General features: G+C 42.5%; 106 protein-coding genes, 2 tRNA genes, 1 other RNA gene and 4 pseudogenes (2 of these 113 only partly in view). 15 read left to right on the top strand and 98 right to left on the bottom strand.

Annotation, left to right across the window (positions count from 1 at the left end):
* From D8793_RS00910 to D8793_RS00970, 13 genes are all read right to left on the bottom strand, one after another.
* Positions 1–731, bottom strand: the 5' portion of a protein-coding gene (locus tag D8793_RS00910) for a ribonuclease J (protein ID WP_061908859.1). It extends 937 nt beyond the left edge of the window; 731 of the gene's 1668 nt are visible here — the first part of the coding sequence; the start codon lies at positions 729–731; its stop codon lies beyond the left edge, outside the window.
* A 434-nt stretch (positions 732–1165) separates the two neighbouring features.
* The gene (gmuD, locus tag D8793_RS00915) at positions 1166–2548 is read right to left on the bottom strand and encodes a 6-phospho-beta-glucosidase GmuD (protein WP_125370914.1); all 1383 of its coding nucleotides are present in this window, start codon (positions 2546–2548) and stop codon (positions 1166–1168) included.
* 174 nt (positions 2549–2722) lie between these two features.
* A complete protein-coding gene (locus D8793_RS00920; protein WP_125370913.1) occupies positions 2723–3853 on the bottom strand; it encodes an ABC transporter ATP-binding protein in 1131 nt (376 codons plus the stop codon).
* A gap of 156 nt (positions 3854–4009) precedes the next feature.
* A complete protein-coding gene (locus D8793_RS00925; RefSeq protein WP_125370912.1) occupies positions 4010–5293 on the bottom strand; it encodes a response regulator transcription factor in 1284 nt (427 codons plus the stop codon).
* A 7-nt stretch (positions 5294–5300) separates the two neighbouring features.
* Positions 5301–6944, bottom strand: coding sequence for a sensor histidine kinase (locus D8793_RS00930; RefSeq protein WP_125370911.1), 1644 nt, complete (start codon positions 6942–6944; stop codon positions 5301–5303).
* Positions 6941–7561, bottom strand: a complete 621-nt coding sequence (locus tag D8793_RS00935) for a DUF624 domain-containing protein (RefSeq protein WP_005592124.1) — start codon at positions 7559–7561, stop codon at positions 6941–6943. Before D8793_RS00935 ends, D8793_RS00930 begins: the two co-directional genes overlap by 4 nt.
* A 135-nt stretch (positions 7562–7696) precedes the next feature.
* Complete coding sequence (locus D8793_RS00940; protein ID WP_005591629.1) at positions 7697–9178, bottom strand: ABC transporter substrate-binding protein; 1482 nt, start codon at positions 9176–9178, stop codon at positions 7697–7699.
* A gap of 90 nt (positions 9179–9268) precedes the next feature.
* Entirely contained in the window at positions 9269–10201 is a 933-nt protein-coding gene (locus tag D8793_RS00945) for a carbohydrate ABC transporter permease (RefSeq protein ID WP_005591628.1), read from the bottom strand.
* A 12-nt stretch (positions 10202–10213) separates the two neighbouring features.
* The gene (locus tag D8793_RS00950) at positions 10214–11134 is read right to left on the bottom strand and encodes an ABC transporter permease (RefSeq protein WP_125370909.1); all 921 of its coding nucleotides are present in this window, start codon (positions 11132–11134) and stop codon (positions 10214–10216) included.
* A gap of 167 nt (positions 11135–11301) precedes the next feature.
* On the bottom strand, positions 11302–13185 hold the full coding sequence (locus tag D8793_RS00955; protein ID WP_125370908.1) for a beta-N-acetylhexosaminidase: 1884 nt from the start codon (positions 13183–13185) through the stop codon (positions 11302–11304).
* Positions 13170–14048 carry an ROK family protein gene (locus tag D8793_RS00960; protein WP_125370907.1) on the bottom strand — a complete coding sequence of 293 codons (879 nt, stop codon included), beginning with the start codon at positions 14046–14048 and terminating at the stop codon, positions 13170–13172. The genes D8793_RS00955 and D8793_RS00960 overlap by 16 nt, the downstream gene beginning before the upstream one ends.
* 94 nt (positions 14049–14142) lie before the next feature.
* Entirely contained in the window at positions 14143–16782 is a 2640-nt protein-coding gene (locus D8793_RS00965) for an alpha-mannosidase (protein WP_125370906.1), read from the bottom strand.
* A gap of 22 nt (positions 16783–16804) precedes the next feature.
* Complete coding sequence (locus D8793_RS00970; RefSeq protein ID WP_125370905.1) at positions 16805–18094, bottom strand: glycoside hydrolase family 125 protein; 1290 nt, start codon at positions 18092–18094, stop codon at positions 16805–16807.
* 169 nt (positions 18095–18263) lie between these two features.
* Between D8793_RS00970 and D8793_RS00975 the strand changes: the two genes are divergently transcribed.
* Positions 18264–19799, top strand: a complete 1536-nt coding sequence (locus tag D8793_RS00975; protein ID WP_185761013.1) for a glycoside hydrolase domain-containing protein — start codon at positions 18264–18266, stop codon at positions 19797–19799.
* Positions 19800–19995: 196 nt separating this feature from the next.
* Here D8793_RS00975 and D8793_RS00985 read toward each other — a convergent pair whose 3' ends face one another.
* From D8793_RS00985 to D8793_RS01105, 21 genes and pseudogenes are all read right to left on the bottom strand, one after another.
* Positions 19996–21699, bottom strand: a complete 1704-nt coding sequence (locus D8793_RS00985) for an alpha-L-fucosidase (protein WP_125370904.1) — start codon at positions 21697–21699, stop codon at positions 19996–19998.
* Between the two features lie 239 nt (positions 21700–21938).
* Complete coding sequence (locus tag D8793_RS00990) at positions 21939–22976, bottom strand: zinc-binding dehydrogenase (RefSeq protein ID WP_125370903.1); 1038 nt, start codon at positions 22974–22976, stop codon at positions 21939–21941.
* A 926-nt stretch (positions 22977–23902) separates the two neighbouring features.
* Positions 23903–24292 carry a barstar family protein gene (locus D8793_RS00995; RefSeq protein WP_260471255.1) on the bottom strand — a complete coding sequence of 130 codons (390 nt, stop codon included), beginning with the start codon at positions 24290–24292 and terminating at the stop codon, positions 23903–23905.
* A 75-nt stretch (positions 24293–24367) separates the two neighbouring features.
* Positions 24368–24685 carry an Imm40 family immunity protein gene (gene imm40, locus D8793_RS01000; protein WP_125370902.1) on the bottom strand — a complete coding sequence of 106 codons (318 nt, stop codon included), beginning with the start codon at positions 24683–24685 and terminating at the stop codon, positions 24368–24370.
* A 216-nt stretch (positions 24686–24901) separates the two neighbouring features.
* Positions 24902–25354, bottom strand: coding sequence for a pre-toxin TG domain-containing protein (locus D8793_RS12030; protein WP_221760774.1), 453 nt, complete (start codon positions 25352–25354; stop codon positions 24902–24904).
* Positions 25355–25755: 401 nt separating this feature from the next.
* Positions 25756–26166: a PIM7 family immunity protein gene (locus D8793_RS01015; RefSeq protein WP_125370901.1), complete on the bottom strand. Its 411-nt coding sequence runs from the start codon at positions 26164–26166 to the stop codon at positions 25756–25758.
* 21 nt (positions 26167–26187) lie between these two features.
* A complete protein-coding gene (locus D8793_RS12035) occupies positions 26188–26583 on the bottom strand; it encodes a hypothetical protein (RefSeq protein WP_221760773.1) in 396 nt (131 codons plus the stop codon).
* A 433-nt stretch (positions 26584–27016) separates the two neighbouring features.
* Positions 27017–27775, bottom strand: coding sequence for an ABC transporter ATP-binding protein (locus tag D8793_RS01030; RefSeq protein ID WP_005591610.1), 759 nt, complete (start codon positions 27773–27775; stop codon positions 27017–27019).
* Positions 27772–28638 (bottom strand): ABC transporter permease, encoded by an 867-nt coding sequence (locus D8793_RS01035; protein ID WP_125370900.1) that lies wholly within the window; start codon positions 28636–28638, stop codon positions 27772–27774. The genes D8793_RS01030 and D8793_RS01035 overlap by 4 nt, the downstream gene beginning before the upstream one ends.
* Positions 28639–28740: 102 nt before the next feature.
* Positions 28741–29235 (bottom strand): beta-class carbonic anhydrase, encoded by a 495-nt coding sequence (locus tag D8793_RS01040; protein WP_125370899.1) that lies wholly within the window; start codon positions 29233–29235, stop codon positions 28741–28743.
* 167 nt (positions 29236–29402) lie between these two features.
* Complete coding sequence (locus D8793_RS01045) at positions 29403–30098, bottom strand: TIGR00266 family protein (protein WP_005591607.1); 696 nt, start codon at positions 30096–30098, stop codon at positions 29403–29405.
* Between the two features lie 72 nt (positions 30099–30170).
* Positions 30171–31538, bottom strand: a complete 1368-nt coding sequence (gene radA, locus D8793_RS01050; RefSeq protein WP_125370898.1) for a DNA repair protein RadA — start codon at positions 31536–31538, stop codon at positions 30171–30173.
* A gap of 10 nt (positions 31539–31548) precedes the next feature.
* On the bottom strand, positions 31549–32115 hold the full coding sequence (locus D8793_RS01055; RefSeq protein WP_260471072.1) for a histidine phosphatase family protein: 567 nt from the start codon (positions 32113–32115) through the stop codon (positions 31549–31551).
* Positions 32066–32509, bottom strand: a complete 444-nt coding sequence (locus D8793_RS01060; RefSeq protein ID WP_125370897.1) for a dUTP diphosphatase — start codon at positions 32507–32509, stop codon at positions 32066–32068. Before D8793_RS01060 ends, D8793_RS01055 begins: the two co-directional genes overlap by 50 nt.
* Positions 32510–32594: 85 nt before the next feature.
* A complete protein-coding gene (locus D8793_RS01070) occupies positions 32595–33044 on the bottom strand; it encodes an 8-oxo-dGTP diphosphatase (RefSeq protein WP_125370896.1) in 450 nt (149 codons plus the stop codon).
* A gap of 254 nt (positions 33045–33298) precedes the next feature.
* Positions 33299–33988 carry a gamma-glutamyl-gamma-aminobutyrate hydrolase family protein gene (locus D8793_RS01080; protein ID WP_125370895.1) on the bottom strand — a complete coding sequence of 230 codons (690 nt, stop codon included), beginning with the start codon at positions 33986–33988 and terminating at the stop codon, positions 33299–33301.
* Positions 33989–34157: 169 nt separating this feature from the next.
* A complete protein-coding gene (locus D8793_RS01085; RefSeq protein WP_125370894.1) occupies positions 34158–34901 on the bottom strand; it encodes a 16S rRNA (uracil(1498)-N(3))-methyltransferase in 744 nt (247 codons plus the stop codon).
* A complete protein-coding gene (gene prmA / locus D8793_RS01090; protein WP_125370893.1) occupies positions 34902–35855 on the bottom strand; it encodes a 50S ribosomal protein L11 methyltransferase in 954 nt (317 codons plus the stop codon).
* A gap of 11 nt (positions 35856–35866) precedes the next feature.
* Positions 35867–36765: pseudogene (locus D8793_RS01095) on the bottom strand (GIY-YIG nuclease family protein).
* Positions 36752–37213, bottom strand: coding sequence for an NUDIX hydrolase (locus D8793_RS01100; RefSeq protein ID WP_125370892.1), 462 nt, complete (start codon positions 37211–37213; stop codon positions 36752–36754). Before D8793_RS01100 ends, D8793_RS01095 begins: the two are co-directional and overlap by 14 nt.
* Before the next feature lie 9 nt (positions 37214–37222).
* Positions 37223–37693, bottom strand: coding sequence for a DUF3013 family protein (locus tag D8793_RS01105; RefSeq protein ID WP_125370891.1), 471 nt, complete (start codon positions 37691–37693; stop codon positions 37223–37225).
* 87 nt (positions 37694–37780) lie between these two features.
* Here D8793_RS01105 and D8793_RS01110 point away from each other — a divergent pair, with 87 nt between their 5' ends.
* From D8793_RS01110 to D8793_RS01130, 4 genes are all read left to right on the top strand, one after another.
* Positions 37781–39049: a replication-associated recombination protein A gene (locus D8793_RS01110; protein ID WP_125370890.1), complete on the top strand. Its 1269-nt coding sequence runs from the start codon at positions 37781–37783 to the stop codon at positions 39047–39049.
* Between the two features lie 265 nt (positions 39050–39314).
* A tRNA-Lys gene (locus D8793_RS01120) sits at positions 39315–39387 on the top strand.
* Positions 39388–39843: 456 nt separating this feature from the next.
* Complete coding sequence (locus D8793_RS01125) at positions 39844–40653, top strand: Cof-type HAD-IIB family hydrolase (protein WP_125370934.1); 810 nt, start codon at positions 39844–39846, stop codon at positions 40651–40653.
* A gap of 10 nt (positions 40654–40663) precedes the next feature.
* On the top strand, positions 40664–41608 hold the full coding sequence (locus tag D8793_RS01130; protein ID WP_125370889.1) for a LacI family DNA-binding transcriptional regulator: 945 nt from the start codon (positions 40664–40666) through the stop codon (positions 41606–41608).
* A 244-nt stretch (positions 41609–41852) separates the two neighbouring features.
* Here the strand turns inward: D8793_RS01130 and groL are convergent, their stop codons facing one another.
* The 5 genes and pseudogenes from groL to D8793_RS01155 all read right to left on the bottom strand — a co-directional run bounded on the left by groL (position 41853) and on the right by D8793_RS01155 (position 47648).
* Entirely contained in the window at positions 41853–43475 is a 1623-nt protein-coding gene (gene groL, locus D8793_RS01135; RefSeq protein ID WP_125370888.1) for a chaperonin GroEL, read from the bottom strand.
* Positions 43476–43498: 23 nt separating this feature from the next.
* Positions 43499–43780 carry a co-chaperone GroES gene (gene groES / locus D8793_RS01140; protein WP_048766103.1) on the bottom strand — a complete coding sequence of 94 codons (282 nt, stop codon included), beginning with the start codon at positions 43778–43780 and terminating at the stop codon, positions 43499–43501.
* A 141-nt stretch (positions 43781–43921) separates the two neighbouring features.
* A pseudogene (locus tag D8793_RS01145) lies at positions 43922–44104 on the bottom strand (PTS subunit); the annotation flags it as partial.
* Between the two features lie 57 nt (positions 44105–44161).
* Positions 44162–45940, bottom strand: coding sequence for an ABC transporter ATP-binding protein (locus tag D8793_RS01150; protein ID WP_125370887.1), 1779 nt, complete (start codon positions 45938–45940; stop codon positions 44162–44164).
* 1 nt (position 45941) lies between these two features.
* Positions 45942–47648 (bottom strand): ABC transporter ATP-binding protein, encoded by a 1707-nt coding sequence (locus D8793_RS01155; protein WP_125370886.1) that lies wholly within the window; start codon positions 47646–47648, stop codon positions 45942–45944.
* Positions 47649–47805: 157 nt separating this feature from the next.
* Between D8793_RS01155 and D8793_RS01160 the strand changes: the two genes are divergently transcribed.
* Both D8793_RS01160 and galU read left to right on the top strand, forming a co-directional pair.
* Positions 47806–48822 carry an NAD(P)H-dependent glycerol-3-phosphate dehydrogenase gene (locus D8793_RS01160; RefSeq protein WP_125370885.1) on the top strand — a complete coding sequence of 339 codons (1017 nt, stop codon included), beginning with the start codon at positions 47806–47808 and terminating at the stop codon, positions 48820–48822.
* Between the two features lie 30 nt (positions 48823–48852).
* Positions 48853–49755: a UTP--glucose-1-phosphate uridylyltransferase GalU gene (gene galU / locus D8793_RS01165; protein ID WP_015605882.1), complete on the top strand. Its 903-nt coding sequence runs from the start codon at positions 48853–48855 to the stop codon at positions 49753–49755.
* 291 nt (positions 49756–50046) lie between these two features.
* On the opposite strand, the pseudogene D8793_RS01170 reads toward galU, so the two are convergent.
* The 14 genes and pseudogenes from D8793_RS01170 to D8793_RS01235 form a co-directional block, all read right to left on the bottom strand.
* A pseudogene (locus tag D8793_RS01170) lies at positions 50047–50729 on the bottom strand (rhomboid family intramembrane serine protease).
* Complete coding sequence (locus D8793_RS01175; RefSeq protein WP_125370884.1) at positions 50713–51249, bottom strand: 5-formyltetrahydrofolate cyclo-ligase; 537 nt, start codon at positions 51247–51249, stop codon at positions 50713–50715. Before D8793_RS01175 ends, D8793_RS01170 begins: the two are co-directional and overlap by 17 nt.
* Positions 51250–51268: 19 nt before the next feature.
* The gene (locus D8793_RS01180) at positions 51269–52402 is read right to left on the bottom strand and encodes an N-acetyldiaminopimelate deacetylase (RefSeq protein WP_125370883.1); all 1134 of its coding nucleotides are present in this window, start codon (positions 52400–52402) and stop codon (positions 51269–51271) included.
* A 91-nt stretch (positions 52403–52493) separates the two neighbouring features.
* Entirely contained in the window at positions 52494–53192 is a 699-nt protein-coding gene (gene dapD, locus D8793_RS01185; protein WP_072074703.1) for a 2,3,4,5-tetrahydropyridine-2,6-dicarboxylate N-acetyltransferase, read from the bottom strand.
* Positions 53193–53428: 236 nt separating this feature from the next.
* Complete coding sequence (locus tag D8793_RS01190; protein ID WP_125370882.1) at positions 53429–54319, bottom strand: hypothetical protein; 891 nt, start codon at positions 54317–54319, stop codon at positions 53429–53431.
* 112 nt (positions 54320–54431) lie between these two features.
* Positions 54432–55409: a hypothetical protein gene (locus D8793_RS01195; RefSeq protein ID WP_260471071.1), complete on the bottom strand. Its 978-nt coding sequence runs from the start codon at positions 55407–55409 to the stop codon at positions 54432–54434.
* A 75-nt stretch (positions 55410–55484) separates the two neighbouring features.
* Complete coding sequence (locus D8793_RS01200) at positions 55485–56837, bottom strand: hypothetical protein (RefSeq protein WP_125370880.1); 1353 nt, start codon at positions 56835–56837, stop codon at positions 55485–55487.
* 397 nt (positions 56838–57234) lie between these two features.
* A complete protein-coding gene (locus D8793_RS01205; protein WP_185761012.1) occupies positions 57235–58044 on the bottom strand; it encodes a hypothetical protein in 810 nt (269 codons plus the stop codon).
* Positions 58045–58062: 18 nt separating this feature from the next.
* The gene (locus D8793_RS01210; protein ID WP_125370879.1) at positions 58063–58947 is read right to left on the bottom strand and encodes a hypothetical protein; all 885 of its coding nucleotides are present in this window, start codon (positions 58945–58947) and stop codon (positions 58063–58065) included.
* Between the two features lie 182 nt (positions 58948–59129).
* Positions 59130–60479: a glucose-6-phosphate isomerase gene (locus tag D8793_RS01215; protein WP_125370878.1), complete on the bottom strand. Its 1350-nt coding sequence runs from the start codon at positions 60477–60479 to the stop codon at positions 59130–59132.
* A 436-nt stretch (positions 60480–60915) separates the two neighbouring features.
* Positions 60916–61014: signal recognition particle sRNA small type (gene ffs, locus D8793_RS01220), an RNA gene on the bottom strand.
* 32 nt (positions 61015–61046) lie between these two features.
* On the bottom strand, positions 61047–61514 hold the full coding sequence (gene tadA, locus D8793_RS01225; protein WP_185761011.1) for a tRNA adenosine(34) deaminase TadA: 468 nt from the start codon (positions 61512–61514) through the stop codon (positions 61047–61049).
* A 181-nt stretch (positions 61515–61695) separates the two neighbouring features.
* Positions 61696–62352 carry an HAD family hydrolase gene (locus D8793_RS01230; RefSeq protein WP_125370876.1) on the bottom strand — a complete coding sequence of 219 codons (657 nt, stop codon included), beginning with the start codon at positions 62350–62352 and terminating at the stop codon, positions 61696–61698.
* Between the two features lie 214 nt (positions 62353–62566).
* Entirely contained in the window at positions 62567–63859 is a 1293-nt protein-coding gene (locus D8793_RS01235) for an adenylosuccinate synthase (protein ID WP_048792129.1), read from the bottom strand.
* Between the two features lie 302 nt (positions 63860–64161).
* On the opposite strand from D8793_RS01235, the gene gshAB reads away from it, so the two are divergent.
* The 3 genes from gshAB to D8793_RS01250 all read left to right on the top strand — a co-directional run bounded on the left by gshAB (position 64162) and on the right by D8793_RS01250 (position 68775).
* Positions 64162–66414 (top strand): bifunctional glutamate--cysteine ligase GshA/glutathione synthetase GshB, encoded by a 2253-nt coding sequence (gene gshAB / locus D8793_RS01240; protein ID WP_185761015.1) that lies wholly within the window; start codon positions 64162–64164, stop codon positions 66412–66414.
* 234 nt (positions 66415–66648) lie between these two features.
* Positions 66649–67494, top strand: coding sequence for a hypothetical protein (locus D8793_RS01245; protein ID WP_125370874.1), 846 nt, complete (start codon positions 66649–66651; stop codon positions 67492–67494).
* 24 nt (positions 67495–67518) lie between these two features.
* Positions 67519–68775, top strand: a complete 1257-nt coding sequence (locus tag D8793_RS01250) for a toxic anion resistance protein (RefSeq protein ID WP_125370873.1) — start codon at positions 67519–67521, stop codon at positions 68773–68775.
* A 152-nt stretch (positions 68776–68927) separates the two neighbouring features.
* On the opposite strand, the gene tpx is transcribed toward D8793_RS01250, so the two are convergent.
* The 4 genes from tpx to D8793_RS01270 all read right to left on the bottom strand — a co-directional run bounded on the left by tpx (position 68928) and on the right by D8793_RS01270 (position 72082).
* On the bottom strand, positions 68928–69419 hold the full coding sequence (gene tpx, locus D8793_RS01255) for a thiol peroxidase (protein ID WP_125370872.1): 492 nt from the start codon (positions 69417–69419) through the stop codon (positions 68928–68930).
* Positions 69420–69570: 151 nt separating this feature from the next.
* Positions 69571–70503 (bottom strand): metal ABC transporter substrate-binding lipoprotein/adhesin ScbA, encoded by a 933-nt coding sequence (gene scbA / locus D8793_RS01260; protein ID WP_125370871.1) that lies wholly within the window; start codon positions 70501–70503, stop codon positions 69571–69573.
* Positions 70504–70524: 21 nt separating this feature from the next.
* Positions 70525–71361 (bottom strand): metal ABC transporter permease, encoded by an 837-nt coding sequence (locus D8793_RS01265; protein WP_045504337.1) that lies wholly within the window; start codon positions 71359–71361, stop codon positions 70525–70527.
* Between the two features lies 1 nt (position 71362).
* Complete coding sequence (locus D8793_RS01270; RefSeq protein ID WP_125370870.1) at positions 71363–72082, bottom strand: metal ABC transporter ATP-binding protein; 720 nt, start codon at positions 72080–72082, stop codon at positions 71363–71365.
* A gap of 147 nt (positions 72083–72229) precedes the next feature.
* Here D8793_RS01270 and D8793_RS01275 point away from each other — a divergent pair, with 147 nt between their 5' ends.
* Entirely contained in the window at positions 72230–74122 is a 1893-nt protein-coding gene (locus D8793_RS01275) for a M13 family metallopeptidase (RefSeq protein ID WP_125370869.1), read from the top strand.
* 71 nt (positions 74123–74193) lie between these two features.
* Here the strand turns inward: D8793_RS01275 and D8793_RS01280 are convergent, their stop codons facing one another.
* Positions 74194–74895 carry an ion transporter gene (locus D8793_RS01280; RefSeq protein ID WP_125370868.1) on the bottom strand — a complete coding sequence of 234 codons (702 nt, stop codon included), beginning with the start codon at positions 74893–74895 and terminating at the stop codon, positions 74194–74196.
* A 180-nt stretch (positions 74896–75075) separates the two neighbouring features.
* Between D8793_RS01280 and leuS the strand changes: the two genes are divergently transcribed.
* Positions 75076–77577, top strand: a complete 2502-nt coding sequence (leuS, locus tag D8793_RS01285; protein ID WP_125370931.1) for a leucine--tRNA ligase — start codon at positions 75076–75078, stop codon at positions 77575–77577.
* A gap of 325 nt (positions 77578–77902) precedes the next feature.
* Complete coding sequence (locus D8793_RS01295) at positions 77903–78613, top strand: VIT1/CCC1 transporter family protein (RefSeq protein WP_125370867.1); 711 nt, start codon at positions 77903–77905, stop codon at positions 78611–78613.
* Between the two features lie 63 nt (positions 78614–78676).
* On the opposite strand, the gene tsf is transcribed toward D8793_RS01295, so the two are convergent.
* Together tsf and rpsB are read right to left on the bottom strand one after the other, a co-directional pair.
* A complete protein-coding gene (gene tsf / locus D8793_RS01300; protein WP_005591546.1) occupies positions 78677–79720 on the bottom strand; it encodes a translation elongation factor Ts in 1044 nt (347 codons plus the stop codon).
* Between the two features lie 81 nt (positions 79721–79801).
* On the bottom strand, positions 79802–80584 hold the full coding sequence (gene rpsB, locus D8793_RS01305; RefSeq protein WP_125370866.1) for a 30S ribosomal protein S2: 783 nt from the start codon (positions 80582–80584) through the stop codon (positions 79802–79804).
* 275 nt (positions 80585–80859) lie between these two features.
* On the opposite strand from rpsB, the gene D8793_RS01310 reads away from it, so the two are divergent.
* Positions 80860–80930 (top strand) — tRNA-Cys (locus D8793_RS01310).
* Between the two features lie 193 nt (positions 80931–81123).
* On the opposite strand, the gene nusG is transcribed toward D8793_RS01310, so the two are convergent.
* The 4 genes from nusG to pbp2a all read right to left on the bottom strand — a co-directional run bounded on the left by nusG (position 81124) and on the right by pbp2a (position 84580).
* Positions 81124–81660: a transcription termination/antitermination protein NusG gene (gene nusG / locus D8793_RS01315; protein ID WP_005591544.1), complete on the bottom strand. Its 537-nt coding sequence runs from the start codon at positions 81658–81660 to the stop codon at positions 81124–81126.
* A gap of 295 nt (positions 81661–81955) precedes the next feature.
* The gene (gene secE / locus D8793_RS01325) at positions 81956–82135 is read right to left on the bottom strand and encodes a preprotein translocase subunit SecE (protein WP_005592084.1); all 180 of its coding nucleotides are present in this window, start codon (positions 82133–82135) and stop codon (positions 81956–81958) included.
* Between the two features lie 9 nt (positions 82136–82144).
* Positions 82145–82297 (bottom strand): 50S ribosomal protein L33, encoded by a 153-nt coding sequence (gene rpmG, locus D8793_RS01330; protein WP_015605910.1) that lies wholly within the window; start codon positions 82295–82297, stop codon positions 82145–82147.
* Positions 82298–82357: 60 nt separating this feature from the next.
* On the bottom strand, positions 82358–84580 hold the full coding sequence (gene pbp2a, locus D8793_RS01335; RefSeq protein ID WP_125370865.1) for a penicillin-binding protein PBP2A: 2223 nt from the start codon (positions 84578–84580) through the stop codon (positions 82358–82360).
* Positions 84581–84731: 151 nt separating this feature from the next.
* On the opposite strand from pbp2a, the gene D8793_RS01340 reads away from it, so the two are divergent.
* Positions 84732–85619: an RluA family pseudouridine synthase gene (locus D8793_RS01340; protein WP_125370864.1), complete on the top strand. Its 888-nt coding sequence runs from the start codon at positions 84732–84734 to the stop codon at positions 85617–85619.
* Between the two features lie 330 nt (positions 85620–85949).
* On the opposite strand, the gene D8793_RS01345 is transcribed toward D8793_RS01340, so the two are convergent.
* The 34 genes and pseudogenes from D8793_RS01345 to D8793_RS01510 form a co-directional block, all read right to left on the bottom strand.
* Complete coding sequence (locus tag D8793_RS01345; protein ID WP_125370863.1) at positions 85950–87143, bottom strand: acetate kinase; 1194 nt, start codon at positions 87141–87143, stop codon at positions 85950–85952.
* A gap of 35 nt (positions 87144–87178) precedes the next feature.
* Positions 87179–88144, bottom strand: a complete 966-nt coding sequence (locus tag D8793_RS01350) for a class I SAM-dependent methyltransferase (protein ID WP_125370862.1) — start codon at positions 88142–88144, stop codon at positions 87179–87181.
* 80 nt (positions 88145–88224) lie between these two features.
* Positions 88225–88623: a competence type IV pilus minor pilin ComGG gene (gene comGG / locus D8793_RS01355; RefSeq protein WP_125370861.1), complete on the bottom strand. Its 399-nt coding sequence runs from the start codon at positions 88621–88623 to the stop codon at positions 88225–88227.
* On the bottom strand, positions 88604–89041 hold the full coding sequence (gene comGF, locus D8793_RS01360) for a competence type IV pilus minor pilin ComGF (protein ID WP_125370860.1): 438 nt from the start codon (positions 89039–89041) through the stop codon (positions 88604–88606). Before comGF ends, comGG begins: the two co-directional genes overlap by 20 nt.
* Complete coding sequence (gene comGE, locus D8793_RS01365) at positions 89025–89318, bottom strand: competence type IV pilus minor pilin ComGE (RefSeq protein ID WP_185761010.1); 294 nt, start codon at positions 89316–89318, stop codon at positions 89025–89027. The genes comGF and comGE overlap by 17 nt, the downstream gene beginning before the upstream one ends.
* Positions 89284–89718, bottom strand: coding sequence for a competence type IV pilus minor pilin ComGD (comGD, locus tag D8793_RS01370; RefSeq protein WP_125370858.1), 435 nt, complete (start codon positions 89716–89718; stop codon positions 89284–89286). The genes comGE and comGD overlap by 35 nt, the downstream gene beginning before the upstream one ends.
* Complete coding sequence (comGC, locus tag D8793_RS01375) at positions 89678–89995, bottom strand: competence type IV pilus major pilin ComGC (RefSeq protein WP_125370857.1); 318 nt, start codon at positions 89993–89995, stop codon at positions 89678–89680. The genes comGD and comGC overlap by 41 nt, the downstream gene beginning before the upstream one ends.
* Positions 89992–91008: a competence type IV pilus assembly protein ComGB gene (gene comGB, locus D8793_RS01380; protein WP_260471073.1), complete on the bottom strand. Its 1017-nt coding sequence runs from the start codon at positions 91006–91008 to the stop codon at positions 89992–89994. Before comGB ends, comGC begins: the two co-directional genes overlap by 4 nt.
* Positions 90956–91897, bottom strand: coding sequence for a competence type IV pilus ATPase ComGA (gene comGA / locus D8793_RS01385; RefSeq protein ID WP_125370856.1), 942 nt, complete (start codon positions 91895–91897; stop codon positions 90956–90958). Before comGA ends, comGB begins: the two co-directional genes overlap by 53 nt.
* Positions 91898–91982: 85 nt before the next feature.
* On the bottom strand, positions 91983–92354 hold the full coding sequence (locus D8793_RS01390) for a DUF1033 family protein (RefSeq protein ID WP_125370855.1): 372 nt from the start codon (positions 92352–92354) through the stop codon (positions 91983–91985).
* A gap of 134 nt (positions 92355–92488) precedes the next feature.
* A complete protein-coding gene (locus tag D8793_RS01395) occupies positions 92489–93757 on the bottom strand; it encodes a CapA family protein (RefSeq protein WP_125370854.1) in 1269 nt (422 codons plus the stop codon).
* A gap of 243 nt (positions 93758–94000) precedes the next feature.
* A complete protein-coding gene (gene comW / locus D8793_RS01400; RefSeq protein WP_125370853.1) occupies positions 94001–94228 on the bottom strand; it encodes a sigma(X)-activator ComW in 228 nt (75 codons plus the stop codon).
* A gap of 307 nt (positions 94229–94535) precedes the next feature.
* Positions 94536–94877, bottom strand: a pseudogene (locus tag D8793_RS01405) (GDP-mannose 4,6-dehydratase); the annotation flags it as partial.
* 44 nt (positions 94878–94921) lie between these two features.
* Positions 94922–95974 (bottom strand): glycosyltransferase, encoded by a 1053-nt coding sequence (locus tag D8793_RS01410; protein WP_125370852.1) that lies wholly within the window; start codon positions 95972–95974, stop codon positions 94922–94924.
* A gap of 25 nt (positions 95975–95999) precedes the next feature.
* A complete protein-coding gene (gene glf, locus D8793_RS01415; protein WP_125386844.1) occupies positions 96000–97106 on the bottom strand; it encodes a UDP-galactopyranose mutase in 1107 nt (368 codons plus the stop codon).
* Positions 97107–97119: 13 nt separating this feature from the next.
* A complete protein-coding gene (locus D8793_RS01420) occupies positions 97120–98118 on the bottom strand; it encodes an acyltransferase (protein ID WP_125386846.1) in 999 nt (332 codons plus the stop codon).
* Between the two features lies 1 nt (position 98119).
* Entirely contained in the window at positions 98120–99535 is a 1416-nt protein-coding gene (locus D8793_RS01425; RefSeq protein ID WP_125370849.1) for a flippase, read from the bottom strand.
* A gap of 36 nt (positions 99536–99571) precedes the next feature.
* Positions 99572–100624, bottom strand: a complete 1053-nt coding sequence (locus D8793_RS01430) for a glycosyltransferase family 4 protein (RefSeq protein ID WP_125370848.1) — start codon at positions 100622–100624, stop codon at positions 99572–99574.
* A 9-nt stretch (positions 100625–100633) separates the two neighbouring features.
* Entirely contained in the window at positions 100634–101884 is a 1251-nt protein-coding gene (locus D8793_RS01435; RefSeq protein ID WP_125370847.1) for an O-antigen ligase family protein, read from the bottom strand.
* Positions 101885–101903: 19 nt separating this feature from the next.
* Entirely contained in the window at positions 101904–102743 is an 840-nt protein-coding gene (locus D8793_RS01440; protein ID WP_125370846.1) for a glycosyltransferase, read from the bottom strand.
* The gene (locus D8793_RS01445) at positions 102740–103675 is read right to left on the bottom strand and encodes a capsular polysaccharide synthesis protein (RefSeq protein WP_125370845.1); all 936 of its coding nucleotides are present in this window, start codon (positions 103673–103675) and stop codon (positions 102740–102742) included. The genes D8793_RS01440 and D8793_RS01445 overlap by 4 nt, the downstream gene beginning before the upstream one ends.
* A complete protein-coding gene (locus D8793_RS01450; protein WP_125370844.1) occupies positions 103653–104657 on the bottom strand; it encodes a glycosyltransferase family 2 protein in 1005 nt (334 codons plus the stop codon). The genes D8793_RS01445 and D8793_RS01450 overlap by 23 nt, the downstream gene beginning before the upstream one ends.
* Positions 104644–105702 (bottom strand): NAD-dependent epimerase/dehydratase family protein, encoded by a 1059-nt coding sequence (locus D8793_RS01455; protein ID WP_125383761.1) that lies wholly within the window; start codon positions 105700–105702, stop codon positions 104644–104646. Before D8793_RS01455 ends, D8793_RS01450 begins: the two co-directional genes overlap by 14 nt.
* A gap of 2 nt (positions 105703–105704) precedes the next feature.
* Positions 105705–106424: an IspD/TarI family cytidylyltransferase gene (locus D8793_RS01460; RefSeq protein ID WP_125370842.1), complete on the bottom strand. Its 720-nt coding sequence runs from the start codon at positions 106422–106424 to the stop codon at positions 105705–105707.
* A complete protein-coding gene (locus tag D8793_RS01465) occupies positions 106425–107321 on the bottom strand; it encodes a LicD family protein (protein WP_125370841.1) in 897 nt (298 codons plus the stop codon).
* Positions 107321–108499 carry a beta 1-4 rhamnosyltransferase Cps2T gene (cps2T, locus tag D8793_RS01470; RefSeq protein WP_125370840.1) on the bottom strand — a complete coding sequence of 393 codons (1179 nt, stop codon included), beginning with the start codon at positions 108497–108499 and terminating at the stop codon, positions 107321–107323. Before cps2T ends, D8793_RS01465 begins: the two co-directional genes overlap by 1 nt.
* A gap of 30 nt (positions 108500–108529) precedes the next feature.
* Entirely contained in the window at positions 108530–109906 is a 1377-nt protein-coding gene (locus D8793_RS01475; RefSeq protein WP_125370839.1) for a sugar transferase, read from the bottom strand.
* Between the two features lie 3 nt (positions 109907–109909).
* Complete coding sequence (locus tag D8793_RS01480; RefSeq protein WP_125370838.1) at positions 109910–110626, bottom strand: tyrosine-protein kinase; 717 nt, start codon at positions 110624–110626, stop codon at positions 109910–109912.
* Between the two features lie 8 nt (positions 110627–110634).
* Positions 110635–111330 carry a CspC family polysaccharide chain length determinant protein gene (locus tag D8793_RS01485; protein WP_125370837.1) on the bottom strand — a complete coding sequence of 232 codons (696 nt, stop codon included), beginning with the start codon at positions 111328–111330 and terminating at the stop codon, positions 110635–110637.
* 28 nt (positions 111331–111358) lie between these two features.
* Positions 111359–112090 (bottom strand): capsular polysaccharide biosynthesis protein Cps4B, encoded by a 732-nt coding sequence (gene cps4B / locus D8793_RS01490; RefSeq protein ID WP_125370836.1) that lies wholly within the window; start codon positions 112088–112090, stop codon positions 111359–111361.
* A gap of 3 nt (positions 112091–112093) precedes the next feature.
* Positions 112094–113551, bottom strand: a complete 1458-nt coding sequence (gene cpsA, locus D8793_RS01495) for an LCP family glycopolymer transferase CpsA (RefSeq protein WP_125370835.1) — start codon at positions 113549–113551, stop codon at positions 112094–112096.
* A 325-nt stretch (positions 113552–113876) separates the two neighbouring features.
* A complete protein-coding gene (gene nrdG, locus D8793_RS01500) occupies positions 113877–114476 on the bottom strand; it encodes an anaerobic ribonucleoside-triphosphate reductase activating protein (protein WP_185761009.1) in 600 nt (199 codons plus the stop codon).
* Positions 114442–114987: a GNAT family N-acetyltransferase gene (locus tag D8793_RS01505; protein WP_125370833.1), complete on the bottom strand. Its 546-nt coding sequence runs from the start codon at positions 114985–114987 to the stop codon at positions 114442–114444. The genes nrdG and D8793_RS01505 overlap by 35 nt, the downstream gene beginning before the upstream one ends.
* 9 nt (positions 114988–114996) lie before the next feature.
* Positions 114997–115343, bottom strand: partial view of a GNAT family N-acetyltransferase gene (locus D8793_RS01510; protein WP_048766240.1) — the 3' portion only. Its footprint extends 151 nt past the window's final position; the window shows 347 of its 498 coding nt (coding positions 152–498); its start codon lies beyond the right edge, outside the window; its stop codon occupies positions 114997–114999.

A 115343-nucleotide genomic window follows, 5' to 3' on the forward strand; every position in this document is an offset into this window, starting at 1 on the left:
GCAGCTTCAAAGACCTGCTGGATCCGAGACAGGTTGCTGGCAACCGCTGCCACGATGACACGCCCATCCCAATCCGAAATCGTGTCCGTAATCTCACGGCCAACCTCGCTCTCACTAGCCACTTGCACGGTGCTGTCAGCGTTGGCTGAATCACTCAGCAAAGCTAAAACGCCCTCACGGCCGATCTCAGCCAAACGGCCGAAATCTGTCGCATAAGATTCGCTGGCAGATTGGTCAAACTTGAAATCTCCTGTATAAACAATATTGCCTTCACGCGTCTTAACAACAATTCCCAAGCTCTCTGGAATCGAGTGGGTCGTCCGGAAGAAAGAGACAACCGTTTCGCCAAATTCAATTTCTGTATTTTCATCGATAACATGAAAATCATTGAATTTCTTAACAGCGTCATTGTTTTTAACAAAAAGTTTAGCTAGCTCAATCGTCAATTCCGAACCAAAGACTGGTACCTTAGCTTCTGCCAAAAGATAGGGCAGTGCACCGATGGCATCCGCATGACCGTGAGTCAGAAAGACACCCGCAATTCGGTCTTTATTTTCAAACAAATAATCCATGTTGGGAATGACTACATCTACTCCCAACTGCTCATTTTCTGGGTACTTGAGCCCAGCATCCAATACAAAAATGGAATCATCCACTTCAGCGACGTAGAGATTTTTCCCATTCTCACGAACGCCACCCAAAGTAATCAGCTTAATCGTGCTTTTACTCATTTTTACTCCTATCGATTTTAGAATCTCCTTTATCAAAGATTCCTTTATTTTATTACTAACGGTCCTTGGCAAGCCAAGTCGAATTACAGTTTTGCAAACAAAGTTTGCACATCTTAGTCATTATAGCATTTTTTCACGCTTTTTTCAAAACAAAGGAAACTCATAGAGCAAACTAGAAATCTCAGAATAGGTATTTGATACAGCAAGTCTCTGGTCACTTCTTCCTTCCTGATTCAAAATGCGAAGAAAGCCCCTCCCAGTTTCATTTTAGAAGACAGCTTTTAGAAACTAGATCTACTCACAAAATAATAGAACCTAGCCTGAGACTAGATTCTACTATTCGAGCGGGATTCCCTATACCGATTTCCAAAAATAAATTAGAAGATTCGTTAGAGAACTGCCCTATCTTATATAGGCTCAATTGATAAAGAGACTTACTCAAAGCCATTGTTTTGACTCAACTCTTTGAACCAGTGCCCTGATTTTTTAATAGTCCGTTCTTGGGTTTCTAGATTGAGCTCAATCAAGCCATAGCGGTTCTTATAGCTATTGAGCCAAGACCAACAATCGATAAAGGTCCACATGAGGTAACCTGTACAGTTGGCCCCGTCCTGGATGGCACGATGAAGCTGGCGCAGATGGCCTTTAACAAAGTCAATCCGATAATCGTCTTGAATCATGCCATTTTCACGGAATTTCTCTTCACCCTCGACGCCCATGCCATTTTCCGTCAGCATCCACTCAATATTGCCATAATTTTCCTTGATGTTCTGTGCAATATCGTAAATTCCTTGCTCATAAATTTCCCAGCCACGGTGAGGATTAATCTTGCGGCCAAGCATGACATAAGGCTCATAGAAATGATCTGGCAGAAGCGGCGACTCTGGATGTTTCAAATACTTGGGCGCTGCAACCCGCAGAGGCTGATAATAATTGACACCCAAAAAGTCGACCGTATTTTCCCGAATCGCTTGCAACTGCTCCTCAGTCGTAGCTGGTAAAAGATCGTGCTCACGCAAAAGATCGACCAGCTCTGCTGGATAATGCCCCAAAACAGATGGATCCAAGAAAGACTTGGCTTGGAATAGCTCAGCAATGCGAGCCGCCTTCAAGTCCGCCGGATGCTGGCTGCGCGGATATGCAGGTGTCAGATTTAGGATAATGCCGATTTTGTAGTCTGCTCCAACCTCATGACAGGCTTTCACTGCTAAAGAACTAGCTAGCTGGGTATGATAAGCTACCTTAACCGCAGCCCGAGCATCCACTTTATTAGGATAATGTCCATCGTAGAAATAGCCAAACTCAACTGGTACGATAGGCTCGTTAAAAGTCACCCACTGATCCACCAAGTCACCGTAGCTTTCAAAGCAGAAACGAGCATAGTCTACATAAGCATCGACTGTATCTAAACTTTCCCAGCCTTCTTGCGCTTCCTGCAAGGCAAAGGGCAGATCAAAATGATAAAGATTGACAATCAAGCGAATGCCCTTGGCCTTGATTCTTTCAAAAACCTTGCGGTAGAAGTCAACACCAACCTGATTAACCGGACCACGACCATCTGGAAAAATCCGTGACCATTGGATAGACGTCCGAAAGGCTGTGTGGCCTGTTTCGACTAAAAGGTCGATATCTTGCTCCCAATTTTCATAAAAAGTAGATGCCTTGTCAGGACCAATTTCGTTATAGAAACGATGGGGTTCTTGGCTAAACCAGTAGTCCCAAAGGTTGTCTCCCTTTCCATCTCCTGAAATCCGACCTTCTGTTTGCGGACCCGATGTAGAAGATCCCCAGACGAAACCTTTTTGAAATTGAATCATATTTTATTTACCTCTCGATTTATCTTTACACTTCATTATATAAAGACCTTCTGCAAAAAGAAAGCAACAGTCTATTCAAATTTCTCTACTGATTAAAGGCATTTTTGATTGTGAAGACTAAAAGCTCATTCAAAAAACGCAGACAAATTGTCTACGTTTCATTATTTTTATCGATTAATAAACTGTTTTCTCTGTTTCAAAATCAAAGAAATGCGCCTTGTTCAGGTCAAAGCCAAGGTCAATCCCTTCACCTGTTTCTGAGTAGTCACGAGCATCTACCCGCGCGATAAACTCACTGTCGCCAACTTGGCAGTAAAGGTGAGACTCAGAACCCAAAAGCTCAGAGACAGAAATAGTCGCATGGACCACAGAATCTGGGAAGGTCTCTAAGAAGGCAGGTTCTGTATTAATGTCTTCTGGACGAATACCAAAGATCAACTTCTTGCCGTCATAACCCTTCTCACGCAGAACCTTTAGTGTTCCTTCTGGCACGGTCAAACGCAAGCCAGAAGCAACGATTTCATTCCCCTCAAGTGTCACAGTGATAAAGTTCATCGCTGGGCTGCCAATGAAGCCCGCCACAAACTTGTTGACTGGATTTCTGTAGACTTCTTGTGGGCTACCGATTTGTTCTACTCGACCAATGGTTCCAGTTCCAGCAGGATTCTTGGTTGCTGACATGATAACAATGCGGTCAGCCAGCGTCATCGCTTCTGTCTGGTCGTGGGTAACATAAATGGTTGTTGCTCCGATACGGCGATGGATTTTGGCAATCTCAGCACGCATGGACACCCGCAGCTTCGCATCCAAGTTTGACAAAGGCTCGTCCATTAGGAAAACCTTTGCATCACGCACGATAGCGCGACCCATGGCGACACGCTGACGTTGACCACCTGACAAGTCCGCTGGCTTGCGATCCAAGAATTCTTTCAAACCAAGGATTTCAGCTGCTTCTTGCACCCGCTTGTCGATATCTTCCTTGCTGTACTTGCGCAGTTTCAATCCGAAAGCCATGTTGTCGTAGACTGTCATGTGTGGATAGAGGGCATAGTTCTGGAAGACCATAGCAATATCGCGGTCTTTCGGCGCCACGTCATTGACCACTTTACCATCAATCGACGCTGTTCCTTCTGTGATATCCTCAAGACCCGCAATCATACGCAGCGTTGTGGATTTTCCGCATCCTGACGGACCAACGAAAACGATAAATTCCTTGTCCTTAATGTCCAAATTAAAGTCTTCAACAGAATAGTGCTCACTATTTGGATACTTCTTATAAATATTTTTTAGATTTAATTCAACCATAAGCTTCTCCTAACTCCTTTACCATATTGTAAGTTCTTTCTGCTTGATTATATCACGAATAGCAAGCCCTCACACTGACTCTTCTATATCTTTTTTTCTACTTTTTTTAGCATTCGATAAAAAAGAAATGGAGAGGTGGTCGCTTCATTGATTTCATCAGTCTACTTGCTTTCGATAGGCCTTAGGAGATTTGCCACATAACTTCCGAAAGACTTTATAAAAATATCCAACATTGCTATATCCAACTGCATAACAAACATCTTCTATACTGTCATTTTTTGCGAGCAGAAGCTGCTGGGCAGCCTTGATGCGCTGCTTATTTAGCAACTCTGCAAAAGTAGAATTCGTCTCACGCTTAATCAGCTGCCCTAAATAAACTGGATTGATATAGAGTTCTTTGCTGATATCTTTTAGGGATAAATCCTTTTGATAATCACGACCAATCACTTCCAAAACATTGGCAACATTCTCATTCATTCGATACTGGGCGAACAAATCTGAGAGCTGAGCCTTCAGATAATCCAATAAATCTTCGAAGGTATTCGTGCTTTCAATCTTTTTGATAATGGTTGTCATATCGTCTGGTTTCAAATGCTGAAACAGATGGTAAACATCCATGATAAACTGAATGAACAACTGCTTGGTAATTGAAACTTCAGGCGTATTTTGCAGCACGACATCTTTAAGCAAGTCCAATTCGTCCAAAATCTGACCAATATTTCCTTGGATAATCACGCGATACATGGGCTCATAGTAGCTAAAAAGCGGATTGGTTTCTTGCAAGCTAACCGTTCCATAAAAAAGAGTTTTTTCTAGATTGAGCTTGAAATTCTGAAGTTGTCGTTTATAGGGAGCTGTGAATTCTTCCAGATAGAGGGCTTCTTCCTTTTGCGAAGACAAAAACAAATAGCCAGTCTGTCCTAAAATACTATAAGGAACCGAAACTAGCCCTTTTTCTTGAGCAGCTGCTCCCAGCCAGACATTATCGAAGGATTTGAGATAAGTAGCTATCTCATCTTCACTTGTCTCTTCTTTAAAAATCAGCTCTAGTTGGTTATTGGAGGAACGGTCAAATTCCTTTTCCAATTTTTCTAGGATTGCTGCCAGTTCGACCTTATCGACTGGCTTTACCAGATAATCTGCCACCTGCAAATTGAGGGCCGTTTTGACATATTCAAATTCCTGATAGCCTGAGAGGATGATAAAAGCTGCATTAGGCAGGGAATTTTTCATCTGCTCAATCATCTGCAAGCCATTCATCCCTGGCATATTGACATCGGTGATGACTAAATCAACAGGATTGTTCTTAATATAGGCGAGGGCCGTCTCTGCATCATTTGCCGTAGCTACGACCTGCATCTTCCACTTTTCAAAAGGAATCAGCACTTTCAAGCCTTCTGTGATCATGTATTCATCATCGACTAGTAATACTCTGTACATCTTTTTTCTATTCATCCTTAATTTCTATAATGTAGGTTACTCCCTGATCCGTTTGAGATTTCAGTTGGATACTGTAGCGGTCACCAAAAAAGAGCAAGAAGCGTTCATGAATATTCCGAATACCAATAGATGTCCGCTGCTCTCGATTCTGAGCATCCATAAGCTCTCGGCTGGCTAGAATCTCTTGAATCTCAGCTAGACGTTCAGCTGGGATGCCTCGACCGTTGTCTTGGATCATCAGCCTTACAGCGCCGTCTATCTTTTGAGCTTTGACACTGATGACATTGTCCTGCCTGCGATAATCGATACCATGAGCAAAGTAATTTTCAATCAGCGGCTGAATACTGAACTTGGGAATCATCATTCCTTCTAAGCCTTCTTCAATTTTGAAACCATAGGCCACTGATTTGGGATGCCGAACCATGCAAAGATAGCTATATTTCCGGCAGAATTCCAATTCATTTTTCAAACTACTTCTGGATTCATCTGAGATATTATTTCTCAGCAGGCTGCTAAATTCGTAGATAATATCTGCCAACTCTTCCTGATGCTGCATGACCGCATACATCCTGATAAATTCCAAGGTGTTGTACATAAAATGAGGATTAATTTGCGCCTGCAAGGCCCTCATATTGGCATCTTTTTGACTGATCTCCAAGCGATAGATATCCCGAATACTCTTATCCATACTATCCAACATCGTGTTGGTCGTTGTCGCAATCAGAAGCAACTCCTGCTCCTTGGTCTCTGTCGCAATACGTTTCTGATTATCACCATCTGTGATGAGATGGAGCGTATCCACAATATCAACAACCTGCCTTTGGTAATTGAGAAAAATCCTCTGCAAAGCAGCATATAAAACTCCAACCAAAATCAAACCAGAAAAAATGATCAACCCAGTGCTGAAAACCGTCTTCTCTATCACATAATGCGCAGGCACTGCTGTCTGGACAGTGTAATTGTAGATAGTTTCTTTTTTGATCCAATCATTTTGGCCAATTCCTTTTGTATCACCAAAATGCAGAATTTCTTTTTTGTAAGGCGAAATGACACTGAGAGCGAGTGGGACATCGCCCCGCGTATTATCGACAACCTTGTTGAAGACTTCCCCATCAATTCGAATGTAAATCGTTCCGATGACTTGATCGACTGTCTTATCATAAATCGCAATTGGAAAGGCATCGCGCGCAGGTCTAAATTCCTCAGCAGGAAGCTGTTTGCCACCTCTCGCTTGCCTTGTGGAAACAAAAACAGTTTTGTAATCATTTAAAGCAATATCAATGCCTGTAACAAATTCATTTTCAACATAAATATCATTGATATTTTGGTGGAGGGATACTTGAACATAAGTAGGTACATCTGCCGATAAGCGCCAACTAGCATACTCAGAGGGACTCATGATAAAGTAGTTATAAACCCCGTCCAATTTTGCTCGATTTTCAACCAAACTTTGAGCCAGTTGATTCGCTCGGCGGTTATAATAATCCACCTCGTCAGCCAATCGAGTCACTGCTTGCTGCGCAATCTGCTCAGTTTCCTTATAACGACTGTGCCAATCAGAATAAGACAAAATGAGACCTAAACATCCCACAATAGCCACCATAATGACAGCATAAACTTTTAGTAACGAGTGGAGCCAAAATTTCTTCATGGTTTTTCTGTTATCAACTTAGACTGAATGGTTTGGTAAATTGGGTCTAGAACATCACTAACAAAAAAATGCCAAAGCCCAATAAAAGCAAAGAAGAGTAAAGCCGGCATAAAGTAGCTGGCAATCAATAGCAGGATTGTCCCTAATAAGAGTTTCAACATGGCTGAAATATTAAGAAAAACGCCAATCAAAGATAATTTCAAGCTATTTTTATAAGAAAACTCAAAAAAGACCTGCAATTTCAGATAGACTGCGTATACTGCTGGTGCCAAAAGCAAAAAGAGTAGATTTGCTATCGTCAATAAAAGGTAGAAAATAGTTTGGTGAGGAAGCTGGATAAGGAGATAAATCCCATAAGATAAAAGAGCCTGTACTACAAGCAAAGTGAAAAATACTTTGTTTGTAGCAAGGAAATTTTCTTTAAACAGATCCCACGCTTCTTTCCAGTGATATTTTTTATAGTCATAGCGATATTGCTGAAACAAAGTCATGAGCACACACCCCGCTGGAGCAAGTCCAAAAACAAGACCTCCACACAGAGCCAATACCCAAAAAATTGCGGATGCAAGCATAGCCATATAAACTCGTTGAAAAATCCACTCAACTAATTTTCCCATCGTTCTTCCTTTCTGCTGGTCAAATTTCCACACATTATAGAATTATAACACATTTTAACCGTTTACAAAAATTCCTGTTACTCCAAAAAAGAAAAATCCTCCCCAAAACGAGACGAGGAGGATTCATCATGTTGCTTATTTCTTAGAAGCAAGGAATTCGTCGTATTGTTTTTGCATTTCTTTCAATACTTTATCGTATGCTCCTTCAGATTTCAGTTTGTCCATCATCTTAGGAATTTCAACATCAGGATCAACTGTACCAGTGTTGATAGCAGTGTCGTATTCTTTCATTGTGTTCGTAATGCTAGATACTTCTGCTTTAACTGGGTCTACATTGAAGTTAAATCCAAGAGCAGGTGACTCTTGTGCTTCTGCAAGAATCTTCTTAGAATCTTCGATTTGCTGATCTGTTACGTTTTCATTGATGTAAAGAATCCAGTTGTTACCTGTGTTCCAGCCAGACATGTGGGTATTACCATTGTAGGCTTTCAAAGTACGAACGCGGTTTTCTTTACCTTCAACTTTTTCCCAGTTTTCGCCTTCTGGACCATATACAAGACCGTTCAGCAATTCAGGATTTGTGTTAAGCAAAGTCAACAATTCCATTGATTTTTCTTTGTTCTTAGAGTTGTTTGAGATAACGAAGTTCGCTACTTGAGTAGTTTGGCTCTTCTTGTAGTTCTTAGTCAGTTGGCTGATTTCGATCTTACGGTTAGCTACACGAGAAAGCAAGCTGTTACCGTAGTCAGCAGGTCCTACTGTTTCTTCGCGAACGAACCAAGAATCTTCAGACAATTGATAAGCTGTATCGCTAGTTGCTACGTCTTTTGGAATATAGCCAGCTTGATAGTACTTATGGATGGTTCTGAGGCTATCCAAGAAGCGAGGAACTTCGTAACGGTTTACAATCTTAGTTGTATCGCCTTCCAAGTCAATAACGAAAGGAAGTCCGTTAGTTACAGGATAATCGAAGTTATCAGATGGGATGAAGTTCTTACCAATAGCGAAAGGAACAACTTTTGGATCTTTTTCTTTAGCAGCTTTCAAAACTGGTTCCAAATCTTGGTAAGAATGGATATTTGAAATATCGCTGATACCATATTTTTCAAGAAGTGGTCCGTTGAAAGCAAAGTTTTGTGAAGAAGTTACATTGGCATTAACTGGAACAGCATAGATTTTACCGTTGACAGTGTTTCCTTTGATGTAAGCTGGGTCTAAAGAATCGTAAAGTTTTTTACCTTCTTTTTTGTAAAGCTCAGTCAAGTCAGCATAAGCACCTTTTTGGGCATTAATGACATAGTTTTGAGCGAAGGCGATATCGTAGTTTTCACCTGATGAAGTGATAACGTTCATTTTTTGTTCGTAGTCACCCCAACCGATGTATTCAATATCCAACTTAGCATCGATTTCTTTGCCGATAATCTTGTTAGCATTTTCGAGCAATTTGTCCAAATTATCTGGTTTATCACCGATTTGGTACATTTTGATAACCGTCTTACCATCATCCGTTTTAGATGACTTTTGGTTGTTACCAGTAAGACTACCGCAGCCTGCTAGGAGGCCTGAGAAAGCCAAGAAGCTAGCAGAAGCTAGAGCATATTTTTTCCAATTTTTCATAGAAAAATCTCCTTTTAATTTTTTATATACAAATTTAATAATGTGAGTTTTTAATGCTACCAGTAAAAACTCTGAGACTAAAGGGGCAGCTTATTCTTTGACGCCTCCGATAGTCAATCCCTTAACAAAGTAACGTTGGAAGAATGGATAGACGCAAGCGATTGGCAAGGTTGCAATTACGACCATGGCCATACGACCAGACTCTTTAGGTAGAGATCCTGTCAAGCCTGCAAGCTGAGCACTTGCTCCCGCACTCTTAGACAAGTAGTCCATATTTTGCTGAATCTTCATCAGCAAATATTGAAGGGGAACTAAGTTGTCACTGCGAATGTAGAGCAGGGCGTTAAACCAATCGTTCCAATAAGCGAGGGCAGTGAAGAGTGTGATTGTAGCGATACCTGGAAGAGATAGTGGCAAGCAAATTTGGAAGAAAATCCGAGTCTCACTGGCACCATCTATCTTAGCGGATTCAATAATCGCTTCTGGGATCGTTCTCTTGAAGAAAGTTCTCATCAAAATGATATTGAAAGGACTAAGCAGTAGCGGTAAAATCAAAGCCCACACTGTATCTCCTAAACCAAGCAAGTTGGTCATAACGATGTAAGTTGGAATCATCCCTGCTTGGAAGAGCATACTTGCCATTGCAAACAAGGTAAAGAAGCGTTTGAATTTAAAACTGCGGCGTGAGATGGCATAGGCATAAGTTGTTGTGAAGAAAACATTCAAACTAGTACCTACTATCGTAATCACTACTGTCACAAAGAGTGACTGCAAGAGCTGATCTTTCAAGCCAAATAAGAATTCATAACCCGCTAGACTAAACTGTGATGGCCAAAAGGCAAAACCATTATGAACCAAACTGCTTTCATCCGTCAGAGAGATAATAATGACAAAGAAGAAAGGTAGCACACAGGAAAGCGAGAAGATGGCAATCAAGATGTTAAAGAAAAAATCGGCTTTTTTGCTAAAGGAGTGAATTCCCACATTATCGACTTTTTCTTTTTGAATTTTTGGGGATTTCATAAGTTCCTCCTTCTAAAAGAGAGCAGATTCTTTATCAATTCTGCGGACAATCAGGTTGCTGACGATAACAAGGATACAGCCCACAACTGATTGATAGAGACCCGCAGCTGAAGCCATCCCGATATCACCTGTACCGGTCAATCCACGATAGACATAGGTATCCAAGACATTGGTTACGCTAAAGAGTGATCCTGAATTATGCGGAACAGTATAGAACAAGCCGAAGTCCGCGCGGAAGATGTTTCCGACTGCTAGAATGGTCAATACTGTGATAAGAGAAGCCAAAGATGGCAATGTGATATTCCGGATGCGCTGCCATTTTGTAGCACCGTCTACCGTTGCTGCCTCATAGTAAGTCGGATCAATACCCATGATACTCGCATAGTACAAAATACTACTGTAGCCTAATCCCTTCCAGATACCAATGAAAAGGATGAAGGCTGGCCAGAAGGAGACCACTGTGTAAAAGTTGATATTCGGATTGTGCAATAAATTGTTCAGCAAGCCCTTGCCAGGGTTCAAGAAAGCATCTACGAAGAAACTAATGATAACCCAAGAAAGGAAATACGGGAACAGCATGGTTGTCTGATAAATCTTTACCATCTTTTTCGAACGAAGTTCGCTAAAGATAATGGCAATTCCGACAGAGAAAATCAATCCTAAAATGATGAAACCACCATTATAAAGAATGGTATTTCGTGTAATCGTATAGGCATCCTTGGAATTAAATAAGAACTTGAAGTTATTGAATCCCACCCATTCACTGCTCATAATGCTATGGATGAATCCTTCACCACTTAGTTTAAAATTCTTAAATGCAACGACGTTTCCTAAAACTGGTATATAGAAGAACAAAACAAACCAAACAACTCCTGGTAAGACCATGAGCAAGAAAATAAAGTTTTCTTTCAGTGTTTTAATAACCTTATTCATTCAAATCTCCCTTTCTATTGTTTTGATATCGTTTTCATGTTTCTATTATATGCCTTTTTCTATTCTCATTTAAACTCCTAATTATAGAAAAAACTATACAAATTATTTATCTAATATACAGATAAAAAGTAGAACAGAGGCATGAAAACTATGATCAGACAAAATAATTACGTTGTGTAAATCGTTGATGCTGTAGCGATGGTATGCCACTGGTTGGCTGTTGTGGCTGCAAAGTTCTTGTCTCCATAAAAGTCATTGAAAGGCAAGATTTCTTGCTCTAATTCTTCTACAGAATCAAGCTGACCAGTCGTGTATTTCTCTAGGCGTTCCTGCGCCCGTTTGATCCGCTTGAGCAAGCCTCCAAAGCGGATATCAATGGTATCCAGTCCGAAAATTTTATTTTCTAGCTGCCATTGGCGACTGAATTGCTCGGCAAAGTCTTCCACTTTTTGATAGAACAAAGGCAAATCTTTCTCAGCTAGTTCTGCCAAGCGATCCTTGTCTCCTGCACGATAGGCTTCTTGAATGCCAGATGTGACGGCAATCTTCAAGGCCAAGAGCGCATTCAACTGAGCCTGAGTCTCAAAGAGATAACTATATTCACCAGCTTTGTGGCTGACTTCTTTCAAGGACTGAGCGGCAGCTTCAAAATGCTGGCCGTCCTCTTCAGGTCGGATATGGCGTTCCAGCAAAGGACAGAGAATATCTTGATAGAGGATATAACGATTTGGATTGATACCACTGAGGTTTTCTGGCAAGCCTGGCAATAGATTGGCCAAGTCTACTTTCATAAAATCATCAACATCAAGACCTGTGCTAACCAAGAAATGCTCGGCTAATTTATCTAAATCATTTCGATAAGCTAGTTCTGCCCAAATCTGTAGGGCAGGCAGGATAGAAAATTGAGAAGTTTCTCCACCGTTATCTCCCCAGCCAGTCACAATCACTTCCTTGACTTGATTTTGGCGGCAGGCTTTATTGGCTTCAAGAGCTACCAAGCGACTGAAATGATTGTGCGGTGTAAAGCCAATCCACTTCCAAGCACCGCCAGCAAAGGCAATGTCCTGACTGATTTTGTGATGATTTTGGAAGTTACGGTTGTATTTTTCCTCGCTATCCTGATAGTAATCCCAGTAAACCAAGGTCACACGGTCTTTGAGTTGATCCAGATAAACTCGAGTTTCCTCTGGAACTTCTACGTCACGGTCATACTGGCCATCTGCTGACATGAGCTTGAAGAACATATCGCTCCACATCTGACAGTGGAAACCGTACTTATCAGCGATATCCAGCACGCGCTCAAGATGTTGGCACATGAGGAGGCTACGGTTTTGGAAACCATGCTGAATCAAGTAGCGTCCGAGCCCAACCAAGTGGGCTTCGTCCATCCCGATATTTATCTTACGTGTGCGAAGCTGGGACATTGTCTTAAACATGCCTTCTATGAGGTTGTAGACCTTTTCTTCCCCGATCAATAAGATATCCTCCACATCTCGAAGTTCCTGCACTTCCTTGACACCCCATTTGACAAAAGCTGACAGATGGGCCAAGGTCTGGATACATGGTACAAAGGTCAAATCAAAATCTGCGGCATAAGCCTCAATCTCTTGCAATTCTGCAACAGTGTACCGGCCTCTGAAATAGCCAAAATAGGGCTGGTCTGCTATCTCATAGGTATCTTCCATGTAAAGTTCAAAAGTGGAATACCCCATCAAGGCCAAGACTTCAATCATTTTCTTAGCTGAGTTCATATTCAAGACAGCATTGCGAGAGCAGTCGGCCATATAGGCCAAGTCCTCATAGGCCGCTCTTTCCTCGATCTCCACCTCATCCTGCCCTGCTTTGAGAGCAGCAGATAAGAGGGCTAAAGCACGATAGAGCTGATGAGGCTTATGATAGCTGACTTGATAACGTCCCTGATGGCCTTCTACCTTGATTGAGACGGCTGAGCTAGGAACAAGACTGACTTCAATCTCCCCCAAGTTCAAATATTTTTCTAAGCGAGCAAGAGCCTTTTCTTGCTTGCTTGATAATCCTACAAATGTGGCCATTGGCCTTCCTCCTGTAACCAGTTTACTAAAGCGCCATAAAGATTAGCCTCCCCCTTGTAGGTACACGCTAAAATTTCTGGCACCACCGAATACTCTTCATAGCGGTCGACATAGTAAGCAATCGCTGAGCGGACACCTTGAATGAAGTCAGGATTTTGGCTGATGGAGCCGCCCAGACTAATCACATCTGGATCAATGAGATACTGGATATTAAGCAAACCTTGTGCAAGATTACGGTTCATCCGCTCGATGGCTTCTTGGCAAAGGGCATTTCCTGCCGCAGCTTCTTGGTAAATCTTGCGACCATCCCAGTCTGCCTGCCCTGATTTTTCAACCACGTAAGCTACCATGTTGCCAGTTGAGGCTAGTTGCGACCAGTTATTGAGTTTTTCAGCAGGCGCTAGGGTTGTCATATAGCCAAACTCCCCACCCAAACTGTGACGACCACGATGAAGCTTGCCATTGATAATCATAGCTCCGCCAATCCCAGTACCGATAACCACACAGGCTGCATTTTCCAGCTCGGGATGAGCCAGAAGTTCACTCAAACCAACACAGTTGGCATCATTTTCTAGATGGACTGGCAAACCATAAGAAGCCAGCTTATCATACCAGGAAAAACCGTGAATATAAGGAACAGCGCTAATCCCATCAATGACTCCTGTCTCTCGGTCAACCGCCCCAGGCACACTCATGGCAATGCCCTGGTAATCCCGCTTGGAAAGACAAGAATCCAGCCAAGCTAGCAAGGCATCTAAATTGTCTGGCGTAGCAATGTCTTGCTTTTCCAGTATCTCTCCTTCTTTGGACATAGCCGCAAACTTGATACCTGTACCGCCTATGTCAATTGTTGCAATAAGCATTTTTTCTCCTTTCTCTGTTTTATAGAACTTGAAAGGCAATAGGGCAAGGAACTAAATGTTCAAGTATTTAGTCCATTGCCCTAGCCTCCTCTTTTTAATCTTTTTTCAAGAGCTCTGTGCGAATTTCCTGTGGCCCTAAGATTCCATCCTTTTCTGGAAGCACTTCTTCCAAAAGGTTGACTAGGGTTTGGGAACCAGTTGTCACTTCTTGCTCCTCTTGGGTCATATTGTAGTAACGAAGGACGATTCCTGACTCGTCCTCCGCCACTTTAAGGGCTGTCGGACAAATTTCTGCTAGGTTCAAAACAGGGTGATCCAAGGCTTGTCCAGTCGCTGCAACAGTCCCTTCTTGTTTGGAAATTTGCAGAGCTGTCAACGGTGTTTGGAAGGCTTTGGCCCGACGATAAGCAGCAAATCGCTCTTGCGGTTGGTGGCATTCCACCGTGTACTCGACTTGGAAGTCACGCAGACACTGGGCTTCTGGCGTTGGGAAGTAGCCCCAGTCGCCCAGCTCACCTGTTGCTCGCAGAATCGTTACAGCAATCGTGTCATCACCTAAAATCTCGTATTCATTTAGACCTTTATTAGCAACTGTGACTGCTTTTTGGTCATCATAAAGACTGACGAAGGCTTGCTGGTGCTGTGGATTTTCTGGATTTTCCCATGAGGCAGCGGGTTGGTTGTTGCGGCGAACCACTTCGTAAATGCTGTCTGAATCGTTGGTTTTACTGCTGTTGTGAGTCCTGAAGAGAACACGGATGCGGTGATCCCTAGCGGTATTGGTAAAGCAAGTCTTAAAGCGCAATTGTGGGCTGTCCGCAAAGACTGTCAACTCAGTTGTCAAGATCATAGTTGTCAATTCTGACGAACGGCCTGCTGAGCGCTTCATAAACTCAACGATGCCCTTTTGTTCTTGATCCAACAGTTCATCTGCACTTACTGGCAAGGTCAATTCATGGCTTAATTCCACCTTGGCATAGCGGGCATTGTTTTCCAACACCTTAACGCCATCCAGTTTGGCATAGATTGGCTCTGTATTTTTTGGCTGGAAGTAGATATACTCATTTCCAATATCGCCCCGATCTTCAAAGCGGAGGAAGTCTTCATAGGCTTCATGGGTTGTCTTATCATAGACGGTCAAGTCTTCATCAAAGCTGATAGTCACAAATGGAGTATCAATCACGCCATTACGGTAGAGACTTTCATGCTCTTCTTTTGCACCAGGAAGCAATTGGAAGGTTTTCCAAGCCAGAGGTGCTAGATGAATCGGTAACGTCACGCGCAACTGACGAGCGATATAAGCCTGACGGAAGCGGTCTTTTGGAAGATCATATTGGAAATTAGCTCCCAAATCCTCGATTTTAGCTTCAACATAGCGGCCATCCAAATCCTTCACAATCAAGTCTGGAATTGTCAATTCTGCCATTCTCCGATAGGCCTCTGTCGGATGCGCTTCCTTGAAATCACAGGTCGCAAAGGTCACATCCACAGAAACGGTATCAATTTTGTCATGGAGTCCAGTATTGACAACGGTGAAGAGTAGGTCGCTCTCAGCTTGGCGGCTATCCAGCTTTTGCTTCCATTCTTCCAGCAGGTTGCCTTTGATAAATTTGCCCACTTGATTGACCTTGGCGAAGCGGGTCTCCATTTCGCGGTGAACTTCGTCGACACTGCAGCCGCAAATGCTGTCATGTGGAGCATTTTGCAAGAGGGTCTTCCAAGCATAAGTCAGCTGATCTTTGTGATTGTGACCGCCTGTGATAACAGTCAGCGGCTCAACCACCTGCTCTAGCAAGTTACTGTTTTCTTGGAAGGCCTGCTTCAGATAGATGCGGGCTGAAGAGGTATTAGCCAAAGTGTACCAACCGTCGGTTTCTTGGCTGGTCAATTCGCCTTGAACTGTTGACAGTTCCTCAGGCAGGGCCACTTCCACAGCTTGCATATAGTCATCAAAAGAACTGTGCACAAAGTTTGTTTCTGGATAAAGCTCATTGGCTACTCGGATGGCTTCGCTGAGGTCACGCTGAACTGGCTGGTGGTCACAGCCGTTCATCATCAGCCATTGATTAGTAGAGACATAGCTCTTCACATCAGCTAATTTTTGCTCCCAAAAAATCTTCGCTTCTTCTGGATCTGTTGGGATTTCATTCCCATTGCTGTACCAGTTGGCAAAGAGGATTCCTAGCACTTTACTGCCATCGGCACCTTGCCAGTACATTTCAGAGTACTGAGAAGTGAATTGCTCGTCCTCCAAGACTTGGTTGTCAAAACCGATCGGCTTAACCCCACGGCCGAAAGCAGCTATGTGAATACCGGATTGCTGCAAAAGCTGAGGCGCCTGCCCCATATTCCCAAAAGTATCTGGGAAATAACCAATCTGAGTGGACTTACCCCACTTCTTGCACTCCTGCTGACCAATCAAGGTGTTGCGGACATTGGCTTCGCTGGAAATCAAATAATCATCCTGCAGGATATAGAAAGGTCCGATTTTCAGCTTACCTTCATCAATGTAGCGCTGCAATTTATCCCGATTTTCAGGACGGATTTCCAGATAATCATCCAAGACAATGGTTTGCCCGTCTAAGTGGAAGCTTTTGAATTCTGGATCATTTTCAAACAAATCAAAGAGATTGTCAAAAAGCTCGACCAGCTGCATACGGTGGGATTCAAAGGGGAGATACCATTCGCGATCCCAGTGGCTGTGAGAAATGATATGTACAGTAATATTTTCCATTTTTGTTCCTCTATTGTTAATTCTATACCTCAATTTTTAAATCATAATAATCTAATACCAGTTCGCAGAACATCATGTTGGCCCAGCTGAACCATTCGCGAGAATACTTAGTCGGGTCGTCCACATGGAAGCTTTCGTGCATAACACCTGTACCACCATCGCAGGCCACGAGCAAGTCCAAAATTCGACGTTTTTCTTCCTTATCGTGCGTGGTCAATCCTTGAATGGCTAGGGCAATCGGCCAAATATAACGGTAGAAGGTGTGTGAGCTACCAAGTCCCGCAGCATATTTACCCTCGTAATAGTAAGGATTTTCTGGGCTTAGAATGGTGCGGCGTGTCGCTTGGTAGACTTCGTCGTCAATTGAGCAAAAGCCTAGATAAGGCGCTGCCAAAAGGCTTGGTACATTCGGATCGTCCATAATGCTGGCATTCCCCAGACCGTCCACCTCAAAAGCGTAAATCTTTTCGCCCTTGGCATTTTGAGTATAGGCGTGGTTTTCAATTCCTTCCTTGATTTCCTTTTGCAGGCGCTGCGCATGCGGAACGATCTCCTCAGCACCCTCTAAATTCAATTTTTCAAAGATTTCTGCCACATAGCCCAAGACAACTGTTGCAAACATATTCGACGGTACTAGATAGCTGTATATACAAGCATCATCACTTGGACGGAAGGCCGACCAAGTCATGCCTGTCACTGCAAAGTCAGGGCCTTTCCCATCATTGACCAAGGTATCTTCCTTGCGATCCGTATCACGGACAAAGCGATAAGAAGACTGGTTGTGGTCCTGCTCGATCGTCCAAACTCGTAGAATTTCTTTAACACCAGCAACAAAGGTAGCGTCTAGATGACTCGTTTCCCCAGTCTCTTTCCACAAGAGATATGCCAGCTGCAGAGGATAGCAGAGAGAGTCCACTTCGTACTTGCGCTCCCAAATCCAACCAGACAAGTCTGTATGATCTGTCTCATGGTGACCTTTCCAGTTGTCAGCGATATTAAAGGCATTGGCATAAGGATCTTTGAGAATCAGCGTCATCTGGCGTTTGACCAAGCCAGCAATCGTTTGACGAATTTTTGGATCTTGCTTGGCTACAAAGAGGTAGGGCTTGAGCTGAGCAGTCGAATCCCGTAGCCACATAGCTGGAATATCGCCTGTCAGCACAAAAGTAGATCCATCTTCTAAGATTTCGACCGTGTTGTCCAAGGTATCCGTATAGCAACGCTCAAAAACAGAGACCCAAGTCGGATGATCTTGAGCTAACTGGGCGATAGACTCCAACCATTTCCCAACAATTTCTTTAGAATAAACCATATTCCTTCTCCTTTTTCATACTCGTTTACATTCTCTAGTATAGGCTAAACAGTTTTTAAAATATATACACAAACTAAAGGCCTTTCGATCATATATTTTTGCCTTGTCCGCTACTTCCTGATTCATGTTATAATCAAGACAAAGCAAGCTGGATCGAAGGAGATTTTCCATGAAAACAATACTAGAAACGATTGATACCCGCTATGGAACGGACAATTCTCATAGCTTTTCCCACGGCAATACCCTGCCCTATACAGGGGCACCATTCGGTATGAATTATTTCGTTCCTCAGAGTAGCCATACAGATGGTTCTTGGTTCTTTAAACCGGACTTACCCATTTTCCAAGGTATTCGTCTGACCCACCAGCCCAGTCCTTGTATTGGGGATTTCTCTTGGCTCCTGCTCACGCCTGTCACTGAAAAGATAGGCAAGCCTGATATCTATCACCGCCAGTCGTCCTATCGACCGGACGAGAGTATTTTTCAGCCACATTATTTGAAAGTTCACTCCAACCGTTATCAAGTCAGTACGGAACTGACTCCGACTACTTACGGAGCCTGCTTCCGCCTCACAAGCCGATTGACCCTGCCTATCAGCCTTATCCTGCACAGTGAGGCTCAGACTTATTTTCGGATGCTGGACGCTTACACGCTTATAGGTAATTTAAAAGAAGAAACCAATCCAGCCAAGCGGCCTCTGACCATGCATGTCTGCCTGCGCTTTGACCAGCCCATTCAAGCCAGTCATGCCCTTGGAGAGGACTTGGTGCTAGACTTTGAGCAGGGACAACTACAATTCGCCCTCGCAACTTCCTTTATCTCGGAAGAGCAGGCCGTGACGAATCTGCCCCGAGCCGACTTTGATGCGGTGAAAGAACAAACCAAGCAAGCCTGGGAAAGCTACCTCCACCGATTTGATGTTGAGGAACAAGTAGCCCAGCGATACGGCCAGCAGGCACGCCATTATCAAAATCTTTTCGATTCAGAAACGGGCTATATGCGAGCCAAAGACCGACAAGGACAATTTCGAGCCGACTTCTCTCCTTACAGCTGGGGACGAGATTATGCCGAATGCTCTGCTATTCAAAATACGCTCAGCGTCTTCCATGATATTGAAGGCTTGAAAGAGCTCATGGGCGGTGAGGCAGACTTTACTGATTATCTGACTAGGCTCTATCAGGACCAGCCTTATTTTGATGTCACGGGCTACGGCTACGAAATTCACGAAATGAGCGAGATGGCGAATGCTCACTTTGGCCAGCTAGCCATTTCCAATCAGCCTAGTTTCCATATTCCTTATCTTTTCCGCTATAGTAGCAGGCCAGAATACACCAGTCTCCTAATCAAAAGCTTGAGAAAAGAGGCTTTTCAGGCTAGTTGGCAGGCTTTTCCTGGAGACGAAGACAATGGCAGTCTTTCTGCTTGGTATATCTGGAGCGTATTGGGCCTCTATCCGACTTGCCCCGGCAAGCCTCACTATGACTTAGGCATTCCTCTCTTTGACCATCTGCGCCTCTACCTACCTCAAAGTCAAAAATGGCTTGATATTTACGCTCATGATAACTACCCCCATTTTCAGTTTGTGAGAAAGGCAGACTTAGACGGACGAAGCCAGCAACGAATTTCCCATGAGGACTTACTGGCTTCTGACAGGCTGGACTTCTACCTGTCTTGGCTGCCAAATTCAGATTCTACACACTCATAAAAACAGCAAAAGAGGCTGGGACAAAAGTCCTAGCCTCCCAATTGTCTTTGGATTATCGAGCAAGACGCAGTGGTTGAGCGGGCTCTACTACGCTGATTTCATCAGCTTTTACAGCCCTACTCAACTGTGCGGAGGTGGGACAACGAAATCGAATTCTAACGAATTACCAATTTCTGTCCCACTCTCTTTTCTCATTCTAACTCCCTTTGACCTCAATCTTGATCCTGCTTTGACGACCGTCCTCTCGGCTGGCACAAAGGTAAAAATTCAATTCTTGCTGACCTGTAAAAGCCAAGGTTGATAAGGTCAACTCTTTGTTGCTCTCGCCCGGAGCAAAGCTCACATCCCAGATTTGATCCTCATAAGCCGTTCCGTGCGTTCCTGTGCCAGGCTCCGTAACCAGTCGGATCTGCTCCGCCTGCTCCAGTCCATCTAAACGACACAGACTAATCTGGCTTGATTGCCCCCCGATTACTGTGTCCGCTGCTTGTGAAAGCACCAGACCAGAAGGTCTCTTCTCTTCCTCCATAATCGCTGGTGTCCTGTACACGGCCAGCTTACTCAACAGTGGCAAGGCTTGGAAATCCGTCAAAATCAAGCGCAAGTAACGAGCCTCGACCATTTCACCCAAAAGTAGACGCTTATAGCTAATCGTCTGACCACGGGCAAAAACAGTCCAGCTATCTTCTTTCTTTACTTCTAGGATAAAACCTGCGATCCGTTGTCCTTTAGCAATAGGTTCTCTGATTTCTACTAAATTAAAAGTACAGCTGCGCCCTAGGTCAATCTCCAAGACATAAGAGGTTTCCTCTTCATTCGGAGCCCAGAAGGTCTCCCTTTGGCCGTCCGTCAGATTACTTGCTGGATAGCCTATCCTTTCACTGCTACTTGTGACTTCAGCCTCCGCAGCCAAGTCTTCATCGTAAAGGCCAGAAATCACCTGATGGAATTCCTGCAGGCGCTGGACGTCAACTGCCGCCAACAAGCCCTCCTTGGTCGGAGGCACATTGAGCAAAAGCGGTGTCCCCCGCCCCACCGAAGCCAGATAAATATCCAGCAAATCCGCCAAGGACTTGGGTTGCTGACTTTCATGATAAAACCAACCCGAACGCAGGGAAACATCTGCTTCCCCGACAGAATAGTGCGTACCTTCTGGATCGCCATGGCAAAGATAGACAGGCGGTGTCTGCTCACTTAGCTTTTCTGGCCGAATCTTCTGCCACAAGGGATCGCCAGCTCGACCACTTTCATTGCCAATCCAACGCAATTCAGTCGCCTCAGTTGAGAAAATGACAGCGTCTTTTTGATAGCGACGAATGGTTTCAAACCAAGCGTCAAACTCATAGGAAAGCTTTTGCGCACCTTCTCCACGCGCCCCATCCATCCAGATTTCGACAAATTTTCCTTTATTACCATAAAGCGGATTGCTCAAGATTTCTTCTAATTGCTGCTGGTAATATTCATTGTAGGCTTTTTGAGTATCTACATGATAGAGCGGGCTGTGGGCATCCCAAGGCGACAGATAAAGCCCCAAATCCATATCATACTGACTGGCTGAGCGGGAAATCTCAGCCAAGAGGTCACCCTCACCATCTCTCCACGGACTGGCAGCTACCGTGTAGTCTGTATAGCGGCTCGGATAAAGAACAAAGCCATCATGATGCTTGACCACGACAATGACCCGTTTAAAGCCTGTTTCTTTCAAAACCCTGATCCACTGGTCTGTATCTAGTTTAGTCGGATTGAAACACTTGGGATCTTCTTGACCATTTCCCCATTCCTGCTCGTAAAAGGTATTGATGCCAAAATGGATAAAAGCGGCCAACTCATCTCGATGATAAGCCAGCTGGACTGCCGAAGGCAAGGGACCAAAATCCGCAATCTCTTCTATTTTCTTCATATGTCTCGCTATTCCTCATTTCTTCCTAGTCAATCTCTTCTCTAGCTCCACTATAGCAAAAAAAGAGGACGCTAACAACGCCTCCTTTTTGACTTCCTAAAAAGCTACTCTTTCTTCTATAATTTGTGGAAGACTGAAAATCCTGACCTAGTCCTTGCAAATCCTTTTACTGATCTCTCAGAATTTCAAATTCCTTTGAGTGCCTTTAACATCCCCTAACATAATAATCTTGACAAACCTTAGTCAATCACAATCAAGGCCTTAATGGTCTTCCGTTCGTCCATATCTTTATAGGCTCGGTCAATCTCTTCCAGTTTATAGCTGGAAGTAAAGACACGGCCTGGATTGATGTCGCCATCAAGGACTGCTTTCAGCAAGACTTGCTTGTCGTAGGTTGTGACAGAGGCTGCACCACCTGCCACTGTGATGTTTTGAGCAAAGGTGGAACCAAGGGCACGATTATTATAGTGGGGAACACCAACAAAGCCTAATCGGCCGCCGTTGTGAAGGACTCCAAGCGCTTGGTCAACAGCCGCTTCTGTTCCGACACATTCAAGCGCAGCGTCAGCACCGCCGCCGAGGATTTCGCGCACCTTGGCAATGCCTTCTTCTCCACGCTCAGCGACCACTGCTGTCGCTCCTGATTCAAGCGCCATCTTTTGTCGGTCTTCGTGACGGCTCATGAGGACGATTTGGGAAGCTCCCCGCATCTTAGCAGCGATAACAGCGCATTGTCCAACAGCGCCATCCCCGATGACAACTACCTTGTCACCTGGTTTAACATCTGCCACACGCGCCGCATGATAGCCTGTCGGCATGACATCAGCCAGCGCCAAGAAGGAGTTAAGCATCCCCTCTGAATAGTCTGACGGCTGACCCGGAATCTTCACCAAAGCCCAGTTGGCATACTCAAAGCGCATATATTCCGCTTGCACCCCATCTGACCAGTTATTGCCGATATGCCGGTCACAAGTCCCGTCATATCCTGCTCGGCAAGCATCACAGTCCCCACATCCATGAGTAAAGGGAGCAATGACAAAATCGCCTGCTTTCACAGTCGTTACTGCTTCACCGACTTCCTCGACAATACCGATCGCCTCGTGACCGCTATTTGGATGTCCCTTTTCGATATCCGGACTGCGGTAGCGCCATAGATCAGAACCACAGACACAGGTCCGAACAATGCGGATAATGGCATCATCTGGGTCTAGAATTTGCGGATGATCCATTTCTACTAGTCCAACTTGACCAGCCTTAAGATAAACTGCTGATTTCATTGCTTTTCTCCTTGTATTCTGCTAACTATATTATATCACTTTTCAGATACCTAGCCTACTAGAAGACAAAAGAGTTGCGTGACAATTTTATATCCCAGCAAGCCCTACCCATCACTTTTTAAAGCTGCTTCCTTAGTCCTCACTAGCTGAGGGCAGACTCCAGCAACACCCGCTGAATCCATCAAAATGACCTCTAGCGTGACTCTGCTAGAGGTCTGACTTACCTTGCTGATATGGGGGCAATCAGTTTATTCCATTCGGAACTGACTAACAATTGATTGTTGATTATTTAATTTATTAAATTTTTAATTCCTTTAAGCGCTAATGATTTTCTTTTATCTTAGCATTAGAAATATTAATCACAAAGCAACTATCGGTTAACATCACGAAGACTGAAAACCATCTAAAAGCTTCTACTTTCTATCCCACTGTCATAATCAGATAGGCTAAGCAGGCCTACCCAATGATTTAACCAATAGTCCAGTAAAGCAACGACTTATCTGTTACAAATAACTAGATATCAGCAAAGCAAATCGAATGCGAAATTAAGCTTTTCCTTTCCCTATCTTTACTTACATTATACTCCTCTCCACAAAATATTGCAAGCGTTTACACCGCAGAGATTGAATTTTTTTGCCAAAGAATTAGGGAAATAATCTATTCTTATTACGAATTTTATTCCCAATGAGCTTGTCCTGCTTATCCATACGGCAGAGTTCTGTGGGGAGGAAAATATAATTTTTGGATGAGTGTAAAGAATAGAAACACTTTCTTATAATTTCATAGCAAAACACCCCAAAAATTAGATTTTCTGTCTAACTTTTGGGGTGCAGTTCAATTTTTACCAATATTCGTTCAAAAAATATAAGCAAATGAAGTTTGATATATCTTTGATAACCTCTATATAATTAGTTTCGACTCTACTCCTAATCATTTTTTATTATATAGACTTGAAAACTCTTTGCAACTCCTCCTACTACATATTTTTTAGCATCATTTTCCCACCACGGCAACACGTCTTCTTTCAGAATTTCTAAAAATAGCTCCTTCGAAACAAGATCATCCGCTAAGAAAGAATTATAATTGTCAAATACAAAAGCATATTTATCTGCTTTCAACCAAGATAGATCAGTTAACCAATCTATAATTGAGCTCCAATTATCCGAATCAGGAAGATCTATAGTGTCCTTAAGAAAACGAAATAATTCATTCTTATTGCGAATTTTCTTCCCGTCGAATAGAATTACAAAATCTTCAGAAGATAGTATTTCGTCAANCTTTTGTTTTAGTATATAGTGAATTTTATTTTTTATCATTTTTTTCTAATCTACTTAATTTTTTAAACGTTTATAATGGTCATCTGTATAGTAAACACTTTTATAACTTCCTTATTATTCTGAAACGACTATTGCAAAATAAAAATTTTCTCCATTACTATTTGTATACTGTTTAATATAATTTTTGGCCACAGAAATCGACTTTAGTGAATCATTATCTTTATTTTTAGGAGAATAATACCAGCTATCATAAGTTAAATCAAATATATCACCTTGTCTTGAATACACATCTCCACCAAGAATAATAAACTTTTTTGATTCTATCCAGTCTATATATGCCAAAACATCTTTAAATGTATATGCATAATTTGTAACACCAAACTCTTCTAACGAACTACCTCTATTTTCAAAATTATATTTACTTAATTCCATATTGTTTAGCTCCTACTTTTTAGGTCTAAAGAACCTATGATTTACAGTATTATCAGGTTCAATTATATATTCGAATACTCCATCCTTACCTTTATAGGATCCCGGAATTTCAAGTTTTTTTTCTGACAATACCGTCTCCACCTGTTATTGTTGATAATTTCCCTTCTGATCCAAATGGTTCTACCACTTCTGGAAATGAGTGTAGATCTCCTTGTTTCATTTGTTTTTTACCTTATCCTTAAATATGATATCTTCTAAAGGATTTATCTTTATCCCATCTTTGACATCATCCACTTTATCTGCCACACGAGCAACATCTGATGCTTTATCAGCTGCCTTCGTGGCTTTTGAAGCATCATTGACTGCATCTACTGCATCGAGTGTTTTTTCAAGTTTCCTTAATTTGCCAGCCTTAGCTATAGGATAGAAATTATTTGCAATATCAACAGCTAACTCTGCACCTGCCTCCCAACGATTTGCGTCTTCGCCCGTTAGTGGATCTTTCCCTGTAACTAAACGTTCTCCATTATTCCAGCCTATTAATTCAGCTGCTATAGTTGGAAGTATAGCTTTATTTTCTTGGTTAAACTTCGCAAATTTTACATTAGATGCATAGGCATTTTCCTCAGGAGTCATTGGGGGAGCCTTTAGATACTCCTCTAATGTCATCCTATCAATTCGTTCTTTCTGATCCAATCTGAGTCCATGTCTTGCCGCATCTTCATACTTTCTAAAATCAGCTATAGACAAGGTTTTATTTACACCCCGATCTGATGCCTTAGTCGTTTTGGGATTACATACATGTTTCAATGTATTCTGTAAAGCAGGAGTCTAGTTACGGTCATATTTTCCACTTGACCCAGAGTATCGTAGGTATAGGTATGGACTAGGGTTTCGCTATCCTGCTGGATGGTTTCCTTGGCGATATGAGCTTATACTGCTTGTCTACTGTGAAGCTAGTATAAAATAAACTAGGGGAAAATTTCCCCTAGTTAGCAATTGAACTAAGTCACAAATTGTATTTGTGAAAGTGATTTATACTTTCCAATCATCTAAATTCAACACTTTACTCACTCTAAAGTTTCATTATCCTGCCAAAAGAAATGAGCACCCTTTAAATCAAGATGTTCTATCTGAATATCACGACAAACAATTATTATATCCGTAATACCTAGATCAATTCTGCACTCAACAAAATTTTTATTTTGAGCATACTGAAGCAACGTGAAATTTTGTGCGGAATAACCGAGTTGAGTCTTTTTCAAACTTTTCACATCATAATCACGCCAATTCTTCCATAAAGCATCTGTTGTATACTCTACTTTACCACATAAAAGGAAGGTTACGCGCCAATATTTTTTTTGATTATCCTCATACTCAATAATAGTTTCATCGCCAAAAAATGACACATAAAAATTGTAAATAGGTGCGTCCCAATAATTTGTTAAATCTAATTCTTTTTGTTTTTGTTCAATATTCATATCTCTATTTTGTAATATCCATTAATACTTATCCCATGGAATATGGGCATCTGGACTTTTTCTGTTAACAATATTACCGTTTATATCTAAAGGTTTTCCATTTTCATCATAAATGTGCATATGATTATAGTCAGTTATGCGGTCAGGTGGATCTATTCTGATTTTATAGTCCCCTTTGCTATTTTTTATATGAACACGTCCATTATGCTCATTGAATGTCCAGCCTTCTGGCAGTCTTCCTTTTAGCTCCTGTATATTTAAATCAACTATCTCTTTTGGAGATAATTTATCTAATTTAGGAGGATTAAAAAGCTTACCAGCATCGGACGCCTTATCTACCACTCTTGCAGCTTTCAAAGCATCATTAGCTTTATCAGCTGCCTTCGCAACTTTTGATGCATCATTGGCTGCGTCCACTGCATCGAGTGCTTTTTCAAGTTTCCTTAATTTGCTATCCTTAGCTATAGGATAGAAGTTACTTGCAATATCAACAGTTAGCTCTGCAGCTGCTACCCAACGATTTGCGTCTTCGCCCCATCTATATCATGAGATAAGTAATAAGTATCATCTAGTGGATGTTGAGCAATTGAATAATCAATTCGAGTCCCTTCTACCGTTAGCCACGCATATACATCTGGATTCTGATGAAGTTTTGTCTCTATCGCATTTGAGAATGTTGCTCCTCAGCCGTCTGTTCAAATCCATCTAAGAGCTTTAAACCTAAAATTAAAACTGCAATCACCGCAATGAATGATAAACTAAACTTTAAAACTTTCACGTAATCTTCTCTATTATTGTCTACAGAACCCAAAAACTAGATATTAGGTTTAAACCAAGAGTCTGGACAAGCCTATTCAAACAAGCCATAGTAGTCCGCTATGGTCATCTTGGCTTTTTCTTCTTGCTTGAGATCTTGAATGATTTGCCCTTCCTTCATGACAATCAGACGGTTGCCGTATTTAAGAGCATCCTCCATGTGATGGGTAATCATGAGGGCTGTCAGCTGGTCTCTGCGAACAAAGTCGTCAGTCAGCTCCATAAGAGCCACACTGGTCTTGGGATCCAGTGCTGCTGTATGCTCGTCCAAGAGAAGCAGCTCTGGACGTTTGAGCGTCGCCATGAGCAGACTCAAAGCCTGTCTCTGACCACCAGAGAGAAACTCAATCGGCGTATCCAGATGTTTTTCCAAACCATTGCCAATCTTATCAATAGTCTCCTGAAACTCCTGCCGATAGCTATTCAGCCGACGAGGGACTAGGCCACGGGATTCGCCACGAAACTTGGCAATCAGCAGGTTTTCCGCCACTGTCATCCGAGGAGCCGTTCCCATCTTGGGATCTTGAAAGACGCGCGATAGATATTTGGCTCTCTTTTCAGGTGAAAAGTTGGTCACATTTTCGCCCAAGATGTAAATGCTACCGCTGCTCAGAGAGAGCGTGCCGGCAATCACATTAAAAAGAGTTGATTTCCCTGCTCCATTGCCACCCAAAATCGTGATAAAATCATGCTCATGAATCTCCAGCGACACATCGTTTAGGATGACCTTTTCTTCATCAAAGCCGTTATTGACCCGCTTGCTGGCATTTTTTAATTCTACAATCGCTGTCATTTGCTTAACTTAGCTCCTTTAAAGAATGTATTTTTCAAGGTCGGAATCATGAGGCAGACCGCCAAGATAACCGCACTATAAAGACGGAGATAGCTCGTGTTGAAGCCAAGAGCGATGACGCCCCAAATCAGAAACTGATAGGCAATAGCACCAACTACAATGGTAATCAGGCGCTCAGCCAAGGTCAGACCCCTAAAAAGCACTTCTCCGATAATCAGACTGGCCAAGCCGACGACGATAACCCCAATCCCGCGGGACACATCCGCATAGCCCTCCTGCTGGGCAATCAGAGCACCAGACAAGGCAATGACGCCATTAGACAAGATCATGCCCATCAATTCCATGCGGCCAGTATTGATACCGAAACTACGCGCCATATCAGGATTGTCCCCAGTTGCGATGTAGGCCTGCCCCAGCTTGGTATCTAGGAAAAAGAGCAGAGCGACAATAACCAGACTGACAAAAATCAAGCCTGTCAGGAGATTATTGATTTCCCCAGAGAAGGGCAAAAAGTCCTGAATCTGTCGAGTTCCCAGCAAACCTAGATTAGCCCGCCCCATGATCATAAGCATAATGGAATGGCAAGAGGTCATGACCAAAATCCCTGACAGCAGGGTCGGAATCTTGCCCTTGGTATAGAGAAGCCCTGTCGCCAAGCCTGCCAGACAGCCCGCCAATACCGCAGCTGCCGTTGCCAAGAAAGGGTTCACCCCCTTGGTAATCAAGGTGACAGCTACCGCCCCACCTAGTGGAAAGGAACCTTCAGTCGTCATATCTGGAAAATTCAAAATCCGAAAAGTCATGAAAATCCCCAGACCTAAAATGGCCCAGACCAGACCTTGTGAAATAATGGAAAGAATCATCTTATTGTCCTAACTAAATTAAAATCGTATTCTATTTTAACACAAAAAAGCAGCCAATTTCAATGCCGAAATACCGACAGATAAATTGGCTTTCCTAGCTAATTACTGAACAACAGTCATTCGCCCTGTAGCAACATCATACACTGCTCCTGAGATCTCTACATCATCTGGGATAAGGGGTGATTGGCGGAGAAGCTCCACGTCTTCCCGCACACTTTCCTCAACATCTGTAAAAGGAAGGAAATCCTGACCGCTGACATCAACGCCCAGTTCTTGAGTGAGAAAAGCAGCAAATTCTTCATTTTTGAAAGTTTGTGCGCCACAATCCGTATGGTGCAAGACCACAATTTCCCGCGTGCCCATCTGCTGCTGCGAAATAACCAGCGAGCGAATCATGTCCTCCGTCACCCGACCGCCAGCGTTGCGCAAGATATGAGCATCTCCCAGCGCCAAGCCCAGAGCCTGAGCCACGTGTAGCCTAGAGTCCATGCAGGTCACGATTGCCACCTTGGTCTTGGGCTTAATCGGCAGGTGGGAGGTTCCATGCAGGTCCACATAGGCTTGGTTGGCCTTCATAAAATTTTCAAAATAGGACATTCTTTCCCCTTACTAGAATTTATTTGATAGTCAAACCATTTCCTACCATCTTATCATCTTTTGAGCCTTTTGTCAGTTTTCGGATCTAGATAAAGCAAAAATGTCCGTTTTTTATGAAAAAATGAAAGAAAAATGCAAGAAAGGTGCGGAAATTCATCCACACCTTTCTATGAACCTTTTGCGATATAGCGGCTGAGTGAGCCCGCAAAGCTTTGAAGATTGAGACTTTGAACATAGATTTCCCCAGTGCCTCGGAAGGTGTTGACAACTCCTTCTCCCGTTCCGATCGACTGCCAGAAACCATTTTCCAGATGGATATTATAATCCAAGGACTGACTCCAAGCTACGACATGGGCATTGTCAATGGTTACTTCTTGGTTATTTAGCTCAATTTTCCTAATCGATCCATAGGCATTGGCCAAGAGAGTCCCCTGCCCTTGAGTCGTCATGACGAAGAGGCCACCTTGACCGCCAAATATCGCCTTGCCAACAGACTGGCGCTCCATCGTATAGTAAGCCGTACCGTCCAGAGCTAGAAAGGCACCGTCATTGAGCCGGTACTGCTTTTCTCCCAGATAAAGGGGAATAACTTGGCCGGGAACTTCTGGTGCTAAAGCTAGAAAACCGTTATCGGACTGGGCGACAGCTTGGGTGATGAAGGTACTTTCACCAGACACCATGGAACGGCCGACTGCCTTAACAAAGCGACCCAAACCCGAACCGTTAGCATTGAGCTGAGTGTTCAAGGTCACATTAGGCGTGTGATAGACCATACTGCCACGCTGGATAAAGACTGTCTCTCCTTGATTAAGGTAGAGATCAACGAGTGGAAATTGCATGTTGCTATCCATGGAAAATTGCATAAGAGTTCCCTCCTTGTTTTTAAGAAAATTATAGCAATAATAAAATATTTTTGCAATCTAAAACAAAGAAAATCATCCAGCAAAGACTTTTTTCAAGACTTCCCCAATCGTTGTCACACCGATGACTTGGATATTGTCTGGCACCTTGAGGCCGTTCAGAGAGTTTTTGGGAGCATAAATCTTGGTAAAGCCCAGTTTCGCTGCTTCGTTGATGCGCTGCTCGATGCGGTTGACCCGGCGGATTTCACCAGTCAGGCCAATTTCACCGATAAAGCACTCTTGAGGATTGGTCGGCAGATCCTTGTAGCTGGAAGCAATGGCTACCGCTACCGCCAAATCAATAGCCGGCTCATCTAGCTTGACGCCACCAGCTGACTTAAGGTAGGCGTCTTGATTTTGCAGGAGGAGCCCCGCCCTTTTTTCTAGAACCGCCATAATGAGGCTGGCTCGGTTAAAGTCCAGTCCAGTCGTGGTTCGCTTGGCATTGCCGAACATGGTCGGTGTCACCAAAGCCTGCACCTCAGCTAAAATCGGCCGTGTTCCTTCCATGGTCACGACGATGGATGAGCCTGTCGCACCATCCAGCCGCTCTTCCAGAAAGACTTGACTTGGATTGACAACCTCGACTAGCCCGCCAGACTGCATTTCAAAAATGCCGATCTCATTAGTAGAGCCAAAGCGGTTCTTGACTGCTCTCAAGATACGGAAAGTGTGCTGACGTTCGCCTTCAAAATAAAGCACGGTGTCCACCATGTGCTCCAAAGTTCGGGGGCCGGCCAAGGTTCCTTCCTTGGTCATGTGACCAACGATAAAGGTCGCGATATTATTGGTCTTGGCCAGCTGCATGAGCTCGGCTGTCACCTCTCGAACCTGAGAGACAGAGCCTTGAACACTGGAAATTTCCGGCGACATCACCGTCTGTATAGAGTCGATAATCAGAAAATCTGGCTTGATTTTCTCAATCTCCGTGCGGATGTTTTGCATATTGGTCTCGGCGTAGAGATAAAATTCACTGTCAATATCACCGAGGCGTTCCGCCCGCAACTTAATCTGCTCAGCTGATTCCTCCCCACTGACATAAAGGACAGTGCCCTGATGAGAAAGCTGAGTGGACACCTGCAGAAGCAGGGTAGACTTCCCGATGCCAGGATCCCCGCCAATCAGAACCAGACTACCAGGCACCACGCCACCACCCAGCACACGGTTAAACTCATCCATTTCTGTCTTAGTCCGATTGACATCAATCGAAGTGACCTCAGCCAGCTTCATGGGCCGAGTCTTTTCACCTGTCAAGGAAACACGTGCATGCTTGACCTCAGCAGCCTCTACCTCCTCGACAAAAGAAGACCAAGAGCCGCAGTTAGGACAGCGGCCTAGGTATTTGGGCGAATGGTATTCACAATTTTGACAGACAAAGGTCGTCTTTTTCTTAGCGATGATAAACCTCTTTCTATATCTCTATCTCACATTCAATCACTTGGCAAAAATCAATTTGCTCATTTGGCACAAACTGACGGATCAGCATGCGATGGGCTACAAGGACTACTGTCTGGTAATCTCGATACTTTGCCATACAGTCTACAAAACGAGCCTTCATCTCCTCAGCCGTCTCATACTGAATAGGACTACTGGGGAGCAAGGCACCATTATTTTCTAAAAACAGGCTTCGAGCTTTTTCAAAGTTCCCTCTTCCCGTTTGATAAACCTGCCATTCGTGTAGCAAAGGCTCCACTCTCAAAGGAAGGCCAGTGGCACAAGCCACATAAGATGCCGTTTCTAAAGCTCGCGTCATTGCAGAAGACACCAGCAAATCAGCTGAACGCAGTAAAGGATGCTGGCAAAGTTCCTGAGCCTGCCGTCTTCCCTGCTCAGATAAAGGCGCCAAATCCAGACCAAAGCCAGTATAAGAACGCTCCTCTAACTCATGGTAATCAGGCTCACCATGGCGCACAAAGATCACTTTCATCTCAATGCCCAGTAGAGCCAAATCCGCCTGTCCGCACACCCTCGGCTTCATCTCCATCTGCCATCAAAAATGGTGCGAAGACTGCCTGCACAATGCGGTCACCCACTTCCAGTACAACCTCTTGGTCTGTGATGTTCTTCATCTGAGCAAAGATATGCCCTTCATTTCCAGGATTGCCATAGTAGTCGCCGTCGATGACCCCAACGGAGTTAATCAAAACCAGGCCTTTTTTACGAGGGTTGGACGAGCGGTCATAAAGATAAAGCACCTCGCTTGGCTGCATATAAGCCTTGACACCCGTCGGAACTAGCTTAATCTCCCCTGGCGCAATGATGGTGCGCTCTGCCACTTTCAAATCATAGCCCGCTGCGTGAGCCGTCTCTCTCTTGGGTAATAAATCTTCATTTGGAAAGCTGGAAACCAGCTCGAATCCGCGAATTTTCATACAGTTCTCTTTTCTATTTTTACTGTCCCTATTATACTAAATTCGCAAAAAACAAGCAAAAAAACCGCCGATTGGGCGGTTCTCCTTAGTATAAATCTTTGACGACCTCTCCATCTTCTAGATAGGTAAACTGCTCCGTCAAATCTGACGTGAAAACCTGATACATTTCCTGAAAGCTCACAGCCAGCGAGTAGCGGTCAAGATCTTTGCGGTCAATCCAGAACACCTCGCCTTCTTCGGATGAGACCAGTTCTCCCTCAAAACGATTGGTCTTGTAAAGAAAAACGATATAGCGCTCATCTTTTTCAGTATAAAACTGCTTGACACCACACAAGCGAGGCTCATAGATCGTCAGACCCGTTTCTTCCTTGATTTCCCGTATCACTGATTTGACAAAGGACTCACGATGTTCAACATGGCCACCTGGAAAGCAGAGGCCCGTCCAATCATCATTTACTTTATTTTGCACTAAAATGCGGTCCCCATCGTAAACCATACACATATTTGTTAAAATAACTCGCTCCGCTCGTGACATCTCTGTTCCTCCATCTACCGACCGATTCGCTCGGCCTGCTGTGACTCATTATAACATAAAAGTGATTAAATTGATGAAAATCCAGATTTCTCAGCCCTTCCAGCAAAAAAACCGCCGATTGGGCGGTTCTTATAGGGAGATTATTATGAAAAAGAAAAGTTTTAGGATTTCATCAAATAAAGTTAGGAGGTCTTCATTTGATGGTTATATTATATAAAGCTTATCTTAAAATTAGCTAAAAATAATTTTAGATTTTATAATTCTTGCAAAAGATATTGAAATAGCTCTAAATTGCCCTTTTCTTCGTTGATCAAAAACTCTGGATGCCACTGAAGGCCGATGATACGGCTGCCGTCCACAGCCTCAATCGCTTCGATGGTATTATCCCTTGGGTCAAAGGCAGTTGCTCGGAAATTAGGCGCCAAGTCCTTGATGCTTTGGCGATGGACAGAATTGATCTGGCTGGCCTGACCAAATAACCGCTCCACAACACTGCCTTTCTCTGTACGAATAGAGTGCGAAGTCCCAAATGGCTGCCCCTGCCAATGATTGTCAATCTGCTGATTAAGCGTGCCACCAAAAGCAACATTGACCAGCTGCAGACCGCGGCAGATAGCCAAGACTGGCTTACCCTGACGAATAGCCTCCTTTAAGAGTGCTAGCTCAAACTCATCCCGAGCCAGATTGTAATCATCGCTATCAATGGCCTTTTCCTCTCCATAAAACTGCGGATGAACATTTTGACCGCCTGATAGGATCAGCTTATCAATGGTTTCTATATAGTCCTTGACCAGACTCTTATCCCCGATAGGAATCACCATAGGCAGACCGCCGACTAGCTTGATGCTTTCGGCAAATTTGCAAGATACAGATGAATGAATGTTTTTGCCCGCCTGATCCACTGGACAAAGATTAGCCGACACTCCAACAATTGTTCTGCACATAGATGATCTCTCCTTAACTTGATATAGAATATCTTACCATTCCACCTCTCAGCCGTCCAATAGTATTTTTTAAAGTCGATCATAAAAAATTTTTATGTCAAGAAAAGTTTTCCACAAAAAGGGATATAGTAGCGACAGACAAGAAAAAATCAGCAGAAGTCCGCTGATTTCATTTTTCTAATTCAAGCATGACACTGACTGCGGTCAAGGCATAAAGCGGAGCTGTTTCAGCCCGCAGGATACGTGGGCCTAGACCTGCTGATACAGCACCTGCTTGGCCAAAGGCCGCTACTTCATCTGGCGATAGACCACCCTCCGGCCCGAAGATAAAGAGCACTTTTGCTCCGGCTGCCAAGCCTCTCACTGCCTCTACTAGAGCAGCAGCTTCGCCTTCCTTGGCTGCTTCTTCATAGGCCACGATGATACGGTCAAAGTCTGCCAAGGCCGCTAGAAAATCTGCCTGTTTATCAAAGAGCCGAACCTCTGGAATCAGATTGCGCTTGCTCTGCTCTGCTGCCCCCTGAGCAATTTTCTCTAGCTTTTCGCTCTTTTTAGCTAGCTTTTTGCAATCCCACTTGGCCACCGACCAGTCAGCTGGAAAGGCCCAGATAGCACTAGCTCCTAGCTCCGTTGCCTTTTGGGCGATAAACTCTAACTTATCACCCTTGGGAAAACCTGAAGCAATGGTCACTTGAACCGGCAATTCCACATTTTCCGCTAGCTCCTCCAAGATTTCCAAGCTCTGCTGGCTGGAGTCTAACACCCGAGCCAGTCGCTTCACGCCATCATCAAAGACCAGTGTGACTTGGTCGCCCTCTTTGAGCCGCATGACTGAAAACATGTGTTTGGCCGTGTCCTTATCCGTGACCACCAGAGGAGACTGAGGACTTCCTTTTATAAAATACTGCTGCATCTAACCACCTATCACGCCTGAAATATCCTGCGTTTTCTTAAAGACACAGGCATTCCATTCGCCCTGAATCATATGCGTTTCCAGGAAAAATCCTGCTGCTTCTGCTGACTCGCGCACCATTTCCCACTTCTCAGAAATAATCCCACTCATAATCAGATAGCCCTCATCCTTGACCAAACGATAGGCATCCTCTGTCAGATGGATGAGAATATCGGCCAAAATGTTGGCAACAATGACATCCGCCTCAATTTCTACGCCTCGAAGGAGATCACCCGGCGCCACGTGGATGTTCTCCATACCTGGATTGAGCTCAATATTTTCCTGTGCCACGCGCACAGCTACCTCATCTAAATCATAGGCGTAGATGTCCTTAGCACCCAAGAGAGAGCTAGCAATGGATAGGACGCCACTGCCTGTGCCTACATCCAGCACAGTTTCTCCGCCTCGCAAGACCTGCTCAAGCGCAAAAAGGCTCATCTTGGTCGTCGGGTGAGTCCCTGTACCAAAGGCCATGCCAGGATCCAGCTTGATAATCTTCTCACCAGCTGTCGCCTCATAATCCGTCCAAGACGGCACAATGGTCAAGTCATGGGTGATACGAGCCGGCTCAAAGTATTTCTTCCAATTGTCCGCCCAGTCTTCCTCAGCCAGTTCCTGCCGAGTCAGCTGAATATCTCCCGTCTCCAAGCCGAAGTCATCCAGCTCAGCCAGACGTTCATTAGCCTGGGCCGCAACAGCCTCTATATCTACCGAATCCGGGTAGTAGCCGGTAATCTTGACCCGCTCGCTCTGCTCAACTTCTGGAAAAAGCTCACCATACTGGTCAACCTGCCCCAGATAATCTGCGCTGTCATCGATAGCCACACCCTGACTGCCCAGCTCAATCAGAATATTCGAGGCTGCTTCCTCCGCCTCACGCTTCACTTCAATCGTTAATTCCTGCCAAGTGTCCATTTAGAACCTCCTTATTCATCAATTAGTTCTTCTAATTCTTTTAGTGTTCTACCATTTTTATCTCTCCAGTCAGTCCGCCCATTTGTATTCATTCCTAGAACAAAAGCTGCTGCATAAGAGGGACTAGAAAAAAGTTGTTTTTCTTGTAAAATACCATTTCTAATTACATTTGCTTCAATTAACTCCTTACGAAGTTCTTGAAGGCTAGCTGGTATTACGGGTGAGTCAATCACCTCTACACAACTTCCCTCCAAAACTACAAAACCTTCAGAAGTACGTTCACAGATTGCTTCAACAGTTCTATTTGATTTCTTAGTTTTTCGCTTTAAATACAAATAAGTTGAGTGGTCATCAGATAAATCCTGCTCTACTTTCTTTACCATAGGAACAAAAACTCGATATCCCAAAGTACCAACTATCATCAAGGTATTCTCTACAACTTCGTCTAACTCAGATTGTTTTTCTTCAGTTACATTGCCAGAATTTGGTTCAATACCATTTTTTACAATAATCGACCAGATTCTTTAGCTAGTTGGGTAAATTTATTTTCCAAGTAACTAATTTCTGTAGGTCCAAAAGAGTTATTTTGCGTAGTTAAAATAATGACATCGTTAAAATAATCTGCATGACTATCACGAGTATGTTCTTGAACTCGTAATAGTACCCCTTCACCGTTTTTTCGTGTAGAAGCTTGTCCAATGTAGGTCATATCTTTTTGCTTATCTTCATCGCGTCCAAATAAAAAATAAATTCCACTCTGCTTCATCTCATCACGCGACTTCAAGTCTGCTAATTGAATACGTGGAATTTTGTATATCACTCCTGTCCAATTTGACAAGGTGCACTTGATTTTACCAGTTACTTCCCCATCCATGAGAAACATATTGATATTTTTACTACGACTCACCAAGCTCTTCCTCCAAATAATCTTTCAACCTGTCCTGCAGCTGCGGAATAACCTTTTCATCTACTAAAAATTGGCTCACATCCATCATCTGATAAGCCTGTCCCTCATCGCCAAAGGCGATACTAGCACATTCTTCCTGAGAGATGGTTCCCACCATAAAAATAGAAATTTTGTCTGGATTAAGCATTCCTTGATATTTCTTAACCCAGAGAATATCCGCTTCTTCAAGCTTCAAACCAAGCTCTTCAAAAACTTCTCTTTGGACACATTCAAAAGGCGTCTCCTCGCCCTCGCGGCCACCGCCCGGCAGCTCCCACATATTGGGCCAAGGGATGGATGAAATATTGTCTCGCAAGATAGTCAGCAGCTTATCATCACATATCAAGGCGATCTTGCAGCCAGAAAATTCCATCTGTTTGTGCAGCAAATCTAATTCTTCTGTATCTTCCATAAGCGCCTCCTAATACCTCGGATATGAATAAAATTCTGTCTCAGTCAAGTCCGCTCTGCCATTTTCAAAAGCCTCAGCATTCCAAGCTAGCTCAAACTCTGCTGCCTCTGGATCTGCTAAAAAGTCCATGAGCGCATCGAGGCCAAACTCAGCCGTTTGGGTTAGGAAATCCACGAAATAAGCCAGAAACTCCCGTGACAGGCCCTTCTTAGGCTCATAGGGCAGGGCAGCCAGATAGTCCTCGGCCTCAAAACGAGACTTGACCGGATTATAGAAAAGCACAGCCTCCTCAAAGTAAATATCCTCTGCCGAGGCATTGCCCTCAGCATCAACCGTCTCAATCCCGCCGGGATTTTGTACCTCAAGGAGAAAGGCGATCTCGACTGCGTGATTCTTCTTGTCCCAGTTTATCTCATAGTCAAAAGGAAAGCTCTTTCCCATTTCCTCGTCCAATATCTCTAAAAAACCGTACTTAGCCATGATTTCCTCTTTTCATTGTGATAAAATATTACTATCTATAATAGTAACACAAAACGCTAAGAAAAACACTTGCAGAAAGGAAATCTTATGCCAGAAAACCTAGCCCTGCGCATGCGACCGACCAGCATTGATCAGATTATCGGCCAGCAACATCTGGTCGGACCTGGAAAAATCATCCGTCGCATGGTTGAAGCCAACCGCCTGTCCTCGATGATTCTCTACGGGCCACCCGGCATCGGAAAAACCTCTATCGCCTCAGCTATTGCCGGCACAACTAAGTTCGCCTTTCGGACCTTTAACGCCACCGTAGATAGCAAGAAGCGCCTGCAGGAGATCGCTGAAGAAGCTAAATTTTCTGGCGGACTGGTGCTCCTGCTGGATGAGATTCACCGCTTGGACAAGACCAAGCAAGACTTCCTACTGCCACTACTAGAAAGCGGGCTAGTCATCATGATTGGGGCGACGACGGAAAATCCTTTCTTTTCTGTCACCCCTGCCATCCGAAGCCGAGTTCAGATATTTGAGCTTGAGCCCCTAAGTAACGACGACATCCGGACAGCCATTCAGCTAGCCTTGACGGATAAGGAACGAGGATTTGATTTTCCAGTAGAGCTAGACGATGAAGCTCTGGAATTCATTGCTATCTCTACCAACGGAGACCTGCGCTCTGCCTATAACTCGCTGGACCTAGCCGTACTCTCTACCCCAGAAGATGGCAAGGGTATCCGCCACATCACGCTCGATGTCATGGAAAACAGCCTGCAAAAGAGCTATATCACCATGGATAAGGACGGGGACGGTCATTACGATGTCCTCTCCGCCCTGCAGAAGTCCATCCGTGGCTCCGATGTCAATGCCAGCCTCCACTACGCAGCTCGGCTCGTTGAGGCAGGAGATCTGCCTAGCCTAGCTCGACGCCTGACCGTTATCGCTTACGAAGATATTGGCTTGGCAAATCCAGACGCTCAAGTCCATACAGTTACAGCTCTGGAAGCAGCCCAGCGGATTGGCTTTCCTGAAGCTCGTATCCTTATTGCCAATATTGTTATTGATCTGGCTCTATCTCCCAAGTCCAACTCAGCCTATGTGGCCATGGACAAGGCCTTAGCTGACCTACGGAGGAATGGAAACCTGCCCATTCCCCGCCACTTACGCGACGGCCACTATGCCGGCAGCAAGGAATTGGGCAACGCACAGGACTATCTCTACCCTCACTCCTATCCTGGCAATTGGGTCAAGCAGGACTATCTGCCTGACAAGATAAAAGATGCCAATTACTTCACGCCTAATGAGAATGGCAAATACGAGCGAGCCCTTGGAATGACTAAGGATAAGATTGATGACTTAAAAAAATGATGACATCGTTTGCAAAAAATCACATTTTTCTCTTGAATTTTTCAAAATTTATGGTATTATAATTATAGAAACGCTGTGGTGTACGACTTCACACTTAAGTGTTGACCGACTATTTTTTGTATTATTAGGGAAACAAAAGACTTCTAACAGCGTGCAAGCCGTGTCACGCGGAAGCAGCTTCAGTTAGAGCGAGTTGCCCACCTGCTTAATTGCGCGGGTTCAATACAAATCGTGAAGGTCCGGCACCAATACAGCTTTTTCTCTTGCCTCCTTAGCTCAGTTGGTAGAGCAGTAGACTCTTAATCTATGGGTCGCAGGTTCGAGCCCTGCAGGGGGCATAGAAAGTATGACTAAAAAGCCTTGGAATCCAAGGCTTTTTCTCTTGTCTCATGAGCATTTGCCCCGTCGCTTGCCCCACATTTTTTATGAGTAATCTATCCCAACTCCTCTGATGTAATTAAATTCTCCCTAATCTAATGAAACCTGCAAGTCGAACATCTGTTCCAATTCACTTATCATGGACTAGCGTTTGGCAAACCACAAAAGACCACCCTTAAGGTGGTCTTTTGTCTAAGAAAACTATTTCTCATCAAGGTAATTATAGCAGAATATGTGACTATAGAATAATTGTTTTTCAACAAGTCTTATTGGTGAAATTACGTAATTCTGGATAATGCGTGAAGGAATGCAGAAAGTTCAAATACGATTTTTCTTAAAAAATTTGCAACTTTACGCTTGACATGGAACGCGTTCCAGAATTTATAATGGTTTCAGAAGAAAGAGAGGTACATTTTATGAATATCAAACGTATTTTTTGTGACATGGATGGTACATTATTAAATAGTGAAGGACGAGTGACTAACAACAATGCTGCCTTAATACGTGAAGCAGGGATTCCCATAACTTTAGTATCTGCTAGAGCACCAATGGAAATGAAGGATGCCATAGAGGCCCTTCAATTAAAAGGTACCCAAGTTGCGTTTAACGGAGGATTAATTTATACAATAGGCGATCATAATCAAGTCCTACCTATTCGTTCACAAACCATTAAAAAAAGCACAGTAAAGCAGTTGCTGAGAGGAATACGGCTGCATTTCCCTCAAGTTAGTTTATCTTATTACGATCTTAATAACTGGTATTGTGATAAAATAGATGAAGGAATCCTATACGAACATAGTTTAACTCAACAAACACCAACGTTTATTCATAATGAAGATCAGTTTTTAGAAGGCCAAATAAATACTTTTAAGATTATGATGATTACTTTCGATGAAGCAAATATGCTAGAATTACAAAAATATCTTCAAAGTTTGGACTTACAAGAAATCACTATTCAACGTTCAGGTAAGGCCTATCTTGAAATTACACATGTCTTAGCCAAAAAATCTAAAGGAATTGCTTACATCCTTCGAAAAGAGCAGTTGGCTAAAGAAGAAACGGCTGCATTTGGAGACGGACATAATGATTTGCCGATGCTTGAAATGGTAGGTTACCCTATTGTTATGGATAATGCCTTTGATGACATCAAAGCGATAGCCTATAAAATAACGAAGTCTAATGATGAAGATGGCGTAGGATATGGGATTCAGAAATATTTAAAGTAGGACTCTTATAATGACGAGTATTAGTGATATAGCTAAAAAAGCAGGCGTTGCTAAATCGACAGTTTCCCGTGTGATCAATCATCATCCACATGTTTCTGATGAGACACGACAAAAAGTAATGGATCTTATCACTGAATTGGATTATATGCCAAATCAGCTAGCACGGGATTTAAGTCGAGGAAAAACACAAAAAATAGGTGTCGTCATTCCACACACGCGCCACCCGTATTTTACACAATTAATAAATGGTCTCCTAGATGCTGCTAAAGCTACCGACTATCAACTTGTTATGATGCCTTCAGATTACAACCAAGAATTAGAACTATCCTACCTGAAGCAACTCAAAAAGGAAGCTATTGACGCTTTAATCTTCACTTCAAGAGCTATTAGTCTTGATATGATTGAAACCTATGCAAAATATGGACGCATAGTGGTTTGTGAAAAACTGCAGGGATATCAGCTCCTATCCTCCGCTTACCTTGACCGCTACTCTTCATTTGTGGATGCTTTTTCTGCTATGAAAGCACGAGATTTAGAACACTTAGTTTTGTTGTTTTCAAGAGATAATGAATCATCGGCTACCTATCAAACCGCATTATTAGCTTATCACGATGTTTATGGTCAACTATCGACTCCACATACGGTATTTGGGAATATCCACGACTTCAACGATGGCCTACATGTATCTCATCAATTGATAAAAGATGCTCACATCGATGGTGTATTAGCTACAAGTGATGAAGTTGCTGCTGGGCTCATAAAAGGATATGAAGAAAGTGGAAAAAAATGTCCCTATATTATTGGTCAGGAACATTTATTAGTCGGGCAACTGTTGAAACTCCCAACTATAGACCACAAATCCTATTCATTAGGAAAATTAGCATTTAAACAAGCTTTATCTGAATCAATTAGTCAAGAAGTTTTGATCTCAGAATTTTTATCTCAAGGCGATTAGTCATTAAAAGTAATAAAAAAGTTTCCAACTATACGAAATTGGAAACTTTTTTAATGATTCATAGTTTTAAACAGTTATTACTTGCCCCATTTTAAAATAATCAGATTTAAAATCATTCCAAGCATCTTCCAAAAATCACTTATATTTCAATATAAAAAGACTTCAAACCATTGTTTTGGATCAATAGTTTGAAGTCTTTTTTACTTTATTGATTTCAAAAAAGTTGTACTTTCTTCGATGTGTCTTACATCATGCCGCCCATCATGCTTGGATCCATAGCTGGTGCTGCTGGCGCAGGTTCTGGCTTGTTGGCCACAACAGCTTCTGTTGTCAAAATCAAGCTAGCAACTGAAGCGGCATTTTGCAGGGCTGAGCGCGTCACCTTAACTGGGTCAATGATTCCAGCTTCAATCATGTTCACCCATTCGCCAGTCGCAGCATTAAAGCCTGTACCTGCTTCAGAGTTTTTCAGGCGGTCAATGATGATAGAGCCTTCAAATCCTGCATTCAAAGCGATTTGACGGACAGGCTCTTCCAAAGCGCGGAGGACGATGTTACGACCTGTTGCTTCATCACCTGTTAATTCGAGAGCAGCTACTGCATCTAATACGCTAACAAAGGCTGTACCACCACCTGACACGATTCCTTCTTCTACTGCGGCACGAGTTGCGTTAAGAGCGTCTTCAATGCGGAGTTTCATTTCTTTGAGCTCGGTTTCGGTTGCAGCACCGACCTTAATCACCGCCACACCACCGGACAATTTAGCCAGACGTTCTTGCAGCTTTTCTTTATCAAACTCAGAAGTTGTACTTTCGATTTGTGATTTGATAACAGCCACACGATTGGCAATGGCTTCAGGATTGCCAGAACCTTCCACAATCACAGTGCTGTCCTTGTCAACAGTGACTTTAGAAGCTTGTCCAAGCGCTTCAATGGTCGCATCTTTGAGCTCCAGACCAAGGTCTTCTGTAATCACTGTACCGCCCGTCAAGATAGCGATGTCTTCCAACATAGCCTTACGACGATCACCAAAGCCAGGTGCCTTGACAGCCACTACATTGAAGGTACCACGAATCTTGTTAAGAACCAAGGTTGGCAGAGCTTCACCATCCACATCATCCGCAATAATCAAGAGCGGACGGTTGGTTTTCAAAATACTTTCCAACAATGGCAGAATTTCTTGAATGTTAGAAATTTTCTTGTCTGTAATCAAGATATAAGGGTTGTCCAGATCAGCCACCATTTTTTCACTATCTGTCACCATGTATTGAGACAGGTAGCCACGGTCAAACTGCATTCCTTCTACGACATCCAGCTCAGTTTCCATACCTTTGGACTCTTCGATAGTGATAACGCCATCGTTGCCAACTTTTTCCATAGCTTCAGAGATGTACTCGCCGACTTTCTCGCTACGAGAAGAAACGGCAGCAACCTGAGCAATCGCTTCCTTGTTAGAAACTGGAATCGCAGTTTCTTTCAGAGCGCTGACAGCAGTCGCAACTGCTGCTTCAATTCCGCGGCGGATACCAATTGGGTTGGCACCCGCAGTTACGTTTTTAATCCCTTCTCGGACGATAGCCTGGGTCAAGACAGTAGCAGTCGTTGTTCCGTCTCCAGCGATATCGTTGGTTTTTGAAGCCACTTCTGACACCAGCTTAGCGCCCATATTTTCAAAATGGTCTTCCAGTTCGATTTCCTTGGCAATGGTCACACCGTCATTGGTGATGAGGGGTGAACCAAAAGATTTTTCCAGAACAACATTGCGACCTTTAGGGCCCAAGGTTACCTTGACAGTATCTGCTAAAATATCCACACCACGAACCATTGCACTGCGTGCATCTGATGAAAATTTAATCTCTTTTGCCATCTTTAAACCTCTTTCTTCGATTTTTACTCAACAATTGCAAGAATGCTTGCTTCCCCAACAACCAAGAATTTCTCATCTTGATCTTTGACTTCAATGCCAGCATGACTTTCAACTAAAACCTTATCACCTGGCTTGACACTTGGTGCAACCAACTCTCCGTTCAACGTACGGATGCCTTGACCAACTGCGATGACTTTCGCTTCTTTTGTCGCGTCTTGCCCTGCACCAGCAATGACAAAGCCACCAACTTTCTGTTCTTTTTCTTCTACTTTTAAGACCACACGGTCACCTAATGGTTTTAACATCTTTTTCCTCCAAAGATTAAATTTTAGCACTCTACGATACCGAGTGCTAATCTATAGTTATTATTTTATCACTTGGTCAGAAATAGTCAAGAAAAAACTTTGCCGAATGACAAAGTTTTTGGGGGAAATTAATTGGAAACATTATTGAGCTAACTTCAATTTCTCTTCAAAATCATCAATAACCTTTTGCAAATTTAGTCTACCCTTGTAGATGCCATAGCCAAAGACTAGCATGGCAAGAATTCCCAAAACAGCTAAGATGACTCCTACGATGAAAAGAAGCAGATTGGTTCGATGAAAGAGATAGATCAGGACAAAACTGATTACTTCCTTTCAAAAAACGAAGGTAGCCTCATGAAATACCTTCGTTTCTGTAAGTCTTTATTCAAATACAAATTGATTGTGGTAGAGCTCCGAATAGAATCCGCCCAGTTGCAACAGCTCCCTGTGATTGCCTCTTTCAATGACTTCCCCATCTTTTAAGACAATAATCTGGTCCGCATTCAATATAGTCTTTAAGCGGTGAGCGATGACAAAGCTGGTTCGACCTGCCACAATGGCCTCCATCGCGCTCTGGATCTTGCTCTCGGTTACCGTATCAACATTAGAGGTGGCCTCATCCAAGATCAGCACTTGAGGATCCGTCAAAAGGGTTCGAGCGATTGAAATCAATTGCTTTTGACCTGTTGAAAAGATGTTTTGATCATCATCTACGATTGTGTCGTATTTATCAGGCAAGCTTTCAATATACTCGTGAATATGGGTGGCACGCGCAGCGATTTCAACCATCTCCTGACTTGCATCTGGCACTCCAAATCTAATATTGTCTCGAATGGTTCCGCTGAACAAGACAGAATCTTGCAAAACGATACCGACATGACTGCGCAAGCTATCCAAGTCATAGTCTCGGATATCGCGTCCGTCAAATTCGATGCTGCCCTTATCCACATCGTAAAAGCGATTGATCAGGTTCATAATAGTCGTCTTGCCTGACCCTGTCGGTCCTACAACAGCAATCATCTTCCCTTTTGGCGCTGAAATGGAAACATCTTTCAAAATCGGTTTGCCTTCTACATAAGAGAAATCCACATGCTTTATCTCGACGCCTTCTTTCAGCTCGGTAAAGGCCGGAGCATTCTGTGGACGCACTTCCCCAGGCGCATCAAACATTTCCTGAATCCGATCCGCGCCAGTGAAAGCCAGCTGCAGACTTCCCCAGCTTGCCGCAACCTGAATGATAGGCTGATAGTATTGTTGAGAAAACTGTGTAAAGGTTGAAATCAGACCAATGGCTACTGAGGTCTTCACATTAGGATCATTGAGCATAATGGCTGAACCCACAAAAATCACGATAGCCGTATTGATCAGGCTCATTCCGTTCATGACAGGAAAGAGCAAGCCAGCAAAAGCGCGTCCTTTAAAGGTTGCTGACCGAACCTTATCATTTTGCTGGACAAAGCCTTTGATAACTTCGTCTTGCATTCCCTGCACAATAACTGCCTTCTGGCCGGAAATCGTCTCATCCATGTAAGCATTGAGCTGACCGACTTCTTTTTGCTGCAAGTCTGTGTACTTGCGAGCCAGCTTGACGATGGATACCAAGACAATGATGGCTACTGGCGTACTGGCAATCGTCACCCAAGCTAAAGTCGCATGCCGCATAAACATGATGATAATCAGGCCGATGTAGAGAGCGATATTGCTCATCACTTGGACTAGACTCTCGTTGAAAGCCTGCAAGATATTATCCAAATCACTGGTAAAACGCGACAAGATATCCCCGTCTTGATGGCGGTCAAAGAAGGAAACGGTCAAACGAGCCAATTTCCCAAAGAGACCCTTACGCATTTCATTGGTTGAGTAAGAAATGATCCGACTCATCAATAGCATGTAGATCAAGCTAGATAGCGAAAGGAAAATGAAAGCCAGCGCCAAATTCCACATGATTCCTTGGAAAGCGGCAAAGGCTGAAACATCACCTGAAGCAAGCTTGCCACTCGCAAAAGCACTACCCAACTCCACCAGCTCACTGATGGCTAGACCTGTAAAAATCGGAAAGAGAACCTGTAAAACCGTCGAGATGACAATCATAATCATGACGACCAAAAAGGCCAGTTTATACTGTTTAAAATATTGCCAGAAAAATTTTGCTGTTTTCATCTTAGTCCTCCTTTCCTTTTTGAGTCTCATAAATTTCTCGGTAGACATCATTTGTAGCAACCAAGTCTGCGTGTCTACCTTGCCCAATCAAGCGCCCTTGATCTAGCACCAAAATCTTGTCCGCATGAACAACGGAGCTAATCTTCTGGGCAATGATGATGGTCGTTGTTCCCTTCAAATCCTTGTTCAGCGCCTCTTGAACCAGTTTTTCGGACTTGGCATCCAGAGCGGAAGTCGAGTCATCTAGGATAAGAATATTGGGATTGCTGACGACACCACGCGCGATGGACATTCTCTGCTTTTGTCCGCCAGAGAAATTATTTCCCCGTTCTTCGACTTGGCTGTTGTAGGTATCTTCCATGCGATTGATAAACTCGCTTGCCTGAGCAATTCGCGCCGCCTGTTCTAATTCTGGCAGGCTAGCATTTTGCTTTCCTTGGCGCAGATTGTCCGCAATCGTCCCCTTAAATAAAATAGCTTTTTGCAGAACGATAGAGACATTTTTTCTTAGCAAAGCTTCACTAATCTCTCGCAAGTCCTTGCCACCAATTTTGATGGAACCTTCTTGAGGATCAAAAAGACGCGGAATGAGCTGAGCCAGAGTTGATTTTCCTGCTCCTGTCGCTCCGACAACACCAATCATCTCTCCTGGTTTGACTTCAAAGCTAATATCCTTGAGCATGGGCTCTGTATCTGTCGGATAGGTAAAGGTCACATGGTCAAAGACCAGACTACCTTCCAGATCTTCTTCAACTTCATGCTTGAAGGTCATCGCTGGCTCTGTATCCAAGACCTCCTTGATCCGCCGAATCGATACCATTGCACGCGTAACGGTATTGCCCAGAAAGCCAACCATGATGATGGTAAACATAATTTGATTCAAATAAGAAATGAAAGAGACAATCGAGCTAACCAAGCCTGGATCCATCTGTATCATGCTAGACAAGAGCCACATGGTCAGATAGACAGCCCCGTAGCCGACGATCATCATCATTGGTTGAACGATCGAAAAGGCGTATCCAATAAAGAGATTTTGCTCCAAAAGTTCATCTGAAACTTGCGTAAATTTCTGATACTGTTCTCTCTCCTGCACGAAAGATTTGACGACACGGACGCCACGCAGGTTTTCTTTGGCAATCGAATTGATCTTTTCTAAGAGGACTTGGAATTTGGCAAAGCGTGGACCCATCAAGCCCATCATTACTCCTGTCAAAAAGAAGACCAAAAAGACCATCAAGACAATGACCCACCACAAGGAAGGAATGGTCACCACCGCCAAAATAAAGGAACCTAAAAATAAAATAGGCAGGCGGAATAAAATCTGAAACATCATCATGACCAAATTTTGTACTTGGTTGATGTCGTTTGTCATTCGGACGACGAGATTCCCCGCATTGAACTGTTCAATATTGGCATAAGAGAAGGTCTGGATTTTCCGAAAGGTCTTTTCCCGTAAATCTGACGACACACCTTGGGAAATATAGGCTGCTAGAGTCACATTTGCCCCGCCAGCGAGCAAGCCAACAAGACCAAAGCCTAGCAACCATGCCCCCAAACGATAGATTTCTTGCCGATTTCCTGCCAAAAGAGCATTTAAGACATCTTTGAGATACAGGGGCTGCAACAGCGAGCTAGCCAGCATCAGCGATGTCATAAGAAGAGATAGAAAGATAAATAATTTATAGGCTGATAAAGCTTTTCTGAACATAATTCCTCCTCGTAGATTTTTAACTTTGTTTAGCTTCCTTACTATATCACACATAAAAACAATGTCAAGTAAGAAATTTCAGTTATTATATGGTACAATATAATAAATAACTCTAAATTGATTGAGTCCTTTTATAGGTCTCGTACAAGGAGAAAAGATGGATAAACAACGAATTGCTGTGGTTGGCCCCGGTTCTTGGGGAACGGCTCTATCGCAAGTCCTCAATGATAATGGCCATGAAGTCCGGATTTGGGGCAATATTGCAGAGCAGATTGACGAGATCAATAACCAGCATACAAACAAACGCTATTTCAAAAATGTGGTTTTAAGCGAAGAAATCAAGGCTTATCATGACTTGAAAGATGCTCTAGAAAACGTAGATGCTGTGCTTTTTGTCGTGCCGACTAAGGTGACCCGTCTGGTAGCCAAACAAGTTGCGCAAACCTTGGATCACAAGGTAAAAATCATGCATGCATCCAAGGGACTGGAGCCTAACAGCCACCAACGGATTTCGACTATTCTGGAAGAGGAAATCCCTGCAGACTTGCGTAGCGAGATTGTCGTTGTTTCAGGTCCTAGCCACGCTGAGGAAACCATCGTCCGCGACATTACCCTGATTACCGCAGCATCTAAGGATCTTGAAACAGCTAAATATGTGCAGGAACTCTTCAGCAACCATTACTTCCGCCTCTACACCAATACCGATGTCGTCGGCGTAGAAACAGCAGGTGCTCTGAAAAATATCATCGCAGTTGGAGCCGGAGCTCTCCACGGACTGAGCTATGGTGACAATGCCAAAGCTGCCATCATCACACGCGGTCTGGCTGAAATTACCCGACTTGGTGTCAAACTGGGAGCCAACCCTCTGACTTACAGCGGTCTTTCTGGTGTCGGCGACTTGATTGTCACAGGAACTTCTGTCCACTCTCGCAACTGGCGGGCCGGCGATGCGTTGGGTCGTGGCGAGAAACTGGCTGATATTGAAGCTAATATGGGCATGGTTATCGAAGGAATCTCTACAACCAAGGCAGCCTACGAACTGGCTCAGGAGCTCGGTGTCTACATGCCAATTACCCAAGCTATTTACAAGGTCATCTACGACGGCCATGATATCAAAGATGCCATTCATGATATGATGAGCAATGAATTCAAAGCTGAAAATGAGTGGTCTTAATTCATAGTATTTTTTATAAAGGAGAAATTTATGTCAAAAGTCAGAAAAGCAGTCATCCCTGCAGCCGGTCTCGGAACCCGCTTCTTGCCAGCCACTAAGGCACTGGCCAAGGAAATGCTGCCAATCGTTGACAAACCAACTATTCAGTTTATCGTCGAAGAAGCTCTCAAATCTGGAATCAAAGACATTCTAGTTGTCACAGGGAAGTCAAAACGCTCCATCGAGGACCACTTTGACTCCAACTTTGAATTAGAATACAACCTCAAAGAAAAAGGCAAGAACGACTTGCTCAAGTTGGTGGATGAGACCACTGGTATTGGTTTGCATTTTATCCGTCAGAGTCATCCACGTGGACTAGGGGATGCTGTTTTACAAGCTAAAGCCTTTGTCGGAAATGAACCTTTTGTGGTCATGCTAGGTGATGATTTGATGGACATTACCAATGACAAGGCAGTGCCACTCACCAAACAACTCATGGATGACTACGCAGCAACCCACGCATCTACCATTGCAGTTATGCAGGTTCCTCACGAAGAAGTCTCTGCTTATGGCGTTATTGCACCGCAAGGCGAAGGCGTCAATGGCCTCTACAGCGTTGAAAAATTTGTTGAAAAACCAGCACCAGAGGATGCGCCAAGTGATTTGGCGATTATCGGACGCTACCTGCTAACACCAGAAATTTTTGAAATCTTGGAGAAACAAACTCCTGGTGCGGGCAATGAAATTCAACTGACTGATGCCATCGATACCCTCAACAAAACTCAGCGCGTCTTTGCCCGTGAATTCAAAGGCGACCGCTATGATGTCGGCGACAAGTTTGGCTTCATGAAAACTTCTATCGATTACGCCCTCAAACACCCTCAGGTTAAGGATGATTTGAAGCAATACATTATCGATTTAGGCAAAAAATTAGATAAGAAAACGAAGAAATAATAGAAGTGCACAAGCAATAGATTAGCTGATGCATCAGCTTTTAACACTATACAGAAAAAACACCTAGATTTACTAGGTGTTAGATTGAAGAAAAAGTCCATTTTGGACAATTTCTTCAATCTTTTTCTTTTGCTGGATAAAGTAAAAAAACTCTTAAAAATAATATCACATCGACATCTCTAAGAGTTTTCACTATATGGTAATCAACCTCTATCAGCAATAGAAAAATTGCTGACAGAGGTTGGCAACATTTTGGAATACCACTTTAAAAAGCGGTATTGAGTTCATTTCTCAAAAAATTGGTCGTTGAAAAGTCAGAAAAATCAAAATAGCTGCTAATCCAAGGTAGGCTACCAGTGCTAAAAACCGTTGAGTCTTGCTAAAAGCGTAGCGCTCTCCCGATACTGGTAAGATCACAGCTCCTAAAGCTCCACCGACTAGACCACCCAAGTGGCCTGCAAGACTAATTCCCGGTAAAAAACTCATGACCAAATTAACAGCCAGCAGGCTCATATAGGACTGACCCAGCTGCTGTAGATAGTAGTTCCGAGTAGCAAAACGAAGCACAACAACGGAAGCAAAAAGGCCGAAAAGAGCAGTAGAAGCCCCAGCTGCCAAGCTATTGGGTGAAAAATAGACCACGAATAAATTCCCCATCACGCCTGACATCAGTATAGGATCAAGAATTTCCAAGAGCCAAAGATAGCCTCAATCTGTCGACCAAGAAAGTAGAGCGTCAGCATGTTGACCACAAAATGCTCCAAGCCAATATGGATAAAAATAGCAGCAAAAACCCGCCAAAACTGCTCCGGCAGCGCTTGAATCGTGTAACCGTGCACGGCTCCAAAGTGATACAAGGCTTCGGAACTGCTGTATTGAAAACCGTAAGAAAGAAACATCAAGACAAAAACAAGGCTCGTTAGGATAAGCAGGATGCTTGTCACAGGATAGTCTCTATCAAAGATTTGTTTCATAAATGAGTAACTCCTTTACTGCGACATCATGTTGAGCTGGTGTAAATTCTGCCTGTTGGACTGCATAAATAGTGCTGATGGATGCTCCTTCATAATCAGCCAGATAGCGGTCATAGTAGCCGCCTCCGTAACCAATCCGAAAGCCTTGAGAATTAAAGACCACACCCGGCACATGAATCAGATCAATCTCCGTCTTCTCCACAGCCTCTTCACTTATTGGCTCCAGCAGACCAAAAGAGCTTTTTTGTAGGCGACTTTTATCATAGTCCACAAATATCATCCGACCTTGGCCATAGGTTTTGGGCACCAAAACCCGCTTGCCATCCAACTGAGCCTGCTTGATAAAGGCTGCGGTAGAGACTTCATGCGGCATAGAAAGATAGGTAGCGATAACCTGAGCGTTTTGATAAGCTGCTGAATTGAGCAAGTGTTGGGTTAGCCAGTTATCTGCCTGCTCTTTTTCTTTTCCCGACAGTTTCTTCATTTGCTTTAGTACAGTTTGTCGTAGTTCTTTTTTCATGCGGCTCACCCCACCTTTTTTATCTTTCGTTGATTTTATAATCTAGGAATTTCCCAATCTTTTCAATAGCAAAGGGCAGTGTTGCCTCGTCCGGTGTCATCTTGGGATGATGGAGGGCATAGGGACTATCCACTCCCAGCCAGAACATGACGCCCTTGACCTTGCTGAGCAGATAACCGAAATCCTCGCCTGTCATAGCCGGCTCAATATCAATCAGCTGCACTCCTTCTTCCTTCTGGAAAAAGTCCATCAATTCGTCAGCTAGGTCAGGATGATTTTCTACAGGCAGATAACCACCTTGCTTGAGTTCCAAGTCCAATTCCAGACCGAAACTTTGGGCTATGCCCTCTGCTATTTCCCGTAAGCGTTTCTGAGTCAAGAGGTTCATCTCCTGAGTCAGAGTCCGAATGGTGCCATGCAAAAAGGCCGTTTCTGCGATGACATTGTTGGTCGTGCCAGCATGGAGCGAACCAAAGGTTACAACCGCCCCCTCGATAGGATTGACATTGCGACTGACAATGGTCTGCACCTGGGTGATAAAGTAGCTAGCCGCAACCAAAGCATCGTTGGCTTCATGAGGAAAGGCCGCATGACCTCCTTTCCCCTTAAAGGTCAGCTTAACTTCACAGGTACCAGCAAAAAGCGTTCCTCTGTTAGTGGAAATCTCACCGACCTTGAGGTCAGGTCGCACATGGAGACCATAAAACTCATCTGGCAGCCAGTCGCCAAACGCACCGTCTTCGTACATGAGCATACCGCCAGCTTCGTTTTCCTCAGCAGGCTGAAAGAGAAAGAGCAGATTGTGGGTAGGCTGAGCGCGCACAGCTTGCTCCAGCAGGCCTAGAGCGACTGTCATGTGCATATCGTGTCCGCAGGCATGCATCCGGCCTTCATGGGTACTGGCAAAGTCCAGTCCTGTATCCTCCACAATCGGCAGACCATCAATATCTGTCCGCCAGCCAATCGTCTTATCCGGTGAACTTCCCTTGATAAAGACCAAAATACCCGTCCGCCAAGTTCGGATTTCCACAAAGTCTAGACCTGCTGTCAGTCCATCAATGACCTGCATCAGGTAGGCATGAGTCTTGTATTCTTCCAGACCGATTTCCGGTATCTGGTGTAAATCGCGGCGAATGTTCAGATAATCAATCATTGTTTCTTTCCTTTAAAATCCTGTCAGAGCAAACAAAGAGTCAGACCGCCCCTGATGCAATTCAAGGGCGGCAGTATCCTGTTAACCAAAATTAGAGCGTACGCAGAGCATCTTCCAGGGCTGTCTTCTGCTGGGTCTTTTCGTCAATGGTCTTGATAACCCGTGCCGGAACGCCAGCAACTACTACATTTTCCGGAACATCCTGAGTCACAATCGCACCAGCTGCAACAACGGAACCACTACCAATTTGTACACCTTCAATGACAACCGCATTGGCACCAATCAGCACATTGTCTCCAACCCGAACTGGCTCAGCACTAGCAGGCTCAATGACTCCTGCCAGAACCGCACCAGCACCGATATGACTGTTTTTGCCAACAATCGCTCGGCCACCCAGAATGGCACCCATATCAATCATGGTTCCAGCACCAATTTCCGCACCGATATTGATGACTGCCCCCATCATGATGACAGCATTGTCGCCAATTTCGACTTGGTCACGGATAATAGCACCCGGCTCGATACGGGCATTGATGTCGCGCTTGTCCAGAAGCGGCACCGCTGAATTGCGGGCATCCTGCTCTACGACATAGGTCTTATTTTCCTCTAAGTTCGCTAGGAGTGGCTTGATTTCTTCCCAGTCTCCAAAAAGAACATTGCCTAACTTCACAACAGACCAAGGAATCGAACCGTGCAATTCTCCATCAAAGGTTACCTTGACAGGAGTTTTTTTCTTGGCATCAGCGATAAATTTGATAATTTCTTGAGCATTCATTTTCGTAGCAGACATGGCGTCACCTCTTTGTTCTTTCTATTCTTTGTTGGGAGAGGAAAACTTCCTATCCTATCTCTTTTATTTCTCTATTATAACATAATTCGGCTATGCAGTTGTGACTTTATTAGCAGCTAGTAGCTATTTAGACTCTTGAACTTTATTCAGATGAAATTGTCCGTCCTTATCTCTTTTTCCCATCTTTCTATCCTTGTCTGTTTAAGAAAAAATTCCGCGCTCTCCAGTCTAGGCTCTCAGACTGTGCTTGTCATCATACTTTTTAGACGGTAAAGCCCATTCACTTCGTAAAAAAACAAAGAAACTGTCATATTGTCCGTGGTTGAATATTCAAGAAGAAGTGAATCAACTTTGCCCTTAACTGGTTTATGAGCATAAATCCTCTTAGGCATCCCCAGTTCTTCTATGGCTTGCTTGACTTCCATTCCTTCTCGATCACTTTTGGGAATGAGCGACCGATAATCATCAACTGTCTTCGTAATCGATGCCTCAGCATTCTGGAGGAAATCGGCAGATACCGTAGAGAGCTCCATTCCTCCTCCAGTACTCCTAAGATGCATATTAACAACTCCTTTTCTTCCTGTTAGCTTGTATGAAAGCAGCACCAGTTGACTATCTTCCACGCGATTATCCACACTCCCAGAGCTGGCTTTCCCATACTTCTCAACGATATCCTCTGGAGACATATTGGGTTGGTTCATGGTTTTAATCAATTCTAAAATCTCTTCGAATTGAAAATCGACCTCTCGATTCTTTTCAATAAAAGCTGAATTCCCCTCCGTCAGGATCTCTATCTTATTTTCTGATTCTGTCGGAACAGTATTAACAGACGATACAGCCGATTGATTTCCTTCTGACTTAAAAGTTGGTCGCATATACATCATCAAGAAGCTAATCAGTCCCACTAGACCTGCGGCAATCAGTAAGAGTGAAGCATAACGTGATAGCCAAGACTTTGCTAAAAACTGGCCATTAGGATTGACTGCTGACTCTGTTCGCCGCTTTTCTTTACTTGAAAACTCAAAACCCGACTCTCGAGAGCCATCATTAGAGAAGGCTCTCTGCTTTTTTTGGTCTAAACTTGACCTTTTTCCCCATTCTCTTTGGACTTTTCTTCCTTTTCCCATCCTCATCTCCTCCAAGGAACCTAAGTTCCTCTTGTTTTTCTAGTAATTCCTGTCTTTCCGCTAAAAACAACTTCTGCTAAATAAGCCAAGCTCTAGCACCAAGCACGTCCTATCAATAAATACTCTTCCGAGTCAACTCATAGTCACCTGTTGGACTTAAGACAAACTCTAAATAGAGATATCTTCCATCTTTTAGTTTATATTTGATGTAAACTGTCGTTTGATTCTTATAGTCCGCCGACTTATTGATAACTTGTGGCACACCAAATCGTTCTAATACTGCTTGTAAATTTTTACTTGGTGCTGATTTATCCACAGTAAAATCCTGAAAATCTTCCTCAGTCCATAAATCCGAATGAGTTGATTGAGACTGGCTAAGCAATCCTTCCCCTCGAATTGTATTCAGCCAATACTGATCTCCGATAAGGTTGAAATAGAACTTGACAATTTGTCCTCCACCTGATGAGAGATAAAAAAGGTAGAGAGCCTTTTCTTCTCCATCTTTGGCCACACTTCCCGAACTTGCTTTTCCATATCGTTCAACAATTTCCTCTGCTGTCGGAGACAGTTGCTCACTCGCCCCTTGCACAGGCGAAGAAACCTGCAGAGCTAGGACATCCTCGAAAGTCCAAGTCATATTTTCTGGCCCCTTATCAGCACTAGAAGCCGACGATGCCGACTCCTGTGGCTCCGAAGCTTCCCATTCGCTAGACGAGTCTGCAACGTAAGCAGAAGCTATATTTTCTTGGCTCGATTCCCAGCTTATTTGGTCAATACTTCTGTCATGAGTGCCCATATTTGAAAGAAAACGATAGAGCAAAAGAAGGGCTAATGATAGCAAGACCAGACTCGCTAAAGTAGCAACTAGAGACTTAACATTCCCCTTCTTTCTTGTTCTAAGCCTACTTGATTTCCAACCAGTTTTAACTCCAAACTGATTCTCTCCTAGCTTTTCTTTCCTTGCTTCTTCCTTTGTCTGTTCGAGGGCAGCTCCTCCCCGTTCCCGCTGATTCTTGACCGACGAAGTGTTTCTGGCTTTAAACTTGGATTTGTGCTCCCGCCTCAATGCTTCTAAATTTCTATCTTTCACCTTTTCACCTATCAACTAAATACTTGATTGCTCATTCCCTTTCTACAAACGGCTGATGCTCCTGCTAGGCAAGCGCTACTGAGCACCTGCATCTCCCGCTTCATTTCCCAAACCCGAACTATCTGTTAATTGATAGCTCTGAGACTTATTATTTTCAAAAGAAAAACCGGCTTCCTGCCCATCCTCTAAACGGTAATAAATCGATAGAGTAGCATTGCCAAAGATTCCCCCATTCCAATCAAGGCGCTCTGGAAGTCCCAACTGACTGACAATCTCTTGATAGGCCTTCCCTTTCTCTATACCAGCAAGTTCTTGACGAGTAAGTTGAGCATTTCGGTTTGGCAAATGCGCACTACTGAGATGAGCACATTTTAGGGATTCCAACTTAAGAGTTTCAGAAGGACCAAGATAGCTTTTAAAAGAGAGGTTAACTTTCGCCTCTGTCCCTGCTTGTGAATAGTTTAAATCTATTGTCTTGATTAGGTCATCTTGGTTCGTTTCCCTACCAGACTCAGCTTTCCCTAACTTTGCAACCACCTCGTCGACCTTTGTCAGATTTGGAACCGATGAAGTGAAGTCTGAGAATAAAGAAGTGATATCATCATAGGTGATATGAAACTGATACTCCTCTTTCTTAGCAATCCATTCTGGACGATTATCAGATTTTAAATCTTGATCCTTTCCATATGAGTCTAACATACGAGAAATAGCTGCAGCTTCTTCCATGCGTTTTATATCATCATTCTTTTTCCACTGCTCTACTATGCTATACATTGAGGCTATAATCCCCAAACTAGAAAGTAGCATCACCCTTATCTTAGAAAAGATTCCTCGTTTTTTCTTCCTAAACTCTACTTTATCTGTCTCTCTAGCAAGCTCATTGGAGCTTATTCGCGGAGAAAGCTTGGTCTGCTTTGCTTCAGTTACAAGGCCTGACATCGGCTGGCTAGCTTGATTTCCACGAAGGACTTGGTTTTGTTTTTTAGCTTTCAGTGATTCTAAGCTAGAAATAAGGCGCTTCAGCTCTCTCTGCTTTAATTCCAACAAATTCTGTGATAGAAGCGACAGAGGCTCCTTCACCTGCTGAGCTCCTTCTAATTGCTCAGAAAACACCGGCTGGTCTTGAGAACTTGGTTTAGCCCCATAGCCGGTTTTGTCCTCTATGGAAGAGACGGCAGACGACTCATTGCTTGAGCTCTCTATTGGAAATACCACTTTTGATGGAGACGAACCTGAAGGACGAGTTTGATTTTCTTCTGCCCCTCCCTGAGCTTCTTGCAATCCCGCAGACGGTTTGATATGTTTGTCTCCCTTGGTTTTCCATTTGGATAGAAAGGATGGTTGGCTATCTGTTGACTTTTTCGTTTGGGCCTTCTTGAATTTTGATTGATGTTTCTGCCTCAAAGCTTCCAGATTTCTCTTTCCCATAACCCCTCCTCATCTATTGGCTCTTCTATCATTAAAAAGACGACTCGTCTAACAGTTCACAATGCTTCTTCGCTGAATGCTGCTATTCTCTTTTCTATAAAAAACACCGTTAAGCAGTCAAATAGCTGCACAAACTATCAGGATGGCTCCTTTTATAAAACAACTATTTGAAGACAGTAGCCTAAAACTTGTCATGCTAATATAACTTTATTCCAGTATATCATATTTTGAACCGGCTTAGCTTGAAAGTACACAAGCAAAAAGGCACGAACTCTCGTCCGTGCCCACAAAACCAACTATATATGACCATTTTTATTTCACTTTTTCAGCCAAAATACGACCGCTGTTGGCATCAATAGTCATTTTAATTTTCTATTCTATCACAGACAAACGCTTCTTAATCATCTCCTTTTTTAGCTAAGAGAAAGTTTCCATCTGCCTGCTTTATAAAGACTAACTTATAATCATCAGAACTTGACGTAGTAAATCTAATCGTCATTTTAGTAGCTATTTCATGAGTTTTATAAGCTTTATCTGCGGACATTGACAAAGACGAAATAGCATGCCCCTTTAAAACCTCCTTATAAGAGATTCCATCCTTTCCTGTTTTTGGATCTCCTACTTTCAACTTATCATAATAATCAGAAGTCATAGGATTCATTTTAGCTTTTTGGGAGTCCCCTGAATAAGAAATGTCTTGTAGATAGTAGCTATCACCTGCTTTTCTAAAAGTAAGGTTTATTTTACGAACTGTGTGATAATCAAAATCTTCATCCTCCTGGCGATCTTTATCCAACTCACCCCACTCTAAATTAATTCTGTCCCTTTGAAACGAACCTTTTAAGGCCTTTCCATGCTTATCAAGAACATCTTCAATGGAAGTCCCTAAATCTGGCTCATCAAATATGCCGAACTTAAGCTCAGTAAGATCAGCGATATCCCAACTAAAATCTGTCTCTTCTGGGTTGATAAACTTATCAGCTACATCCCTTTTTGATACACCTGTATCAGTCCTTGGTCTGAGGATTGGGTAGAGATGCTTGGTTACATTCATAACACCTACAGAATGGCCAAAAAATAGACCAACAATAAGTCCTAAAACCGCAAAAGCAATGATACCAGTAAGGAGTAGCCCTTTTCTAGGCCTCTCGTGATCACGCTTTACCAGCACATCGAACTGTACCTGTGATTGATTCATGTTCATCATTCATACATCTCCTCTAAATTAATAACGTTCCGAACCAATGTATAGGAAATCCCCATTTGGTTGTGCTAAAAATCGCATTGTCTTATAATCTCCATCAACTTTATAAGATACAGTTGCAAGCAATCGAGTAGATTTATAGCTATCATCAGCAGCATCCCTTTCTGTTTCAATTCGAACAGACTGTCTATGCTTCTTTAATAATTCAGCTAAAGATGTACCACCTTTACCTGTCTGTACATTTCCTTTTCTCAGACTTTTATACTCTTCTGTTGTCAAATTAAGATCTTCTGCGGTATCATTCTCATCTTCATCCTCCGAATTCTCGTCAGGATAGAATTCACTCAATTCATAAGCATACACAGACTTCAAGTAATAATTTCCATCAACTTTTTCAAAAAACATAGAAACACTTTGTTCTTTTGAAGACTTTGATCTCCTCCAAGAAAGAGTAATCCCTTTCTTTTCATATTCTATACTAGAAGCTAATCCATAGGTATTAACAATCTGATCTGCTGTTAATCCACGATCATTCTTATTGTTATAACTCAACAAACCAAGATCTTTGAGAGTCCAAGTAAATACGACCCTGTCTTTATCTGTAATAAAACCAGTTCTTGTATCTTTAGCCTCTTTCTCGGCACGTTCTAGTCGCTTAGAGCGTTGGATGTCTGCTTCGGACTTGGATGATTGTCCCCAAAGATAGCCTGCACCTCCACCAATCAATCCACCAATACAGATAGCAAGGATTGAAAAAAAAATAAGTTTAGCCCAACCAGATTTAGACTTCAGTTGAAAATCTTGAGGGCTCCCCTGTTGAAAGGCCGAATTATTTTCTTTTTGAAAAGGTTGTTGAATATTTTGACCTTCTTGCGATTTAATAGGCATCTTATCTTCTGTTGTCATAATATCTCCTTTACTAATCTCCTTTGCCCGGCATCTCCTACTTTTCGTGACCAAAGTTTAACGCGCAAAGTATAAATATAGTAGTTCTACTATATCATAAAACGATATAATCCGCCAATACTCCTGTAGTTAAAGATAGCTATATAAAAAGCGATCTATTTCTAGATCGCTTCATCTGTTCATTAGAGGCGTGCATTCAATTCTGCACCAAGCTCTTCAAAACCTGGTTTGCCCAGCAAGGCAAACATATTTTTCTTGTAGGCCTCAACACCTGGTTGGTCAAATGGGTTGATCGCATTCAAGTAACCTGAAAGAGCGATGGCCAATTCGAAGAAGTAGATAGTGTAACCAAGAGTGAAGGCGTCTTGCTCTGGAAGAGTCACGTACATGTTTGGTACATCACCATCTGTGTGGGCAAGAAGGACACCGTCAGTTGCTTTTTTGTTTACAAAGTCAACGTCTTTTCCTTGAAGGTAACCAAGTCCATCAAGGTCTTCTTCCAAAGTAGGAATAATCACGTTCTTGCGTGGTTTGTCAACACGGACAACTGTTTCAAACATGATACGAGTTCCTTCTTGGATAAATTGACCAAGTGAGTGCAAGTCAGTTGAGAAGTTTGCTGAAGTTGGGTAAATACCTTTTTGGTCTTTCCCTTCTGACTCACCAGCCAATTGTTTCCACCATTCTGAGAAGTATTGAAGTGATGGCTCGTAGTTTACCAAGATTTCTGTAGCGTAGCCTTTGCGGTAAAGGATGTTACGAACCGCTGCGTATTGGTAAGCTTCATTTTCAGCAATCTTGTCTGAAGTGTAGTCTTTACGAGCTGCGTTCGCACCTTCCATGAGAGCTTTGATGTCTGCACCTGATGCTGCGATTGGAAGCAAACCAACTGCAGTCAAGACTGAGAAGCGTCCACCGATGTCATCTGGAACCACGAATGTTTCCCAACCGTTAGCATCTGCTTCGACCTTAACAGCACCTTTTTGTCGGTCAGTTGTAGCGTAGATACGTTTGTTAGCTTCTTCTTGACCGTATTTCTCAACCAAGAGTTCTTTGAAGACACGGAAAGCGATAGCTGGTTCTGTTGTTGTACCAGATTTAGAAATCACGTTTACTGAGAAGTCTTTGTCAGCTACGTACTCTACCAAGTCAGCAAGGTAAGTAGATGAGATTGAGTTTCCTGCGTAAAGGATTTGTGGCGCTTTGCGCTCTTCTTTTGTTTGCAAGTTTGCAAAGTGGTGGTTCAAGAAGTCGATGGCTGCTTTGGCACCGAGGTAAGATCCACCGATACCGATCACAACCAAGACATCGCTGTCTGATTTAATTTGCTCCGCAGCCTTCAAGATGCGGTCAAATTCTTCGCGGTCGTAGTTTTCAGGAAGGTCCAACCAACCCAAAAAGTCGCTGCCAGCACCAGTTCCTTTGCGGATCAATTCGTCTGCTGCAGTTACTTGTGCTTGCATGTATTCCACTTCATGCGGGGCAACAAATTTATCTAAAACTTTTGAATAATCAAATTTAATATGTGACATGATATTCCTCCATTTTTTCTTCCACTCTATCATATCGCTTTCATACTTTTTTAGCAAGTAATTCCTTCAATGAAAACGCTTTAATATAAAATTTTGTTAATTTTTTTACAATTTTGCAAATCCTAGACTAGAAGCGAACGCAATCGTTTGCGCAATCTGCTATTATTACCAAAAAATTCCTGCTCTCAATTTCATGAGCAGGTTGAGAGGTTCAGCGTCCTTTGGACTTGATTCGGTTTACAAGGATTAACGTATTCCCACCTTAACTAAATATTAGTCAAGCAACTTAACACAGTAGCTGATTGGCTATTCTTTCGCTTTTCAAGCTTAGAAGAAAGCCTAATCAGCCTTGCGGGGGTGGAACTACGAACATAAGTTCTGTTCCACTCCCATCCACTGCTCTAAGATTCATCTGCGACTTTCAGTCTTGATCCATCAAGAGCAATAGAAAAGAGCACACAGTTCACTTCGCTTAGGGCTGCTGGATTCCTCCCCTGACCCGCTTCACGCAGAACTGTTGCTCCACTAATTAGTATAACACAAACTTTCTTTTTTGGCTAATTTTCTTTACTTTTTCCTGCGATTTCTGAAGAAGTTCTGCATAATCGCCGCACATTCTTCTTCTAAAAGGCCACTTTCAACCTCTACGCGGTGATTCAACCGCTCATCCGTCAGAATATCATAGAGACTGCCCCCAGCACCGAATTTCTGGTTTTTCGCCCCATAGATTACCTTGGGAATGCGAGCCAGACCGATAGCCCCGCTGCACATGACGCAGGGCTCAATCGTGACAAAAAGCGTCGTATTCAGTAGGCGCCAGCTATTTTCCTGCTGATTGGCCTCTTCAATCGCCATGATTTCCGCATGCATGACCGCCCGCTGCAACTCCTCACGCGCATTATGTCCACGCCCGATAATCTGACCATCCTTGACCAAGACACAGCCAATCGGTATTTCATCATTGGCGAGGGCAATCTCCGCCTCCTTCAGCGCCTCCCTCATAAATATTTCTTTTTCCTCTATCGTGTAGTCCATCTCTTCTCTCTTCCTTTTAGTTTCTTTGTTCATTATACCACAGGCAGCTTATGACTCACAAAAAAGCCGCCGATCGGGCGACTCTTATGGGAGATTATTATGAAAAAGTTTAGGAGGTTTAAACAAAGTTAGGAGGTCTTTGTTTATGCTTCTAGTATAGCTGGCCTATCTTAAATAAAGCTTAAGCTCTCTGAGTATTGATAATTTTAGCAATTTCTCCAACTTCTTGGGCAATATAGGTGGCTCCGGCTTCTTCCAATTCTTCCCTGCTACCAAAGCCATAAAGGACGCCGATAGAATCAAGCTTTTGCGCTTGAGCGCCAAGCACATCGTGCTCTCTGTCTCCAATCATGATGGTATGCGCCAAATCTGTAATCCCATTTTGCTCTAAGGCATACTGGATAACATCGCTTTTTTTACTACGTTTTCTGTCCATGGTCGCACCAGCAACAAAGTCAAAATAGTCATACAAATCAAAATGCTTGAGAATCTGAATGGAAAATTCTTCAGGCTTTGACGTAGCTACAATCAACTGTTTGCCAGCCTGCTTCAGAGAAGCTAGCAAGTCAGGAACGCCTGGATAGACCTCATTTTTATAAAGGCCTTTTTCAGAAAAGTACTCATGATAGTAGTCAATGGCCTTTAAACATTCTTCCTTAGAAAATCCATAAAAGCGCTCAAAAGAATCCTGCAAGGGCGGACCGATGAAGACTCTTAATGCTTTCTTGTCTGGTACTTGAATCTCATATTTTCCTAAGGCATAGGCCACTGAGTTGGTAATCCCTAGTTCTGAATTGGTCAAGGTACCGTCTAGGTCAAATAAAATCGTTTGATACATTTTTTCCTCTCTCTGCTTTCAAAAAGAGGCTGGTACAAAAGTCCTAGCCTCTCAATTGTCTTTGGATTGTCGAGCAAGACGCAGTGGTTGAGTGGGCTCTACTACGCTGATTTCATCAGCTTTTACAGCCCTACTCAACTGTGCGGAGGTGGGACGATAAAATCGAATTCTAACGAATTACCGATTTCTGTCCCACTCTCTTGTCTTCACTTGCTTATAAACTTGACCAAACACTTTCCAAAATATTGGTTTGCTCGCGACCTGGTCCGACTGAGAAAGTCGAAATGCGGACTCCAACCAGTTCGCTGACACGGCGAACATAATTGCGGGCATTTTCTGGCAGGTCTTCTAGACTGCGGACACCAGTGATGTCTTCTGACCAACCTGGCAATTCTTCATAGATTGGCTTGCAGCGCTTGAGTTGCTCCAAACTTGCTGGATAATGGTCGATTCGCTCCCCATCCAAATCGTAGGCTACACAGATTTTGACTGTATCTAGACCACTCAAAACGTCAATGGAGTTGAGAGAAAGGTTGGTAATTCCTGATACGCGGCGACTGTGGCGCATCACAACGGAGTCAAACCAGCCCACACGACGCGGACGACCAGTCGTTGTACCATATTCATGACCCACTTCGCGGATACGCTCGCCCACTTCATCAAAAAGCTCTGTTGGGAACGGTCCATCACCGACACGGCTCGTATAGGCCTTGCAGACACCAACTACCTTGTCAATCTTGCTTGGACCAACACCTGAACCAATCGTCACCCCACCAGCAACTGGATTAGACGAGGTTACAAATGGATAGGTCCCTTGGTCAATATCCAGCATAACGCCTTGTGCCCCTTCAAAGAGGACACGCTTGCCTTGATCCAGGGCGTCATTGAGAATGACTGATGTGTCGGTCACATACTGCTTGATTTGCTGACCGTATTCATAATATTCTTCAAAAATATCGTCAACGCTCATCGCTTGGCTATCGTACAATTTCTCAAAGAGGCGGTTTTTCTCAGCTAAATTCCGCTCCAAGCGCTCTCTGAAAATGTCTTTATCCAAAAGGTCAGCGATACGGATACCAACACGCGCAGCTTTGTCCATGTAGGCAGGACCAATTCCCTTGATCGTCGTCCCGATTTTATTGTCGCCTTTCGCTTCCTCTTGCAGGCGGTCCAGCTCGATATGGTAAGGCAGGATGACATGGGCACGGTCTGAAATGCGCAAATTATCTGTGGTAACACCTTCTTGGTGCAGATAAGCCAACTCCTTGACCAGAGATTTAGGATTGACCACCATCCCATTTCCGATCACTGAGATCTTTTCTGGGAAGAAAATTCCTGACGGAATCAAGTGCAATTTATATTTTTTCCCGTCAATCACAATCGTATGTCCAGCATTGTCACCGCCTTGGTAGCGGGCAATCACTTCAGCATTGGCCGAAAGGAAATCCGTAATTTTCCCTTTTCCTTCATCTCCCCACTGGGTTCCTACAACAACAACTGATGTCATAATTTCGTCTGAGCTACAAGAGCTCTTCCTTTCTTAATCTACAAGGCAGGAGTTTCACCTGCAAACGTATCTTACACTTTATTATAAGAAAATTTTGAATTTTTTTCAAGATCAGGTGTCTTTTAAATTTGGATTTTCACCTTTGAAAGCGAATAATTCTTTTTGGATTTTTCCATTTTCACGAAATATATCCAACAAATGGAAATAAAAGTTCGGAAATTCATTAAAAACGTAGTGAATAGTTGTTTTATGGCCTTTTTTATAATAGACTGAAAGTACTATACTAAGGACGGAAAAACATGATGACTATTGATCGTTTACTTGAAAAGTTAGACCCTACCAGCCCGATCTTACAGGCGACTTTTGGACTGGAAAGAGAATCCCTACGTGTGACAGAAGCAGGTACACTGGCTTCAACTCCCCATCCCAGCTCTCTGGGTTCTCGGAGTTTTCATCCCTATATCCAGACAGATTTTAGCGAGCAACAGCTCGAGTTGATTACGCCCATCGCCTCTTCAACTCAGGAGGCCCGTCGCCTACTGGGTGCCATCACCGATGTAGCTGGACGCTCCATTCCCCAAGATGAACTCATGTGGCCCTTGTCCATGCCTCCCCAACTCCGAGAAGACGAGATTGAAATCGCCCACCTCGAAAATGCCTACGAACTCCATTATCGTCAAGGTTTAGCAGAAAAATACGGCAAACGGCTCCAGACCATTTCCGGCATTCATTACAATATCGAGCTAGGAAAAGATTTGATGACGGCTCTCTTTGAGGCTAGCAACCTTTCTTCCTTCAAGGATTTCAAAAATGCCCTCTATCTCAAATTAGCTCGCAATTTCCTCCGTTTCCGCTGGTTCTTGACCTATCTTTATGGTGCGGCTCCACTGGCAGAAGCTGGCTTTTACGATGAGCCAGTTGAGGCTCCTGTCCGTTCACTCCGAAATAGCCATCACGGCTACGTCAATGACGAGCATATCCATGTGTCATTTCGCTCGCTGGAAAGCTATGTTTCGGACATCGAATCCTATGTCAAGTCTGGCGACCTAAGTGCGGAAAAGGAATTCTACTCGCCCGTGCGCTTTCGCGGTCAAAAACGAAATCGAGATTACCTAGAACAAGGCATTACTTACTTGGAACTGCGCTGTTTCGACCTCAATCCTTTCGACGTTTTGGGCATCAGTCAGGAAACCTTGGACACGGTCCATCTCTTTCTCTTGGCTCTATTGTGGCTGGATGATGTGACAGATAGCGATACACAGCTACAAGCGGCTCATGCTCTCAACGAGGCCGTTGCTCTGGCTCACCCCTTGACGCCCCTACCTGCAGAGGCCGACAGCTCTGCTATTCTCCAAGCTATGGAAAATGTGATCCAGCATTTCAATCTCCCTGCCTCCTACCGCCAATTGCTCGCACAAGTCAGAGCTACACTGGCTGAACCCAAGCTGACTCTGGCAGGGCAATTATTGCCTCATATTGAGAAGAACTCCCTCTCAGCATTTGGATTGGCAAAGGCTAAGAAATATCGAGATTACGCCTGGACTGCACCCTACGCCCTCAAGGGCTATGAAAAGATGGAGCTTTCCACTCAAATGCTTATGTTTGACGCTCTCCAGAAAGGCCTCCATCTCGAGATCCTAGATGAAAATGACCAATTTCTCAAGCTTTGGCACGGTCAGCATGTAGAGTATGTCAAGAACGGCAACATGACCTCCAAGGATAACTATGTCATCCCGCTGGCCATGGCCAATAAAACAGTCACCAAAAAGATTTTGGCTGCAGCTGACTTTCCTGTTCCTGCTGGGGCGGAGTTTTCTTCTCTTGAAGAGGGTCTGGCCTATTATCCTTTGATTAAAGACCGAAAAATTGTTGTCAAACCCAAGTCAACCAACTTCGGACTGGGCATCTCTATCTTCCAAGAACCAGCTAGTCTGGAAGCCTACCGCAAAGCTTTGGAGATTGCTTTTTCAGAAGATGCCGCCGTCTTGGTGGAGGAATTTATCGCTGGAACGGAATACCGCTTCTTTGTCTTAGACGGTCAATGTGAGGCGGTTCTCTTGCGCGTGGCGGCCAATGTTGTTGGAGACGGCCAGCATACCGTGAGAGAATTGGTTACCATCAAAAATGACAATCCCCTACGGGGACGAGATCATCGCTCACCGCTCGAAATCATTGAACTGGGCGACATTGAACTGCTCATGCTGAACCAGCAAGGTTATGGACCAGATGATATCCTGCCTGCTGGAGTCAAAGTTGATTTGCGGCGTAATTCCAACATTTCTACTGGCGGAGACTCGATTGATGTGACTGAAAGTATGCACCCGTCTTATAAGGAACTCGCTGCGGACATGGCACGAGCTATGGGAGCTTGGGCCTGTGGCGTTGATCTAATCATCCCTGACAGCTCTGCTATTTCCACCAAGGAAAATCCCAACTGTACCTGCATCGAGCTCAACTTCAACCCCTCTATGTATATGCACACCTATTGTGCTGAGGGGCCGGGGCAAAGTATCACCCCTAAAATACTGACCAAACTTTTCCCAGAAATGGATTGATAAAACAAGAATCGCAGGGTATTCCTTGCGATTTTTGCTTGCCCACTTGTGATAAAAAAGAACTCTTATGCTTACTTTTAGGAAAGGAAACAAAGCTCTTTCTTGATGAGGCAGGCATTCTCAATAAATCTAAAAACATATCTGAATATATAAAATCATTGCACTCTTTATCCTTCAAAAATCAGCTTTTATGTTAAAATAGAAATATCACATTGAGAAGAAAGAGAAAAGTCCATGTCGAGAAGAAGGAATAATTCTAACCAGCAGCCGGAATGGTTTAGCTGGATTTGGATACTTGCAATTATATTTGGTTCTGGAGTGGTAGCCAGCTACCTGATCCCCATTGCTATTTTGGGAGCTATTAGCTACGGAATCTATCGCTACCAAAGACAGAAAAGAGTTCGTATTGAAGCTAAACAAGCCAGCATTGGCCGTATTGAAGATTTAAAGGCAGAGATTGGTCAGGCGGACCGCCGTATTAAAGAATTAGAAAGCTACCAAGAATACGGCAAGAAGGAAGACTACCAAGACTTGGCCCTGCAAATTCTTCCCCAACTCACCTATATCAAAAACGTTGCTAAGGAATTGCGAGATGAAATTCCTGCATCTGTCTACCAGCGCATTCAGACTAAAGTTACTACTGTAACCGAGGAAATTGATAAACAACTGCAAAAGATTGAACGGGAGAAAAGGCAAAAAGAAGCGCAGCCAAAGAAAACGAGCCTAGAAGAGCTAGCTCCAGAATTGGTCGCTACGGTTCGCAATATTCAGATTGACCACGAGGCCATTCTTCAAAAAATCTCTCAATCCGAAAGCAACAACAAGGAAGAACTGACTGCCATTCATCAGTCCCAGATGGAGCACTACGAAGATATTTTAGAAGGCTACCTCAAAATCAAAGCCTCTCCCAAAGATTTTTACAATGCCGAGGAGCGGCTAGCCAAGGCTAAAGCAGCTATCGAGCAGTTTGACTTGGACCTAGACGAAGCACTGCGCCAGTTAAATGAAGCTGATTTGAGGGATTTTGACATTAGCCTGCGTATCTTAGACAAGGAAAAACAAACAGATACTGGCTTTTAAGCTAGAAAAACCAAAGGAGAAACTATGAGCCAAGAATTTAACTTTGACATTGATAAAATTGCCAATAATGCTATCAGCAAAAGCGACAAAACAACAGAAATCATCGAATCCAACACGACTCAAGAAAATGGCCAGCTAACTTTTCTGGAAAAGCTGACGCCTGAGCAACAGAATGCGATTACGGCCAAAGCTCCTCAGCTTGTGGATAATTTCGTATCGGACCAGAATGCCTTGCTGGACTTTGGCCAATCTGCTGTAGAAGAGGTCAACGGTACCGTCAATCGTATCTTAGCCGAGCAGAAAAAATTACAAATTCCCCAGGTAGATGAGCTCTTAAAAAACACTAACAAAGAACTTAATGGCTTTGTCGCAAAATACAAGGATGCTCAAGTAGCAGAACTGGACAAGAAGCCTAATTTCCTAGAAAAACTCTTCAAACAGAGCAAAAACACTCTTCAAGAATTCTATTTCGACTCACAAAATATTGAGCAGAAAATGGATGGCATGGCTGCAACCGTCGTCAAACAAGAAGATGTTCTGGCTCGTAACATCGTTTCTGCTGAAATGCTGATTGAGGACAATACCAAATCGATTGAAAACCTAGTCGGAGTTATTTCCTTTATCGAAGCTGCTCAGCAGGAATCCGGCAAACGAGCGCTCAAGCTGCAGGCTGAAGTTGCTCAGCTAGATATGACAACCGTTGACTATCAAGTCAAATCGCAAGAATTAGCCCGAATGACAGAGGTGGTCAATACCTTAGAGCAGCAACACACTGAATATGTCAGCCGTCTCTATGTGGCTTGGGCGACGACTCCTCAAATGCGTAATCTAGTCAAGGTTTCCTCTGATATGCGCCAGAAGCTAGGAATGCTCCGCCGCAATACCATTCCAACGATGAAACTGTCTATCGCCCAGTTAGGCATTCTCCAGCAATCCATGAAGTCTGGTCAAGTAGCTGACGCCATCTCTAATGCGAATAACGCTGCCCTGCAAATGCTCGCTGAGACCAGCAAGGAAGTCATTCCTCAGCTGGAGCGGATTTCCCAAAGCCCTACTATCGCGATTGAGTCTGTCACTAAGCTGGCAGAAAGCCTCGTCGCACAAAATCAAGGCATTATCGAAGCCATTGATAAAGGACGAGAAAAACGCGCTCTGCTAGAAGCGGCCGTCATCCAATCTGCAGAGACCATCAACAACTCTGTCAAACTGCGTGATCAAAAGATTATCCAAGCCCTGCTGGACCAAGGCAAGGAAGCCCAGAAAGAATTAACTTCAGAATAAGCAAAAGAGCCATCCAGGCTCTTTCAAATCGTAGACAAACATCAAAACTGATGTTTGTCTTTTTCTATTTTCAAAAATCTTTGTCCAAGAAGACAAAAATGCACTCAGCTCTTAGGAAAAATTGAGTGCATTTTTTGGAAAAGTATAATTCTTTACAGACTTTTGACTGCAGCAATGGCTGCATCATAATCTGGCTCGGTATTGATGTTGTCTACGTACTCAGCGTAGGTCACGGTGTTGTTTTCGTCTAAAACTAGGACTGCCCGAGCCAACAGGTGCCATTCATTGATGAGGACAGCATAGTCACGGCCAAAAGAATGGTCAAAGTAGTCTGATAGCATGACGGCATTTTCGATGCCTCCAGCAGCACACCATTTGCCTTGGGCGAAAGGTAGGTCAACTGAAACCGTGATAACAACGGTATTGTCCAAGTCAGAGAGTTCTTGATTGAAACGACGGGTCTGAGTTGAGCAGACACCAGTATCGATAGACGGTACGATGCTGAGGACTTTCTTTTTACCAGCAAAGTCAGCCAGAGTTTTCTTTGAAAGGTCAGTAGCCGTCAGGCTAAAATCGTGGGCGGTGTCTCCGACTTGCAATTGCTGACCCGTAAAGGTTACAGGATTTCCGAGAAAAGTTGTCATAGGAAGTCTCCATTCATGTTTGATAGCTCCATTGTACTGCGAATAGTGATTTTTTTCGAATAATTTGACTGAAAATTTGAGAGCGACTCCATGCGAAGCTTGTTTTTCAGAAATAAAGAGGTTAGGATTTTATCTTCCCAACCTCTTACCATTATTTAGACAGACCTTCTGCAATCTTTTCTAAATTATATTTCATCATGCTGTAGTAGCTATCTCCTTCTTCTCCTTTTTCTGCAACAGAGTCAGTGAAGATTTTAGCGTAGATTGGGATATTAGTGTCTTTAGAAACAGTCTTCATCGGACGGTCGTCTACACTTGATTCCACAAAGAGAGATGGCACTTTCGTCTTGCGTAGTTTTTCAACCAAGCTTTTAATTTGGTCTGGAGTTCCTTCTTCTTCAGTGTTGATTTCCCAGATATAGGCTGATGGCACATTATAGGCCTTAGAGAAGTACTTGAAGCAACCTTCGCTGGTTACAATCATTTTCTTCTCTTCAGGAATGTTGTTGAATTTCTCTTTAGCTTCCTTGTCCAAAGCGCTCAATTTTTCCACATAAGCCTTAAGATTTTTCTCGTAAGTTTCTTTGTTAGCCGGATCCTTTTCAATCAAGCGCTTGGCAATGTTTTTCGCATAGATAATACCATTTTCCAAGTTAAGCCAAGCATGCGGATCTTCTTTTCCTTTTTCATTTTGGCCTTCAAGATAAATGACATCAACGCCTTCGCTGACAGCGTAGTAGTCCTTGTTTTCTTTTTTCTTAGCATTCTCTACCAATTTTGTGAACCAAGCATTGCCACCAGTTTCCAGGTTAATCCCATTGTAGAAAATGAGATCCGCTTGGGAAGTCTTTTTGACATCTTCAGGTAGAGGCTCGTATTCATGTGGGTCTTGGCCGACAGGTACGATACTGTGCAAATTGATCTTATCGCCAGCGATATTCTTTGTAATATCCGCAATAATCGAGTTGGTCGCAACAACATTCAATTTTGAAGAACCAGTCTCGGTACTGCTTTTTTGACTAGAGCAGGCTGCTAGGCCGACAAAAGCCAGCAAAAGCAGAACTAAGAAACGACATTTTTTCATTGGAAATCCTCCATAAATATATTATTTTACTTTTCTTTTTAAATACCGCTGTTTTGGTGCGATAAAAAATGAAACCAAAAAGATCAGGGCAGAGGTTAGAACGATACTAGAACCTGCTGCAACATTAAAACTATAACCGATGAAGAGGCCTAAAACAGATGCACCAGCCCCCAAGGCAGATGACAATAAAATCATGGTCTTGAGACTCTTGGCATAGAGATAGGCTGTCGCAGCTGGTGTAATCAGCATGGCCACAATCAGAATCGTTCCGACACTTTGCATAGCTGTGACAGAAACCAAAGTCAAGAGAATCATCAGCAAATAGTGGTAAAAATTAACCTTCATTCCCATAGCTTGGGCCAAAAGCGGGTCAAAGGACGTCAGCAAAAGTTGCTTGAAGAAAATACTAATGACCAGCAGCACCAAAATACCCACGCCAATACTAATCCACATATCAAGGTCTTGTACCGCCAAGATATTCCCAAAGAGAATATGGAAGAGGTCGGTCGAACTCTTGGCAACGCTAATCAAAATGATCCCCAGAGCCAGGAAGGAAGAAAAAGTAATTCCGATAGCCGTGTCACTTTTGATAATAGAATTGCCCTTGATATAAGTGATAATAATGGAAGCTAGTAAGCCAAAGGTAATGGCACCGATGAAGAAATTAATCCCCAAAATAAAAGACAGGGCCACACCGGGCAGCACCGCGTGAGAGATGGCATCCCCCATGAGCGACATGCCCCGTAGAATGATAAAGCATCCAACGGCACCGGCCACCACTCCAATCACAATGGCCGTAATCAAAGCATTTTGCAGGAAATGAAAGTCATGTAATCCTTGAATAAATTCCTGAATCATCCTAGGCACCTCCATTCATAAAGAGCTGAGAGCCATAGGTCTTCTGCATATTTTCTTTGGTGAAGGTGCTCTCAGTTGATCCGAAAGCGACAACTTTTTTATTAAGTAACAAGACTTGATCAAAATAAGCGACCACCTTGCTCAAGTCATGGTGGACAATCAAAATCGTCTTCCCAGCTTTTCTTAGCTGACGGAGTGTTTTCATAATAATCTCTTCACTGACCGAGTCAATCCCAACAAAAGGCTCATCTAGGAAGATATATTTTGCCTCCTGAACCAAGCAACGGGCAATCAAGACCCGCTGGAATTGCCCACCAGACAACTGGCTAATCTGCCGCTCAGCAAAATCTTCTAAACCAACGATTTTCAAAGCCCGAGCAACCTTTTCCCAGTCAGACGCTTTGAGGCGTTGAAAGAGCTTGATCTTAGGATACAGACCCAAAGACACACACTCCTTGACCTTGATCGGAAAATTATAATCAATGTGAATTTTCTGCTCTACATAAGCAATCTTGTTTAATTCCTGCTTCATGGGTTTTCTATCCAGAAAAGTCTGCCCCTCACTCTCAACAATTCCTAACATCCCTTTTATGAGAGTTGACTTCCCAGCCCCGTTTGGTCCAAGAATCCCTGTGATAGTCGGTCCTTTTATTGTTAAAGAAATTGGTTCTAAGGCCAGTTGTCCTTGATAACTGACACTTAAATTTTTCATTTCAATCATTGTTACACCTCTTTTGTTTTAATATACATTAAAATGAAAATTAAGTCAAGTTAATTTTAAAAAATCCTTAGAATCAATATAGGAAATATTTGAAAAAAGGAGCTAATTTTGATAAGGTTATATCAAAAGCATGAAAGTGAGAACAAGATGACACGTTTACAAGATGATTTTTATGATGCCATTAATGGTGAATGGGCCAAAACAGCGGTTATCCCAGATGACAAGCCTGTAACCGGCGGCTTCACAGATTTGTCAGATGAGATTGAAAAGCTGATGCTCTCCACTACTGATCAATGGTTGCGGGGTGAGGAAGTTCCTGATGATGCTATTTTGCAAAACTTTATCAAGTACCATCGTTTAGCAGCTGACCATGACAAGCGGGAAGCACTCGGTATCAAGCCTGTTTTGCCTTTGATTGCGGAATACCAAGCACTCAACTCATTTGCAGAATTTACCACAAAGATTGCCGAGTTTGAGCTGGCTGGCAAGCCCAATTTCTTTCCTTTTGGTGTAGCGCCTGACTTTATGGACGCCCGTATCAATGTCCTTTGGGCAGATGCGCCAGGTACTATCCTCCCAGACACAACCTACTATGCCGATGGGCATCCTCAAAAGGATAAGCTCTTGAAAAAATGGCGCGAATCTTCCGAAGCTTTGCTGCAAAAATTCGAATTTTCAGCAGAAGAAATCCAAGATTTGCTGGATAAGGTTTTAGAACTGGATGCTCGAATCGCCAAAGTCGTACTATCACGGGAGGAAAGTTCAGAATATGCCAAGCTTTACCACCCTTACAAGTGGGAAGATTTCAAATCCTTAGCACCGAATCTACCTTTAGATGCGATCTTCACCCAACTCATTGGGCAAATTCCTGACCAGATTATCGTACCAGAGGAGCGTTTCTGGCAGGCTGCCGACCAATTCTACTGCGAAGAGGCTTGGCCCCTGCTCAAGGCCGTGCTTATCTTTAACGCTATCGCGTCAGCTGAAGCCTACTTGACTGACGAAATCCGTGTCCTAGCAGGCGCTTACCGTCGCGCCCTATCTGGAACACCTCAGGCGCAAGACAAGAAAAAAGCTGCCTTTTACCTAGCTCAAGCGCCTTTCAATCAAGCCATCGGACTCTGGTATGCTGGACAAAAATTCTCCCCTGAAGCCAAGGCCGATGTGGAGCAAAAAGTAGCCAACATGATCCAAGTCTACAAGGAGCGCCTCGCCAGCAATGACTGGCTGACACCAGAAACTCGGGACAAGGCCATTGTCAAACTCAATGTCATCAAGCCTTATATCGGCTACCCGGAGGAGCTGCCTGAGCGCTATGCAGACAAGATTGTGGATGAAAATCTCAGCCTCTTCGAAAATGCTCAGAAGCTTCGACAAGTGGAAATCAAGCATGGTTGGAGCAAGTGGAACCAGCCAGTGGATTACAAAGAATGGGGAATGCCAGCCCATATGGTCAATGCCTACTACAATCCTCAGAAAAACCTGATTGTCTTTCCAGCGGCTATCCTGCAGGCACCATTCTATGACCTGCACCAGTCCTCTTCAGCCAATTATGGCGGAATCGGTGCGGTTATTGCCCATGAGATTTCTCATGCCTTTGATACCAACGGCGCTTCCTTTGATGAAAACGGCAGCCTCAACAACTGGTGGACGGAGCATGACTACCAAGCCTTTACTGAGCGGACTCAGAAAGTCATCGACCAGTTTGAAGGTCTAGATTCTTACGGTGCCAAGGTCAATGGTAAGCTGACCGTTTCAGAAAATGTAGCGGACTTGGGCGGTATTGCAGCGGCTCTTGAAGCAGCCAAGAAAGAAGCTGATTTCTCTGCGGAGGAATTCTTCACCAACTTTGCCCGCATCTGGCGGATGAAGGGACGCGAAGAGTACATGAAGCTTCTAGCCAGCGTCGATGTCCATGCGCCCGCTAAACTTCGGACAAATGTCCAGCTACCTAACTTTGACGACTTCTTTACGACCTTTGATGTCCAAGAAGGAGACGGCATGTGGCGGAGTCCAGAAGAGCGCGTAGTGATTTGGTAAAGGACTTCAATCATATTTAATCAATTAAAAAACCTGCTCAGGAAGGCATTAGATCCTTCCCGAACAGGTTTTTATAGTTCTTTGATTTCTTTCATATAGCCGGCCGTGATGATACCAGCGGGCAGAGCCACAATGGCGATTCCTAAAAAGGAGGAAATCATAGTGATAATTTTTCCAGTCGTTGAAACTGCATAAATATCACCATAACCAACTGTCGTCAGGGAAATGGTTGCCCAGTAGAGGGCGTCAAAAAAGGTAGGAAATGTGCTGGGCTCGACATTAAAAATGATAAGGGCAGAGATGAAGATATAGCCAAGAGCCAAAAGACCCACGATAATTAAACTGTCCTTCTGCTTTTTTAAGACATTGGTCAATATTTGAACATTCTTAGAATAGCGAATAAACTTAAAGACCCGCAAGATACGAAGCATGCGCAAAATCTTAAAAAGCCGCAAACTATTATTTAACAAAAAGAGGGAAGGCAATATGCAGAGCAAATCAGCCAACGCCAAAAAGGTAAAAGGATAGAGGAAAAAAGAAAGCTTACCTTTTTCCAATTTATAATCGGCCGTTAGAAGCCGAAGAAGATAGTCAATAATAAAAATAATCGTTGACACAAAATCCAACCACATGAAGATTCCTGTGTGACTTTTGGTGGTCAGGGGGATCAGGCTGACAATAATAGTCAGGAACATAAGTACATCATAGGATTTTTCAATCGTATTTTCCTTTTGATGGGGCTCAATAATCTGAAATAAAGTCTTTCTTGCCATCCTCAACCTCACTTTTTTAAACTTGCTTTCATTCTATCTATTTTTAAAAACAAGTCAAGGTCGATCAGTAAAGATTTTATTCATTCTCCTTCGTCGGTTGCTTTCAAAATCCCTTGAAAATGGTATAATAGATAGAAACGTGTCTAGAACACAGAAAAGATCGTTGGAGAGTAAATGATTATGGCAACTTACAATCACAAAGAAATCGAGCCCAAGTGGCAGAAATACTGGGCTGAGCACCATACATTCAAGACAGGTACGGACAAGGACAAGCCTAACTTTTATGCGCTGGATATGTTTCCTTATCCATCAGGAGCTGGTCTGCACGTAGGACACCCTGAAGGCTACACAGCGACGGATATCCTCAGCCGCTACAAGCGCGCGCAAGGCTATAATGTCCTTCATCCTATGGGCTGGGATGCCTTTGGTCTGCCAGCTGAGCAATATGCTATGGATACAGGGAATGACCCAGCTGACTTTACAGCAGAAAACATCGCCAACTTCAAACGCCAAATCAATGCGCTTGGTTTTTCTTACGACTGGGATCGGGAAGTCAACACCACTGATCCTAACTACTACAAGTGGACCCAGTGGATTTTCACCAAGCTCTACGAAAAAGGCTTGGCTTATGAAGCTGAAGTGCCAGTAAACTGGGTTGAAGAGCTGGGAACGGCTATCGCCAATGAGGAAGTCCTGCCAGACGGCACTTCTGAGCGCGGTGGTTATCCAGTCGTCCGCAAGCCTATGCGTCAGTGGATGCTGAAAATCACAGCTTATGCAGAACGTTTGCTCAATGACTTGGAGGAGCTGGACTGGCCAGAGTCTATCAAGGATATGCAGCGCAACTGGATCGGTAAATCCACCGGTGCCAATGTAACTTTCAAGATTAAGGACACAGACAAGGACTTCACTGTCTTTACCACTCGTCCGGACACCCTTTTTGGTGCGACCTATGCTGTTTTGGCCCCAGAGCATGCTCTCGTCGATGCCATTACAAGTGCCGAACAAGCCCAAGCAGTTGCAGACTACAAACACGCAGCCAGCCTCAAATCAGACCTGGCTCGGACTGATCTAGCTAAGGATAAGACTGGTGTCTGGACAGGAGCTTATGCCATCAATCCTGTCAATGGCAAGGAAATCCCAATCTGGATTGCCGACTATGTGCTTGCAAGCTATGGAACAGGGGCTATCATGGCCGTTCCTGCGCACGATGAGCGCGACTGGGAGTTTGCTAAGCAGTTTGACTTGGAGATTATTCCAGTTCTAGAGGGTGGCAATGTTGTTGAAGCTGCTTATACAGAAGACGGTCCGCACATTAACTCTGGCTTCCTAGATGGCTTGGACAAGGCTACCGCTATTGACAAGATGGTTGCTTGGCTGGAAGCGGAAGGTGTCGGAAATGAAAAAGTCACCTATCGCCTACGCGACTGGCTCTTTAGCCGTCAGCGCTACTGGGGTGAGCCGATTCCAATCATTCATTGGGAAGACGGGACTTCAACAGCTGTTCCTGAAAATGAACTTCCACTCGTCCTGCCTGTAACCAAGGACATTCGTCCTTCTGGTACTGGTGAAAGCCCTCTAGCCAATCTGACTGACTGGCTGGCAGTGACTCGGGAAGATGGTGTCAAAGGACGCCGCGAAACCAACACCATGCCTCAATGGGCTGGGTCTAGCTGGTATTACCTGCGTTATATTGACCCGCATAACAACGAGAAATTAGCAGACGAAGACTTGCTCAAGGCATGGCTACCAGTTGATATTTACATCGGAGGTGCAGAACATGCCGTGCTCCACCTCCTCTACGCTCGCTTCTGGCATAAATTCCTTTATGACCTCGGTGTCGTTCCAACCAAAGAGCCATTCCAAAAACTCTTTAACCAAGGGATGATTCTGGGGACTAGCTACCGTGACCACCGTGGTGCTCTTGTAGCGACAGACAAGGTAGAAAAACGTGATGGTTCTTTCTTCAACATCGAAACGGGAGAAGAACTGGAGCAGGCGCCTGCTAAGATGTCTAAATCTCTGAAGAATGTGGTCAATCCAGACGATGTAGTGGAGCAATATGGTGCCGATACACTGCGTGTCTATGAAATGTTCATGGGGCCGCTGGATGCATCCATCGCTTGGAGCGAGGAAGGTCTGGAAGGCAGCCGCAAGTTCCTAGATCGGGTCTATCGTCTTCTTAACTCTAAGGAGCTGGTCTCTGAAAATAGTGGTGCTCTCGACAAGGTATACAACGAAACAGTCAAGGCTGTTACAGAGCAGATTGAGGAGCTCAAGTTTAACACAGCCATTGCCCAGCTCATGATCTTTGTTAATGCAGCCAACAAAGAAGAAAAACTCTATGTCGAATATGCTAAAGGTCTCATTCAATTGCTTGCGCCTTTTGCACCGCACTTGGCTGAAGAACTCTGGCAGGCTATAGCTCAAACAGGCGAGAGCATTTCCTACGTAGCTTGGCCAACTTATGACGAAAGCAAACTGGTTGAAGCAGAGGTTGAAATCGTCGTTCAAATCAAGGGTAAAGTCCGTGCTAAGCTAATCGTAGCTAAGGACCTGAGCCGTGAGGAATTGCAAGAAATCGCTCTGGCAGATGAGAAAATCAAGTCTGAAATCGCCGAAAAAGAAGTCGTAAAAGTCATTACCGTGCCTAATAAACTGGTTAATATCGTAGTAAAATAAGCAGTTTGGTGCAACATTATAGTGATTATAAAAAAGAGAGTGGGACAGAAATCGGTAATTCGTTAGAATTCGATTTCGTCGTCCCACCTCCGCACAGTTGAGTAGGGCTGTAAAAGCTGATGAAATCAGCGTAGTAGAGCCCACTCAACCACTGCGTCTTACTCGACAATCCAAAGACAATTGAGAGGCTAGGACTTTTGTCCCACTCTCTTTTTTGATAGAAATTTTCCCTTAAATCGTCGGACTTTTCTCATTTTCCGACTTTCACTTGCTATCGTCAGTCTTTTTATTTTTAATGATTATAAATAAAAAGAAAAGTTTCAGAATGGAAGAACATAAGATTGATAAAAATTTTAGTGGCCGCCTGAATATTTTGCGGGCGGGAGTTTTGGGAGCTAACGACGGTATTATTTCTATCGCAGGGGTGGTCATCGGGGTAGCCAGTGCGACAGAAGATGTTTGGATTATCTTTCTATCTGGTCTGGCTGCTGTATTTGCAGGTGCCTTTTCTATGGCAGGTGGGGAGTACGTATCCGTCTCCACTCAGAAGGACACTGAGGAGGCTGCAGTGGCTAGAGAACGAGAACTCTTGGAAAAGAACCCAGATATTGCCAGACAGTCCCTCCACGCCTCCTACGTCCAAAACGGTGAGTGCGAGACTTCTGCCCAACTCTTGACCAATCGCGCCTTCTTACGGGATCCGCTCAAGGCCTTGGTCGAGGAAAAGTATGGCATTGAGGTCGAAGAGTTCACCAATCCTTGGCACGCAGCCATATCCAGCTTTCTAGCCTTTGCCATAGGTGCAATTTCCCCTATGCTGACCATCGTTCTGCTTCCGGCTGCCTATCGGATTCCAGCGACCGTCCTTGTTGTAGCTCTTTCCCTCTTGGGAACCGGCTATACCAGTGCAAAATTAGGACAGGCACCCATTAAAAATGCTATGATCCGTAACCTCACTATCGGACTTTTGACCATGGCTGTCACCTATCTCGTAGGCCAGTTCTTCTCAATTCAAAAGAAGAACTATTCAACCTAGCATAACAAAAAAGATTGAAAAGAAATCATTTTCTCTTCAATCTTTTTCTATTTTAGACTTAGATTAGTTTTGGCCAAGAGCAGCTGCCATTGTTGCTGCAACTTCTGATTCGAAGTCGTTAGCTGCTTTTTCAATACCTTCACCAACTTCAAAGCGAACAAACTCAACTACTGAAGCATTCACTGATTCAAGGTAAGCTTCAACTGTCTTGCTGTCATCCATGATGTACACTTGTGCAAGAAGTGTGTAAGCTTGGTCAACTTTAGTGTTGTCAAGCAAGAAGCGATCCATTTTACCTGGGATAATCTTGTCCCAGATCTTTTCTGGTTTGCCTTCAGCAGCCAACTCAGCTTTGATGTCAGCTTCAGCTTGTGCAATCACTTCGTCAGTCAACTGAGCTTTTGAACCATATTTCAAGTGTGGAAGTGCTGGCTTGTCAACCATAGCGCGGCTTTCATTGTCTTGATCGATAGCGTGGTTCAATTGTGCCAATTCATCTTTAACAAATTGCTCATCCAATTCTTTGTATGAAAGAACAGTTGGTTTCATCGCAGCAATGTGCATAGAAATTTGTTTAGCAAGAGCGTCATCGCCACCGTCAATCACTGAAACAACACCGATACGGCCACCGTTGTGTTGGTAAGCACCGAAGTGTTGAGCATCAGTCTTTTCAACCAAAGCAAAACGACGGAATGAGATTTTTTCTCCGATAGTTGCAGTTGCAGATACGTATGCAGCTTCAAGAGTTTCACCTGAAGGCATTGTCAATGCAAATGCTTCTTCGTTGTTAGCTGGCTTGCCTTCTGCGATTACTTTTGCAGTAGCATTTACCAATTCAACGAATTGAGCGTTTTTCGCAACAAAGTCAGTTTCAGCGTTGACTTCAACGATAGCTGCAACGTTACCATCCACGTAAACGCCTGTCAAACCTTCAGCAGCAACACGATCAGCCTTCTTAGCTGCTTTTGCCATACCTTTTTCGCGAAGCAATTCAATCGCTTTTTCGATATCACCATCTGTTTCAACCAATGCTTTCTTAGCGTCCATGACACCAGCACCAGATTTTTCGCGCAATTCTTTTACAAGCTTAGCTGTAATTTCTGCCATTTTTCTTCTCCTATGTTTACTATTTTTAAATAAAGGGGCCGGGCTGAGCCCCGCCCCTTTAGGTTAATTGACTTATGAAAATTATGCGTTGTCGCCTTCTACAACTTCAACGATTTCTTCGATTGAGTCTGCTTTAGTTTCAGTTGCAGCAAATTCTGCTTCAACAGTCGCTACAGCGTCCTCACCTTGACGACCTTCGATAACAGCGTCAGCCATTTTCGCAGTGATCAATTTAACGGCACGGATTGCGTCGTCGTTAGCAGGGATAATCACATCGATATCGTCTGGATCAGTGTTTGTGTCAACCATCGCAACTACTGGAATACCAAGTTTCTTAGCTTCCTTAACAGCGATTTGCTCTTTATGAGGGTCAACGATGTACATTACATCTGGGATGCGAGGCATATCTTCGATACCACCCAAGAATTTTTCAAGACGAGCACGTTGTTTGTTCAAAAGTGCTACTTCTTTCTTAGGAAGAACTTCGAAGATTCCTTCTTCTTCCATACGTTTGATTTCTTTCAAACGAGCAACACGTTTTTGGATAGTTGTCCAGTTTGTAAGAGTTCCACCCAACCAACGGTGGTTGATGTAGTATTGACCAGCACGTTCTGCTTCTTCTTTTACAGCTTCAGCAGCTTGCTTTTTAGTACCAACAAACAAGATAACTGCATCGTTTGCAGCTGCATCACGCATGAAGTCATAAGCTTGATCTGCGTATTTTACAGTTTGTTGAAGGTCGATAACGTGGATACCGTTACGCTCAGTGAAGATGTACTTAGCCATCTTAGGGTTCCAGCGACGAGTTTGGTGACCAAAGTGAACACCAGCCTCAAGAAGTTGTTTCATTGAAATTACTGCCATGAGTAAATTCTCCTTTTTGTTTTTTTCCTCTCTTAGATTTCAGCTCGCAGAGCTACCAATCGGCAACGGCTCCACAATTCATCTAAAATGAGTATTTCTGCCGTTTAAACGGCATCTACTATCATATCAAATTTTCTAGCTTTTGACAAGTCTTTGGGCAGTATTTTCTCGCTTTGATTCAGCCCATCTGCTAGCCATCCTTCAAGAAATTCTCACTTAAGTCGGGTCAGGCTCTTGACGAACAGGCCATTTTAAGGTAAAATAGTAAGAGTTGTGGCGGTATAGCCAAGTGGTAAGGCACGGCTCTGCAAAAGCTTGATCGTCGGTTCAAATCCGTCTACCGCCTTTTTTATCGGTTTAAATCCGACTTTATACTAACCAAAAGCCTGGAAAATCAGGCTTTTTTGATTTTCTGTTAGGTTAAATCAGACTAACTTTTAAAATATTTTGGGGCAGATTTGGGGCAAAAACAGACCGACATCACTGCTAACAAAAAAGAGCGGAAAATGCTTTCCGACTCCTTTTAATGCATTCAAAAATTATAATTCAGCAATTTGGCTCAGGTTGACTTCGGCCACCGTGTCATTTCCAAACATAGAGATAATCATCTTGACCTTATTATTGTCAATTTCTGTGATTTTACCAGTATAGTTAGCGAAGGCACCGTCAATGATGCGAACTGTATCGCCCACCTTAACATCCAAATCAAATTCTTGAACCGTTTGTCCCATAGAAATCAGAATGCTGCGGATTTCTTCCTCCAAGAGCGGAGTTGGTTTCGAACGGTTTCCGTGTGAACCCACAAATCCAGTTACGTTTGGCGTATTCCGCACGACAAACCAAGCTTCGTCCGTCATGACCATCTCAACCAATACATAACCTGGGAAGCGGTTTTCTTCGACTTCCTTGCTCTTGCCGTTTTTCTCTACTTGTACGGTCTGAGTTGGAATTTCCACGCGCAGGATATTCTCCAGCATATTATAGGTCTGGGCACGTTGCAAGAGATTTTCCTTTACCTTATTTTCATAGCCTGAGTAGGTTTGCAGTACAAACCAGCCTTTATCAAAACTGTCCATGTTTTGTCCTTTCCTAAATAAAAAAGCCTAGGGCTTCTGCTTGATATCTAGCCTTATTATACCATAAAATCTAAAATTACAAAGCATTTTGGTAAATATTTTAACAGACAAATGAGAGTGGGACAGAAATCGGTAATTCGTTAGAATTCGATTTCGTCGTCTCACCTCCGCACAGTTGAGTAGGACTGTAAAAGCTGATGAAATCAGCGTAGTAGAGCCCACTCAACCACTGCGTCTTGCTCGACAATCCAAAGACAATTGAGAGGCTAGGACTTTTGTCCCAGCCTCATCTTTCTTATGAAAACATGTTGATTATGCGGAAGAGACCGCTGGCAACTACCTTATCAAAAATATAGATGACAACAGCAAAGAATGCTGTGTATTCCATTACGGAAAGGAAATCAGTCCATCTTTCTTTACGGGTAGGCCAAGTTGTATCTCGTAGCAAAACGAAAACATCTTTAATGAATTTCACAACTATCTCCTATCTGGTTTCTTTATGCAGCGTATATTTACTGCAGTGTTTACAATATTTATTCACTTCTAGACGCGTAGGTTTTGGAGTGCTACTAAGTTTGATTGAGTAGTTTCGCGACCCACAAACTGTACACGCTAGACTCGCTTTTTTTAATGCCATGACGCCTCCATTCCCCTTATTATAGCAGTTTTCTACTTCTTTGACAAGCTGTTTAGACGATTAATGGAACCACCCAGTAATGGTATCCCATAGATTTTTGGCTTTTTCAGTAATCCCAGACTCATCGATAGCTTTCTTGGCATTATCTACCAGGTTTTGCGCCCGCTCCTGGACATCTTTCAGGAAGTCTTTATTTTCGCTAGTCGTATTCGTTTGACCAGTTCCGTAGGTATCGACTGGGGAAATCCCATTTTCAGCATAAGCATTTTTCTCGCCAGAGAAGGAGGTTCCTTCCGTATAAGGCAAGATGGTGTTGGCTACATTACGGAAAATAGCCGAAGCTTCATTGGCACTTGTACCAGTCAGATAGTGAGTTTCATCCGTCTTAGGGAAGCCCAGCCATTGGCTGATAACCACATCCGGTGTGTAGCCGATGACCCACTGGTCTCCTGACAGATCAGGGTTAAAGTCAGTCTCTGTTGTTCCTGTCTTTCCAGCCATTGTATAGCCATACGGAGCCGCATAAACTCCCGTTCCGTTTGAGAAAGTTCCCAGCATCATACTGGTCATCTTTTCTGTGGTTGAGCGATTGAGAACGCGGGTAGAAGTCTGCCGGTGGGTTTTGACAACCTGACCACTAGCATTTTCTATCTTGGTGATAAGATGGGCGTCATTCATAACTCCATCATTCGCAAAGACTGAATAGGCTTGAGCCATCTGAAGTGGATTGGTCGTCACGCCGCTTCCCAGAGCCACACCTAGATTCTGTTCTACCTTATCCATATTAAGGCCAAACTTTTTGCCGTACTCAAAGGCCTTGTTCACGCCTAGTTCATCCACTGTTGAAACCGCGGGAATATTGAGGGATTCAGCCAAGGCTTGATACATTGGAACCGTCGGTGAACTTTGAATATTGCCATAGTTATTAACTTTATAATCACCAAAAACTGTCCGACTATTATCTAGTTCCTTATCCGTTGACCAACCGGCTGCTATAGCTGGGCTGTAGGCCACCAAAGGCTTGATGGTTGAGCCTGGACTACGAGCAGACTGAGTCGCGTAGTTGAAAGTCCGAAAAGCAGAGCCATCAGCACTGTTGACACGGCCAACCAGAGCCCGAACACCACCCGTCTTAGGATCCAGCGCTACGCTTCCTGACTCGGCCCGCGTCCCGTCTTCAGCCTGCGGGAAGAGATCGACATTGCTATAAATAACCTGCATGCTAGCTTGATAATTTTGGTCCAATTCGGTGTAAATCCGATAGCCGTTGTTGACGATTTCTTCTTCCGTCAGACCGTAATCATTGACCGCTTCATTGATAACCGCATCAAAATAAGATGGGTAGCGATAGTCCTCTGACTTACCTTCGTAGGCATCGACTAGCTGGCCTCCAATGCCAACCGTCGCAGCCTGATCCGCCGTCGCCTGATCAATGTAACCTGCAGCTACCATATTTTGAAGAACGGTGTCACGACGGTTGGTCGCATTTTCGACTGAATACAGGGGATTATATAGTTCTGGTCCTTTGAGCATACCAGCTAGAACCGCTGATTGATCCAAACTAAGCTGGCTGGCAGATACACCAAAATATTTCTTGCTGGCATCTTCCACGCCCCAAACCCCATTTCCAAAATAAGAATTGTTGAGGTACATGGTCAGGATTTCCTGCTTGCTGTACTTTTTGTTAATTTCTAAAGCTAGGAAAAATTCCTTGGCCTTGCGCTCAATGGTCTGATCCTGAGAAAGATAGGCATTCTTGGCCAGCTGCTGCGTGATGGTCGAACCACCACCCGAACGCCCCGCAGTCAAAATAGCTAAAAAGAAGCGACTGTAGTTAATCCCACCATTCTTATAAAAAGAACGGTCTTCTGTCGCAATCACAGCGTTCTGCAAGTCCTGACTAATCGCGTCTAATTCGACATAGGTTCCCTTTTGTCCAGACAAGCTACCCGCTTCGTTTCCATCCTTATCATAGATCAAGGTCGTGGCTTTCAGAGCATTCTGCAAGTCTTTGACATTGGTCGTCTTAGCTACATAAAAAAGATAGCCACCGACCACCAGACCAAAGGTCAGGCCAAGAATCAAGAATATCTTGGTCAGATGAAACCTGCGCCAAAAGCGGCGGAAGGGATGCTGAGACAGGGGCTTCTTCCGATTCTTACCAGACCGGCTATAGCTAGGTTCAGGCGTCTCGTCCTCCAGCTCCTCAGCAACCTTCTTCTCAGGCTGATCCGTTTTAAACAGATTGACTAATTTTTCAAATATATCATTTAATTTCTTCATAAAACATATTTTATCACCTTATCCATGCAGACACAAGGCACGACTCTGCTACTTTCTACTCCTTTTAGCTTTCTTTAAGGAAATAGCAGAGCTCCTTTCCTCTTTCCAACGAAGCATTTCCAAATGGGATAGTTTTTGCTACAATGAAAACATGAAATTTACTATTACCATCCCCGCAAGCCTGCCTCCGATGACCGTCAAAGAATTACTAGAAGACCAACTGCTCATTCCTCGCAAAATTCGCCACTTTCTCCGAACCAAGAAACACATTTTGGTTAACGGTGAGTCCATCCATTGGCAAACTTTGGTCAAGCCTGGTGACAGCATTCAACTAACTTTTGACAAAGAGGACTATCCAGAAAAAGAACTCCCCGCTGGCCAACCTCATCTGGTCGAGGAGCTCTATCAGGACGAGCATCTCATCATCGTCAACAAGCCAAACGGCATGAAAAGCCACGGCAATGAGCCGACAGAAGTCGCTCTGCTCAACCATGTGTCAAGCTATGTCGGACAAACCTGCTATGTCGTCCACCGGCTGGACAAAGAAACCAGTGGTGCCATCCTGTTTGCCAAAAATCCCTTTGTCCTCCCCATTCTCAACCGCCTCTTGGAAAACAAAGAAATCTACCGCGAATATTGGGCCCTTGCTCAAGGAAAATTTCCCAGCAAGACTATCGTTTATAAAGATAAAATTGGACGCGACCGCCATGACCGACGGAAACGCCTCGTTGATCCGAAAAAAGGCCTCTACGCTGAAACTCATGTGACCCGACTCAAGGACTTTGGCAACACGACTCTGGTCAAATGTCAATTGAAAACTGGACGGACTCACCAAATCCGCGTCCATCTTGCCCATCATGGCCATCCTATCGTCGGTGACCCCCTCTACCATCCTCAACCCCAAGGCCGCCTCATGCTCCATGCCCACCGCTTGACATTGACTCATCCATTTACCCTAGAAACCATCAGCGTGGAAGCACCGTCAGAGAGTTTTGAAGCAGAAATCAAACGGCACAAAAGCAAGGCTAAAAAAGGATAGCTTGCCTGATTTCCGAGGCTCCAAGGCTAGCACTCCACATCGACAACTAGCCACAATTCTTTCAAAAAACAGATTTTCCCCAAAAAGACGATTCCCTACCGGACATCGTCTTTTTCTTCTCCTCTATCTAGCAACTTAGCACGCCAGATACAAACAAGCATCTACCCGTTCTTTATAGGTCATCTACCTTGTGTCAAATTGATGTTCAGTCAATGCGTGATTATTAGCGCTGACTGGAACAAGGTCCTCTTCTCGCTTTGAATTATCCTATCTGATCAAAGAATAATCACAAAGTCACAAGAAAAAGCTCAGCTAGGCCGAGCTTTTTGATTATTGATTTTTAAAGCGTTCTACATCACGCGCAATGACTAACTCTTCATCTGTCGGGATAACCAGAACTCTGACTTTAGCAGCTTCTGTTGAAATATCTCCTGTAGCACCAAAGAAATTCTTCTCTGGATCGACATCGCAACCAAACCAAGAAATTCCTTCGATAACCATGCGACGGATAGTCACAGAGTTTTCACCGATACCAGCTGTAAAGATAATGGCGTCTGCTCCATTTAAAACAGCTAAATACTGACCAATGTATTTTTGAATGCGATCCACAAAAATTTCATTTGCCAATTGTGCCTTTTCATCACCCGCACGCATAGCTTCGTGAATATCGCGCATATCACTTGATTTCTCTGAAACACCCAACAGTCCAGATTCACGGTTCAGAATTCGACTGATATCTTCTGGCGTGTTAAAGTCATCTGTATGTTGCATCAAGTATGGAATAATCGCTGGATCGATGTCACCCGTACGTGTTCCCATCATAACCCCACCAAGAGGAGTGAAGCCCATAGAAGTATCCACTGAGCGCCCCTTATCAACTGCTGTGATAGAAGCACCGTTTCCGATGTGGCAAGTGATGAGTTTCAATTCTTCAATCGGTTTACCCAAAAGTTTGGCAGCTTCGTGGGCTACATACTCATGGCTGGTTCCATGTGCTCCGTATTTACGAACCTTATTTTCAGTGTAATACTTGGTTGGCAATGGATAGCGATAAGCCTTTTCTGGCATAGTTGTGTGGAAAGATGTATCAAAAACAGCCACACTGGTAATGTCTGGAAGAAGTTGCTTGAAAGCACGGATACCGTCAGCATTGGCAGGATTGTGCAAAGGAGCTAGCAGAGACAACTCTTCAATCTTTTTCAACACATCGTCAGTCACAAGAGCTGATTCTTTGAAATACTCGCCTCCAGCTACGACACGGTGCCCAACACCTGTGATTTCATCATAAGATTGAATAATTTCAAACCGTTTCAAATCATCCAATAAAATTTTCACAGCTTGTGTATGGTCAGCAATATCTAAGGTTTGACGTTCAGAACGACCATCAAATTTAACCGTAGAGATTGAATCTTTGAGACCAATCCGCTCAATCAAACCTTTAGCCAGCACCTTTTCTTCTGGCATTGAATAAAGTTGCCATTTTACACTCGAACTTCCAGCATTGATAGAAATAGTTTTTGACATCTCGTCACCTCTTTAAGCGTTTTCAAACTATTATATCAAAAATTTGTTTGAATTTCACTAACTTTGACCCAGTTTTGAAAACTTTCACGAAACTTTAAGATTTCATCCTGACTTTGCAAGTCCTGCAAAGGGTAGATAAACGGCTGAATGTCTGATTCGCCTTGTTTTCTCAGGACAAGTATCGTCTTAGCATTCTGTCGGCTCGCGAAAATCTTCTCTGGTAGGGAAATCATTGCCAAGAGCTGGGCACTAGAAAGCAGCCATTTTTTCAGCAGATGACTTTGAGGGCTCGTCAGCAGATTATTTGGCGCGAGAAAGATAGCATAGCCCCCCGGTTTCAAATATTTTAACGATTGCTCCATCAAGAGATGATGGGCGTAAGTATGCTCGTCTGGACTGGCAACCTCATAACGAGCCGCCACGGCATCATCTGGATAATAGCCCACTGGCAAATCACTGACAATCAAGTCGCTTTCTTTCAGAACCTGAGGCCGCACCGCATCTCCTTGAGCAAAGTGTGCCTTAGAATTCATGACTTCGGCAATGCTGGCAGACAAATCAATCAGCAAGTCGTCAATTTCTAGGCCCAGATAATCCATGTTTTTTTGTGTGTGGTTGAGCAGAGTCTCCGCCAAATTGCCTGTTCCACTGCCAATCTCCAGCAAATCAATTCTCTCGTCTTGGACCAACTGGTCAATCAGAAAACTCAGCAAAAAGCCGACCGAATCCGGTGTGAACTGATGATTAGCTTGGAGTGGCTCTGTCTGAGAAGCCTTCATGAAAATAAACTGATAAGCCCGACGCCACTCCTCCTTGGTCAAATGCAGGGCACGAAGTTTCTCATTATTTTTCAGAATTTCTTGTAATTCTGTATCTCCGTCCAGATAAATTCCATTCTGCTCAATCAAGGCATCATAAAAATTAGTCCCCAGCACATTTTGGATATTTTGCACGTTTTCTAAAAGTAGATGAAAAGCTCGTTCTATTTTTTCAAATTTCATGGCATCCTCCGTTGTCTTATGATACCAAAAAGAAGCCCTCTTTCCAAGGGCTATCGGATTACAAATCTTTTACATTTATATTAGTTGCTTCTCTTGTCAGTTGAAGGAGAGGGCGCTTTAGTTTTTTTAGTATCTTTGGAGTCTTTAGCTTCTTTGTCCTTCTTCTCTGGCTCCTTTTTGCTCTCAAAATAGAAAGAATAGCTCTTCTGATTGGCGAGTTGGCTACTGACTTCCAGCATATTTCCCTGCCTGCGATAATGGGTGCTCCCTTGGTCGAAGACTAATTGCCCGCTCTCCTCTGTGGCAGTCTCCTTGGTCAAAACAGCCAAGGCATAGGCTTCTGTCCGCTCCCGATTGGCTTGAAAGAGGCGCTGATTGGCCACCTGCCGGTTCAGATAAAATTGCAAGAGCAAGCTGAAGACCGCTGCCATGAAGAGGGCATAGAGCAAAATGCCTGCCTTAACTTTTATCTTGAACACGATAGATGTACTCTCTTTCTAAATTATTTTCAAACCGGAAGCGAAAGCGAACAAGGTTCCCCTCCTGACTGATCGGAGCAGCCTTGAGCCCATAGACCATGGGCTGATAGCCACGTCCCGAAGCATCTGTCTTGCGGAAATCATCACTCCGAGATTTGCCCAAAGCTATATTTTTGCCATCCTGTTTGACATAGATTTTGTCGTTTTCGACTCGGTCAAATTGGCTGCGCGATAGCTCCGTCTCCAACTGATCGACAAATAAGAGCCATTCCTGCTGCTTATTTTCCTGTTGATGTCGCAGTTCAAAAGCCAGAAGCTTGGTCATCGACTGAAAGACTAACATGCCACCGCTCAAGACCAACAGGGCGACTAGAGTCTCCAAAAGTGTAAAAGCTTTGATTTTAACGTTTTTTAACACTGAGCACCTTCTCTTCTTGGTGATAGACTATTAATTGCTGGTCGGTCTTGATCTGGCGGACTGTAATGCCGTTGACCGTCAGATTTTCCTGCCCCGTCTGCATGGCCATCCGAGCAACCCGTAAGACTTCCTCCTCCTGCAATAAGCGAATCTGTTCCTGCCGCGACTGACTAATCTGCCCAAGCAGGAGGCTGGCAATAGCCGCAAAAACCGCCATTGCCACCAAGGCCTCCAGCAAAATGCTAGCCTTCATTCGTCGTCTTTTTAAATTTTCCATTACCCATATAAAGCTGGTAAACAACCTTTTTATCCTCCGTTTGAAAAACAATCTTGCTGAGCGAAGAATTCCCGCCAGCCTGGTCAAACTGAATGGTCTGAGGAGCATGTTCCTGCAAGGTCTTAGGAAATTCTACTTGCTGATAGCCGTTGGAGATGTTGCGCTCCGAAATGGTCAATTTGATTTTTTCATGTCCAGCCATACTTAGCTTTTGGCTCTCCTGATAAAGATGCTCAAATTCCATGAAAAACAGCTGTTCCTGCACTTGATTGAAACCAGCCTGAACAGAGCCAGATAAACCTAATAAAATGAAACTGACCACAAATAAAGCCAGGAGGCTTTCCAGTAGTGTAAAAGCCTTAATCCGCAACTGCACGAGGTTCACTGCTGTTTTTTCCATAGTAAGCCTTATAGGATGCTACCTGCTTATCGGTAATCCGACCATCCGCAACCAATTTCCCCAGAGTGGCTTTTTCATTAACATTCTTCAATTCATAAAGCTCAGCCTGACTTTCCACGACCTTGACTACAGCCGCGTTACCGCTTTCTGAGATAGTATCCTTTTGCTTAGTCAAATTCGGGACAAACAAGAGCATCAAGACGCTGATGATAAGAAGGACGACTAACATTTCCACCAGAGTGAAGGCTTTAACCTTCAAAGTTTTTAATTTTTTCATAATTGAATCTCCATATTTTGATAAATTGGCAGCAACATAGCTGCATAAAGTAAAACGATCACGAGGGCGACAAAGACAAAGACGAGAGGCTGAATCAAATTCATGGCACGATTGATTCTCAGGAAAAACTCTTCCCAAGTCTTTTCGGCATACAATTCCAATTCGTCACCCAACTTGGACTTGACCTCGCCGTATTCAATGATTAAGGCCAACTCTTTCTTAAAGAAGGGATAGGTGCCGACCTTCTCGGCGTAGCCCTGACCTGCACCTAAGGCCGTCTCCAAGTCTCGTCCCAGCTCCTGAAAGAGCTGAGAAGGCTGGTCCTGCATGATAAGAAAGATCTGGCTTAATTCCAGCCCTTGCCCAATCATATTTCCCCATTCACGCGCATAGTAGGCCGTCAGATAGGCCCGCACTAAGGCACCAACAAAAGGAAACTTGGCCAAACGGCTGAAAAACCTCATTTTAGAGCTCTTGCGATAATAGAACCAACCACCGCAAATCAGTAAGCAAATCACCAGAACGCCTCCCAGAAAGATCTGCGGTAGATAATGAATGAACTGAGTGGCCATATTTTGACTGTCCAGCTGAGGCAGGAGATAATTACGCAAGCCCAGCATAATCAGTACTAAAAACCCAAGCAGCATCAGGGGATAAGTCCCCACCTCAATCAATTTCTTACGGATTTTCGAAAGATTTTCTAAATAATCTTCGATTTTACCCAAACTAAGATTTAGGTTTCCATGCAACTCTGACAAAGATAGCTGGGTGACCACATTATCTGAAAATCCTAAACGCTTCATAATCTGGGAAAATGACTGGCCAGCAGCCAAACCCGAACGCATTTCCATGACATAGGCCTCTTCTAAAAGGGCACTCCGCCGCAGAAAATCAACAATCTCCGCCAGATGAAAACCGCTGGTAAAGAGATTACGAAACAGCTCGATAATCTTCTTTTGCTTAGGCGTAGATAATTTTTTCCGCCTGCCTTTGATCATCTGTGATATATCCATCTGCAAAAAGCTGGTCAATCTGCTGGTTCCAGAGACTGGCTTCGTGCTGTTGATAGTCTTGGTTGACAAAGTCGATCACACCTCCTCCCCCGATTAAACGCTGGTAACAAACGCCCTGTAATACCATGCGCAGTTCGTCCTCACTGACACCCAGCTCTAGCAGCCGCTCATACACTCCACGAATGCTCTTAGCATGGATGGTTGAAAAGACCGTGGCTCCTGTCAAACTAGCCCTTACCACCGCACGAGCTGTTTCTTGGTCGCGGATTTCCCCGATAATCAAGAGATCCGGCCTGTGGCGCAGAGACAGCTTGATGAGGCTGTCATAGGTCATGCCGATGGTTTCATTCAGCTGAAGCTGGAGCATGTTTTCCTGCTTGATTTCCACAGGGTCTTCGATAGACATGACCTGTTGTTGGCCAAATCTCATCTGAGCCAGCTGGTGCATCAGCGTCGTCTTTCCACTACCAACTGGTCCTGAAAACAGATAAAGGCCGCGAGAATTTACTTTTTTACGAAGATCAGGCAGATTGTCAAACCAGAAACGCAGCTCACGCTCCTCATCATGTAAGAGCCGAATCACCAAGCTCTCATAGCCACGGTAATCGCCGACAGTTGATAGACGAAGCGAGACCGTCACATCTCCACAATCATAATCGCAGGAGCCTAGCTGGCTGCGCCTCTTCTCCCCGACATTCATGCCTGAGACAAACTTAAAATGGCTGATGACTGACGATAATAAATCAAAATCATATGTCTGAATGAAGCGCCGCTCATCACCCACCCGCATATAAAGCTCATAGCAGGTGCTCTTGGGAATCAGATAGACATCTTGAGCTGCTTCCTGCCTGGCCAATTGAATCATTTCCTTTGCAATTTTTTGAACCATAAGTCCTCCTCACCTTACTATTCGCACAAAATGAGAAAAAATAAAAAAAGAATGAAGAAATTTTCTCCATTCTTTGACTTTTATCCTACCTAGCCCGCACTTTAATTTTGCAAATACGGTGTTTTTCAGTAGCATTTTGCTTGCGGTAGCCTGGACGATACTTGCTCTTGGGGATCTTGCGTTCATTTTCTAACAAAAGCAGGGAGTGGTATTGCTGAATATCTTCATTGCACTCCTCACACCAACGTTGATCGGCCGGATCCCAGAAAATCGTCATAAGATCACTGCGGCTTTTATAAAGTGGCGATGCTTCCGACATCTCTAACCAGCGGTGCTTATAGTATTTGAGGGCGGTGTAATAATCATCGAAATACCTTTTTTCAATGATATCATCCTCCCAACCATCTAAAAACCACCAGGGCTCATAATCGCCATACATTTCTATTACGCTGTACATACCTGTCCCCTTTTGTATCCTATATTATATATAAAATTCTTTGATATTGAAACTATTTTGCTCGTCGGCTCTATAATAGTTCGTTTTTCATCAAAGAAAAGCAAAGAAACAAAAGGAAGTGTCCTTTTCTGTGCTTATTTCCAATTCAGATGCACATGCTCTTTCATTTCCTTATAGGCCGTATCAATCCGATCTTTGGTCGCCTGATCCAGCTGATTGCGATATTTTCCACCCTCGATGAAGTCTTCTAAGATAAGGGTTTGATAAGTGTAAAGCGGATAACCCTCTGGTGAGTAAGTTCCTTTTTCCACACGGCTGACCCAGCTTGGATGCGCCTGAGCTGTTTTGATAATGGTCCCCTTGTACGTCTTTTCAATGGTCACATCCATCAAAACACCACGCTCGGTCCACTCAGCCGTATCCACACCAGCCATGGTTTCAATCCGCTGATTAGAGATAAAATTCCCCATAGAGTAAATAATTAGCTTCTTCTGACCATCTTTCTCAAGAATTTCTGAAGGCTGCACTACATGCGGATGCCCACCAAAAATGATGTCCGCTCCCCAGTCCACCATCTTATGATAAAGCTCAACCTGCTCCTCATTTGGCTCCAGCTGGTATTCGATCCCTGTCTGCGGCATGACTACTGTAATGTCCGCTTCTTTCTCCGCCTGTTCAATCTCCGCCTTCATCTTCTCCTCATCAAAGGTCGATAGGTGGTGATCAATCTCCTTCTGACTGAGATTGGACTCCAAGCCATTAAAACCATAGGAGTAGGCCAGAATAGCAATCTTGATACCTTTTACCTCTTTGATCAGAATGGGCGATTTATCCCTATTTTTGTGAGTATAGATACCGACTGGGCTAATTCCGTGATCTTCAAAGGCTTTGGCAGTCGTAAAGACTCCCTCAAGCCCTGAGTCCAGGATATGATTATGGGCCAGATCCACCACTTGGTAGCCAGCATCTTTGATGGCGGGGACAACAGCCTCCGGAGCGTTGAAAAGCGGATAGCCTGCCAAAGGATAGTCTGAGCGAATGGTCCCTTCAAAATCCCCCAAGACCAAATCTCCTTGATAAAGCCAGTCCTTAACATAGGTAAAATTTTCCGAAAAATCATAGCTACCATCAGCCTTTTGGGCACTCATATAAAGCCCATCGTGGTACAAAAGGTCGCCATTAGCCATAATGCGCACCGTTTTCGAGTCTTTCTTCTTTCCTGCTACTGAGGAGGATTTGGAAGCATCTTTAGCAACATTCCTACCGCTTCCCTTAGGCAACCCCATGATACTTTGGAAGAATAAAATGACAGTCGCTGATACAAATACCGCTCCCAGCAGGGCAAGGATAAAGGCACGGTTGCTTAATGCTGCTTGTCGCTTGGTTTCAGATCTTTTCTCCATTTTGCCAACCTCCGTATTACTTATATTTTATCATAAATTATCCTCCTAAGGGAATAAAAAAAGAGTCTGGGACAAAAGTCCTAGCCTCTCAATTGTCTTTGGGTTGTCGAGCAAGACGCAGTGGTTGAGTGGGCTCTACTACGCTGATTTCATCAGCTTTTACAGCCCTACTCAACTGTGCGGAGGTGGGACGACGAACTCGCATTCTAAGCAATTACCGATTTCTGTCCCACTCTCTAAATATCAGGCCGAGCTCAACATCAAGGACTGCAAATACCAGCGGTAAGCCACCCTATAATGATAGGTATTAAAAAACTTCAGCTCCCCAATATCATAGCGCATCAGATAGTAAATCAGATAGCGCAGATGCAGGCTTTCCCACTCCATGCTAGCCTTTTGACAATGAGCATACTCAGCCTCAAGCTCCCCATAGTAATCGCTGAATTGATTATAAATTTCTTGAATCTCCATTATAACTCCAATCTTTTTGCTTTAACACTAGTTTAACGCAAAAAGAAGAGGTTTTGGGACAAGAATCCTATCCTGTCTCATTTCAGAGCTAAAAGGTAAGGTTAGTCACTAGAAAATGACATTTCAGGGAATATTTTTGACATTTGGGAGTTGGGGGAGTAACCTTTTGGATAATCATTTACGATTAAATCCTTTACTATGTTGAAATTTAGAAGTAGCTAATATTTTAGGGGCGATAATGAAATACAATCGCTCTATCTCATAACTTGAAATAGGAATGACTTATTAGACAACCTAACCTGTCACTCTACTTTTTTACTTCATAACCATTTGGGTTTAGTCTTTGCCATCTCCATAAGTCCCGTACCATATCCTGTAGATTTTTTTCGGCTTTCCATCCTAAGACAAGATATGCCTTATTAGGATCTGCATAACAAGTAGCCACATCTCCAGGACGACGTTCCTTGATTACATAAGGAATCTTGACTCCATTTTCACATTCAAAAGCCTTAACCATATCCAAAACGCTATAGCCAGTCCCAGTTCCAAGGTTGAAAACAGCTGTTCCCTTATGTTCTAAATTATGCTTCACAGCTAAAACATGACCTTTTGCTAAATCTAACACATGAATATAGTTTCGCACACCTGTATCTAAAATTTTTGTCGTAAGTTTATCCCTTCATAATAACAATCTCACTTCAATTTTGATAATGCAGTCCTCAAATATTGCCCTTGCCGAAGTTTACTACCAATTTGTTTAGCATTTTCTAACATTTCTTTGTATTGCTCTCCTGACAAGGTATCAAAATTTTCTTTTAAATCAGAAAGAGAAGAAACAGCTAGACCACACTGTTTATCTATCACAAAATGAGCCAGAGCTGACTCTTCCCAAACAACTACAGGGAAGCCTGCCGCCAAGTACAGCGAAGCCTTGTGTGAGTTGTTGAAACGCAGGTAATTTCCGTAAGAACCTTGGCAGGTCTCAGAGCTATCCCCATCCCACACCAAACCAAAACTACCTTCAAGGGCAGCTGGAAGGTCATCTGGCATAAAGGAGCCAAAGTAAGTGGTGTTTTCTAGAGCGCGACTTTCATCGTAGCCAACTCCATACAAGTTGTAGGCTGGTTGATCAGGCAAGTTATAAAGATAGCCTGATTTTGTTGGGATCAAGTTCCCAGCTACGATAATAGGCTGGTCTTTTTGAGGAGCAGTTTTTTCCTCAAAGTTAGGAATCAGATAGTCAAAAATTTCCAGACTAACCATTTTATCTACTGGCACTCCTTGATCTGCCAAAACTTTTTTCATGATGTCGTTATGAACGACAAGACCATCCACAGCCATCAAGGCTTTCTTTTCTTGAAAATAGTTTCTCAATTTATGTCTAAATTTCACTTCCGAACCCGCTGCATGGCGTAGAGTTTCGATATCGTGAATGAGAAGGTAAAATTTGGCTCCTCTTTTTTGTGCCTGCTTGATGAGTTGCGAAATAAAGAATGTATGATGGATAATCGGGAACTGAATCACTAATTCATCTCCAGAATTCAACTGCTCAAACACAGATTTTAGCATATTATATTTGTATTGTTGAGCCTTAAAGAAATTCATCTTAAACCAATTCTCGACTTTTAATTCCAGTCCTTCATAGCCTTCTGAAATCAAAATAGCTTCCACATCATTCCGAGCCTTACTCCCTGCATTCTTTTCTTGACTATTATTCAAAAACGAATCCTTCAGATAATATTTCACCTTTTCTCCCCCTTTACTTGCGATTTTACCAAACACTCCCAAATTCTTCTTCTACCACATTAAGCACCCGTTCAATAACGACATGCATATCGTAATACTTATAATCTGCTAAGCGTCCACAGAAGATAACCTTATCATTCTTTGAAGCCTCCTCTTGGTACTCAGCAAACATAGTATTATTTTTCTCATCGTTGATCGGATAGTAGGGTTCGTCCCCACGCTTCCAGTCGGCTGGATATTCACGCGTGATAACGGTCTTTGGCTGCGTGCCATACTCGAAATGCTTGTGTTCGATAATACGAGTATAGGGAATCTCACGCTCTGTATAGTTCACTACAGCATTCCCTTGATAATTTTCCTCGTCCAAGGTTTCATGCTCAAAACGAAGGCTACGGTATTCTAACTCTCCGTGCTGGTAGTCAAAATACTGGTCGATCATTCCTGTGAAGACAACTTTATTAGCAGATGCTTCCAACTCTTCACGGTGAGCAAAGAAATCTACTCCAAGTTCAACTTCTACATCTTTCAGCATATTTTCGATGATGACATTGTAACCACCAATAGGAATTCCTTGGTAACGGTCGTTAAAATAGTTATTATCAAAGGTTAAACGAACTGGAAGGCGTTTGATGATAAATGGTGGAAGGTCTGTCGCAGAACGTCCCCATTGTTTTTCAGTATAACCCTTGATCAATTTTTCATAGATATCCGGACCAATCAACTTGATAGCTTGTTCTTCCAGATTTTTCGGCTCAACATCCTTCATATCAGCTGTCTGCTCAGCAATTTTATCTTTCACTTCGTGTGGAGTTTTTGTCCCCCACATAGCATAGAAAGTATTCATATTGAAAGGAAGATTATAAAGACTTCCTTTATAGTTTGCGACAGGTGAGTTGATATAGTTGTTAAACTCAGCAAATTGATTAACATAGTCCCAAACTTTTTTATTAGAAGTATGGAAGATATGGGCACCATATTTATGGACATTGATACCTTCTACATTTTCACAGTAGATNTTCCCTCCAATGTGATCGCGTTTATCAATCACTTTTACTTTTTTTCCACGTTTTTTAGCTTCGTGAGCAAAAATAGCTCCAGACAAACCAGCTCCGACGATAAGATAATCGTACATAGTGTTCTCCTTTTTATAATTTGACGATTCGATTGAAGTAAGGAATCTTCATTAACATTCCAACAATAATAAAACTAACACTTAAAGTAAATAGAGCAAAAAGTAAATATGATCCTACGAAACTAAAACCAAATAGTTTTTCCCATACCTTCATAATATATGTGTGTATTATAAAAACTCCCATAGTTTGATTAGAAAGGGAAACAATACATCCGCTCCATTTTTCATTTAAAGTAAGCGTGAGTNTAGTTAGAAAAATTCCCAAGCTTACAACTTTTACAAATAAAATATCATAAAAATATTCAGCAAAAAGATTATGATAAGTGGTNTTCGCTATGAAAAATAATATTATAGGTGAAATTAATAATAAGAATACTGAAACTACTTTCAGCCATCTATTAAACCTATTTTTGATAATATCTTTATCAAATTGAGCTATAAAACCACCTAAAAGATAATAGAAAAACCATGTCCATAATCTAAAGGTTTGTATAACATATGATTGAATTGGCATTTGAAGTACAATATTGACCAACTCAAAAATAAAACCTATAACTACCAATAGAGATAGAATATAAAAATATCTTCTTTTTGAATTAAGAATTTTTTTCAAAACAGGTAGACATAAATAAATAAGTATAAGCGAACCAAAAAACCAAAACTGAAAGAAATAACCTTTTTGCACCAATGAGCCTATAATTTTTTTAACTGGATTAACTGTAAAATCCCGTTTAAAAAACCAAACGATAAGAGTCCATGACAACACTGTTATTAGAATCCATTTTACTTTCTGCAGTATGTAGGGGTATGTTATTTCTCTCTTTCCCAACAATAAATAACCATTAACCATAAAAAATAAAGGGATAGAATAGGTTCCTAAATAGTATAAATATGTCGAAAAATTCCATGAACCTGTCTCTTTAAATCCACCCATCGCTGTATGGAGTAGAACAACCCCAACACATGCAAGTACTTTTAGTAGATCTAAGTTAATATTTCGATATTTGCGCATTCTAATTTTTCCTAATTATTTGTTTTAATTCTTTCACATCTACCACTTTTAGAGATAGAATCGCAAAAAGGTAAATGATTCCACCAAGTACAGCAAATGCTAGAACATTTATAGTTGGCGAAAAATGTATAAATGTTTTTGAACCTAGCAAAATGCCATACATAATAGCTGATGCTAGGACAATTTTTGTCATAGATCCAATAATAGGAACTTCTTTGAGATATACGCGGGTAAAAAACAATTGAATTCCCCATACAAGAGCTTCTGTTAACACTGAGACAATTGCTGCCCCTATATACCCAAGCTTAGGGAGAAATAACAAATTCAAACCAACACTGAGAATCGCAGGCACAGTTGTTGAAACCATAAATTCCTTATTTTTATTGTGTGGGATCAAAATTTGAATTCCCATAATATTGGTCCAACCGATAAAGAACATGCGGAAAATCATAATAGAAATTGCATAACGTGCATCTTGAAAGTCCTTCCCAAGGAAAAATTGAACAAAATCATTATTAACAATTAAGATTCCAGCTATAATTGGAAAAATAACTAAATTATAGATCAAGAAAGCTAACTCATGCATCTTATTCACAGCTTTATGATCACTCTTTGATAATAGATTGGATACTCGTGGCAGCATGACACTCCCCAATGAAGTTACTAAGGTCAATAAAATATTCACAAATTTCAAAGCCTGATCATAAATTCCCACATCTCTTGTAGAAGCTAGCGCCCCTAACATCGTACGATCTAAAGTCACATAAAGCGAGATAGCAATCTGTGGTAAGAATAGCAAGATAACTGGCTTCAGATGATGTCTAGCATACTCTATGTCAAAATGTGGTTTTCCAATAAACTCACGGGCTGGAAGCCACATACTTAACTGCCCCAACAATTCAAATGCTGTTAGCAGAAAAACATACAAGTATAGATCGCTCGCTGATTTCACAAACAAGAAAATGGCACTTACACCAACAAGCTTCACTGTGATATTTCTGGCCGTAATCTTACGAAAATCTTCTAACCCTTGAAACAGCCATGAAATATCGAGTCCTTTAGAAACCAAACTCAACCCCAATATATACGCTACTGGATTTTGCATTGTAGAGATTCCCATGCACAAGAGAATATATAAGAGAATCGATAATAATGCTGCACCAAGTTGTAGGGTGTATATACCCCAGAAATTTTTTTTGATTTCCTTTCGGTTACCTGAAATTTCCTTAGTCCCATAGTTAGCAACCCCTAAAGTCGCTAACAAGATGAAATAGGTAACAATAGAATTAAAATAGCCATATAGTCCCAAATCATTTGAAGAAAAGATTCTCGTTACATATGGGGTCGTAATGATTGGAAGAATAATAACTAATAATTGATACGATAAGTTATAAGCATAATTTTTTAAGACTTTCATTTGACTCCTTAAACTACTAAAAATTATTTACTAGTCTCATTTTGGCTCCATAAATGTCATAAGCTTATCTACTGCCTTTTCAAGTGAGAAATGTTTTAAATCCTCACTTCCTTTACGAGCAAGTGAAAAACGAAGCCCTTGATCCTCAATAAGTCTAATGATATTTTCCGCAAGCGCTTGACTATCATTCACTGGTGATAATAAAGCATTTTGATTATTAGCATACTCAAAAACACCCTTATAGGCTGTTGAAGCTAGTGCACAGCCACAGGCCATACTCTCAGCTCCGGTTAAACCAAACCCCTCATTGATGCTCGCACAAACAAAAATGGCTGCTTGGTTATAGAGTTCTCTTAACTGCAGAGCTGTTTGATTTTGATGATAGCTAATCCATTCTTTATCAATATCCTCTCGCTTATCGCATGCACCAAACAATGTAAGATGCAGACTAGGATACTTCTGATGAACTAATTCTAAAGCTTCTAATGCTATCGGAATTCCCTTGTGTTCCCCATAATGATAGAGCATAGCGATTTCCAGCGCATTTCTTTCTTCGATGGGCTTAACTACAGAAAAAGCATTGGTATCAATCGGATTCTTAAGGAGATTCACTCCTGGATCATAGGGGTAAACCAAATCATAGAGCCACTGGGAGACAACAATATTGGCCATCCCCATTTGGTAGGTCTGATAGACCTCCTCATCCGAAAAGAACCAATTCTCAAAATCTTGAATCAGGTAATACTTGCGCCCACACCGTTTCGGTAAGTCATGGACGATTGTTGCTGTATTGACAGCTGTCGCAAAAACCACATCTGCATCTGGAAAGTGGGTCTCATTGCGATAAGGGGTCGCGATTTTTTTGACCCGTTTATCGAGAGGAAACCACTTGGGATAAAAATGTTTATAGATATGGGACAAGTAATACTTGATGGTATAATTCTTAATTCTTGTAAACTTTTGATTGGTAAAGCAAACAAGAGAGACTTCATGCCCTTTATCGACCAGTCGATTGGCATATTCAAAGACGACTTTAAAGCCACCAACCGGAACATCCGGTAAAGATGGCAAGCAAAAAGTAATTTTCATTGATTTCTCCTATTGTAGGCTACTTGATTCTATTTTGGTTCCTACTCGTGCAGCCATGACTCCCCATACCATATAGAACAAGAAAAGGGTGATATTATTTGCGAAAAAGTCAAAGAAGAACATTTCAATCAAGGTCATCAGTAAAAACAAAAACAAAAATTTACCGAATGGATTTTTTATATCTACTGAAATGAGATACTTTATCAAACCAATTACCAGTAAAATAAAGCCAAGTATCCCAGCTTCAATTAAGTAGGTTGTTAACATAGAATCAGTTGTCTGAAAACCCGCAAAGAAAGAATACTTCGGCAAGAAATCAAAAGTTGTAGAAGCATATCCACCCCCAAGTAAAGCTTTCAATGGATGCTCAACCATATAAGGATACACATTTTGTAATGTTCCCAATCGTTGGCCTAATGATCCATCTGAAAATCCCATTGTAAAAATCCGACTAAATCGTGTCGAAACCAAAGTTGCTAATTTTTCAACTATCCCCATTATATATAAGACTATAACAGCGCTAGGTAATCCAATAACCCAAGTTATCTTCGCCTTCGTAGAAAAAAATAGATAATAAATCATCATGATGAAAACAAATGTAATCCAAGCCATACGAGATTGACTAACAACTAAAGCAAATAAAATAGTTCCTCTATAAGTATAATCAAATAAGTTGTTCCTACTTGGAAAAATCAGTGATAAAAGCCAACCAACTAATAAGACATAGGAAAAATAAGTGTAGTGAGTGAAAAAAGAGCTGGGATAGTATGCTACATAAGAATATTCATTCATCCGTTTAATCCACTCTGCTGCACCTGTAGAAATAAAACTAAAAATAGGATTATATCTCACATACCATTCATATATTCCAAAAAGAGCAAAAAACATGATAAAAGATTTTAAGCACTGAATAAAAAATAATCTTGATTTATCACCAAATACTGTTAATAAACTAGTAACTCCAAAAGCTATACTTGGTAGCATGATATAGCGAATTAATAGATTATTAAAACTCGCAGACGTACGAAAATAAATCGTACTAATCAAGATATAGTAGCTTACGAATAGCAATATATATCTACTATTTTTATTTATTTGAATTATAAATCTCTTTGAAAAAATTCTATGACTTAGCACCAAAAGAAAAATTGGTAAAATAAGGGTGAGATTTAGGTTACGATAATATGCAACTCCAATAATAATCCAAAGAGAAAATATCATATAGGTAATGAGTCTACTTCTTTGGGATAGTCTATTCATGTTTTCTCCATTCTTGGAACTATTTTAACGTTTTTATAATATTTTTAATTGATGGAATTCTTAAATAGTAGTAAAGAATATAGTAAAAATAATGTTGGACTTTTGATACTCGATTCAACTGCCTCAAAAAAGTGACCATTGATGGTTCAATTTTCGGAAATTTAAGCCGTTTCAAACCAAAAATATTTGTTTTCGTACCAAAACCAATCGTATTGTTTTCATGAATACGATATCTTATTAATTTTTCATTTAAAAAACATACTTTTCCAATTTTTGAAGCAATTAATAATAATTGATGATCGTGATACAAGGTTCTATTATTAATTTTCAAATACAGTTCTCGAGTCTTCTTCGAAATACAATATGTGGCACCTTGGACAACATTCCCCAACATAAGATAATCAAATGATAGATCAATAATTCTATCATTCTTTTTCTCTAATTCTGTGAAAAAACGATTGGGAACTAACTGTTCCGTAGTTTTTAATTCACTTCCGTTTTTATCGATTAGGCTAAAATTTGTACAAACAGCTTCACACTTGTACTCCTTCATAACTTCCATTGTTTTTTCAACTTTATCAAATTCCCAAACATCGTCTTGATCCGCTAAAAAAATGAAATCTCCAGTACAAGCTTCAATAGCATTATAAAAATTTTGAATATATCCTACATTTTCCTGATTCCGAATGAATTTCACCCGAGAATCTTCCACTTTTGATATAACACCAGCTGTATCATCGGTCGAACAATCATCGAAGATAATGACCTCATCAACTTCTACACTTTGATTTAAGATAGACCGTAGCTGAGTAGCTACATAATCTGCACCATTATAGGTTGTCATTGCGACAGAAATCATTTTATGAGCTCCTTCATAATTTTTTTATAATAAGTCCCATCTTTTATCGTTTCAGATTCATCAAATTTATAGGTCAATTTATGGAAAGGTGTTGTCAATAATAGATTATCCCACCACGTTTGGTTAAAATCTTCAAACAAATTAAGTAAAAGAATATGTGGCAAAGTATTGGAAGCTGGGAAAACTTCTTTCCACTTTTCAGGATAGGTTTCAATTGCCAATTGAAACATTAAATGGAAAATGAAATAGTCTTTCATATAATCATATTTTTCCCAATATTTATACAATAAATATTTTGTTAATTCCAATAATTCATTGTGAGTTTCAGATGTGATAAACCAACTAGAAATTTGCATCACATGGCCATCGATTGGCTTTAAACCTTGAAACACAAATAAATCGGAATCTAACATATAACTTGGAATCTTTGGAGAAGTACAATAAACTGTAGAGTCAATCCAAGTCCCGCCATGTCGAGTTAATAATTCCAACCTCAGTAAGTCCGAAAAGTGTGTCGGACTAATAATTCCTTTGGCAAATTTATTCATAACATGCTCAGGAAATTCAACATATTGCGAATAATTTTCCTCCGTGATCAGAACAATATCCCTGTCAGGAAGATTATCTTGGATAGATACAACGCACCTTTGAACAAGTTCAGGTGCATTTTCTAATCCTTGCATCCAACAAATCCACACCTTATTACTTTTCTTTTTATCAAATGATTTCTGTGAAGAAAGAAATTCTTTAATTGCAGGTGCATTTTCTTTTCTCAATTTTTTCATGAGCTTATAACGTACGATTAAACGAATTAACTCAAGCCCTTTTCTATCCTGCCCTAAGAAAAGCGTTCCCATCATTAAAGGCAAAAATGTCCCATTTTTTAAGGATGTTAGCAACACTTCTTTTTTATTTATCTTCTTTTTCATCATCTCTCAAATATTTCTTATACAATTTACTAAATAAAATCACTGTTCGACTAATTGTTTTCGCAGACTTACCCCAACGAATTTCCTCTGACAAAACCATTCTGACAGCATATAAACCGCCACATTGAATAATATTTTCGACTTTATCTAGAAGAGCTTGTTCAGACTCTGTCAATGCTTGTTTTCTTAATAAACAGATAGTTACTATACTCTGTTTATATGTCAGTGCATGATCTTTTGCCAAATCATTTACTTTTGACAATCTTTTCAAAATTCGGCTCATTTTGAAATTGTACTCATGTTTGCTAGTAACATTACTTCCATAACGTCTGTAACCCATTACTGTTTCAGGATAAAAATAAACATTCCCCTTTAGAGCAGCTACTTTAGTTATAAAATTATCATGTGATAAAAAGACTAATTCAGCTGCATCATTTGCAATTTTTGGGAGAATTGAAAACAAATCATAGTTAAAGAAAGTGTTACAACCATAAACTTTGTGCGCCATATAAGCAGTAATTGGATTAGTATAACTAATCCCCATCAAATGATTCATACTTGGAGACGTTTCTTCTCCTTTTCCATCAATAATCCTCATATCGGCATAAATCATTGTTGGTCCTTGAGTATGAACTTCATGATAAAAATTTTGTAAAAGTTCTAGTTTATCTCTATCCCAGATATCATCTTGATCGGCGAACATATAGAAATCGTAAACTTTTTCTTGCGCTCGCACAACATTGATTAGACCAAAGAAATTGTAATAAGCCCCATGGAAATCCGAGTCGTTTTGAATTAATTGGATACGTCTATCTCTAGCAATATATTCTTTAACAATATCAACAGTCTGATCTAACGAATTATCATCACGTATAATCAGTTCCCAATCTGTTATAGTTTGATTTATAATACTATCTAACTGCTCACGAAGATATTTTTCACCATTATAGGTCGCCATCATGATTAGTATCTTACTTGTTTGCACTAGTGGACTCCTTTAAAATTCTATAAGTATTCCCAAATCCAAGCTTAGCATCAAATAACCCCTTCCATCCTAGACTTTCGATCTTATCACTCCTAAGACTTGCATTCTGCATGGGATTAGCCTGCTTAAGATCTTGGTTGTCGGGAACATCCATGATGAGTTTCACATTGCTAACTTGAGAAATAATTTCAGCCATCTGTTTTATAGTAATGATTGAATTTGGATTAGAAATATTATAAACCTGTCCTGACTCACCTGAGAGAAGAACACTTAAAATAGCACTAGCACAATCCAAACTATAACAATAGGATCTTAACTGACTCCCTGTACTCTTCATAACAATATCACGACCAGCAACGACCTCATTCATAAAAAATGAAGAAACACGGTTATCTGTTACTTTAGCACTTGGCCCATAAATATGCCCTGGACGTACAATGGTAATGTTCAAAGCATATTCCGAAACAAAGCTTGTACAAAGAGTTTCTGTCGCTCGCTTAGAACTAGCATAAGAAGAACGAACATTGAGATGGTCAACTAGCCCAATATAGTTTTCCTCTAAAGGTTGATTACTCGAACTTAGTCCATAAACTTCACTGGATGATACATAAAGCACCTTAGAAACTCCAACATTCTTAGCATAAGACAAAAGGTTGTACATTCCTAAAAAATTACTAGTCATGGTTTCTACTGGCTGATTGATATACAACTCTGGACTTGCTGGACTTGCTGCATGAATAATAAAATCAATATCAAAATTAAAATCTGGAACTACTGCTGCATCATAAGCTACAAATTTTAAGAAGCTTGTTTCTGAACCAAATCGCTCCTTTAAATAGCTAAGATTACGACCACAACAGTATATTTTAATATTAAAATTTCTTAGATCGTTTAGAAGTAATAACTGATCCACAATAGAAGAGCCGATTAAGCCTGACCCACCTGTTATTAGGATTGATTTTTCTTTCAGTTCAGCAACATTAACGATTGCTGACAATGACTCTTTAACATCCCTTTTATAAAGATTATTTGATAATAGTACCATGATTATTTAATCCAATTATCACGTGTTGAACTTAATAAGGATTTAAAAATATCTAAATCTTCAACAGTTGTAATCTTAAGGTTTTTCTCAGATCCAAGTGAGAAGTAGCTCTTCTTACCAAATAATTGCATCAATTGACAAGAAGCTGCGACATCTGTAATCCCTTTTTCTAAAGCTTTGTTATGCAGTTCCATAATAGCATCAAGTTGATAGACATGGGGTGTCTGTGTACGAAGCAACAAATCACGATTCAAAGCTTCAATAGAGGCTCTTGAATGTGGCTTATCTAAAACAAAAACAACTTCTGTTGTAGGAATAGCAGCCACTGCATTCCCAAATTGTTGGTAAGTAGCTAAAGCATCACTAATAATTTCATTACTCACTAAAGGACGATTACCATCATGGATTAATACAGTGACCTCTTCATTTGGGTGTGCTTCCTTAACGGCTTTCAAACCATTATAAATAGACTCTTGGCCTGAAGAACCACCAAGAGTAATCATCTTTAATTTTGTAATACCAAACTGTTCAGCATAAGCCTTCACCATTTGCTCCCAGCCTTTTAAAATTACTATACAAATTTCATCAATTTCTGGGTGATTCTGAAATTTTTCAAGAGTGTAGATAATAATTGGTTTATTTTCAACATGAATAAATTGTTTTGGAATGTCTTGACCTACACGGCTACCAATTCCCGATGCTGTTAAAATTGCAATCTTCATTTATTCTCCTTCATATTTGAGTTCTAAGAACAAATGTTGTTCTCTCTTATCTTCAGAAGGAACAACCATATAATCTTTCCCATAAAACATTTCTAAATATTCTTCTGACCAAATAGGAATATTAACCATTTCTGTCTCGAATGGAACTTTTTTATATACATTCATGTTTTCTCGTAAGTATGTCTCTCGTCTAAAATGTTTGCGTCCTGTCGGTATTGAAACATATTTAGTATTCGAATCTTTACAACTTGAGTTACATTTATCCAACCAACTTAACCACTTTCTAATAGGAATAATTCCAAAGAACCAGCCTACCATTAATTTACCTGCTGAATAATTAAGTTTTCTTCCTTCGAGTCGAAACATTTCTTTCATTAACGCATGATTTTTTGTCTCACGAACTGAAGCTAAGGCAAAGGTCAAAAACATGCTTGTATATCCCTGTAAAAAGCGTTTTACCGGGTTGTCAAAGACATTTTCTACAATATACAAATCTATTGAGATTCCACACTCATTCGCAGCATAATCATACTTTCTGCGAGCCACTGTGCCCCTCTTACGAATTTGAGAAACATGTAAGCCAAGTTCAGGGTGACTATTCGGGGATTGAAGATAATAATGATCACTGAAATCTTTGCAGGTGTTACAAAGGGAAACAAGATTATCGTAGCTTTCGCGAGGAATATTGATATCCACATCATCATCCCATGGAATAAACCCCTTATGTCTAACTGCACCTAAAATACTCCCACCACTCAAGGAGTAATGGATTCCATGCTTATCAAAAAATTGAAAGATATCTGAGATCATTTTAAGCAACTCAGACTGATATTTTTTCAAACCTTCATCATCAAGAAAAATAATATCTGATTTGTCATATTTTAATTTGGCTGACACTAATTCTCCTCCTTGATCACTTCCTCATAATCCGACACAATCTTTTCCCACGTAAATGCATCTGCAATTCGTTGACTAGACTTTTCATCTAATTCCGAAATAGCACCTTCATCAAATCGTTCCACTTCTTCGATTACATGTGCTAGCTCATCTTTTTTCCAATAAATAGCTCCATCCTCACCGACTTCACGATTAAAACCAACATCTAGCAACAAATTAAGTTTTGTTGATGCAAGAGCTTCTAAAAGCGATGGGTTTGTCCCACCAACTTCATGGCCATGGAAGTAAGCAAAAGCATTCTCTCGTATGTACTTGAGCAATTCTTGGTCATAGACAGTCCCAACAAATTTGACCCTTGGATCTTTGTCGAAACCTGTATCCTTGAGCAACTGATCGTAAAACTTATTTTGTTCCACATTTGTAATGAGAACAAAGTCTTTTTTAGAATTAGACTTCATAAATTCACGAATCATAGTTTCATAGTTGTTTTCGGGAACGAATCGTCCCACAACTAGATAATATTCGTTTTCAGCAACGCCTTTTTCCCGATACCAATTACGAACTTTTTCGTCTTCAGATTTTAATACAGACTTACCTGTATCTGTTCCGTAGGCAATGTAAGTCGTCTTTGGTTGATACTGTTTATAGTCTTCTTGGATATATTTTTCGATATTTTTACTATCGCAAACTAATAAGTCAGCATGTTTGACCATGAGTTGCTCTGAGTATTTCCAATACTTACGGACAGGTAAACTCCATTTCGCTCGGAGCCACTCATGCCCATCAGGATTGACAAATAAACTGCCTCCGATAGCTTTGATTTTTTTCTTGAGTCCAGCGATAAAAGGACCAATACGACAAGCTAAAATATAGAAAATAGGAGCTTCATCCTTATTTGCTTTAGCGATTTCAATCGCTCTATTTACAGCAGCGATATCATAAGCAATGGCTCTGGCTGGACCAATATTAGGTACATCAATATTAAAACAAATTGCCCCATTATGCTCAAACTGGTCATCTGTGATGCCAGACTTAGCCGAATTTTCGCGCATGCAGGCTACATAGTACTGTATATTCCTATCTTGCTGGTATTCTGTTAATTTTTCAACAAAGGTTTCAAAGCCTCCATACTTGGCAGGGATTCCTTTTGAGCCTATGATATAAACGGACTTCTTCATCTTTCTCCTATCAAGGAAGCGAAGTCTCACTTACTTCGCTCCATCTTTCATTAATACAACTTTAACAGTCTTTAGTAAAATTTTAATATCTGACCAGATGGTCCAATCATCAATATAAGACACATCTAGTTTTACAACATCATCAAAATTCGTGATTTCGCTGCGGCCGCTGACTTGCCAGAGACCTGTGATACCTGGTTTGAAACTCAAACGTTTTTTCTGTTCAGGCGTGTATTTTTCATACTCATCCACAGTTGGTGGGCGTGTACCGACTAAGCTCATATCGCCTTTGAGGACATTCCAAAACTGAGGCAGCTCATCCAGACTTGTCTTGCGGATAAAATGTCCAATCGGCGTGATACGAGGATCATTATCGACCTTAAACATACCATCTGACATCGTGTTTTGTGCCATCAGCTCTTTTTTGCGCTCTTCAGCATCCACCGCCATAGAACGGAATTTATAAAATTTAAAGATACGACCATTCTTCCCAACTCGATCCTGAGAAAAAATAGCTGGACCGCCATCTTTTTTGATCTGAGGCACTAGAAAAATAGCAGCTATCCCACAGAACAGCAAGCCAAATAGGGCACCGACGATATCTAGAAGTCGTTTCAAAAGGACATGGTAATAACTATAGAAGCGGGTCGAAAACGTCACGATATTAAAACCAGCCACATTGCGAATGCGCTTTTCACCATTGGTTGGGAAATCTAGGGCATTGATATTAACATTGACATCGATTCCCATATGCTCAAACTGAGAAATCAAATCTTCCAAGCGATAAAGATCGCTAGGTAGGTTGATAAACACTTCATCCACTACTGACCGGGTCGCGTACTCAATCATATCTTTTTCCAGCACCACATCAAAAGCAGAGCTGGTAAAAGAAGGATCATCCACTACTGTTACTGCCACTATCTGACCAGCAAAGTCTTGTGCTTTTTCAATTTGAGCAAAAAATTTTCCTACCCTAGAGCTTGTAGTAATGACAAAAACTTTCGTACTGTTTTTTGACCGAGCATGAATAGAAGAATAGTAGTTTTTAAACAAAATATTGGCCGCGTAAACTAGTAGACCATTTAGGAGGATAAAATAGATGAGTCCTCGGCGTGAGATAGAGAAGTGTTCCTCCATGATAAAGGAAGCAAAAGTGACAAAGAGAGCATAGAAGGCACTGTATTTTAAAGTTTGGATAAACTCTATAAAGTAACCTCTACGGAAAAAATGATGAAAATAATTGCTGATGTAAAAAGCAAGAATATGAAGCAAAGAGAGAATAAAGACACTTGTCCTTGTCAAGTCAGAATTAGAAATAAAGCTCACTAAAACCGCTGCTAGCATAGACACTAGCAGTTCTAATACAGCTACTCCTAACTCTTGAATTTCCCTTTGCTTTCTAAACATACATTACTTCTCGCTTTTCTTTTCTTCTTCTCTCAAACGATCTCCATAGTTCCCGTAGGAACCATAGAAACCGTATTTATCTGCTTCGACATTATATTTATTTAAGATTACACCAAGGAAAGGAGTAGAGGACTGCTCCAGCTGGGTCTTAGACTTTTGAACCATTTTCCGTTTTACTACATTACTAGCAACGACTAACATGCTTGCATCACAAAACTTGGAAATAAGAGTCGCATCTATGACCATACCGATAGGAGGAGTATCCACAATAATATAATCATAATGGCGACGGAGAACATCCATCATTACCTCAAACTTTTCGCTCTGCACAAGTGCCGTTGGATTTGGTGAAGCTTGCCCTGAAGTGATAACAAAGAGATTTTCCTCATCCGTTTCACACAAGCCTTGCGATAAGTCTGTATTTCCAGACAAGTACTCTGTTAGGCCTGTGATTTTCTCACTACTCCTAAAAACACCACCAAGCATCTTAGAATTTCGAATATCCGCATCAATCAAAAGAGTCTTGTAGCCCGCATTAGCAAAGGTCAGGGCCAGATTCGTTGATGTTGTCGTCTTTCCCTCTCCCGGGAGGGTAGAACTCACAGCAATCACTTTGATATTCTCGCCACTTAGTTGGATATTGGTTCGAAGAGCATTGTAATACTCCTCTACCCTCGAAATAGATAGTTTTTTCTTTTTTGCTAACTCTAATATTGGCATTGTATCTCCTAACCTACCTTACTCATATCTGGGATGACACCAAGCAAAGTCATTCTCAAAGTTTCTTCGATATCTTCTGGCTTCTTGACACGGTCATCAAGAATCTCAACAATCACTACTACAAAGACCATCAAGATACCACCCACAAGCACTCCAATAATGGTATTGCGACGGATATTTGGAGAAGACGGTGTTTTTGGCGTTTCTGCTTCTTCCAGCGTTGTAACATCAGATACCTTGGTGACAGCAATGATTTTCTCAGCAGCAACTTCGCGCAAGGTATTGGCGATACGGCTAGCTTCTGCCGGATCCGCATGCGTAACCGTAATAGACACAATCCGAGTATCTGTCGGTACAGTCACAGTTACCTTAGATGCCAAGTCAGATGGCGAACCTGACAGTTTCAACTCTGAAATAACGGATGCCAAGACATCTTGAGACAGGATAATTTCCTTGTAGTCCTTTACCAAATAAGAACCTGCTTGCAAGTCTTGGTTGGTCAAGGTAGGATTTTCGCCCTGCTGACGATTGACAACGTAGATACGTGTTGTGCTTTGGTAGGTAGGTTTGGCAATAAAAACGCTGTAGCCTAGAGCTAAGATACCCGTCAATAAGGCAGTTAAGATGATTAAAAATTTCCGTTTCCAAAGTATCTTCAACAAAGACAACACATCGATTTCGATCATTTGATTTTCTTGATTCATATATTTACTTTCTCCAGAGTTTGATTGATTAGATAAACTCGTTATTTAATAAGATTTCTTGGTTTGTCTTAAAGAGTTCTTCCGCACGCGCAGCTCCATATTTTTTCGCGACAATCTGATAGGCCTTTTGCATATAAGGCGGTCTGTCATCGAGATTGTGCATGTCGCTGGCAACGAAATGAACCAAGTCCCGTTCTAGAAAGAACTGAACACGCTTTTTCATAAATTTGTAACGATCACCAAAGAGCTTAGGTTTCAAAACATTTGAACTATTGACCTGCATATAGCAGCCCATATTGATCAATTCACTGACCTTGTCTTCGTCATTTTCCAGACAGTGATAGCGCTCGATATGGGCCACTACCGGAGTCATGCCGAGGCGGATAACATTGCCCAAGGCTGAATGAATATCCTTATAGGGTGTATTCATACTAAACTCGATCAAGACATACTTGGTGCCACCTAGACTGGGAAATGTCCCCTCTTCTAGCTTTTTCAAAATATCACTAGTATAGTAAATCTCCGCTCCATATAGCACGGTTAAGTCGTCAGCAACTTGCTTGGCCAAGTCCTGCACTTGCTTGAAGTTCGCTGCAATCTTTTCTTCAGGCGTTTCAAACATACCCTTTCGGCGATGAGAAGTAGAAATAATGGTACGAACGCCCTGACGATAGCTTTCTTCGAGCAGACGTCGGCTATCCTCTAGTGTCTTAGGACCGTCATCCACATCAAAAATGATATGCGAGTGAATATCAATCATGCTTTACTTCCCTTCCATTACTTCTTGGATCGCTGCTTTGGCAGCTGCCAAACTATTTTGATCAATTTCCATCATATAGAGATTGGCTTCTGGCATCGCATGGGAAGGCAGACCTGTATTTCCAGTTCCGGTCAAGGCCTGAGAAGTCACATGATAACTTCCGCCTGACTCCAACTGAGTATTGATCAAATTCATCATCGTTTCCAAGCTCATATCGGTCTGGACAGAGTCCTGCAACCCTGAAAGAATGGCGTTGTAATTCTTCAGTGCATCTGTCGACGTCAGTTTCTTAATGACTGCTGCAATAACCTTTTCTTGGTTCTTACCACGATCATTATCTCCACCATTTAGAGAATAACGCTCACGGACGAAGCCTAGAGCTTGATCAGAGTTCAGATGAACCTTACCTACAGGAAAATGGTAATTACCGTGCAGACTAGTAAAGTCTTGGTCGTTCTCAATATCAATACCACCCAGCAAGTCAATCAACTTGAGGAAGGAAGTGAAATTTAGCCGCACATAGTAGTTTAAATCAATGCCGTAGAGATTTTCCAAGGTATGAACTGAAGCGTCCACGCCGTAAATACCCGCATGAGTCAGCTTATCCGGCTGATTAAGGCCACCATCCGCAATTGGAACATAGGCATCACGTGGTGTGGTCGTCAGCAAGACTTTCTTAGTCTTACGGTTGACTGTCATGATAATGTTAACATCCGAGCGTGACACAGAAGAAATCGGTCCATAAGTGTCAATACCACTGACATAGATATTAAAGACCTCTGCATTTGGATCTTGCTTGCCAATGGCTGTATCGATCTTCTTGCTTTTCTTGTAAGTGTAGATTTTTTTAATCTTAGAAGCATAGTCGGGGTCTTCTCCACGAATCGTATCTTCAAAAACACTATTCAAGACCATAGCCTTGGCTTCACCAGAAGTCAACGACTTATAGGCAGCGAGATAAGAAGATGCTGTATCTACTGCCAGCTCATGCCCTTGTGTCTGACTGATATTTTTTATCAGCGCTTGGATATTGTCTTGGTCATTGCCTGATGGTGCTAAGACATTTTTCAACTGCTTGAGGTCCTTAACATCACTATCTGCCGGCACCACGATACTCATCTCATACTCAGAGTAGTTGGAAGTGGAATTAACGCCAGTCGACAAGTCGACTAAACCCTTTACAGCATACATAGATACTGAACCCACAAGCAGGGATACTATTAGGATAGCACTAGTGGTCTTGCCTGCCTTACCCTTGAAAATCAGGAATCCCGATAGAACCGCCACTGCTAGGATGAGGGCTGTCACTAAGATATTCACATAGCGAAAAGCTAGAAAATGATAGCGGAAAATTGTGAAAATCAAGAAGGCCGCCAACAAAGTATAAACACCCAAGAGGGTGCTATTAACTATCTTTAATCGATTGCTTTTCTTTTTAGATTTCTTTGATCTCTGATACATTTACCTTACTACTTTCTGTGCGAAATTACTCTAGTCTATTATAGCATAAAAATATGATTTTTTAAGAATTTCTTAAGAATATTACATAATTGTAAAAAAATCCTATTCTTTTGTCAACGACTTCATCTTTGAAATCGAATTCAAGTCAAAACACAGAAAAATAAAGCGATACCAATGCATCGGTATCACCTTATTCTGTAAGATAGATCTCCGCTCATGAAATTCAGAGAGCTGCTGGCATATAGTAAGCATATTTGAAAATTGTGGACAAAGTTGGACAAAACGTCCTATTTTTATACTGAAAATTTTGCTCTGATCTAGACAATTACAGCAAGCCGTCTCGATCAACTTGCTCATAGGTTTGGAGGCCATCATTCAGCTTGTCCCAGATGACTAACTGACCTGACTGAAGAGACTTCTGCACATCAATGATGCGCTGATTGGAGGAACCACGAAATTGTAGCATGAGATTTTTCTTCGTGATATCAAAACGGCCGTCCACCAGAATATCAATCAGACTCAGCAGCTCCAGCTTGTCCTCCGTTTCCAGCATCATCTCCTCCCAGGTGTAGCCCGTCCAGGACCAGATATCCTTGTCTGGAAGCTCTCTCCGAATCCGCTTGACCAAGGGCAGGAGAATGCCTGTATTGAGAAATGGTTCGCCGCCTAGGAGGGTCAGCCCCTGCACATAAGGCTCCGCCAAGTCTTTCATAATCTGCTCCTCCAACTCTTGGGTATAAGGAATGCCGGCGTTGAAAGACCAAGTTGCTGCATTATAGCAGCCCTCACAGTGGAACATACAGCCACTGACATAGAGGGAGTTACGGACACCTTCGCCATCCACAAAGTTAAAGGCCTTATAGTCAATGATGCGCCCCTTGCTCAGCTCCTCACTTTTCCATTCTTGAGGTTTGGGATTGTTCATCTTCATCCTCCAAATCAATCCAATAACGCTGACTTCTGTCGATTGTATTTTCGTAAACACCGCCAGCAGAGAGAATGGTACGGCGGCTGGCTTCGTTGTCTTCATCGCAGGTAATCAGCACTCGTTCTAGTCCTTGCTTTCGAGCTTCTGCTAACCCTAGCTTTAGCTGTAACTTGGCCAAGCCCTTTCTGCGTTGACTGGGCCGGATAGAATAGCCTATATGACCACCCTCCACAAATAATTTGTCATTTAAGGACAGGCGCAGAGCTAAAAAGCCCAGAGGCAAGCCGGTCTCATCAAAGGATAAAAATTGGATGGCAGGAACCCAACCTGCTGGCAAGTTTGCCACATCTTCCTTCCGTTCTACAATTTTCAGCCAATCCTCATAATCCTTTGCTCGTTTCCAAGTAGAGCCCATGCCGCCGTGCATATAGGATTTTGCAGCATCAAACTCCGCAATCATCTCTAAAATCGCATCTTTATCTTCCAAAGTTGGTCGTCGTAACTTCATAAACTTTCCTCAATCTAAATCAATCCAATAGCGCTCTTTACCAGCTCGAATATCCTCTAAAGTTCCGCCATTAGCCAGAATCACTGCCCGACTGGCAGCATTGTCACAATCACAAGTCACTAAAGCACGTTTGATATTTTTACCTTTAGCTACTTGCAAACCTTGCCGCAACTGCTCTTTGGCCAATCCTTTCCCACGCGCAGACGGACGGATACTATAGCCGATATGCCCGCCTTCTTGGAGCAAATGGTCATTGAGCCGCAAACGCAAATTAAGAAAGCCCACTGCCTGACCATCCACAGCAAAAGCGACCAGTTGAATATAAGGCACAAAACCTTGTGGCAAGCCTAGACCTG

Origin of the sequence: Streptococcus cristatus, assembly GCF_003943465.1 — a bacterium.
In the GTDB taxonomy this organism is placed as follows: domain Bacteria; phylum Bacillota; class Bacilli; order Lactobacillales; family Streptococcaceae; genus Streptococcus; species Streptococcus cristatus_C.

What these genes read in the sequence shown, in the direction of transcription:
- gmuD (WP_125370914.1), bottom strand. Translation starts at nt 2,548, where the DNA reads ATGATTCAATTTCAAAAAGGTTTCGTCTGGGGATCTTCTACATCGGGT.
- D8793_RS00920 (WP_125370913.1), bottom strand. Translation starts at nt 3,853, where the DNA reads ATGGTTGAATTAAATCTAAAAAATATTTATAAGAAGTATCCAAATAGT.
- D8793_RS00925 (WP_125370912.1), bottom strand. Translation starts at nt 5,293, where the DNA reads ATGTACAGAGTATTACTAGTCGATGATGAATACATGATCACAGAAGGC.
- D8793_RS00930 (WP_125370911.1), bottom strand. Translation starts at nt 6,944, where the DNA reads ATGAAGAAATTTTGGCTCCACTCGTTACTAAAAGTTTATGCTGTCATT.
- D8793_RS00935 (WP_005592124.1), bottom strand. Translation starts at nt 7,561, where the DNA reads ATGGGAAAATTAGTTGAGTGGATTTTTCAACGAGTTTATATGGCTATG.
- D8793_RS00940 (WP_005591629.1), bottom strand. Translation starts at nt 9,178, where the DNA reads ATGAAAAATTGGAAAAAATATGCTCTAGCTTCTGCTAGCTTCTTGGCT.
- D8793_RS00945 (WP_005591628.1), bottom strand. Translation starts at nt 10,201, where the DNA reads ATGAAATCCCCAAAAATTCAAAAAGAAAAAGTCGATAATGTGGGAATT.
- D8793_RS00950 (WP_125370909.1), bottom strand. Translation starts at nt 11,134, where the DNA reads ATGAATAAGGTTATTAAAACACTGAAAGAAAACTTTATTTTCTTGCTC.
- D8793_RS00955 (WP_125370908.1), bottom strand. Translation starts at nt 13,185, where the DNA reads ATGGCCACATTTGTAGGATTATCAAGCAAGCAAGAAAAGGCTCTTGCT.
- D8793_RS00960 (WP_125370907.1), bottom strand. Translation starts at nt 14,048, where the DNA reads ATGCTTATTGCAACAATTGACATAGGCGGTACAGGTATCAAGTTTGCG.
- D8793_RS00965 (WP_125370906.1), bottom strand. Translation starts at nt 16,782, where the DNA reads ATGGAAAATATTACTGTACATATCATTTCTCACAGCCACTGGGATCGC.
- D8793_RS00970 (WP_125370905.1), bottom strand. Translation starts at nt 18,094, where the DNA reads ATGGTTTATTCTAAAGAAATTGTTGGGAAATGGTTGGAGTCTATCGCC.
- D8793_RS00975 (WP_185761013.1), top strand. Translation starts at nt 18,264, where the DNA reads ATGAAAACAATACTAGAAACGATTGATACCCGCTATGGAACGGACAAT.
- D8793_RS00985 (WP_125370904.1), bottom strand. Translation starts at nt 21,699, where the DNA reads ATGAAGAAAATAGAAGAGATTGCGGATTTTGGTCCCTTGCCTTCGGCA.
- D8793_RS00990 (WP_125370903.1), bottom strand. Translation starts at nt 22,976, where the DNA reads ATGAAATCAGCAGTTTATCTTAAGGCTGGTCAAGTTGGACTAGTAGAA.
- imm40 (WP_125370902.1), bottom strand. Translation starts at nt 24,685, where the DNA reads ATGGAATTAAGTAAATATAATTTTGAAAATAGAGGTAGTTCGTTAGAA.
- D8793_RS12030 (WP_221760774.1), bottom strand. Translation starts at nt 25,354, where the DNA reads ATGACATTAGAGGAGTATCTAAAGGCTCCCCCAATGACTCCTGAGGAA.
- D8793_RS01015 (WP_125370901.1), bottom strand. Translation starts at nt 26,166, where the DNA reads ATGAATATTGAACAAAAACAAAAAGAATTAGATTTAACAAATTATTGG.
- D8793_RS01030 (WP_005591610.1), bottom strand. Translation starts at nt 27,775, where the DNA reads ATGACAGCGATTGTAGAATTAAAAAATGCCAGCAAGCGGGTCAATAAC.
- D8793_RS01035 (WP_125370900.1), bottom strand. Translation starts at nt 28,638, where the DNA reads ATGATTCTTTCCATTATTTCACAAGGTCTGGTCTGGGCCATTTTAGGT.
- D8793_RS01040 (WP_125370899.1), bottom strand. Translation starts at nt 29,235, where the DNA reads ATGTCCTATTTTGAAAATTTTATGAAGGCCAACCAAGCCTATGTGGAC.
- D8793_RS01045 (WP_005591607.1), bottom strand. Translation starts at nt 30,098, where the DNA reads ATGCAATTTTCCATGGATAGCAACATGCAATTTCCACTCGTTGATCTC.
- D8793_RS01055 (WP_260471072.1), bottom strand. Translation starts at nt 32,115, where the DNA reads ATGAAGCCGAGGGTGTGCGGACAGGCGGATTTGGCTCTACTGGGCATT.
- D8793_RS01060 (WP_125370897.1), bottom strand. Translation starts at nt 32,509, where the DNA reads ATGAAAATTCGCGGATTCGAGCTGGTTTCCAGCTTTCCAAATGAAGAT.
- D8793_RS01070 (WP_125370896.1), bottom strand. Translation starts at nt 33,044, where the DNA reads ATGTCACGAGCGGAGCGAGTTATTTTAACAAATATGTGTATGGTTTAC.
- D8793_RS01080 (WP_125370895.1), bottom strand. Translation starts at nt 33,988, where the DNA reads ATGTGCAGAACAATTGTTGGAGTGTCGGCTAATCTTTGTCCAGTGGAT.
- D8793_RS01085 (WP_125370894.1), bottom strand. Translation starts at nt 34,901, where the DNA reads ATGCAGCAGTATTTTATAAAAGGAAGTCCTCAGTCTCCTCTGGTGGTC.
- prmA (WP_125370893.1), bottom strand. Translation starts at nt 35,855, where the DNA reads ATGGACACTTGGCAGGAATTAACGATTGAAGTGAAGCGTGAGGCGGAG.
- D8793_RS01100 (WP_125370892.1), bottom strand. Translation starts at nt 37,213, where the DNA reads ATGGAAGATACAGAAGAATTAGATTTGCTGCACAAACAGATGGAATTT.
- D8793_RS01105 (WP_125370891.1), bottom strand. Translation starts at nt 37,693, where the DNA reads ATGGCTAAGTACGGTTTTTTAGAGATATTGGACGAGGAAATGGGAAAG.
- D8793_RS01110 (WP_125370890.1), top strand. Translation starts at nt 37,781, where the DNA reads ATGCCAGAAAACCTAGCCCTGCGCATGCGACCGACCAGCATTGATCAG.
- D8793_RS01125 (WP_125370934.1), top strand. Translation starts at nt 39,844, where the DNA reads ATGAATATCAAACGTATTTTTTGTGACATGGATGGTACATTATTAAAT.
- D8793_RS01130 (WP_125370889.1), top strand. Translation starts at nt 40,664, where the DNA reads ATGACGAGTATTAGTGATATAGCTAAAAAAGCAGGCGTTGCTAAATCG.
- groL (WP_125370888.1), bottom strand. Translation starts at nt 43,475, where the DNA reads ATGGCAAAAGAGATTAAATTTTCATCAGATGCACGCAGTGCAATGGTT.
- groES (WP_048766103.1), bottom strand. Translation starts at nt 43,780, where the DNA reads ATGTTAAAACCATTAGGTGACCGTGTGGTCTTAAAAGTAGAAGAAAAA.
- D8793_RS01150 (WP_125370887.1), bottom strand. Translation starts at nt 45,940, where the DNA reads ATGAAAACAGCAAAATTTTTCTGGCAATATTTTAAACAGTATAAACTG.
- D8793_RS01155 (WP_125370886.1), bottom strand. Translation starts at nt 47,648, where the DNA reads ATGTTCAGAAAAGCTTTATCAGCCTATAAATTATTTATCTTTCTATCT.
- D8793_RS01160 (WP_125370885.1), top strand. Translation starts at nt 47,806, where the DNA reads ATGGATAAACAACGAATTGCTGTGGTTGGCCCCGGTTCTTGGGGAACG.
- galU (WP_015605882.1), top strand. Translation starts at nt 48,853, where the DNA reads ATGTCAAAAGTCAGAAAAGCAGTCATCCCTGCAGCCGGTCTCGGAACC.
- D8793_RS01175 (WP_125370884.1), bottom strand. Translation starts at nt 51,249, where the DNA reads ATGAAAAAAGAACTACGACAAACTGTACTAAAGCAAATGAAGAAACTG.
- D8793_RS01180 (WP_125370883.1), bottom strand. Translation starts at nt 52,402, where the DNA reads ATGATTGATTATCTGAACATTCGCCGCGATTTACACCAGATACCGGAA.
- dapD (WP_072074703.1), bottom strand. Translation starts at nt 53,192, where the DNA reads ATGTCTGCTACGAAAATGAATGCTCAAGAAATTATCAAATTTATCGCT.
- D8793_RS01190 (WP_125370882.1), bottom strand. Translation starts at nt 54,319, where the DNA reads ATGGGAAAAGGAAGAAAAGTCCAAAGAGAATGGGGAAAAAGGTCAAGT.
- D8793_RS01200 (WP_125370880.1), bottom strand. Translation starts at nt 56,837, where the DNA reads ATGGGAAAGAGAAATCTGGAAGCTTTGAGGCAGAAACATCAATCAAAA.
- D8793_RS01205 (WP_185761012.1), bottom strand. Translation starts at nt 58,044, where the DNA reads ATGATGAACATGAATCAATCACAGGTACAGTTCGATGTGCTGGTAAAG.
- D8793_RS01210 (WP_125370879.1), bottom strand. Translation starts at nt 58,947, where the DNA reads ATGACAACAGAAGATAAGATGCCTATTAAATCGCAAGAAGGTCAAAAT.
- D8793_RS01215 (WP_125370878.1), bottom strand. Translation starts at nt 60,479, where the DNA reads ATGTCACATATTAAATTTGATTATTCAAAAGTTTTAGATAAATTTGTT.
- tadA (WP_185761011.1), bottom strand. Translation starts at nt 61,514, where the DNA reads ATGGACTACACGATAGAGGAAAAAGAAATATTTATGAGGGAGGCGCTG.
- D8793_RS01230 (WP_125370876.1), bottom strand. Translation starts at nt 62,352, where the DNA reads ATGTATCAAACGATTTTATTTGACCTAGACGGTACCTTGACCAATTCA.
- D8793_RS01235 (WP_048792129.1), bottom strand. Translation starts at nt 63,859, where the DNA reads ATGACATCAGTTGTTGTTGTAGGAACCCAGTGGGGAGATGAAGGAAAA.
- gshAB (WP_185761015.1), top strand. Translation starts at nt 64,162, where the DNA reads ATGACTATTGATCGTTTACTTGAAAAGTTAGACCCTACCAGCCCGATC.
- D8793_RS01245 (WP_125370874.1), top strand. Translation starts at nt 66,649, where the DNA reads ATGTCGAGAAGAAGGAATAATTCTAACCAGCAGCCGGAATGGTTTAGC.
- D8793_RS01250 (WP_125370873.1), top strand. Translation starts at nt 67,519, where the DNA reads ATGAGCCAAGAATTTAACTTTGACATTGATAAAATTGCCAATAATGCT.
- tpx (WP_125370872.1), bottom strand. Translation starts at nt 69,419, where the DNA reads ATGACAACTTTTCTCGGAAATCCTGTAACCTTTACGGGTCAGCAATTG.
- scbA (WP_125370871.1), bottom strand. Translation starts at nt 70,503, where the DNA reads ATGAAAAAATGTCGTTTCTTAGTTCTGCTTTTGCTGGCTTTTGTCGGC.
- D8793_RS01265 (WP_045504337.1), bottom strand. Translation starts at nt 71,361, where the DNA reads ATGATTCAGGAATTTATTCAAGGATTACATGACTTTCATTTCCTGCAA.
- D8793_RS01270 (WP_125370870.1), bottom strand. Translation starts at nt 72,082, where the DNA reads ATGATTGAAATGAAAAATTTAAGTGTCAGTTATCAAGGACAACTGGCC.
- D8793_RS01275 (WP_125370869.1), top strand. Translation starts at nt 72,230, where the DNA reads ATGACACGTTTACAAGATGATTTTTATGATGCCATTAATGGTGAATGG.
- D8793_RS01280 (WP_125370868.1), bottom strand. Translation starts at nt 74,895, where the DNA reads ATGGCAAGAAAGACTTTATTTCAGATTATTGAGCCCCATCAAAAGGAA.
- leuS (WP_125370931.1), top strand. Translation starts at nt 75,076, where the DNA reads ATGGCAACTTACAATCACAAAGAAATCGAGCCCAAGTGGCAGAAATAC.
- D8793_RS01295 (WP_125370867.1), top strand. Translation starts at nt 77,903, where the DNA reads ATGGAAGAACATAAGATTGATAAAAATTTTAGTGGCCGCCTGAATATT.
- tsf (WP_005591546.1), bottom strand. Translation starts at nt 79,720, where the DNA reads ATGGCAGAAATTACAGCTAAGCTTGTAAAAGAATTGCGCGAAAAATCT.
- rpsB (WP_125370866.1), bottom strand. Translation starts at nt 80,584, where the DNA reads ATGGCAGTAATTTCAATGAAACAACTTCTTGAGGCTGGTGTTCACTTT.
- nusG (WP_005591544.1), bottom strand. Translation starts at nt 81,660, where the DNA reads ATGGACAGTTTTGATAAAGGCTGGTTTGTACTGCAAACCTACTCAGGC.
- rpmG (WP_015605910.1), bottom strand. Translation starts at nt 82,297, where the DNA reads ATGGCATTAAAAAAAGCGAGTCTAGCGTGTACAGTTTGTGGGTCGCGA.
- pbp2a (WP_125370865.1), bottom strand. Translation starts at nt 84,580, where the DNA reads ATGAAGAAATTAAATGATATATTTGAAAAATTAGTCAATCTGTTTAAA.
- D8793_RS01340 (WP_125370864.1), top strand. Translation starts at nt 84,732, where the DNA reads ATGAAATTTACTATTACCATCCCCGCAAGCCTGCCTCCGATGACCGTC.
- D8793_RS01345 (WP_125370863.1), bottom strand. Translation starts at nt 87,143, where the DNA reads ATGTCAAAAACTATTTCTATCAATGCTGGAAGTTCGAGTGTAAAATGG.
- D8793_RS01350 (WP_125370862.1), bottom strand. Translation starts at nt 88,144, where the DNA reads ATGAAATTTGAAAAAATAGAACGAGCTTTTCATCTACTTTTAGAAAAC.
- comGE (WP_185761010.1), bottom strand. Translation starts at nt 89,318, where the DNA reads ATGGAAAATTTAAAAAGACGACGAATGAAGGCTAGCATTTTGCTGGAG.
- comGD (WP_125370858.1), bottom strand. Translation starts at nt 89,718, where the DNA reads ATGGAAAAAACAGCAGTGAACCTCGTGCAGTTGCGGATTAAGGCTTTT.
- comGC (WP_125370857.1), bottom strand. Translation starts at nt 89,995, where the DNA reads ATGAAAAAATTAAAAACTTTGAAGGTTAAAGCCTTCACTCTGGTGGAA.
- comGB (WP_260471073.1), bottom strand. Translation starts at nt 91,008, where the DNA reads ATGGATATATCACAGATGATCAAAGGCAGGCGGAAAAAATTATCTACG.
- comGA (WP_125370856.1), bottom strand. Translation starts at nt 91,897, where the DNA reads ATGGTTCAAAAAATTGCAAAGGAAATGATTCAATTGGCCAGGCAGGAA.
- D8793_RS01390 (WP_125370855.1), bottom strand. Translation starts at nt 92,354, where the DNA reads ATGTACAGCGTAATAGAAATGTATGGCGATTATGAGCCCTGGTGGTTT.
- D8793_RS01395 (WP_125370854.1), bottom strand. Translation starts at nt 93,757, where the DNA reads ATGGAGAAAAGATCTGAAACCAAGCGACAAGCAGCATTAAGCAACCGT.
- comW (WP_125370853.1), bottom strand. Translation starts at nt 94,228, where the DNA reads ATGGAGATTCAAGAAATTTATAATCAATTCAGCGATTACTATGGGGAG.
- D8793_RS01425 (WP_125370849.1), bottom strand. Translation starts at nt 99,535, where the DNA reads ATGAAAGTCTTAAAAAATTATGCTTATAACTTATCGTATCAATTATTA.
- D8793_RS01430 (WP_125370848.1), bottom strand. Translation starts at nt 100,624, where the DNA reads ATGAAAATTACTTTTTGCTTGCCATCTTTACCGGATGTTCCGGTTGGT.
- D8793_RS01435 (WP_125370847.1), bottom strand. Translation starts at nt 101,884, where the DNA reads ATGAATAGACTATCCCAAAGAAGTAGACTCATTACCTATATGATATTT.
- D8793_RS01440 (WP_125370846.1), bottom strand. Translation starts at nt 102,743, where the DNA reads ATGATTTCTGTCGCAATGACAACCTATAATGGTGCAGATTATGTAGCT.
- D8793_RS01445 (WP_125370845.1), bottom strand. Translation starts at nt 103,675, where the DNA reads ATGATGAAAAAGAAGATAAATAAAAAAGAAGTGTTGCTAACATCCTTA.
- D8793_RS01455 (WP_125383761.1), bottom strand. Translation starts at nt 105,702, where the DNA reads ATGGTACTATTATCAAATAATCTTTATAAAAGGGATGTTAAAGAGTCA.
- D8793_RS01460 (WP_125370842.1), bottom strand. Translation starts at nt 106,424, where the DNA reads ATGAAGATTGCAATTTTAACAGCATCGGGAATTGGTAGCCGTGTAGGT.
- cps2T (WP_125370840.1), bottom strand. Translation starts at nt 108,499, where the DNA reads ATGAAGAAGTCCGTTTATATCATAGGCTCAAAAGGAATCCCTGCCAAG.
- D8793_RS01475 (WP_125370839.1), bottom strand. Translation starts at nt 109,906, where the DNA reads ATGTTTAGAAAGCAAAGGGAAATTCAAGAGTTAGGAGTAGCTGTATTA.
- D8793_RS01480 (WP_125370838.1), bottom strand. Translation starts at nt 110,626, where the DNA reads ATGCCAATATTAGAGTTAGCAAAAAAGAAAAAACTATCTATTTCGAGG.
- D8793_RS01485 (WP_125370837.1), bottom strand. Translation starts at nt 111,330, where the DNA reads ATGAATCAAGAAAATCAAATGATCGAAATCGATGTGTTGTCTTTGTTG.
- cps4B (WP_125370836.1), bottom strand. Translation starts at nt 112,090, where the DNA reads ATGATTGATATTCACTCGCATATCATTTTTGATGTGGATGACGGTCCT.
- cpsA (WP_125370835.1), bottom strand. Translation starts at nt 113,551, where the DNA reads ATGTATCAGAGATCAAAGAAATCTAAAAAGAAAAGCAATCGATTAAAG.
- nrdG (WP_185761009.1), bottom strand. Translation starts at nt 114,476, where the DNA reads ATGAACAATCCCAAACCTCAAGAATGGAAAAGTGAGGAGCTGAGCAAG.
- D8793_RS01505 (WP_125370833.1), bottom strand. Translation starts at nt 114,987, where the DNA reads ATGAAGTTACGACGACCAACTTTGGAAGATAAAGATGCGATTTTAGAG.